The organism is Arthrobacter sp. IK3 (genome assembly GCF_051337705.1).
GTDB classification, from domain to species: domain Bacteria; phylum Actinomycetota; class Actinomycetes; order Actinomycetales; family Micrococcaceae; genus Arthrobacter_B; species Arthrobacter_B koreensis.
The window spans coordinates 1-113,989 of the sequence record NZ_JBPPSW010000005.1; the positions used below are offsets into that span (position 1 = coordinate 1).

103 protein-coding genes, 1 tRNA gene and 2 pseudogenes (1 of these 106 cut by a window edge) are annotated in these 113,989 nt (G+C 65.9%); 37 read left to right on the forward strand and 69 right to left on the reverse strand.

Going from position 1 to position 113,989, the window contains the following annotated elements:
• Positions 1-159 precede the first annotated feature (159 nt).
• The 5 genes from ACSLGO_RS07865 to ACSLGO_RS07885 are packed head-to-tail and all read right to left on the reverse strand — an operon-like array spanning position 160 to position 3,347.
• Positions 160-441, reverse strand: coding sequence for an Lrp/AsnC family transcriptional regulator (locus tag ACSLGO_RS07865; protein ID WP_091604742.1), 282 nt, complete (start codon positions 439-441; stop codon positions 160-162).
• Positions 442-475: 34 nt separating this feature from the next.
• Positions 476-880, reverse strand: coding sequence for a DUF3054 domain-containing protein (locus ACSLGO_RS07870; protein ID WP_091604746.1), 405 nt, complete (start codon positions 878-880; stop codon positions 476-478).
• Positions 877-1,479, reverse strand: a complete 603-nt coding sequence (locus tag ACSLGO_RS07875; protein ID WP_436400843.1) for a TetR/AcrR family transcriptional regulator — start codon at positions 1,477-1,479, stop codon at positions 877-879. The genes ACSLGO_RS07870 and ACSLGO_RS07875 overlap by 4 nt, the downstream gene beginning before the upstream one ends.
• A gap of 24 nt (positions 1,480-1,503) precedes the next feature.
• Positions 1,504-2,205, reverse strand: coding sequence for an ABC transporter ATP-binding protein (locus ACSLGO_RS07880; RefSeq protein WP_436400845.1), 702 nt, complete (start codon positions 2,203-2,205; stop codon positions 1,504-1,506).
• A complete protein-coding gene (locus ACSLGO_RS07885; protein ID WP_436400847.1) occupies positions 2,202-3,347 on the reverse strand; it encodes an ABC transporter permease in 1,146 nt (381 codons plus the stop codon). The genes ACSLGO_RS07880 and ACSLGO_RS07885 overlap by 4 nt, the downstream gene beginning before the upstream one ends.
• Before the next feature lie 165 nt (positions 3,348-3,512).
• Between ACSLGO_RS07885 and ACSLGO_RS07890 the strand changes: the two genes are divergently transcribed.
• Positions 3,513-4,580 carry a lysylphosphatidylglycerol synthase transmembrane domain-containing protein gene (locus tag ACSLGO_RS07890; protein WP_263126861.1) on the forward strand — a complete coding sequence of 356 codons (1,068 nt, stop codon included), beginning with the start codon at positions 3,513-3,515 and terminating at the stop codon, positions 4,578-4,580.
• On the opposite strand, the gene ACSLGO_RS07895 is transcribed toward ACSLGO_RS07890, so the two are convergent.
• The 4 genes from ACSLGO_RS07895 to ACSLGO_RS07910 all read right to left on the reverse strand — a co-directional run bounded on the left by ACSLGO_RS07895 (position 4,577) and on the right by ACSLGO_RS07910 (position 7,383).
• Positions 4,577-4,924, reverse strand: a complete 348-nt coding sequence (locus ACSLGO_RS07895; protein ID WP_091605906.1) for a UBP-type zinc finger domain-containing protein — start codon at positions 4,922-4,924, stop codon at positions 4,577-4,579. The genes ACSLGO_RS07890 and ACSLGO_RS07895 overlap by 4 nt on opposite strands.
• A 93-nt stretch (positions 4,925-5,017) precedes the next feature.
• Positions 5,018-5,623 carry a hypothetical protein gene (locus tag ACSLGO_RS07900; protein WP_387006111.1) on the reverse strand — a complete coding sequence of 202 codons (606 nt, stop codon included), beginning with the start codon at positions 5,621-5,623 and terminating at the stop codon, positions 5,018-5,020.
• Complete coding sequence (locus ACSLGO_RS07905) at positions 5,620-7,041, reverse strand: glycosyltransferase family 2 protein (protein WP_436400850.1); 1,422 nt, start codon at positions 7,039-7,041, stop codon at positions 5,620-5,622. The genes ACSLGO_RS07900 and ACSLGO_RS07905 overlap by 4 nt, the downstream gene beginning before the upstream one ends.
• Positions 7,042-7,236: 195 nt before the next feature.
• A complete protein-coding gene (locus tag ACSLGO_RS07910) occupies positions 7,237-7,383 on the reverse strand; it encodes a hypothetical protein (RefSeq protein WP_176697581.1) in 147 nt (48 codons plus the stop codon).
• A gap of 268 nt (positions 7,384-7,651) precedes the next feature.
• On the opposite strand from ACSLGO_RS07910, the gene ACSLGO_RS07915 reads away from it, so the two are divergent.
• Complete coding sequence (locus tag ACSLGO_RS07915; protein ID WP_436400852.1) at positions 7,652-8,707, forward strand: alpha/beta hydrolase; 1,056 nt, start codon at positions 7,652-7,654, stop codon at positions 8,705-8,707.
• A 62-nt stretch (positions 8,708-8,769) separates the two neighbouring features.
• On the opposite strand, the gene ACSLGO_RS07920 is transcribed toward ACSLGO_RS07915, so the two are convergent.
• Positions 8,770-9,561 (reverse strand): SDR family oxidoreductase, encoded by a 792-nt coding sequence (locus ACSLGO_RS07920; RefSeq protein ID WP_436400853.1) that lies wholly within the window; start codon positions 9,559-9,561, stop codon positions 8,770-8,772.
• A gap of 81 nt (positions 9,562-9,642) precedes the next feature.
• Positions 9,643-10,230, reverse strand: coding sequence for a DUF1349 domain-containing protein (locus ACSLGO_RS07925; protein ID WP_325786838.1), 588 nt, complete (start codon positions 10,228-10,230; stop codon positions 9,643-9,645).
• Between the two features lie 720 nt (positions 10,231-10,950).
• Between ACSLGO_RS07925 and ACSLGO_RS07930 the strand changes: the two genes are divergently transcribed.
• Positions 10,951-11,253, forward strand: coding sequence for a DUF4193 domain-containing protein (locus ACSLGO_RS07930; protein WP_091604775.1), 303 nt, complete (start codon positions 10,951-10,953; stop codon positions 11,251-11,253).
• Between the two features lie 179 nt (positions 11,254-11,432).
• Complete coding sequence (locus ACSLGO_RS07935; protein ID WP_091605908.1) at positions 11,433-12,014, forward strand: peptide deformylase; 582 nt, start codon at positions 11,433-11,435, stop codon at positions 12,012-12,014.
• 74 nt (positions 12,015-12,088) lie between these two features.
• Here ACSLGO_RS07935 and ACSLGO_RS07940 read toward each other — a convergent pair whose 3' ends face one another.
• Positions 12,089-14,158, reverse strand: coding sequence for a S9 family peptidase (locus tag ACSLGO_RS07940; RefSeq protein ID WP_436400856.1), 2,070 nt, complete (start codon positions 14,156-14,158; stop codon positions 12,089-12,091).
• A 95-nt stretch (positions 14,159-14,253) separates the two neighbouring features.
• Here ACSLGO_RS07940 and ACSLGO_RS07945 point away from each other — a divergent pair, with 95 nt between their 5' ends.
• The 4 genes from ACSLGO_RS07945 to ACSLGO_RS07960 all read left to right on the forward strand — a co-directional run bounded on the left by ACSLGO_RS07945 (position 14,254) and on the right by ACSLGO_RS07960 (position 17,479).
• Positions 14,254-15,111 carry a putative RNA methyltransferase gene (locus ACSLGO_RS07945; RefSeq protein WP_436400858.1) on the forward strand — a complete coding sequence of 286 codons (858 nt, stop codon included), beginning with the start codon at positions 14,254-14,256 and terminating at the stop codon, positions 15,109-15,111.
• A 193-nt stretch (positions 15,112-15,304) separates the two neighbouring features.
• Positions 15,305-15,826, forward strand: coding sequence for an NfeD family protein (locus ACSLGO_RS07950; protein WP_325786836.1), 522 nt, complete (start codon positions 15,305-15,307; stop codon positions 15,824-15,826).
• A gap of 107 nt (positions 15,827-15,933) precedes the next feature.
• Positions 15,934-16,923 (forward strand): SPFH domain-containing protein, encoded by a 990-nt coding sequence (locus ACSLGO_RS07955; RefSeq protein ID WP_387006102.1) that lies wholly within the window; start codon positions 15,934-15,936, stop codon positions 16,921-16,923.
• 208 nt (positions 16,924-17,131) lie between these two features.
• On the forward strand, positions 17,132-17,479 hold the full coding sequence (locus ACSLGO_RS07960) for an RNA polymerase-binding protein RbpA (protein WP_091604785.1): 348 nt from the start codon (positions 17,132-17,134) through the stop codon (positions 17,477-17,479).
• Between the two features lie 102 nt (positions 17,480-17,581).
• On the opposite strand, the gene ACSLGO_RS07965 is transcribed toward ACSLGO_RS07960, so the two are convergent.
• The 18 genes and pseudogenes from ACSLGO_RS07965 to ACSLGO_RS08050 all read right to left on the reverse strand — a co-directional run bounded on the left by ACSLGO_RS07965 (position 17,582) and on the right by ACSLGO_RS08050 (position 38,285).
• Entirely contained in the window at positions 17,582-18,310 is a 729-nt protein-coding gene (locus ACSLGO_RS07965) for a polyprenol monophosphomannose synthase (protein ID WP_152274476.1), read from the reverse strand.
• 467 nt (positions 18,311-18,777) lie between these two features.
• Positions 18,778-20,418 carry an amidohydrolase gene (locus ACSLGO_RS07970; protein ID WP_325786835.1) on the reverse strand — a complete coding sequence of 547 codons (1,641 nt, stop codon included), beginning with the start codon at positions 20,416-20,418 and terminating at the stop codon, positions 18,778-18,780.
• A 64-nt stretch (positions 20,419-20,482) separates the two neighbouring features.
• Entirely contained in the window at positions 20,483-23,332 is a 2,850-nt protein-coding gene (locus ACSLGO_RS07975; protein WP_436400861.1) for a DEAD/DEAH box helicase, read from the reverse strand.
• Positions 23,333-23,437: 105 nt separating this feature from the next.
• Positions 23,438-24,223 carry a twin-arginine translocase subunit TatC gene (gene tatC, locus ACSLGO_RS07980; protein ID WP_176697582.1) on the reverse strand — a complete coding sequence of 262 codons (786 nt, stop codon included), beginning with the start codon at positions 24,221-24,223 and terminating at the stop codon, positions 23,438-23,440.
• A 47-nt stretch (positions 24,224-24,270) separates the two neighbouring features.
• Positions 24,271-24,564, reverse strand: a complete 294-nt coding sequence (gene tatA, locus ACSLGO_RS07985) for a Sec-independent protein translocase subunit TatA (RefSeq protein WP_091604797.1) — start codon at positions 24,562-24,564, stop codon at positions 24,271-24,273.
• 32 nt (positions 24,565-24,596) lie between these two features.
• The gene (locus ACSLGO_RS07990) at positions 24,597-24,929 is read right to left on the reverse strand and encodes a hypothetical protein (protein WP_091604800.1); all 333 of its coding nucleotides are present in this window, start codon (positions 24,927-24,929) and stop codon (positions 24,597-24,599) included.
• 74 nt (positions 24,930-25,003) lie between these two features.
• Positions 25,004-27,004, reverse strand: a complete 2,001-nt coding sequence (locus ACSLGO_RS07995) for a helix-turn-helix transcriptional regulator (RefSeq protein WP_091604803.1) — start codon at positions 27,002-27,004, stop codon at positions 25,004-25,006.
• Positions 27,005-27,106: 102 nt separating this feature from the next.
• Positions 27,107-27,502, reverse strand: a complete 396-nt coding sequence (locus ACSLGO_RS08000; protein WP_091604806.1) for an FKBP-type peptidyl-prolyl cis-trans isomerase — start codon at positions 27,500-27,502, stop codon at positions 27,107-27,109.
• Positions 27,503-27,551: 49 nt separating this feature from the next.
• Positions 27,552-28,433 (reverse strand): FKBP-type peptidyl-prolyl cis-trans isomerase, encoded by an 882-nt coding sequence (locus ACSLGO_RS08005; protein ID WP_436400864.1) that lies wholly within the window; start codon positions 28,431-28,433, stop codon positions 27,552-27,554.
• Positions 28,434-28,585: 152 nt separating this feature from the next.
• Positions 28,586-29,947, reverse strand: coding sequence for a Pup--protein ligase (pafA, locus tag ACSLGO_RS08010; protein WP_091604812.1), 1,362 nt, complete (start codon positions 29,945-29,947; stop codon positions 28,586-28,588).
• A complete protein-coding gene (gene prcA, locus ACSLGO_RS08015; RefSeq protein ID WP_277664378.1) occupies positions 29,947-30,726 on the reverse strand; it encodes a proteasome subunit alpha in 780 nt (259 codons plus the stop codon). The genes pafA and prcA overlap by 1 nt, the downstream gene beginning before the upstream one ends.
• Positions 30,727-30,729: 3 nt before the next feature.
• A complete protein-coding gene (prcB, locus tag ACSLGO_RS08020) occupies positions 30,730-31,551 on the reverse strand; it encodes a proteasome subunit beta (protein ID WP_377955492.1) in 822 nt (273 codons plus the stop codon).
• A 6-nt stretch (positions 31,552-31,557) separates the two neighbouring features.
• A complete protein-coding gene (locus ACSLGO_RS08025; RefSeq protein WP_152274471.1) occupies positions 31,558-31,764 on the reverse strand; it encodes a ubiquitin-like protein Pup in 207 nt (68 codons plus the stop codon).
• 50 nt (positions 31,765-31,814) lie between these two features.
• Entirely contained in the window at positions 31,815-33,407 is a 1,593-nt protein-coding gene (gene dop / locus ACSLGO_RS08030; protein ID WP_277664379.1) for a depupylase/deamidase Dop, read from the reverse strand.
• Positions 33,408-33,421: 14 nt separating this feature from the next.
• Positions 33,422-35,098: pseudogene (arc, locus tag ACSLGO_RS08035) on the reverse strand (proteasome ATPase); the annotation flags it as partial.
• Between the two features lie 194 nt (positions 35,099-35,292).
• Positions 35,293-36,354 (reverse strand): tRNA (adenine-N1)-methyltransferase, encoded by a 1,062-nt coding sequence (locus ACSLGO_RS08040; RefSeq protein ID WP_091604826.1) that lies wholly within the window; start codon positions 36,352-36,354, stop codon positions 35,293-35,295.
• Between the two features lie 54 nt (positions 36,355-36,408).
• A complete protein-coding gene (locus ACSLGO_RS08045) occupies positions 36,409-37,566 on the reverse strand; it encodes a site-2 protease family protein (protein WP_091604829.1) in 1,158 nt (385 codons plus the stop codon).
• On the reverse strand, positions 37,563-38,285 hold the full coding sequence (locus ACSLGO_RS08050) for an HAD family hydrolase (protein WP_277664380.1): 723 nt from the start codon (positions 38,283-38,285) through the stop codon (positions 37,563-37,565). Before ACSLGO_RS08050 ends, ACSLGO_RS08045 begins: the two co-directional genes overlap by 4 nt.
• Positions 38,286-38,387: 102 nt before the next feature.
• Here ACSLGO_RS08050 and ACSLGO_RS08055 point away from each other — a divergent pair, with 102 nt between their 5' ends.
• Complete coding sequence (locus ACSLGO_RS08055) at positions 38,388-39,269, forward strand: PAC2 family protein (RefSeq protein WP_226802448.1); 882 nt, start codon at positions 38,388-38,390, stop codon at positions 39,267-39,269.
• Positions 39,270-39,310: 41 nt separating this feature from the next.
• Here ACSLGO_RS08055 and mshC read toward each other — a convergent pair whose 3' ends face one another.
• The 3 genes and pseudogenes from mshC to ACSLGO_RS08070 form a co-directional block, all read right to left on the reverse strand.
• Positions 39,311-40,597 (reverse strand): cysteine--1-D-myo-inosityl 2-amino-2-deoxy-alpha-D-glucopyranoside ligase, encoded by a 1,287-nt coding sequence (gene mshC, locus ACSLGO_RS08060; protein ID WP_436400867.1) that lies wholly within the window; start codon positions 40,595-40,597, stop codon positions 39,311-39,313.
• 60 nt (positions 40,598-40,657) lie between these two features.
• Positions 40,658-41,482 carry an undecaprenyl-diphosphate phosphatase gene (locus ACSLGO_RS08065; protein ID WP_091604838.1) on the reverse strand — a complete coding sequence of 275 codons (825 nt, stop codon included), beginning with the start codon at positions 41,480-41,482 and terminating at the stop codon, positions 40,658-40,660.
• A 178-nt stretch (positions 41,483-41,660) separates the two neighbouring features.
• Positions 41,661-41,906: pseudogene (locus tag ACSLGO_RS08070) on the reverse strand (hypothetical protein); the annotation flags it as partial.
• 41 nt (positions 41,907-41,947) lie between these two features.
• On the opposite strand from ACSLGO_RS08070, the gene ACSLGO_RS08075 reads away from it, so the two are divergent.
• Entirely contained in the window at positions 41,948-42,181 is a 234-nt protein-coding gene (locus ACSLGO_RS08075) for a DUF5703 family protein (protein ID WP_091605923.1), read from the forward strand.
• A gap of 17 nt (positions 42,182-42,198) precedes the next feature.
• On the opposite strand, the gene ACSLGO_RS08080 is transcribed toward ACSLGO_RS08075, so the two are convergent.
• Together ACSLGO_RS08080 and ACSLGO_RS08085 are read right to left on the reverse strand one after the other, a co-directional pair.
• On the reverse strand, positions 42,199-43,353 hold the full coding sequence (locus ACSLGO_RS08080) for an acyl-CoA dehydrogenase family protein (RefSeq protein ID WP_436400870.1): 1,155 nt from the start codon (positions 43,351-43,353) through the stop codon (positions 42,199-42,201).
• A gap of 38 nt (positions 43,354-43,391) precedes the next feature.
• Positions 43,392-44,693 (reverse strand): M20/M25/M40 family metallo-hydrolase, encoded by a 1,302-nt coding sequence (locus ACSLGO_RS08085; RefSeq protein ID WP_436400872.1) that lies wholly within the window; start codon positions 44,691-44,693, stop codon positions 43,392-43,394.
• Between the two features lie 199 nt (positions 44,694-44,892).
• Here ACSLGO_RS08085 and ACSLGO_RS08090 point away from each other — a divergent pair.
• The 4 genes from ACSLGO_RS08090 to ACSLGO_RS08105 all read left to right on the forward strand — a co-directional run bounded on the left by ACSLGO_RS08090 (position 44,893) and on the right by ACSLGO_RS08105 (position 48,414).
• A tRNA-Leu gene (locus ACSLGO_RS08090) sits at positions 44,893-44,976 on the forward strand.
• Positions 44,977-45,129: 153 nt separating this feature from the next.
• Positions 45,130-46,428: a hemolysin family protein gene (locus tag ACSLGO_RS08095; RefSeq protein ID WP_419242711.1), complete on the forward strand. Its 1,299-nt coding sequence runs from the start codon at positions 45,130-45,132 to the stop codon at positions 46,426-46,428.
• A gap of 107 nt (positions 46,429-46,535) precedes the next feature.
• Complete coding sequence (locus tag ACSLGO_RS08100) at positions 46,536-48,014, forward strand: APC family permease (RefSeq protein ID WP_436400874.1); 1,479 nt, start codon at positions 46,536-46,538, stop codon at positions 48,012-48,014.
• Positions 48,007-48,414, forward strand: a complete 408-nt coding sequence (locus ACSLGO_RS08105) for a universal stress protein (protein WP_091604850.1) — start codon at positions 48,007-48,009, stop codon at positions 48,412-48,414. The genes ACSLGO_RS08100 and ACSLGO_RS08105 overlap by 8 nt, the downstream gene beginning before the upstream one ends.
• Here the strand turns inward: ACSLGO_RS08105 and ACSLGO_RS08110 are convergent.
• The 4 genes from ACSLGO_RS08110 to ACSLGO_RS08125 are packed head-to-tail and all read right to left on the reverse strand — an operon-like array spanning position 48,398 to position 53,263.
• A complete protein-coding gene (locus ACSLGO_RS08110) occupies positions 48,398-49,648 on the reverse strand; it encodes a kynureninase (protein ID WP_091604853.1) in 1,251 nt (416 codons plus the stop codon). The genes ACSLGO_RS08105 and ACSLGO_RS08110 overlap by 17 nt on opposite strands.
• Positions 49,649-49,671: 23 nt before the next feature.
• Complete coding sequence (locus ACSLGO_RS08115) at positions 49,672-50,592, reverse strand: MaoC family dehydratase (protein WP_091604856.1); 921 nt, start codon at positions 50,590-50,592, stop codon at positions 49,672-49,674.
• Positions 50,589-51,929: a 3-oxoacyl-ACP reductase gene (locus ACSLGO_RS08120; RefSeq protein WP_436400877.1), complete on the reverse strand. Its 1,341-nt coding sequence runs from the start codon at positions 51,927-51,929 to the stop codon at positions 50,589-50,591. The genes ACSLGO_RS08115 and ACSLGO_RS08120 overlap by 4 nt, the downstream gene beginning before the upstream one ends.
• Positions 51,930-51,931: 2 nt before the next feature.
• Positions 51,932-53,263 carry an acetyl-CoA C-acetyltransferase gene (locus tag ACSLGO_RS08125; protein WP_091604862.1) on the reverse strand — a complete coding sequence of 444 codons (1,332 nt, stop codon included), beginning with the start codon at positions 53,261-53,263 and terminating at the stop codon, positions 51,932-51,934.
• Between the two features lie 79 nt (positions 53,264-53,342).
• On the opposite strand from ACSLGO_RS08125, the gene ACSLGO_RS08130 reads away from it, so the two are divergent.
• Positions 53,343-54,089, forward strand: coding sequence for a TetR/AcrR family transcriptional regulator (locus ACSLGO_RS08130; RefSeq protein ID WP_091604866.1), 747 nt, complete (start codon positions 53,343-53,345; stop codon positions 54,087-54,089).
• A gap of 9 nt (positions 54,090-54,098) precedes the next feature.
• Positions 54,099-56,195, forward strand: coding sequence for an acyl-CoA dehydrogenase family protein (locus tag ACSLGO_RS08135; RefSeq protein ID WP_436400879.1), 2,097 nt, complete (start codon positions 54,099-54,101; stop codon positions 56,193-56,195).
• An 81-nt stretch (positions 56,196-56,276) separates the two neighbouring features.
• Here the strand turns inward: ACSLGO_RS08135 and glgA are convergent, their stop codons facing one another.
• Positions 56,277-57,473 carry a glycogen synthase gene (gene glgA, locus ACSLGO_RS08140; RefSeq protein WP_091604872.1) on the reverse strand — a complete coding sequence of 399 codons (1,197 nt, stop codon included), beginning with the start codon at positions 57,471-57,473 and terminating at the stop codon, positions 56,277-56,279.
• Positions 57,474-57,587: 114 nt separating this feature from the next.
• Here glgA and glgC point away from each other — a divergent pair, with 114 nt between their 5' ends.
• Both glgC and ACSLGO_RS08150 read left to right on the forward strand, forming a co-directional pair.
• Positions 57,588-58,832 carry a glucose-1-phosphate adenylyltransferase gene (gene glgC / locus ACSLGO_RS08145; protein WP_377955502.1) on the forward strand — a complete coding sequence of 415 codons (1,245 nt, stop codon included), beginning with the start codon at positions 57,588-57,590 and terminating at the stop codon, positions 58,830-58,832.
• Between the two features lie 108 nt (positions 58,833-58,940).
• On the forward strand, positions 58,941-60,380 hold the full coding sequence (locus ACSLGO_RS08150; RefSeq protein WP_263126835.1) for an SDR family oxidoreductase: 1,440 nt from the start codon (positions 58,941-58,943) through the stop codon (positions 60,378-60,380).
• Here ACSLGO_RS08150 and ACSLGO_RS08155 read toward each other — a convergent pair.
• Complete coding sequence (locus ACSLGO_RS08155) at positions 60,352-63,135, reverse strand: cation-translocating P-type ATPase (protein ID WP_436400881.1); 2,784 nt, start codon at positions 63,133-63,135, stop codon at positions 60,352-60,354. The two genes, ACSLGO_RS08150 and ACSLGO_RS08155, sit on opposite strands and share 29 nt — an antisense overlap.
• A 119-nt stretch (positions 63,136-63,254) precedes the next feature.
• Here ACSLGO_RS08155 and ACSLGO_RS08160 point away from each other — a divergent pair, with 119 nt between their 5' ends.
• The 3 genes from ACSLGO_RS08160 (at position 63,255) to pepN (ending at position 68,668) form a co-directional block, all read left to right on the forward strand.
• Positions 63,255-64,262: a YeiH family protein gene (locus ACSLGO_RS08160; RefSeq protein WP_436400883.1), complete on the forward strand. Its 1,008-nt coding sequence runs from the start codon at positions 63,255-63,257 to the stop codon at positions 64,260-64,262.
• A gap of 105 nt (positions 64,263-64,367) precedes the next feature.
• Positions 64,368-66,041 (forward strand): hypothetical protein, encoded by a 1,674-nt coding sequence (locus tag ACSLGO_RS08165; protein WP_436400885.1) that lies wholly within the window; start codon positions 64,368-64,370, stop codon positions 66,039-66,041.
• Positions 66,042-66,058: 17 nt separating this feature from the next.
• Positions 66,059-68,668, forward strand: coding sequence for an aminopeptidase N (pepN, locus tag ACSLGO_RS08170; protein ID WP_263126831.1), 2,610 nt, complete (start codon positions 66,059-66,061; stop codon positions 68,666-68,668).
• Positions 68,669-68,725: 57 nt separating this feature from the next.
• On the opposite strand, the gene ACSLGO_RS08175 is transcribed toward pepN, so the two are convergent.
• From ACSLGO_RS08175 to ACSLGO_RS08205, 7 genes are all read right to left on the reverse strand, one after another.
• A complete protein-coding gene (locus ACSLGO_RS08175; RefSeq protein ID WP_325786816.1) occupies positions 68,726-69,058 on the reverse strand; it encodes a cupin domain-containing protein in 333 nt (110 codons plus the stop codon).
• A gap of 43 nt (positions 69,059-69,101) precedes the next feature.
• Positions 69,102-70,175: a lipoyl protein ligase domain-containing protein gene (locus tag ACSLGO_RS08180; protein ID WP_091604898.1), complete on the reverse strand. Its 1,074-nt coding sequence runs from the start codon at positions 70,173-70,175 to the stop codon at positions 69,102-69,104.
• Between the two features lie 119 nt (positions 70,176-70,294).
• Entirely contained in the window at positions 70,295-70,552 is a 258-nt protein-coding gene (locus ACSLGO_RS08185) for a type B 50S ribosomal protein L31 (protein WP_091604901.1), read from the reverse strand.
• Positions 70,553-70,716: 164 nt separating this feature from the next.
• The gene (locus tag ACSLGO_RS08190; RefSeq protein ID WP_436400888.1) at positions 70,717-71,571 is read right to left on the reverse strand and encodes a hypothetical protein; all 855 of its coding nucleotides are present in this window, start codon (positions 71,569-71,571) and stop codon (positions 70,717-70,719) included.
• Positions 71,572-71,658: 87 nt separating this feature from the next.
• Positions 71,659-72,465 carry a TrmH family RNA methyltransferase gene (locus tag ACSLGO_RS08195; protein ID WP_325786813.1) on the reverse strand — a complete coding sequence of 269 codons (807 nt, stop codon included), beginning with the start codon at positions 72,463-72,465 and terminating at the stop codon, positions 71,659-71,661.
• Entirely contained in the window at positions 72,466-73,266 is an 801-nt protein-coding gene (locus ACSLGO_RS08200; RefSeq protein WP_091604911.1) for a sulfite exporter TauE/SafE family protein, read from the reverse strand.
• Between the two features lie 16 nt (positions 73,267-73,282).
• Complete coding sequence (locus tag ACSLGO_RS08205; protein ID WP_091604914.1) at positions 73,283-74,071, reverse strand: ABC transporter ATP-binding protein; 789 nt, start codon at positions 74,069-74,071, stop codon at positions 73,283-73,285.
• A 113-nt stretch (positions 74,072-74,184) separates the two neighbouring features.
• Between ACSLGO_RS08205 and serB the strand changes: the two genes are divergently transcribed.
• On the forward strand, positions 74,185-75,099 hold the full coding sequence (serB, locus tag ACSLGO_RS08210) for a phosphoserine phosphatase SerB (protein WP_325786812.1): 915 nt from the start codon (positions 74,185-74,187) through the stop codon (positions 75,097-75,099).
• Between the two features lie 3 nt (positions 75,100-75,102).
• Here the strand turns inward: serB and ACSLGO_RS08215 are convergent, their stop codons facing one another.
• The gene (locus ACSLGO_RS08215) at positions 75,103-75,846 is read right to left on the reverse strand and encodes an SDR family oxidoreductase (protein WP_152274450.1); all 744 of its coding nucleotides are present in this window, start codon (positions 75,844-75,846) and stop codon (positions 75,103-75,105) included.
• A gap of 124 nt (positions 75,847-75,970) precedes the next feature.
• A complete protein-coding gene (locus tag ACSLGO_RS08220) occupies positions 75,971-76,699 on the reverse strand; it encodes a beta-ketoacyl-ACP reductase (RefSeq protein WP_091604922.1) in 729 nt (242 codons plus the stop codon).
• 145 nt (positions 76,700-76,844) lie between these two features.
• Between ACSLGO_RS08220 and ACSLGO_RS08225 the strand changes: the two genes are divergently transcribed.
• Genes ACSLGO_RS08225 through ACSLGO_RS08235 form a run of 3 tightly spaced genes read left to right on the forward strand, consistent with a single transcriptional unit; the run spans position 76,845 to position 78,373 of the window.
• Positions 76,845-77,240, forward strand: coding sequence for a DUF3099 domain-containing protein (locus ACSLGO_RS08225; protein WP_226802446.1), 396 nt, complete (start codon positions 76,845-76,847; stop codon positions 77,238-77,240).
• Positions 77,237-77,494, forward strand: a complete 258-nt coding sequence (locus ACSLGO_RS08230) for a hypothetical protein (protein ID WP_091604928.1) — start codon at positions 77,237-77,239, stop codon at positions 77,492-77,494. The genes ACSLGO_RS08225 and ACSLGO_RS08230 overlap by 4 nt, the downstream gene beginning before the upstream one ends.
• A complete protein-coding gene (locus tag ACSLGO_RS08235; protein WP_263126825.1) occupies positions 77,495-78,373 on the forward strand; it encodes an SURF1 family cytochrome oxidase biogenesis protein in 879 nt (292 codons plus the stop codon). It abuts the gene before it with no gap.
• A 76-nt stretch (positions 78,374-78,449) separates the two neighbouring features.
• On the opposite strand, the gene ACSLGO_RS08240 is transcribed toward ACSLGO_RS08235, so the two are convergent.
• Positions 78,450-80,048 carry an ABC-F family ATP-binding cassette domain-containing protein gene (locus tag ACSLGO_RS08240; protein ID WP_091604934.1) on the reverse strand — a complete coding sequence of 533 codons (1,599 nt, stop codon included), beginning with the start codon at positions 80,046-80,048 and terminating at the stop codon, positions 78,450-78,452.
• Positions 80,049-80,266: 218 nt separating this feature from the next.
• On the opposite strand from ACSLGO_RS08240, the gene ACSLGO_RS08245 reads away from it, so the two are divergent.
• The 3 genes from ACSLGO_RS08245 to ACSLGO_RS08255 are packed head-to-tail and all read left to right on the forward strand — an operon-like array spanning position 80,267 to position 82,348.
• Positions 80,267-81,007, forward strand: coding sequence for a biotin transporter BioY (locus ACSLGO_RS08245; protein ID WP_436400891.1), 741 nt, complete (start codon positions 80,267-80,269; stop codon positions 81,005-81,007).
• On the forward strand, positions 81,004-81,723 hold the full coding sequence (locus tag ACSLGO_RS08250) for an energy-coupling factor ABC transporter ATP-binding protein (RefSeq protein WP_436400893.1): 720 nt from the start codon (positions 81,004-81,006) through the stop codon (positions 81,721-81,723). The genes ACSLGO_RS08245 and ACSLGO_RS08250 overlap by 4 nt, the downstream gene beginning before the upstream one ends.
• A gap of 16 nt (positions 81,724-81,739) precedes the next feature.
• A complete protein-coding gene (locus ACSLGO_RS08255; protein WP_386887362.1) occupies positions 81,740-82,348 on the forward strand; it encodes an energy-coupling factor transporter transmembrane component T family protein in 609 nt (202 codons plus the stop codon).
• A gap of 87 nt (positions 82,349-82,435) precedes the next feature.
• Here ACSLGO_RS08255 and ACSLGO_RS08260 read toward each other — a convergent pair whose 3' ends face one another.
• From ACSLGO_RS08260 to ACSLGO_RS08280, 5 genes are all read right to left on the reverse strand, one after another.
• Positions 82,436-82,765, reverse strand: coding sequence for a metal-sulfur cluster assembly factor (locus ACSLGO_RS08260; RefSeq protein ID WP_436400895.1), 330 nt, complete (start codon positions 82,763-82,765; stop codon positions 82,436-82,438).
• A gap of 35 nt (positions 82,766-82,800) precedes the next feature.
• On the reverse strand, positions 82,801-83,571 hold the full coding sequence (gene sufC, locus ACSLGO_RS08265; protein WP_091604949.1) for a Fe-S cluster assembly ATPase SufC: 771 nt from the start codon (positions 83,569-83,571) through the stop codon (positions 82,801-82,803).
• Between the two features lie 64 nt (positions 83,572-83,635).
• Entirely contained in the window at positions 83,636-84,991 is a 1,356-nt protein-coding gene (gene sufD / locus ACSLGO_RS08270; RefSeq protein WP_091604952.1) for a Fe-S cluster assembly protein SufD, read from the reverse strand.
• The gene (gene sufB / locus ACSLGO_RS08275; RefSeq protein WP_091604955.1) at positions 84,991-86,463 is read right to left on the reverse strand and encodes a Fe-S cluster assembly protein SufB; all 1,473 of its coding nucleotides are present in this window, start codon (positions 86,461-86,463) and stop codon (positions 84,991-84,993) included. The genes sufD and sufB overlap by 1 nt, the downstream gene beginning before the upstream one ends.
• The gene (locus tag ACSLGO_RS08280) at positions 86,463-87,227 is read right to left on the reverse strand and encodes a helix-turn-helix transcriptional regulator (RefSeq protein ID WP_263126820.1); all 765 of its coding nucleotides are present in this window, start codon (positions 87,225-87,227) and stop codon (positions 86,463-86,465) included. Before ACSLGO_RS08280 ends, sufB begins: the two co-directional genes overlap by 1 nt.
• 162 nt (positions 87,228-87,389) lie before the next feature.
• Between ACSLGO_RS08280 and ACSLGO_RS08285 the strand changes: the two genes are divergently transcribed.
• The 3 genes from ACSLGO_RS08285 to ACSLGO_RS08295 are packed head-to-tail and all read left to right on the forward strand — an operon-like array spanning position 87,390 to position 90,078.
• Positions 87,390-88,349 carry an ABC transporter ATP-binding protein gene (locus ACSLGO_RS08285; RefSeq protein WP_419242728.1) on the forward strand — a complete coding sequence of 320 codons (960 nt, stop codon included), beginning with the start codon at positions 87,390-87,392 and terminating at the stop codon, positions 88,347-88,349.
• Positions 88,346-89,089, forward strand: coding sequence for an ABC transporter permease (locus ACSLGO_RS08290; RefSeq protein WP_263126818.1), 744 nt, complete (start codon positions 88,346-88,348; stop codon positions 89,087-89,089). The genes ACSLGO_RS08285 and ACSLGO_RS08290 overlap by 4 nt, the downstream gene beginning before the upstream one ends.
• A gap of 5 nt (positions 89,090-89,094) precedes the next feature.
• Positions 89,095-90,078, forward strand: coding sequence for a COX15/CtaA family protein (locus ACSLGO_RS08295; protein ID WP_325786807.1), 984 nt, complete (start codon positions 89,095-89,097; stop codon positions 90,076-90,078).
• Between the two features lie 512 nt (positions 90,079-90,590).
• On the opposite strand, the gene ACSLGO_RS08300 is transcribed toward ACSLGO_RS08295, so the two are convergent.
• Positions 90,591-91,490 carry a heme o synthase gene (locus tag ACSLGO_RS08300; protein ID WP_263129004.1) on the reverse strand — a complete coding sequence of 300 codons (900 nt, stop codon included), beginning with the start codon at positions 91,488-91,490 and terminating at the stop codon, positions 90,591-90,593.
• Between the two features lie 421 nt (positions 91,491-91,911).
• On the opposite strand from ACSLGO_RS08300, the gene tkt reads away from it, so the two are divergent.
• From tkt to pgl, 6 genes are read left to right on the forward strand one after another with little or no spacing between them, the layout of a single operon-like run.
• The gene (tkt, locus tag ACSLGO_RS08305) at positions 91,912-94,101 is read left to right on the forward strand and encodes a transketolase (protein ID WP_091604973.1); all 2,190 of its coding nucleotides are present in this window, start codon (positions 91,912-91,914) and stop codon (positions 94,099-94,101) included.
• A 23-nt stretch (positions 94,102-94,124) separates the two neighbouring features.
• Entirely contained in the window at positions 94,125-95,240 is a 1,116-nt protein-coding gene (gene tal / locus ACSLGO_RS08310; RefSeq protein ID WP_436400898.1) for a transaldolase, read from the forward strand.
• A gap of 6 nt (positions 95,241-95,246) precedes the next feature.
• Positions 95,247-96,863: a glucose-6-phosphate isomerase gene (locus ACSLGO_RS08315; RefSeq protein ID WP_152274443.1), complete on the forward strand. Its 1,617-nt coding sequence runs from the start codon at positions 95,247-95,249 to the stop codon at positions 96,861-96,863.
• Between the two features lie 3 nt (positions 96,864-96,866).
• The gene (gene zwf, locus ACSLGO_RS08320) at positions 96,867-98,411 is read left to right on the forward strand and encodes a glucose-6-phosphate dehydrogenase (protein ID WP_436400900.1); all 1,545 of its coding nucleotides are present in this window, start codon (positions 96,867-96,869) and stop codon (positions 98,409-98,411) included.
• The gene (locus tag ACSLGO_RS08325; RefSeq protein ID WP_091604985.1) at positions 98,408-99,343 is read left to right on the forward strand and encodes a glucose-6-phosphate dehydrogenase assembly protein OpcA; all 936 of its coding nucleotides are present in this window, start codon (positions 98,408-98,410) and stop codon (positions 99,341-99,343) included. The genes zwf and ACSLGO_RS08325 overlap by 4 nt, the downstream gene beginning before the upstream one ends.
• The gene (pgl, locus tag ACSLGO_RS08330; protein ID WP_263126813.1) at positions 99,340-100,152 is read left to right on the forward strand and encodes a 6-phosphogluconolactonase; all 813 of its coding nucleotides are present in this window, start codon (positions 99,340-99,342) and stop codon (positions 100,150-100,152) included. The genes ACSLGO_RS08325 and pgl overlap by 4 nt, the downstream gene beginning before the upstream one ends.
• A gap of 87 nt (positions 100,153-100,239) precedes the next feature.
• On the opposite strand, the gene secG is transcribed toward pgl, so the two are convergent.
• The 12 genes from secG to uvrA all read right to left on the reverse strand — a co-directional run.
• On the reverse strand, positions 100,240-100,491 hold the full coding sequence (gene secG / locus ACSLGO_RS08335; RefSeq protein ID WP_091604991.1) for a preprotein translocase subunit SecG: 252 nt from the start codon (positions 100,489-100,491) through the stop codon (positions 100,240-100,242).
• A 64-nt stretch (positions 100,492-100,555) separates the two neighbouring features.
• The gene (tpiA, locus tag ACSLGO_RS08340; RefSeq protein WP_152274441.1) at positions 100,556-101,371 is read right to left on the reverse strand and encodes a triose-phosphate isomerase; all 816 of its coding nucleotides are present in this window, start codon (positions 101,369-101,371) and stop codon (positions 100,556-100,558) included.
• Positions 101,372-101,460: 89 nt separating this feature from the next.
• The gene (locus ACSLGO_RS08345; RefSeq protein WP_436400904.1) at positions 101,461-102,687 is read right to left on the reverse strand and encodes a phosphoglycerate kinase; all 1,227 of its coding nucleotides are present in this window, start codon (positions 102,685-102,687) and stop codon (positions 101,461-101,463) included.
• Between the two features lie 35 nt (positions 102,688-102,722).
• Positions 102,723-103,727 (reverse strand): type I glyceraldehyde-3-phosphate dehydrogenase, encoded by a 1,005-nt coding sequence (gene gap / locus ACSLGO_RS08350; protein ID WP_152274439.1) that lies wholly within the window; start codon positions 103,725-103,727, stop codon positions 102,723-102,725.
• A 221-nt stretch (positions 103,728-103,948) separates the two neighbouring features.
• A complete protein-coding gene (locus ACSLGO_RS08355) occupies positions 103,949-104,575 on the reverse strand; it encodes a superoxide dismutase (protein WP_091605003.1) in 627 nt (208 codons plus the stop codon).
• A 107-nt stretch (positions 104,576-104,682) separates the two neighbouring features.
• A complete protein-coding gene (gene whiA / locus ACSLGO_RS08360) occupies positions 104,683-105,663 on the reverse strand; it encodes a DNA-binding protein WhiA (protein WP_091605006.1) in 981 nt (326 codons plus the stop codon).
• A 10-nt stretch (positions 105,664-105,673) separates the two neighbouring features.
• On the reverse strand, positions 105,674-106,699 hold the full coding sequence (locus ACSLGO_RS08365) for a gluconeogenesis factor YvcK family protein (protein ID WP_091605010.1): 1,026 nt from the start codon (positions 106,697-106,699) through the stop codon (positions 105,674-105,676).
• Positions 106,700-107,599, reverse strand: coding sequence for an RNase adapter RapZ (gene rapZ / locus ACSLGO_RS08370; protein WP_091605013.1), 900 nt, complete (start codon positions 107,597-107,599; stop codon positions 106,700-106,702). It lies immediately after the preceding gene.
• Between the two features lie 101 nt (positions 107,600-107,700).
• Positions 107,701-109,704 (reverse strand): excinuclease ABC subunit UvrC, encoded by a 2,004-nt coding sequence (gene uvrC / locus ACSLGO_RS08375; RefSeq protein WP_091605016.1) that lies wholly within the window; start codon positions 109,702-109,704, stop codon positions 107,701-107,703.
• Positions 109,705-109,775: 71 nt separating this feature from the next.
• Positions 109,776-110,444 (reverse strand): lysophospholipid acyltransferase family protein, encoded by a 669-nt coding sequence (locus tag ACSLGO_RS08380; protein WP_091605928.1) that lies wholly within the window; start codon positions 110,442-110,444, stop codon positions 109,776-109,778.
• Positions 110,431-111,126, reverse strand: coding sequence for an HAD hydrolase-like protein (locus tag ACSLGO_RS08385; RefSeq protein ID WP_436400906.1), 696 nt, complete (start codon positions 111,124-111,126; stop codon positions 110,431-110,433). Before ACSLGO_RS08385 ends, ACSLGO_RS08380 begins: the two co-directional genes overlap by 14 nt.
• Before the next feature lie 101 nt (positions 111,127-111,227).
• Positions 111,228-113,989: the 3' portion of an excinuclease ABC subunit UvrA gene (uvrA, locus tag ACSLGO_RS08390; RefSeq protein WP_226802443.1), read on the reverse strand. The gene runs 133 nt beyond the window's last position; only the last 2,762 of its 2,895 coding nucleotides appear in the window; its start codon lies beyond the right edge, outside the window; it ends in the stop codon at positions 111,228-111,230.

Consider the following 113,989-nt stretch of genomic DNA (forward strand, 5'->3'; position numbering starts at 1 on the left):
ACCCACGCCCCAAAAACCCGGGGGGGGCGGCCGCCCGGCCGGTCTGCCTCCCCCCGCCTGTTAGGTGCGTGAATGACCCAGGGTACGGGGACAATTCGTTACCCAAACGTAGTTTGCGGCACTCAAAACCCTTGTAAATCCGGTGTTTTTTGGCCCTAATTACCCGTCGAACCCGAGCGAGAACGCGGCATCGAGATCATGCTTTGAGTAAGCCCGGAAGGCGATCTGGGTGGTGGTCCCGATCACGCCGGGAACCTTGGAAAGGCGGTTGGCAATCGCGTCGGCGAGGTCTTCGTGGCGGCGGACACGCGCGATCGCGATCAGGTCCCACTCTCCGGTGACCGAATAGACCTCGCTGATGCCTTCAATCTCGGAGATTTCCTCCGCGCACTCCGGAATCCGGGCCGAGTCGGTCTGGATGAGTACGAAAGCGGTGATCATGGCTTGCCTTTCCTTCTCCTGCAGGGCGCGGGGATTAGGCCCTGTGTATGAGCCTAGTTGAATCGGGACGTGTGCGCCTGCGGATGACGAGGGAGGCACCCAGACGCGGCAGCAGCAGGAATGCCCCCAGGACACCGAAGGTAACCAGCTGGAAGCTGAAGGCGGTACCGCCCCCGGCCAGGGCGCGCACGGCCAGTCCGCCCCCGGCGGTAATCAGCCAGAGGAGGATGCCGTGGGGCCAGAGGGCCACGGGGCGGCGCCACAGTCGCAGGGCGGCCCATCCTGCCAGTGCGGCAGCGATGAAGGGAGAGGCAGTGATGAGGACGCCGGCGGGATCCACGCCATGGGCGTGGGTGTCCCGGCCCAGTGCCGCGAAGAGAACAATGAGTACGACGTCGGCGGCCAGCTGCACGGGCCAGAGCCGGTTGGGGCGGTTCACTGGCCGGCACCTGCGGCGGCGCCGCCGTGTTCGCGTATGTAGGGACCAATGAGGTCGCGGACCAGTCGCCCGACCTCCTGCAGGTCCTTGCCGGACTCCAGGAGGCGGGTTCCGGTGTGCACGATCGCATTGATGAGTTCGGCGGTGCTGATCGGGTCTTCCGCTCCGAGGTCCCTGAGTGCACCCACCAGTGGGTCCAGGATTGCCTGGTGCATCCGCGCGCTCTGAGCGTCGAGCTCTTCGCTGGGTGCAACCGATGCGAGGGCGCTGCCTACGGCATGTTCGCCCTCGGCCACCAGGGCTATGTTGGTCAGCACATACGCCAGGATCCGGTCCGCCGGCTCCTTCTGGGCGCTCATGGCGTCCTCTACCCGCCGGGCCCAGCGCGGAAAGACGTCCATGACCAGGGCGTTAAGAAGGTCGGTCCGGGACTTGTAGTACTGGTAGGCGCTGGGCCGTGCGAGTCCGGCCAGGGCGGCTACCGCTGCCATGCTGGGTGCTTCGCCGGTGCGGGCCAGGAGCGTCCTTGCGGCGTCCAGGAGGGCCCTTTGCTGTGCGGCACGGTGTTCAGCCACCGTCGGCGCGGTAATGCGGGGCAAAGAGCCCTCCTGTTCGTGCAGTGTCTAGCTAGCGAGCCGTCCGTCGACCATCTCCGCGACCCGGTCGCAGTGGTGGAGGACGTCGTGGTCGTGGGTAACCATAACAGTAGCAACCCCGAACTCATGGGTTTCCCGGGCGAGGAGCTCCACCACGTCCTGGCTTCGCTTGCGGTCCAGGGCGGCAGTGGGCTCGTCCACCAGGAGCAGGGTTGGCTTGGTAACCAGTGCACGGGCGATGCCTACACGCTGGCGTTCACCGCCGGAGAGCTGGTCCGGGCGGCTGTTGGCCTTGTGTCCCATGCCAACGGCGTCGAGCAGGTGCCTGGTATTGAACTTCCCCTTGATCTTGGCCATCCGGTGGATGAGCTCAAGCTGTTCCGAAGCGGTCAGTGCCGGAATCAGGTTGCCGGACTGGAACACGAAACCGATGTTCTCCAGCCGGAACCGTGCCGTGGCGGCCTTGCTCAGGGTGGAAAGATCGGTTCCGTTAACACTGACCAATCCGGTGTCCGGCGTCGTCAGGGCACCGGCGACGGCCAGCAGCGAAGACTTGCCGGCACCCGAGGGGCCAACGACGGCGACGAGTTCGCCGGGCTCAACGGACAGGGACACGTTGTCCAGGGCCTGGACCGTGCTTTCACCGTCACCCAGTGCCAGGTTGGCCTTTTCGATCAGCAGCCCGCGGGTGCCGACCTTTGCGCCGGAGTTCTGAGTCTGTGTGCTCATCGCTGTCCTCCCAGGGCAGCCAGGGGATCAACCCGGGAAATGCGGACGATGGCAATGGCGGCGCCCAGGACACCCATGAGGATGGTCACGGCGGTAGCCGTGCTGATGGGCCCGGCCTCGAGTGCGAACGGCATGGCACTGCCGGAGAGCCATGCGCCCATGCCCAGGCCGGCCGCAACACCTACGGCGGTGGACAAAGCCAGGATTACAACTGCCTGGAAGATGCCGTCGCGCAGCAGGTAACCGGTGGAGGCTCCGACGGCGCGGAGGACAGCCAGCTCATGCTTGCGCTGGATGGTCCATACGGTGAAGAAGGCACCGACCACCAGGGCGCAGATGGCGTAAAGGAAGATCTGGATCATTTCCAGCGTCATGGTCTCGGCGGTGTAGCCGGGAGAGGCGTCGAAGGATTCCTCGAGAGTGGAGGTGACGGTGCCTGCGGCGGTGTCGCCCGCGGCGTAGTCCAGGTCAGCTCCGTCTGCTGCCTTAATGGCAACGGCGCTGGCTGTGTCGAAGTCCAGGGCTGCAAGATCGGCTTCTGAGGGGGTGCCCGGCTGTGACTGGCCGCTGGCAATGTACTGCCAGGTCCCCAGCGGAAGGTAGGCCATATCAACGTGGCCGAAGGTCGCCTGGCCTTCGGTAAAGCCCACGACGGTCAGTTCCACGTCGAGCCGGTCCAGGGTGATGACCGAACCGAGTTCGATGCCTTCCTCCTCAGCAGTGGGAGAGACCACCATTTCATGGGGAGCCTGGACGCCCCGGCCTTCGCCCACTGCGGGGGCCAGGAAGGAATCCGGATCGATCCCGAAGAGTGACAGGTCTACCTGCGTGCCGTTCTCGGTGGCGCCGTTGACGATGGTGGAACCCAGCAGGGTGACTTCCTCCACGCCTGGCTGGGTGCTCCAGGCTTCGGCCTGGGAAGGGTCGACAACGCTGCGGGAGAAGGCGTTGTCCGTCTTGGTGCCTTCGTTGAAGGCGATTGCCGTGGCCGGCATGGATTTCAGGCCGGACACCCCGTCATTGACAAGGCCTGAGGACAGGCCGGAAAGCAGGACCATCAGTACGGCTATGAGGGCGATGACGCCGCCCATGAGTCCGAACCGGGCCCGAGCGAAACGCAGTTCGCGCAGCGCTAGGAACATGGGAAACCCCTTGGTTGTTTGGGTATGCTTGTTGCTGACACGTGGTCAGCAACATACCAACATCATGTCACTATCACGTCCTGCCGCCAAACAGGAACGACGCCGCAGGCCTCTAATACGGCCGCCGGCTATCGGTGGGCGGTGCGCCTCTGCTGTGCTGGGAGGGTGAGCAGGGAGCAGGATGCATGGCACCGGCTGCGGCGCTCCCGTGCCGTGCGGTGGATCAGCGTCGCCGTCGTCCTGCTGCTGGTGTTCGAGTATGTGGTGTTGCCGCAGATCCTCGGGTCACAGAACGTGCTTGGCGCCCTGCAGCGTCTTCCCGCCGTCGTCCTGCTGGCGGCCGCGGCGCTGGAAGCGCTCTCGCTGTGCTGCTACAGCGCACTGACCTCCGTGGTGCTTCCGGGATCGGTCAAGCCGCGATTCTTGACGCTGCTGCGCATCGACCTGAGCGACCTGGCAGTTAACCATGTTGTCCCAGGGGGCGGAACAACGTCGGCGGCGCTGCGGTACGGCCTCCTGACCAAGGCAGGGGTGCGGCCCCAGGATGCGCTGAGCGCAGCGATGGTCCAGGTTGTCGGCGCCAACCTGGTGCTCGGGGTGCTGTTCGGCGCCGGAGTGCTTGCCGCCCTCGGCGAGGTGCGCACCAACCGGTACTTCATAACTGCAGGCATTACCGTGCTGGTGCTCCTGGCCGTCAGCGCCGGGGTTCTCGCGGTGCTGGACCTGCACTTGGACGCCGCTGTCCGGGTGGCCCGCAGGGCAGCGCGACTGGTGCGGATCATCAAACCGGACGCTGCGGAAAAGTTCGTTCGGACCATGGCGGCGGAAACCGAAATGTTCCGCAGGGATCCGCGGCGGCTGGTCCTGGCACTGCTTTTGGCTGTCTGCTATTGGGGCTTCGACGCCGCCTGCCTGTGGACGTTTGCTGCCGCCTTTGGTCACACCCTTGGACCCGGTGAACTGCTCATTGCCTACTCCCTGGCCAACCTAGTGGCCCTTGCTCCGCTCACCCCCGGCGGCGTAGGGCTCGTGGAGGGCGTGCTGGTTCCCACGCTGGCGGGCTTTGGAACCCCCAGCAGCGCTGCGGTCCTCGCAGTGCTGTCCTGGCGGATCCTGAATTTCTGGCTGCCCATTCCCGTAGGCGGTCTGGCATGGATCTCGCTCCGGTTTGGCGTACTGCGGAAGGCCGCAGTCCGCCAAACCGGAGCGAACAGGCGCTCATCCCGCGGTTAGTGCAGCAGGTCCATCCAGTTCGCGGGAACGCGCCCGGCGGGACCGGGAGCGGGCTGGGATGCCGGACGGGCCTCGGGCGGAGCCAGCGGAGGGCCTTCGAAGACAGCCTCCTCCGGATAGCTGTAGAACCAGTCTTCGCCCGGCTCGTAGCTGCGGATCACCGGATGTCCGGTGGCCTGTTCATGTGCGCTGGCGTGCTGTCCGGGGGAACTGTCGCAGCATCCAATGTGGCCGCACTCGGCACAGCGCCTCAGATGGAACCACCACCCTTCGGCCTCGGTGCACTCGACGCAGCCGGGCCCGGTGGGCGGAACAGCAGGATCGATGCCTGGTACGGATTCCATGGCGGCCTCCTCTGGCGCACGGCGGAAGTTCGACCACATTAGCTGCTTCCCGCTGCGCCCAGTAGCAGGAAAGCAAAAACGACGGCGGCGCGCCTACTCCCCGGGGGCAGCGCCGGCGTCGGCGGCCATTCCCGCAAAGCCGATGGTGAGTGTGTCGAGGACCGTCTGCCGGGTAAATACCCCGCTGCCGGGTTCCGTTTCGGTGAGCAGGTCGATGGTGAACAGGACCGTAGTGCTTTCCGCCGTGGGGTTGGCCGGCAGCGCAAAGCCGGAGGTGTAGGCGTACGGGGGTTCGAGTGCGAAGCTTCCCTGGTCATTCGCGAGCTCCACGCCCAGGGCGTCCACGCGGGCATTAAAGCGGGTGACCCGGACAGCTCCCGGAACCGGTGTGCCGTCGATCTTCACGCTCAGGTTGATGATCGGTGAAGATTCGGGTGTCCAGCCGGCCGGGTCCTCGCTGGTCCAGTAGTCCAGCAGGAGGGTGTGGGACGCCGCCCCCAGGCGGTGGCTGGTGGAACCCTCTGCCAGCTCGTTTTCCACCGCGCGTCCCGCTTCCCGTTCTTCTGCCTGGCTGTCCACGGTGCCGCTGCCGGGGAAGCCGGGGACTGAGCACGCCTGCAGGCCCGGCATCAGGGCCAGGGCGGCCGCCAGGCCAATCATCCGTCCGGCCCTGGGTGCCCGGCGGTTGACGCGTGTCATACCCTGAACCCCCGGTGCCCGCGCAGCGCCTTGCGCAGCATGAACAGGGTCTGGACAAGCGTGGTGATGTACAGGATGGGCCAGCCGATGGCCAGCACGGCGGACTGCACGCCGGCTGGAAGATTGAGCCAGGCGAAGGCCAGCCCCGCAATGATGACCAGGGCTACCAGGGCGGGCATCAGGAACCCGTAGCCGGCCCCCCGTTCCGCCCGGGCCTGCGCGGCCCAGTTGTCAGTCTGCTGTTTCGAGAAGAACTTGGCCCAGGCGCGGACAAAATGACCGATTCGCAGCCAAAGATAGAGCTCTGCCGGGACGGCAAGCAACGCGAAGGCGATATCCCGTGCACTTCGGTCCTTGATGGACAATGCGATGCGGACGTTGAGGATCACGGCAACGAGGGGAGGAATAAGCCAGAACCAGTAGAAGACGTAGGCACCTATGCTGAGCGACGCGGCGAGCAGCAGGATAAAACCCATGCGGGTGACGATATTGAACAGCATGGAGAGGTTCTCGCTCCAGCGCAGCCGCAGGTTCGGATGCAGCGGCTGGCCCGGGGTGTTGCTCCGCTGTCCCGGCCACATGAGGTCGATTGCCCCGTAGTTCCATTTCACCTGCTGGCCGTCCAGCGCACGCAGGGTTTCCATTCCTCCCACTGAGGCCCGGGCGCGGGCGGAGATCTTGGTGGCGTAGCCAATGCTTTTGATCTGCAGCGAGAGCAGCGAGTCCTCAACCTCCGAGTCCTTGACCCACGGCGTGGCCTGGCGGTTGTCAACCATGACGCTCTTCAGGGCTTCCATGGACAGGATGGAGCACTGGCCGCCCAGGACCGCCATGTTCCGTCCCCGCAGAAGATTGTCCATATTGAAGGCGGCGAACTGTGCCCGCTGCCCGGTGGTGAGGTACTTGGCGATCATGCCCTTCTTCGGCTCGGCGACGGTGTAGATCGCCGAGACACCGCCAACCCGGGGATCGCTGAGGATCTCCTTCTCCAGATGCTCTACGGCGTGCCTGTCCAGGACTGTGTCCCCGTCGACTCCGAGGAAATAGTCATAGCCGTCGCGGACCTGGCTGAAACCGTAGTTAAGGGCACCGACCTTCTTGTCCGTGTTGACGCCGATGTCGTGGACAAAAACCTCGGTTCGGTACGTGAGGTCCTGGTACGTGTGCTCGTGGGGTCCGGCGAACTCCCTGGCGAGGTAGAACGTCTCGTCATCGGTGTTGTTGATGACCACATGGATGACATCCGGCAGCCGGGTCTGCTTCAAGAGCGCGTTGAGGACGTCGGCTATGGTGTCCTCTTCGTTGTAGGCCGGAATGACGCAGGCAATGGTTGCCCGGTCCGACGACGATTTCTCTGCTGTCTTCCGCTGGACCACTGTCAAGTAGTCGGCGTGGGGTATTACCTGATCCGTGATCATGGAGCCTTCCTCCAAGCATCTGTAGCACCGTTTGCAGTCGCAATTTTTACAGCGGAAATACTCGAGTAGTCGAAAGTTTTCCGCAGGAATTGCACAAATTTGGACTCAGTCCACTTTTGTAAACCTGCAAAGCGCGGTTCGGCCGGGGGAGGGCAGGACCGCGCGGAGGATGCCCGTGCGGGTGCTTGGGCAGCCTTAGAGAAGCTGGGCCAGGACGGCGGCTGCGGCCAGTAAGCCCAGCAGGGTTCCCTGTACCGGTTTGGTGAGCCGTGCGGTTCGTCCGAGGATTCCGCCCGGCACCTGGTGCATGAGCCAGTTGCGGCGGCCGTTGATCTTATGCATTGGCGGTCTGTCCCTTCTTCCTGCCGGATGCGAGCGCCGTAGGTAGTTTTAGTCTGCTTCGCTCCGGTGCGGCGGCGCCAACCCGCGGGCCGTGATTTTTACTGCGTACGGGTGTGGGGCGGGCGATACCCGAGTGCTGCGCGGGGTTGCAGGAGTGTCAGGCCGGGCACACCGTGCGGTGAGACTGGGCACTGCGGGCGTGCTGTTGGCCAGAGCTGGCGCGGGTGGGCGCCGGTAACCTTCCAGGCGGCCGTCCTACCCTGAAAAGATGAAAATTCTGCCCCTCGCGGCAGCAGGGTTCATGGCTTCAGCCGTAGCCGCAGCCGGAACACTGGCCGCAACTGCTATCCACAAAGATCCAAGACCTTCAGCCCTGTTTATCCGCGGCTTGTTCTCCAGTGGGGGAAAGGTGCAGCTGCGGACGCTGCGCAGGCACGTACCGTCCGGGGGAGTCCGGGCCCACCGGTCCCTTCCATACCTGACGAAGTCAGCCCGCCAGTCTTTGGACCTTTTCCTGCCTACCGAGTCAGGGAACGGCCCGCACCCCGTAGTGGTGTGGGTGCACGGCGGTGCCTGGATTTCCGGTTCGAAGGAAAACGTCGCTCCGTACCTGGAGATCCTGGCCGGACACGGCTATGCCGTTGCCGGCGTGGGCTACTCCATCTCTCCGGAGGCGAGCTACCCGCAGGCTGTCACGGAACTGAACCATGCGCTCGGATATCTCCGTGAACACGCGGGGGAGTACGGCATCGATCTGGACCGGATCATTCTCGCCGGAGACTCCGCCGGAGCGCAGCTGGCCGCCCAGTTGGCGCTGATCATTACCGATCCCGATTACGCTGCCCGAACGGGAGTGGTTCCGGCGGCTGCGCCGGAACACCTGCGCGGCACGCTTCTGTTCTGCGGTGTGTACGACCTCAAGACCATGGCCAAGCTCACGGGTCCGGTGGGCTGGGGATTCCGCACGGCGCTGTGGGCGTACACCGGCTCCAAGGACTGGGCCTCCACCCCGGCGGCGGAACACATGTCCATCCTGGAACATGTTGGGGAGAGCTTCCCGCCGACGTTCATTTCCGGCGGCAACGCTGACTATCTCACCGACCCGCAGTCCCGGCCGTTGGCGTACAGGCTTGAGGAGCTGGGTGTGCCGGTTGTGCAGCGGTTCTGGCCCAAGGAGCACAGGCCCGCGCTGGGACACGAATTCCAGTTCAAGCTGCAGCTCAAGGACGCCCGTCTGGTCTTGGCGGACACCCTGGACTTCCTGGACGCGGTGACCGGAGCCGCATCGGTTCCGGTGCGCTCGGACTTTCAGGCCACGGCCTAGCGCCCGCAGCAGCAAGAAGCCGGTCCGTCCCTGCCTGGGACGGACCGGCTTTTCGCTGTGTACTAGGACTGCCAGATGTCATCCCCGCGCAGGGAGGCGTCGGCGCCGCCGTCGCAGTAGATGGTCTGGCCGGCGAGGTGGGAGTTCTCCTCACTGGCAAGCCAGGCCAGGATCCGGGCGATGACAACCGGCTCGGAGTGCCCGTTCAGCGGCATGGGAACATTCTCGTCGACCATCCTGACACCCTCGGGGGTGGCCAGGAGCTCCTTGGTCATGGCGGTCAGCACGGTACCCGGGGCCACGGCGTTGAGCGGGATGCCGTTGCCTGCATAGAGCTCGCTGATGGAGGCGCGCCGGACCCACCGGCTCAGGGCGCGCTTGGACGACGGGTAGTTCAGGTACCCGATCTGCGGACCCTGGTCCGCGAGCTTCTGACCAATCTGGCGGGCGAGGGCCTCGTCCCCCGCGAGCATGGCATCGACCAGCTCGGGGGAGTTGGGCTGCAGCGACGCCATGGAGCTGACGACGACGGCACGGGGTGCTTCGCTGCGTGCCATGACGGGGGCGAGACGGTCAAGGAACTCGGTGACGCCGAAGAAGTTCACGGAGACAGTGAGCGGCACCGGTGCGGAGATTCCGGCGCACGCAATGACAGCATCGACAGTGCCGCCGGCAAGTTCAACTGCGCGGTCGGCAGCGATCTGGCGTCCCTCGGGGGTGCTGAGGTCGGCTTCCACCTCGGCATTGCGCAGGTCCACACCAATGACGGTGTGGCCGCGTTCTTTGAGCAGCTGTGCCGTCGCTGCACCAATGCCGGAAGCGGATCCTGTGACGATATAAGTACGTGTAGTCATACTTCGAGATTACTCCCGCAACAGGTGTGGTAAACGGCCCCTGTGCCGGGCTGGGCCGCGGAACCCGGGATTAGCGGGCGTTCAGTGCAGGGAGGCGTCTGCGGCGGTAACCCGCCAGGAGTGGAACACCGCTTCGAAGCGGGAAGATGTCGGGGACGCCACATATGGTCCTGCAGCGACGGGGCCGGCGGGGGAGAAGGGGGCCACGCGCAGCAGCTCGAGCGGCTGGCCGGGCAGTCCGGCGCGGATGGTGAGGGCATCTGATGTCCAGCTGGCGCGCACCAGGGTCCGTTTGCCCAGCCATCCCGAATGCGGCGAGGAAGACCAGTCCGATTTGGGGGATGTGACGACCGCGCCGGCCTGCAGGCTGCCGTCGGCGAATTCGATGCCGGCCTTGACCCAGAGATCCGGTGCGGCGCGCAGGAAGATTCCCGCCTGGTCGAACTGTTCGAAGGTCTGTGCCGTGAACTCGACTTCCATGGCCGAATCCGGCCGAAACGGAGCGAGCAGCGCGTTCTCGGTCGCAAACGTGAAGCCGTAGGCTGTCTCACGCCAGGCATCGCTGCCTTTGGATGCCGTGACCTGCAGGTTCGTCCCGGACTGGGATATGCCCGCGGGCTGGTTCGTCCAGGTTCCTGCATTCCAGTCCAGTGTGCGTTCTTCATTCATGAGTTCCCCCGGGGATTGACGGCTCGAACAGATTGGACATGCCGCTGACCTCAAGCGCCATGTTTGGTTGCCCGCAATATACCCCGGAGACAGATCCGGGGGACCGCTTCCGAACTGCTACTTGACATAATGTAGATTATCGGCACATTGGAAAGTCTCTGGAAGCGGGTCCCCTGCGCCTGCTTTGTACCAACCCCGCCGGAGTGCGTTCCAGCCCTGCCGAACGCGCCGGAACGATCCCGCGCCGGAAATCCTCCCGGCACTCTGCGGCCGCAACCGTTCCCTGGATGCTGGAATTCAATGCCTCAGGGAAAAGGTACCTCACGTGTTTTTGCTCATGTTTGCCGCGGTGCGCCCGTTCACATTCAGTTGACATAATGTCTCCCGCCGCCGGAACGCCGCCTGCCGGGAGCTTTACATAACGCACTGCGGCAGCGAGGGAACAAATGTCCAGAACGCGTCGTTGTACCGGGCACTGACCTGCGGTGAAGCGGAAAGTGCGGGGATTCGAGCTCCCCTGCTTCACACGTCCAGCTGCAGGATCACCTGACGCGGAACGTCCTGGCCGGCGCTCCGGGGCACCCTGTCCGGAGCCAGCGGCGGGAATTCTGCGGAGCTGCCACAGAAAGACCTATTCAGAAGCCGTTTGGTGTGTTATGCGGCTTCACCTATATGATCTACGCTCGAACCCCCCACAAATTCAGGAGACAAGCACTACACATGGCTACCGATTACGATGCACCCCGCGTCAAAGAAGAAGACCAGCCGACGGACTCTTTGGAGGGGCTGAAGGCCCAGCAGCGCGGCGGGGCGATGACGGCGGTTATCGACGTCGAGGAATCCGACGCTATCGACGGGTTCGACCTTCCGGGCGCCGACCTCTCCGGCGAAGAACTGCTGATCAAGGTTGTTCCGGCGCAGGCCGATGAATTCACCTGCATGTCCTGCTTCCTTGTTCGTCACCGCTCCCAGATCGCACTGGAGAAGAACGGCGACAAGTACTGCGTGGACTGCGAAGGCTAACGCCTCTCCCCTGCACGTCAACGCTTGAGGCCCCCGGCAGGAATAGCCGGGGGCCTCAAGCGTCTCCGGAAGCCAGCCGGCCGGCGTGCCGGTTGTGCCGGGGCCACTAGGATGGATCCGTGATCTACGAACCCAGTGCAGCGGAGTCGCCCGCCGCCATCCGCTCCCTGGTCCTTCCGATGCTGGAGCAGGATCTTGTTCCCATCGTCCAGCTGGGGCACCCCGTGCTCCGCCGTCCGGCCCTGCCCTATGAAGGACAGCTCCAGGCAGACGAACTCCAGGCCCTGATCGGGCTCATGAGGCGTGTCATGCACGACGCCCCCGGTGTGGGACTGGCCGCCCCGCAGATCGGCATACCGCTGCGTTTGGCCGTCCTCGAGGACGCCTACGCGCCGGATCCCGAGGCCGCGGAAATACGGGAACGCACCCCGCTGGAGTTCTTCACCATCATCAACCCGCGCTACGAGCCCGAAGGCACGCAGACGGCAGCGTTCTACGAAGGCTGCCTCTCCTTCGAGGGCTATCAGGGAGTTGTGGAAAGGTACCGTTCCGTCCGGCTGGATTACGAGGACGAGCACGGCCAGGCGCAGCAGCGTTCATTCTCAGGCTGGCCCGCACGGATCGTCCAGCACGAAACGGACCATTTGAACGGAATCGTGTACGTGGACAAGGCCTTCACCCGTTCGCTGAGTTCCAACGCGGAGTATCCCCGCTGGGCAGCTGAAGACATCGAGGCCGCCCGCCGGACCCTGGGCTTCTAGGCCGGCTGCGGCGAAGCAGGAAGGACCCGCTGCGGAACCCCGGCTCCCGGTGTCCCGCAGCAGGTCCGGAAGCCCTAGACGGCCGCAGTTGCCGGCTGCTTACCGGCTTCTTCACTGGATTCGGCCCGGTTCGCCGGGGTGGGCAGCCACCGGGCCCACCAGCGGAGGATGTGCTCGAACCGCTGCCGCCGGTGCCACGGCGTTCCGGCGCGCGAGAGTTCGTGGTTCTCCCCCGGGAAAAGCAGCAGCTCGGTGGAAACCCCCTGCAGCTTCAACGCGGTGTAGTAGCGCTGTGCCTGCTCCACCGGGCAGCGCAGGTCCTCCTCGGAGTGGATCACGAGGGTCGGCGTGCGAACCTTGTCCACCTGGGCGAACGGGCTTTGGGCCGCAACTTTCTCCGGATCGCTGCCCGTGTATGCGGCCGAGAAGAACCAGCCAATGTCGGCCGAGCCGATGAAGGACAGCGGGTCCAGGAAGCCGCGCTCAACGATGGAGGCGGTGAACCGCTGGTCCTGTGAGATGGTCCAGGCCGTCAGGTAGCCGCCGTAGGACCCGCCCATAACGCCCAGCCGTTCGCCGTCGAGCTCCGGATGAGCTGCCAGGACCCCCTCGAGGAAACCAAGGACGTCCTGGAGGTCCAGGCTTCCCATCGCCTCCTTGATCGCCCTTCCGTGTTCCTGGCCGTAGCCGGAAGAACCGCGCGGGTTGCACATCAGCACCGCGTACCCGGCAGCGGCATAGGCCTGTGCCTCGTCGAAGAGACCCCAGCCGTACTGTGAGAACGGACCGCCGTGGATATTCAGCAGCACCGGATGCGGGCCTTCGCCTTCAGGCAGCACAACCCAGCCGTGGACGGGATAGCCGTCCGCGGAGGGGTGTGTCTCCTCCACCAGCGGCAGCACGCCGGCTTTCTCCCGGAAACCGGCCGAGAAGTCCGTGAGGACACGGAGCTGGCCGGCAGCGGACGGATCCACGACGGCCAAATCACCGCTGGTCTGCTGATCGGTGAAGGCAACCACTACGGTGCCGGCAGCTTCCGCTGCCCCGGTCACCACGCGTGGACCGGACACCAGGGTGCTGAGCGCACCGGTCCGGTCGACGCTGAGCAGTTCACAGGCACCGCGGTTCAGGTTGAAGACGAGGACGCTGTCCCCCGCCGGGACAACCGGTCCCCCGGCGAGGTCCATTCCCTCGGGATCCGTCAGCCGCGAGGCAGCTGCCGGATCCGCCATGGGGGCCGCATAGAGTGCGGTGTTGCGCGCTACGAAATCCAGGCCTGTCTCGGAGACATCCTGTCCGAGGTAATACAGCCAGCCGCCGTCGGCGCTCTGCACCGGGTGCGAAACGCTCAGGCGGCTGCCGCCGAGGTTGCTCAGCCTGCGCGGTTCCCCGGCGCCGTCCAGGCGCAGCTCGTAGACATCGGTGACCAGGTCCGTATCGGCATCGCTGTGCAGGGCAGCGGTGAAGAGAATGGCGGATCCGTCCGCTGTGAAGACCGGGTTGCTGACATCGGCGTCGAAGTCCGTGAGCTGCCTCGCCTCCGGCAGCCCGGCCGTTTTGCGCTCATCCTTCGGCGCTGCCTCCGCTGCCCGGCCCACCGGCGCAACGAAAGGCTCCGCAGCGAGGTCCGGCAGCGGCACGACGAACGCCTGGACGAACTTGTCCCGGGTGTAGCCGGCACCGTTCATCCGGTAGTTCAGGGTGGTGATCAGGCGCGGGTCCTCCGCGCCGGACGAAACGCCGTCGACGGTTCCGTAACGGCCGTGTTCAGGTTCCCGGGAGGAAAAGAGGATGTGCCGGGAGTCCGGCGAGAACCTGAACCAGGAGACGCCCAGACGGCGGTCCGTGAGCTGGACCGGCTCGCCGCCCTCGGACGGAATGGCATAGAGCTGCGGACGGCCCCCCGGTGCCGAACGCAGGAAGGCGATCACCGATCCGTCCGGGGAGAACTGGGGTGCGGAGTCACTGTATCCGCGGGTCAGGCGCCGCGGCGCTGACCCGTCCAGGCGGACATCCCACAGCTGGCCGACGTAGGAGTCTGCCGCGAAGTCGGGCCGCTGGACGGAGGCCACGGCCCGGGTGCCGTCGGGGCTAAGGGACGGTTCGGAGACGGAGTTCAGGAGATCCAAATCACTGGGTTTCATGGAACCGAGCCTAGCAATACACCGGCGCTCCCCAGGCGGCACCCGGAAAGGACCGCGCTCGCTGGCCGGAACCGTACGCGGCCTAAGATTGGGATATGCCCACCGGAAAACGCCGCCTGCTGACCTGCCCAAACTGCGGCGGTGACCTTCGCCCTGATGCTGCACGGACCCGGCTTAGCTGTCCCTCGGGACACCGGTACGACGCCGCCAAGCAGGGATACTTCAACCTGCTCACCGGGGCGGGCACCAAGTTCCATGCAGATACCGCGGCGATGGTCCAGGCGCGGAGTGCGTTCCTCGAGGCCGGACATTACGAGCCGCTGGCACGTAGGCTGGCCGACCTGGCGGCTGGAGCATCAGCCGCAGACGCTGGAACCGGACCTGTCCTCCTCGACGCCGGGGCCGGCACCGGCTACTACCTCCGGGAAGCGGAACAGGCAGCGGGAGCATCCGTATCCGTTGCGCTGGACATTTCGAAGTTCGCCCTTCGCCGGGCCGCACGGGTGCTGCCGGCGGGCTTCGCCCTGGTATGGGATGTATGGCGCCCGCTGCCGCTGGCGGACGGGGCAGCCGATGTCCTGCTCAACGTCTTCGCGCCCCGGAACTCCGCCGAATTTCTCCGGGTGCTCGCCCCGGGCGGCGTGCTTCTGGTAGTCACTCCCCTGCCGGGCCACCTGCAGGAGATACGGGGCCTGGCCGGCATGCTGGAGATCGGCAGCGAAAAGGAAGCGCGGGTGGCGCAGTCACTGGGACCCGAATTCGAGGCCGGTCCGGCGGAGCATCTTGAGTACACCATGGCACTGGGCCGGACCGACGTCGAAAACGTGGTCCTGATGGGTCCTTCCGCGCACCACGTGGACCCGGATGCCCTCGCCGGTACCCTTGACCGGACCGAATTCCCGCTGCCGGTAACCGCGGCATTTGCGTTGCAGCAGTTCCGGGCTGCGGACTGAACAGGCGCTGATCCCCGGGCCGCAGGTTCGCCCGCGGCCCCGAATCGTGCCACACCCGTAACCGGGTGCGCCTAGGTAAACCCGCGTTTATCAGGCAGAATAAGCCACAAAGCCCGTAACTAACCCACTCCGCCCGGCGCTGGACGGCTCTGCAGCACCCGGCACCGGGGTGGTCGGAGCTGGAGGGAAGATCATGCAGGAACTGTACAACTGGCTTGTCGACTACGGCTGGGTTCTCTGGCTCGTCCTCTTCCTGGGTTTCGCGGCGATCGAGACCCTCACCCTGGACCTCTTCTTTGCCATGCTCTCGGTGGGTGCCCTGGCTGCCATGCTGGCCGCGATTCTCTCCGCGCCCCTTTTCCTGCAGGTCGTCGTCTTCTGCGTCGTTGCACTGCTGATGATTGTCCTGGTCAGGCCCGCTGCCCTGAAACACCTCAAGACCGGGAGCAAGGAGCAGCGCTCGAACATAGAGCGGCTCATCGGGGACACCGCCGTGACGCTGGAGCCCGTGGGGTCCCGCACCGGGACGGTAAAGCTCGCGGGAGATACCTGGACCGCGCGCAGCGGAGACGGCTCCCTGCTGCCTGCGGGCGAGCAGGTGGAGGTGACCCGGATCGAAGGCGCCACCGCGGTCGTGGAGCCGCTGCGCGCCGCTGATACCCGGTCCATCGACGGGCACCCCGAAGACGACGGCGGTGTGAACGGCCGCCGCTAACTACCACCACGGGAACCCCGCCAACCGCCGGGGTCCCAGCGCTCCTTGGCACGGGGCAACAACCAGGCCGGACACCAATGCTGTCCGGCCGCAATGCAAGGGGGAATATGGAAACCACCGTCCTGTTAGTCATCCTGGCTGTCCTGGTCATTTTTGTCCTGGTCGTCCTGGTCAAGTCCATCCGGATCATTCCGCAGGCCCGGGCCGGCGTCGTTGAACGCCTTGGCAAGTACCTGCGCACGCTGAATCCGGGCCTGAATATCCTCATCCCGTTCGTGGACCGGCTGCTTCCGCTGCTGGACCTCCGCGAGCAGGTTGTTTCCTTCCCGCCGCAGCAGGTGATCACCGAGGACAGCCTCGTGGTCTCCATCGACACCGTGGTCTACTTCCAAGTCACTGACGCCCGTGCCGCGACCTACGAGATTGCCAACTACATCCATGCCGTGGAACAGCTGACCACGACGACCCTCCGCAACGTCGTCGGCGGGCTGAACCTCGAAGAAGCGCTGACCTCCCGCGACCGGATCAACGGCCAGCTGCGCGGCGTGCTCGACGAAGCCACCGGACGCTGGGGCATCCGGGTTTCCCGGGTTGAGCTCAAGGCCATTGAGCCGCCCCTGTCCATCCAGGACTCGATGGAAAAGCAGATGCGGGCCGAGCGTGAGCGCCGGGCAACGATCCTCACTGCCGAAGGTACGAAGCAGTCACAGATCCTCACCGCTGAGGGCCGTCGTCAGGCAGCCATCCTTGCCGCCGAGGGTGATGCCAAGGCTGCGATCCTCCGCGCCGACGGTGAAGCCCAAGCGATTCAGAAGGTCTTTGACGCGATCCACAAGGGCAACCCGGACCAGAAGCTCCTGGCGTACCAGTACCTTCAAACACTGCCCAAACTCGCCGAAGGTGATTCAAACAAGCTGTGGATCATCCCCAGCGAACTCGGTGAAGCGCTCCGCGGTGTCGGTTCGGCCCTGGGAGACTACCTGCCGGATGTCCGGCCTACGGCTGGCTCCGGGACCGGAAGGCCTGCCGACGCCGGAACCGCGTCTACCGATACCACCGCAACCCTCCGTGCAGGCACCGGCGACGGCGCTTCCTAGGCTGCCAGTCGCCGCAGTGCCCGTCTCCGGCTATAATTGACTGTTTGCCGGGGTTCTGGGTCTGACGGGAACAGGATTCGCGGTTCTGGCGTTGAACCGGATGAGAAAAGCCGGTGTGCAGCCGGCAGCAGCTTGAGCGGCTGTCCCTACGGGCAGCGGGCATTACTGATGGGCCCCTGGGCCTTTCGAAACTGATGAGGGAGAAAAGATGAGCGATCGTAGCCTGCGGGGTATGCGACTGGGTGCGCAGAGCATGGAGACGGAATCCGGCGTCGAGCCGGCTCCCCGCCAGCGTGTCGAGTACCGCTGCGAGGACGGCGAACGCGTGTTCGTAACCTTCGCCGCCGAGGCAGAGGTTCCCCCGGTATGGGTTTCCAAGACCGGTAAGGAAGCGCTGCTGGTTGACGGCGAGAAGCCGGACACCAGCAACGATAAGCCGGTGCGTACGCACTGGGACATGCTGCTCGAACGCCGCAGCATCGAAGAACTCGAAGTGATTCTCCAGGACCGGCTGGACAAGCTCCGCGAACGCCGCGGAGAACGCGCCGCGTCCTAGGCAGGTGCCGCACGGCATCCCCAACGGCGAAGGCCGGCAGCTCAACGCTGCCGGCCTTCGCCGTTTCTCCGCGGCATCCTCCTCCAGGCCGCCGAGATGGGCCTAGCCCCGCTTCGTCAGTTTGTTCCAGCGAGCTGCCATACCCCACTTGGTGACGTTGGCAATCGCCTCGAAAACGATGTTGCCGCTCATCTTGGAGGCACCGAACTCGCGCTCAACGAAGGTGATGGGCACTTCGGTGATCTTCAGGCCAAGCCGGGCCACCCGGAAAGTCATATCAACCTGGAAGCCGTAGCCCACTGATTCAACGGCGGACAGGTCCAGCTTCTCCAGGGTGGTCCGCTTGAAGGCACGGTATCCTGCGGTGATGTCCCGGACCGGGATGCCGAGCATCAGACGGCTGTAGGTGCTGCCTGCACGGGAGAGCAGCTTGCGGCGCAGCGGCCAGTTCACTACCGATCCGCCGGGAACCCAGCGCGAGCCGATCACGAGGTCAGCACCTGCCGCGGAGGCCTCCAGCAGCAGCGGGAGCTGCTCCGGTTTGTGGGAACCGTCAGCGTCCATTTCCACCAGGACGTCGTAGCCGTGTTCAAGGCCCCAGCGGAACCCTGCAATGTATGCCGCTCCCAGGCCTTCCTTGCCCTTGCGGTGCAGCACGTGCACCGCCGGATCGAGTGCCGCCTGTTCGTCGGCGTAGGCGCCGGTGCCGTCCGGGCTGTTGTCGTCGGCAATGAGCACATCCGAGTCCGGTACGGCCGCGCGGAGCCGCTGAAGCGTTTTGGGCAGCGATTCTATCTCGTTGTAGGTGGGGATGATGGTGAGGACGCGCACTCAAAGGCCTTTCAACGAACACGAGCCGCGCTGATCGCGGCTCGGAAGGGGTCTGCGGACGGAGGCAGAACCACCAGTATATGGGACGGTGCCCGACGCCGGCCTGGCGAGCCGTGCGCCTGGTCCGGGCACAGGCGCACAAAGGGACAGGCACCTCCGTCTTCGGGCCAGTTCCGGAGGTTCCGGACCTGTTTTCTACTGACGGTTGAACCTGTCCCCAAGTGCGCAGCGAAAGTTGCTGCAGATGGCCCTGCACCGCTTCCGGGTGGAGGACCATCACCCCCACACAAACGTGCCCGGGCCGGGGCAGCTGGGTTCCGGCGTGGTGCCGGTCCGTGCCGCGGTCTGTCTAGACTACGTCCTGAGCGGGAGGTGTCAACATGTTTCCTGACTAGGCGCTAATGTGTATCGCCGCAGGTCAGAAGCCACTTCATAGGTAAGTAGACGTACTAATTTTTTTCGGGGGCCTAGCTAAAATCGGCTGCCCGGTACAGCTCGGTCCCCAGGTGGACGGTCTGCAGGCAGCGCGGCAGCTGCTCGGTGTCCAGTGCGGGCAGCAGCGGAGTGCCGGCACGCGGGTCGGTGCTCCAGGAAGCTACCGATGCATCCGGTGTCTGCACCATCAGCTCATCGGCTTCCCACACGGCGAAGGAGGCCGGCGTACCCGGAGCGAGCTGCCCGAGCATGGGATTGCCGGTTCCTGCGGCACGCCAGCCGGCACGCGTATGCGCAATGAACGCTGCACGGGCGGAGATGCGCTGTGCGGGATTGTTGTGCATGACTGCAGCGCGGACGGCGCGCCACGGATCGAGGGCCGTTACCGGGGCATCGGAGCCGAAGACGACGGGGACGCCGGCGGAGAACAATGACGCGAACCGGTTCATTTCCGTGCTGCGCTCCCCCAGCCGCTGGGCGTACATGCCGCCCTCATTGCCCCAGAGCGCGTCAAAGGCAGGCTGCATGCTCGCAGTGGTTCCGAACCGGACCAGGTCCGCAATGGCTGAGTCGTCACTGAGCTCAAGGTGTTCCAGCCGGTGGTGTGCGGCACGGATGGCCGGCTCGCCAACGGAAGCTGCCGCCAGGTCCAGTGCCTGGATGACGGTATCCAGTCCGGCGTCGCCGATGACATGGAAACCCGCCTGCAGGCCCGCCCGCGTTGCGAGTTCCACGTGCCTGGCTGCCTGCTCCGCGCTGAGGTACAGGCTGCCCGCCGTCTCCGGAGCGTCAGCGTAGGGTGCGCGCAGCGAAGCCGTCCGCGCACCGATGGAACCGTCAATGTTCAGGTCCCCGGCCAACCCCAGCAGGCGGCCGTCGAAGGAGGAAACAATCTCCGCGAGTTCGGACTCGCTCTGCGCGAGCTGGCCCCAGTACGGCAGCACCTGCGGTGACGGTGCCTCGCCGAGGCTGCCTTCCAGTCCCAAGAGCTGCCGGAGGTCCTCTGCCGGAGCAATATGCGGGGCAGCCATCTCTGCCACGGCAACAATTCCCTGCGAAGCGGCGAGGTCCAGGGCCGCGCGCTGGTAGCGGGCCCGCTCGGTCAGGGAGAGGCTGCGGGAGACGGTACGCGCAGTTTCGTGCGCATCCCGGATTACAAAGCCGTCCTCCCAGCCGTCCAGTGCCGAGAGCCCAAGTTCGGCGGCAAGGGTGCCCGACACCACCGCACAGTGCACATCTGCGCGTGCCAGGTAAACGCTGCGGTTCCCCGATGCCCGGTCCAGTTCAGCGGCGGTAGGCACGCGGCGGTCGGGCCAGCCGGACTCGTCCCAGCCGTGCCCGATAATCAGGCCGGCCGTTCGCCCAGCCTCGGCCGCCACGGCGTCCAGCATCTCGGCCAGGCTTCGCACACCGGAGAGGTCCACTGACGAGGCCGCCAGTCCGGTCTCCGTCAGGTGGACGTGGGAATCCACGAAACCGGGGGCTACCAGCGCACCCTGCAGGTCCACCACCTGCATCTTGTCATCCTGGATGGAAGTGGCTGCCTGCTCTGAACCGACCCAGGCAACTGTGCCGCCGTCCACCAGCATGGCCGTGGCGAAGGGATCTGCTGAGCTGTAGACCGAACCGTTGCGGTAAAGGGTCAGGGCATTGGCCGGGGCCGTGCTGTTCAAGGACTCACCTGTTCTGTGGTTTGTTTCGAGGTTCTCGTGGAAGGGAACGCAGACGGACGAGAAGTTATTCACTCACTGCGGAGTAGGCGACGACTCCGCGCTTGATCAGGTCGATTGCTTCACGGCAGCGCCGGCGCAGGTCGGTGGAAATATCCGGAACCTTGGCCAGCTGGTCGATCAGGTCGATGACCTGCTTGGACCACCTGACGAAGTCGCCGGCAGCCAGCTCGGTGCCGTTCAGCGCCACCTGCAGGTGCTTGCCCCGGACCCACTTGTACATTGGCCACACCAGGCCCAGTTCCGGTTCGCCCGTGACGGGGAGCTTCTCCGCTTCCTCCAGGTCCGTCAGCTCGGACCACTGCCGGATGAGGATGTCCACGGCTCCGTCCAGGACGGCGCTGGGCATCTTCGGGCGCAGGCCCCGTTCTTCCCGCTTGGGCTGGTACACCAGTGCGGTGGCGAGGCAGGCCAGCTCGACGGCGTCGACGTCGTCGAAGGCCCCGTTCTCCAGGCCGAGGGCGGCCAGCAGGTCCTTCTCGCCGTAAATCCGACGAAGCTTGCTGCCGGCGGAGGTAACCTTCAGGGCGTCCTCTCCGTCCGACGCAACGTAGCCGTAGTGTTCCAGGACTGAGCTGACGCGGTCGAAGGTCTTCGCGATCGTGTTGGTACGGCCGCGGATTTGCGCCGCGAGGTTGTCTGTTTCGCGGCGCAGCTTCCACCAGCGTTCGGCCCAGCGGGCATGGTCCTCACGGTCGCTGCAGCCGTGGCAGGGGTGGGCGCGCATCTTGCGGCGCAGCTCGGCTATGGCCTTTTCCTGCCGGTCGGTGCCACCGGCGTGCAGGGATGCGCCGCGGGTGCCTGCTGGACGCGGCGGACGGTGCTCCCGCAGCGCGTTGCGCAGGGACGCGGCCAGGTCCCGGCGGTCCTTGGGGGTCCGGGCGTTGAAGGACTTCGGGATGCGGATTTGGGACACCACATTCACGGCGCCGTCCAGGTCCTGGACGTGCAGGCGGCGCAGCTGCTTGTCCTCGGTCAGGATGGCCGGGCGTGGATCGCGGGCACCGGAGTCTGTGGAGAGCACCACCGCGTGGCCCGGGTTCCGCCCGCCGGGGATGTCCACGACGTCGCCGGGACGAAGAGTTTCCAGGGACGCGGCGGCAGCGCTGCGCTGGCTTCGTGCCCTGGACCGCGACGCATTGTGCTCCAGGTCCGAAAGCTGGCGCCGCAGCGCGGCGTACTCGGTGAAGTCTCCCAGATGGCAGGTCATTGCCTTCTCGTAGCCGGCCAGGGATTCCTCGCGTGAGCGGACCTGGCGGGCCAGGCCCACCACCGAACGGTCGGCCTGGAACTGGGCAAAGGACGATTCAAGGATCTCCCGCGCACGGTCCCGGCCGAACTGGGCGATCAGGTTGATGCTCATGTTGTAGGTGGGGCGGAAGGATGAGTTCAGGGGATACGTCCGGCGGGACGCGAGCCCGGCTACGGCCGCGGGATCGGTGCCCGGCTGCCAGAGCACCACGGCGTGGCCTTCGACGTCGATTCCGCGCCGGCCCGCGCGCCCCGTGAGCTGGGTGTACTCCCCTGCCGTCACATCGACGTGGGCTTCCCCGTTGAATTTGTCCAGCTTCTCCAGGACCACTGAGCGTGCGGGCATGTTGACGCCCAGGGCCAGGGTTTCAGTCGCGAAGACCGCCCGTACCAGGCCGGCAGCGAAGAGCTTCTCCACTACTTCCTTGAAAGTCGGCAGCATCCCGGCGTGGTGGGCGGCAAAGCCGCGGATCAGCCCTTCACGCCAGGTCCAGAAGCCCAGGACTTCCAGGTCATCCTCGGGGATGTCCCGGGCGGCCTCATCCACGGTCCTGGCGATGACCTGGCGCTCCGCCTCACTCGTGAGGGTCAGGCCGGAATCCACGCACTGGCGGACAGCGCCGTCGCAGCCGTTCCGGGAAAAAATGAAGGTGATGGCCGGAAGCAGTCCCCGCTTGTCCAGCTGGCTGATCACCTGCGGGCGGGACGCCCGCGGGGTGCGGGTCACAGCGTTGGAGCCGGACGGCCCGCGGCGGGCATTCGCGGGCTTGCGGCCGCCCGGACCGGACCGCGGCCCGGACCACCGGCCGCGCTGGTTCAGCCGCGACTCACTGCGGGCCAGCTCCTGCAGTTCGGGGTTGACCTTGACCTTGCCTCCGGAGCCGGACGGTCCGGCATCGGCACCGGCCGTCTCGTCAAAGGACACGTCAGTGGCGAACAGGTCCAGGATGTCCCGGCCAACCATCACGTGCTGCCAGAGCGGCACCGGACGGTGTTCGGTCACGACGACGTCGGTATCACCACGCACTGTGTCCAGCCAGGCGCCGAACTCCTCGGCGTTGGACACGGTGGCGCTCAGCGAGACGAGCTGGACGTCAGAACCCAGGTGGATGATGACCTCTTCCCAGACGGCGCCGCGGAAACGGTCGGCGAGGTAGTGCACCTCGTCCATCACCACGTAGCCGAGGTCATCCAGGGTGTCCGAGTTCGCGTAGAGCATGTTGCGAAGCACCTCGGTGGTCATCACGACGACGGGCGCGTCCGGATTGATACTCGTGTCTCCGGTGAGCAGGCCTACGTTCTCAGCGCCGTAGGACGCGGAGAGTTCCGTGTACTTCTGGTTGCTCAGGGCCTTGATCGGCGTGGTGTAGAACGCCTTTAGCCCGCGTTCGAGGGCCATGTAAACGGCGAACTCCCCCACCACGGTCTTTCCGGCACCGGTCGGGGCGGCAACCAGGACGCCGCGGCCTGCCTCCACCGAGCGGCACGCCTCGAGCTGGAAGGGATCAAGCTCGAATCCCAGGGACTGCTCGAAGACTCCCAGGCGGGTACGTGCGTGGCCGGTGCGTTCCTTGGCGGCGAGATACCGTTCAGACGGGGAAGTCATATCTCCAGCCTAGACGCTCCGGCGAGCGTCTTCGTCCTGCCGGCTGCGGGTACCGGCCCCGAGCGAAGCACGGAGCCGTCCCCCCCCCCCGGGGGGCCGGGGCGGCTACGCGTCCGGGAGGACCGATGCCTTGTCCGCCTCGGCCTCGACGGCGGCTTCGCGCGCTGCACTGCGCCGTGCCCGCCGTTTGTCATTGATGAAGCACAGGCCCACCGCTACGGCGAAGAGCACCAGCAGCGGGGCCGCAAGGTAGAACATGCTCAGCGCGTCTCCGCCCGGCGCTGCCATGGCAGCGAAGAGGCAGATGATGAAGACCGTGATCCGCCAGTACTTCACGATGGTCCTGCCGCTGAGCAGGCCCAGGAGGTTCAGCCCGACCATGACCACCGGGATCAGGAAGGCAATGCCGAATGCCAGCAGCAGCCTCAGGACGAAGGCCAGGTACACGGAGGCGGTGATGACGTTCGCTGCACCTTCCGGCGTGAAGTCAGTGAGGACGCCGACGGCGTTGGGCAGGATCAGCCACGCCAGGTACACGCCAGCCAGGAACAGCGGAACTGCGGCGGAAAGGAAACCCAGGGCGGCGCGCCGTTCCTTGGTCTTCAGGCCAGGCGTGATGAAGGCCCAGAGCTGGTAGAGCCAGAAGGGGCTCGAAACCAGCACGCCAATGAACACGGAGACCTGGATCATCTGGTCGAACGATGTAGCCACACCGTCGAAGTTGATGGTCGCCAGCCGGCCCTGTTCTTCGGAGAGTTCCCGCACCGGGCGCGTCAGTTCGTTGAAGACGGGCATGTAGAGGAAGAACCCGCCTACGGTGCCCAGGACCACCGCGATGGCAGCCTTGAACAGCCGGTTGCGGAACTCCTTCAGATGCTCCTTGAGGGCCATCCGCCCTTCAGGGTTGGATTTGCGCCCCCGTTTCAGCGCCACAGCCGCTACGGGTTGGCGGGCGGGTTACCGCTGCCGGTATGGGGCCCGGAAGGCGGCGTGTGTCCCGCGGCCGGTCCCTGCTGGCCCGTCGCCTGGCCGGGGTTGTTGACCACGCGGCCTTCGACCGGGTCGCCGTCAGCGGCGGAAGAGGTGTTCTCGTCCTTCATCTGGCGTACTTCTGACTTGAAGATACGCAGTGACTGCCCCACGCTCCGCGCAAGTCCCGGCAGCTTCGGAGCACCAAAGAGCAGGATCGCAATAACAATGATGATGACAATGTGCCAGCCTTCTAGGCGCATGCCGGTGTCCTTTCGTTTACGTGCATTTTATGTCAGAGCCCGGGAATGTCGCGCCAGGCCCGCGGTTGTCCGCGCAGGATCCGGCGCTGTACACGGCGTTCGCGCCGTGCCTCTTTCCTGGCCAGTTTGCCCTCGTCGTACCGGCGGCGCTCAGCCGCCGGATCTTCGAAGACCGCCGGCCGGAACTCCAGGGAAGTATCGGGCTGAACAGGTCCCGGGGCGAACGACAGCCGGGCTCCGGCTGACTGGACTTCGCGCAGCACTGCCATGAACTTGCGGAAGAGCCGGTAGCCGATCAGGACATAGAGCAGCAGGGCAACCGCTGTAAGGGCAACCCATATCAGAATCCACGACCACCAAGGCATGGTTCCAGCATAGTGGAGGGTTCTGGGAAAGCAGTGTCAATGGCGGCGTGCCGAAACGGGGCTTCACCGGCTGTTCACGCGTAGTTCGCTGCCGCTGCGGACAACCAGGCGGCGGTTTCGTCCCGCAGTGCGGCAGGTTCCAGGACCGCCGCTGATCCGCGCAGACGTGCAATGAAACCCGGAATCCAGCCGGTGCTGGCCGTCCGCAGCACCACGGCCTGGCCGCCGTCGGGCAGCTGGGCGCGCTTCTCGGCGTGGTAGGCGTCGGCGACCCAGGAAGCGTCCGGGAGAAGGCGGATTGTGACAAACTCGTCGGACTCCCCCGGGGTGAAAAGACTGGACGGGAACTGTGCATCCGGTTGCGGAAGCCCGGTTGCGGCTTTCCCGCTGTCCGTCGCTGACAGGATTCTGTCCACCCGGAAGAACCGTCCTGCCTGGGCCCGGTGGCACCACGCGTCCAGGTACCACGTGTTGTTGTCGGAGAAGATGCGTCGCGGATCGACAACCCTTTCGGAGACTTCGTCCCGGCTCGGCACGACGTAGCGGATAGTCAGGCTCCTGGCACCGGTGACGGCTTGCTGGAGCTCAGTGAGCAGATCCGGCGGCGTGCCGGCCGGCAGGAGTTCTGCCGCGAGAGAGGTGCCGGCGGCAGCCGCAGTCCCGGCAGCCTCGGTGAGCTTGGCATGGGCCGAGGCGACAGCGTCCGTGGGGGCGGCGCCGGGCAGCGCAGCCAGGGTATCCAGGCCTACTACCAGGGCTGCGGCTTCGTCCATGGAGAGGCGTACCGGCTGGGAGAGGTTCTCCGCGTTATCGATGTAGATGTCCCCGGTCTCGAAGTTCACGTCCATCAGGCCGTTCGGGTAGTACCGTGGTCCGCTCACGAAGAGCAGGTTCAGGTCCGAGGCCAGCTGCTCCTGGCTGATACCGAACCGGTCGGCGGTTTCCGCCATTCCGGCTCCCTGGTTGGCCAGGATGTAGGGAACCAGGTCCAGGAGCCGGCTGAGGCGCTCCTGCGCCCCGGCGGTCTTGGCGGCCGTTCCGCGCGCCGCTGCTGCCGGGACGTATTCCGGAACCGGTTCCGCCTGGAACTTTTGGGCCCGGTCCAGTGCCGCGGAAACGGCGTCCCTGAGTTCGGGCGGATGGACTGCGCGTGCAGCAGTACCCAGGGCAGCGGCGTCGGCCGCCAGGGACTCCAAATCCGTGACTGCGAACCAGAGGCGGTCCCATCCGGCTGCCGGTTCCGCCAGGCCCGCGGCTGGATCGGCGTCGCCGCCGGCGCGGAGACGGAGTTCGGCGCCTGCGCCGGACTGGACATCCACTGCAGCCGAACGGGGGGCAAAAACGTGGTCCAGGGATGCCAGCGACGCATGGATGTCGAAGTCCGGCGGAACACTGTAGTTTCCCCTCCCGGCCTGAACTGCGGTGGTCATGCGGGAGAGCCGGAACCACCGTTCTGCGTTCCTGCCGGTGTCCCAGCCAACCAGGTACCAGTGGCCGTAGCGGGAGCCCATGCCCCAGGGCTGGACGCTTCGCGTCGATTCCTCGCCGGCGGATGCCCGGTAGCCGAAGGAGATCGGGGTCCGGTCCGTAACGGCACGGAAGACCTTGGCGAAGTTTGGGTCCGATGTCCGGATCGCCGGATGAACCGGGCTGGATGCGGCGTCTTCGGCCAGGACACCGCGGGCGCGGAGCTTGCGCAGCGCCCGTGCCGCGGCTGATCCAAGAGCCGCCTGCTCCCACATCTGGGCCGCCAGGGCCAGCACGGCCGATTCGGCGGGTGTGAAGGAAACTTCGGGCAGCCGGTACTCCTCGCTGCGGATGCGGTAGCGCTGCAGCGAGTTGTCCTGTTCGTAGAGCGGGTCTTCGCCGTAGGACTCCACCGGAATGCCCTGCTCGCGCAGGAAGGCCTTGTCCCGGTCGAAGAGCTTCTCACGGGCTTCGGGCGATGCTGCCTCGGAGTAGAGCTCGATTTCCTCGAACAGTTCGGCCTTGGTGAACCCGCGCCGGGAAGAGAGCAGGGCTATGACCAGGTTCAGCAGGCGTTCGGTGCGTTGTTCGGCTGGTTTCGGAGACACACGGCTAATCTACAGCCGTTGGCGCCCGAAGCGCGCAAAGGGCGGCCCGCCGGTGACATGCTGACCGGCGGGCCGCCCTGTAGCGAGCGGGATTTTCCCCTGCTAGCGGACCCCGAGCAGGTCCACGACGAAGATGAGGGACTCGCCCGGCGCGATTGCCGAGCCGGCTCCCCTGTCGCCGTACGCCATGTGGGAAGGGATCTCGAGCCGGCGGCGTCCGCCGACCTTCATGCCCAGCAGGCCCTGGTCCCAGCCCTGGATGACCTGGCCGATGCCGACCGTGAAGTCCAGCGGGGCGCCGCGGTTCCAGGACGCATCAAACTCTTCACCGGTGGAAAAGGCCACGCCCACATAGTGGGTTGAGACGGTATCTCCGGGCTTTGCCTCGGCTCCGTCACCGACAATGAGGTCTTCGATGACGAGTTCCGTCGGGGCATCGTGCTCCGGGAAATCGATCTCCGGCTTCTGGCGGTCGTACTCGCGCTTTCCGAATGACATGGGACTCCTTCGTTTTGGGACTGCCAGCAATCTTATCCGGATTATCCGGCTACTTGGCCTCGAGGATGTCGACGACGAAGACCAGGGTTTCGTTCTGGAGTTCGTTGCCCTCGGAGGAACCGTAGGCGGTGGCCGGCGGAGCCACGATCAGCACCTGGGATCCGACCGTCTTGCCGGCAAGGCCGTCGGTCCAGGCGGAGATGACCTGGTTCAGTCCGAAGGAGGTGGGGGCGCCGCGTTCCCAGCTGGAGTCGAAGACGGAACCGTCGGACCACTTCACGCCGTGGTACTGGACGGTCACGGTGTCGTCGGCTTCCACGACCTTGCCGTCGCCCTTCTTCAGTTCCTGGGCGATGAGCTCGGTGGGTGCGTCGGTGTCAGGGACGGTGATGGTCGGCTTGCCGTCGTCATCCAGTGTCACGGTGGGCTGGCCCTCGACCGGGTCGACGTCGGTGCCCCAGGCACGGGTGGGAAGGTCCCGGGCGTCGGTCAGCGTGAAGACGATGAACTGCGTGGCAGTGCCGGCCTCCTCGTTGCCGGGAACGTAGTAGGCGAAGTCGGATCCGACCGGGGCGCCAACGAGGGCGCTGTACATCTGCTCGTTGCCCTGCTTGAGGGTCTCATCAACGGCAATGTCTTCAGCGGTTTCCGCGGTGTAGGTTTCCTGGCCCGCTTCACCGCTTTCGGGGTCCATGACCACGAGCCGCACGGAAGCGGTCTGGCCGTCAACCAGTTCAGCGCCGTCGCCGTCGTTCACCCGCACCAGGGTCGGTTCCTCCGCAGTGAGGGGCGTGTCAAACTCCACCGTGGGGACGGAGCCCTCACCGTTGGAGGTGACCTTGACGGAGGAGAGCGGATCGCTGCTGCCGTCTCCGGAGCATGCGGTGAGCAGCAGGAGCGCGGGCAGGAGCAGGGCTAGTACTTTTCGCACAGTACTTCTTTCAGTGGCGGACAAATGTCTTGTGCCGGCAGCATGCGGGAACGGATGTGCCCGCACCCTCTCCGGGCAGCAAGACCAACCCTAACGCCTCCACCTGAAAGGAGCCTAGATTCGCTCCGGGGCTGCCCGGGCGGCCAGCCGGCTCACAGAGTGGACAGCAGTGCCTCCACCCTTTCATCCACCGCGGCGAACGGGTCCTTGCACAGGACGGTCTGCTGGGCCCGGTCATTGAGCTTCAGGTGGACCCAGTCCACGGTGAAGTCGCGGTTGGCGGCCTTGGCCCGGCGTACGAAGTCCCCGCGCAGCTTGGCACGCGTACTCTGCGGCGGCACGTCCACGGCCTCCTTGACCGCGCTGTCCTCCACCACCCTGGCCGTTTCACCGCGCGACTGCAGCAGGTAGAACAGACCGCGGCGGCGCGAAATGTCGTGGTACGTGAGGTCTATCTGGGCCAGGCGGGGCGAACCCATGTCCAGTCCTCCCCGTTCCGCGTACCGGTCCACCAGCTTCTTCTTGATGGCCCAGTCAATTTCAGTGTCGATGCCCGAAGTGTCCCCGGACTCCACAGCGTCCAGTGTCCGCTCCCACAGGTCCAGCACCCTCGGCACATGCCGGTTGTGCGGGCCGTTGTCCCGGACGAAGTCCTGCACCCGTTCCAGGTAGATGCGCTGGAGTTCGAGGGCCGTCATGGTGGAACCGTTTGCCAGCTTGAGCGGTGCCGAACCGGTGAGGTCGTGGGAAATCTCGCGGATACTGCGGATCGGGTTCTCGAGGCGCAGGTCCCGCATGATGACCCCGGCTTCGATCATGCGCAGCATGAGGTCTACGGAGCCGATCTTGAGCATGGAGGTGGTCTCGGACATGTTCGAATCCCCGGCGATCACGTGCAGGCGCCGGTAGTGCTCGGCGTCGGCATGCGGTTCGTCCCGGGTGTTGATGATGGGCCGCGACCGCGTCGTGGCTGATGACACGCCTTCCCAGATGTGGTCTGCCCGCTGGGAGAACGCGTAGAGGGAACCTGACTGGGTCCGCAGCACCTTGCCGGCGCCGACCAGCAGCTGGCGCGTGACCAGGAACGGGATCAGGATGTCCGCCAGCCGGGAGAATTCGAGGCGCCGCGGAATGAGGTAGTTCTCATGGCTGCCGTAGGAGTTCCCCGCCGAGTCGGTGTTGTTCTTGAAGAGATACACGCTGCCGTTGAACCCCTCGGCGGCAAGGCGTTCCTCCGCCTCTTCCACCAGGTCGTTCAGGATCAGCTCTCCGGCGCGGTCATGGGCGATGAGCTGCGCCAGGTCATCGCACTCGGCAGTCGCGTACTCCGGATGGGACCCCACATCCAGGTAAAGCCTGGAGCCGTTGGTGAGGAAGACGTTTGAGGAACGCCCCCAGCTCACCACCTTCCGGAACAGGTAGCGGGCAACCTCTTCCGGTGAGAGCGGCCGAGAATCCGGACCGGAGTAGGCAATGCCGAATTCGGTTTCGACGCCGAAGATCCTGCGTTCCATCAGTCTCCTTCCGCGCTGGACAGCAAACGGTCCAGCTCAACGGTCCCTATCCTGCGGAACGCCCTGACGGTTCCCCGGGTCGACAGCGGATCACGGTCCAGGACCGCGACTTCCAGCAGTCCGGCACCGAGGACTTCCGTTCCCTGCGCCGGGTCCTGTGCCGTCTGGACGGCCTCTGCCGCCTGCCCGGATGTGCCCTCCGGCGGCTGGCGAGTCGCGGAAAGCGCCCGTACGGCCACCCTGATGGCTTCATGGAAGGTGGTGTCCGGAGACCAGGTGCGCGCGAGTGAGTCGTTGACCACCTCGGCCTGCCCGCCCATCACCACGTAGTTGCTTTCATCCGCTATCGAACCGTCATAGGTGAGACGGTACAGATGGTCCGCGTAGGGCTCTTTGCCTACTTCAGCCACGGCCAGCTCAACCTCGAACGGCTTGCCGTCCGCGGTGAAGACGGAGCCCAGGCTCTGGGCGTAGACACTGGCCAGCCCCCGGGCCGTAACGTCCTCCCGCGCGTAGGAGTAGCCGCGGACATCCGCGTACCGCACCCCCGCCTGGCGAAGGCTTTCGAACTCGTTGTACTTCCCGACGGCGGCGAAACCGATCCGGTCGTAGATCTCGCCGAGCTTGTGCAGCGACGGCGAGGGGTTCTCCGCCACGAAGGCGATCCCGTCGCGGCAGGTCAAAACCACCACTGACCGGCCCCGGGCGATTCCCTTGCGGGCAAAATCGGCCCGGTCCTTCATGAGCTGCTCGGGCGAGACGTAGAACTGCTGTGTCATCTCCTACGCCTCCCGTCCGGCGGCTGAGCGGCGGGAGACCAGGTCCTCGGCGAGCTGGTGCAGTTCGCGTTCGGGGATCTCCCGCATGCCGGCGGAGTTGACCACGTAGACCACGGGCCACAGCTGGCGGACAAGGTCCGGCCCGCCCGTGGCGGAATCGTCGTCCGCCGCGTCATAAAGGGATTCGACGGCGATCCGCACCGCTTCGTCCTGGTCCAGCCCGGGGCGCCAGAGTTTCTTGAGGGCCCCCCGCGCGAAGACCGAGCCGGATCCCACGCTGTGGTGTTCGTACTCCTCGTACCGTCCGCCGGTCACGTCGTAGGAGAACATGCGTCCGGTGTGCCGTTCGAGGTCGAAGCCGGCAAAGAGCGGGATGACCGCCAGGCCCTGGAGTGCCAGCGGAAGGTTTTGGCGGACCATTGCCGCGAGCCGGTTGGACTTGCCGTCCAGGCTCATCGGTGTGCCCTCGATCTTTTCGTAATGCTCCAGTTCAACCTGGAAGAGCCGGATCATGTCCAGCGCCAGTCCTGCGGTTCCGGCGATGCCCAGCACTGAATAGCTGTCCGCCGGAAAAACCTTGCGGATGTGCCGGCTGGCGATCATGTTTCCCATGGTTGCCCGCCGGTCCCCTGCCATGAGGACGCCGCCGGCGTACGTCAGGGAAACAATGGTGGTGGCCTGGGGTGCAGCTGCGGATGCCGATCCTGCGGGAGCTGTTCCGAGCCTGCGCGCCGAAGGCAGCAGCTCCGGGTGGTGGCGGCTGAGGTGTTCGCTGAAGGATGAGCCCGCCTCCGCGGCCACCGTGTGTGCAGGATCCGTTGGCACCATCCCCTACTGACCGCCCTTCTGGATGAACCCGCGGACGAACTCTTCGGCGTTGTTCTCCAGCACGCCGTCAATCTCGTCCAGCAGGTCGTCGACACCTTCGGTCTGTGCCGAAGACTGCTCAGCCGGTTCGGCGGCGGGAGGAGCGGTCTCTTCGGTTTCCTCCACGTCCTGGGGACGTGCTCCGGTATTCCTGCGGTCCTGGGTTGCCATGATGCCTGCCCTTTCCGGCTCACGCCGTGCTGCGGAATGTGTCCTAGGTCCTATGGTGCCACGGTAGGTTCCGGACCGGTCAGCAGACGGGCCACAAAATCCTCCGCATCAGCGGAAACGTCAAACAGTTCACCCGTGAGTTCCCTCGTCCCCCGAAGCGGCTCCCGCGTGGGGATACGCTGCAGCCGGCGCCGGGACGGGAGCTCGAAGATGATCGAGTCCCAGCTGGCACCAATCACCTCGGCCGGGAACCGGGTGATGCACCGGCCGCGGAAATAGGCCCGGGTATCTTCCGGAGGCTCCGCCACGGCGGCCGCTATCTGCTCGTCCGTGAGGATCCGTTCCATCTGCCCGCGCGCGGCCAGGCGGTAATAGAGACCCTTCTCCGGGCGCATGTCCGAATACTGCAGGTCGATCAGGTTCAGCCGGGCATCGTTCCAGGCCAGCCCGTCGCGGTCCCGGTACGCCTGCAGCAGCCGGAGCTTCGCAACCCAGTCAACCTGGGCGGATGCAGCCATGGGGTCCCGTTTGAGGGTTCCCACCACAGATGTCCACCGGCTGAGGATGTCCTCCGTGGCGGCGTCGGCCCCGCCCTCCCTGCGCGCATGGGTGGCGGCGGCCTCGAGGTACATTTCCTGGAGGTCCAGGCCGGTGACGCTTCGGCCGTCCTTCAACTCCACCAGCGCGGTAAGCGTCGGGTCGTGGCTGATGGCCTGCAGCGCGCCCACGGGGTCGCGGAGTTCGATCTGCGGAGCGGCTGCGTCCTCAATCAGGGACAGCACCGCGGACGTTGTTCCCATTTTCAGCAGTGCCGAAACTTCGCTGAGGTTGGCGTCGCCAATGATGACATGCAGGCGCCGGTACTTCTCCGCCACTGCATGCGGTTCGTCCCGGGTGTTGATGATCGGCCGCCGGATGGTGGTTTCGAGGCCCACTTCGGTTTCAAAGAAGTCTGCCCGCTGGCTCAGCTGGTAGCCCTGGCGCTGGTTGCTGGTCCCGATTCCCACGCGGCCGGAGCCGCAGATCACCTGCCGGGAAACGAAGAACGGCAGCAGGCCAGCCACCAGGCGGGTAAACGGCACGCTGCGCGGCACCAGGTAGTTCTCATGTGCGCCGTAGGAGACGCCCTTGTTGTCGGTGTTGTTCTTGTACAGGTGCACCGGCGCGAAGCCCGGGGTCCTGGCGATATGCCGCATGGCCGTCAGCACAACCGCGTCCCCCGCCTTGTCCCAAAGCACCGCGTCATGGGGATTGGTGGTCTCGGGCGAGGAGTATTCCGGGTGGGCGTGGTCCACGTACAGCCGTGCACCGTTTCCCAGCACCATGTTCATCAGCACCGAGTTGTCTTCCTGCTCCCCGTACAGGGCTGACGGTCCCCCGCCTTCCATCGCGATCTGCTCGGCGTCCAGCACGGGCGGTGCGTCCGTGAGCTGGGTGGGGTCCGCTGCCGTCCGGGGCACCGTGTATCCTCGGGCGTCATTCAGCGGCGCTTCGTCCGTGTAGTCCCAGCGCGTGCCGGACAGGTTGCCCAATCCGGCACGGACGCTGGCGGCGTAGGCATTCACTACCTGGCTCGAAAGCACGGTGGCGTTGGCGTTCGGCAGGGCCGGAGCCAGTACGCCGTACTCGGTCTCCGTGCCCATCACCCTCCGGACCGTCACAGATACTGTCCCGGATTGGCTGCGGTCTCGATGGTCCGGCCCGGTTCCTGCCCCGCCTTGCCCTGGATGATCGTGCGGATGTAGGTGATGCGTTCGCCCTTCTTGCCGGAGATGCGTGCCCAGTCGTCCGGGTTGGTGGTGTTGGGCATGTCTTCGTGTTCGCGGAACTCGTCGACGACGGCGCGCATCAGGTGCTCGATGCGCAGGCCCCGCTGGTGCAGCATCAGGAAGTCCTTGATGGCGTACTTCTTGGCCCGGTCAACGACGTTCTGGATCACTGCCCCGGAATTGAAGTCCTTGAAGTAGAGCATTTCGGTGTCGCCGTTGGCGTAGGTGACTTCCAGGTACTCGTTGGACTTGTCCTCGGCGTACATCTTCTCCACGGTCCGCCGGATCATCTCCTTGACCGTAGCCACGGGGTCATACCCGTGCTCGGCGAGGTCATCGCGGTGCAGCGGGAGGTCCGGCGTGAGGTATTTGGCGAAGATTTCACCCGCGCCCTCGGCATCGGGGCGCATGATCTTGATCTTTACGTCCAGCCGACCGGGCCGGAGGATGGCCGGGTCGATCATGTCTTCCCGGTTGGAGGCGCCAATGACGATGACGTTCTCGAGTTTCTCAACCCCGTCGATCTCGCTCAGCAGCTGGGGAACAATCGTGGTTTCGACGTCGGAGGACACACCGGTGCCTCGGGTACGGAACAGCGAGTCCATTTCGTCGAAGAAGACGACGACGGGGCTTCCGTCCGATGCCTTCTCGCGGGCGCGGGAGAAGATCAGCCGGATGTGCCGCTCGGTCTCCCCCACATACTTGTCCAGCAGCTCCGGACCCTTGATGTTCAGGAAGTAGCTGCGTGTGCCGGGCGTGCCGGTCTGTTCCATGACGCGGGCTGCCAGGGAGTGCGCCACCGCCTTGGCAATCAGGGTCTTGCCGCACCCGGGAGGACCGTACAGCAGGATGCCCTTGGGGGCTTTCAGCCCGTGTTCCCTATACAGGTCCGGGTGCATGAAGGGCAGTTCCACTGCGTCGCGGATCTGCTCGATCTGCGGGCCAAGGCCGCCGATGTCCGAATAGGAAATATCCGGTACTTCTTCCAGGACCAGGTTTTCAACTTCGCTGCGCGGGATCTTCTCCAGCGCGTAGCCGATCCGGGTATCAACGGTGAGGGCGTCCCCCACGCGTATCCTTTCCTGAACCAGGGGGCCGTTGAGCCGGACCACCCGTTCGTCGTCGGCCCGCCCCACAACCAGGGCGCGGTCGCCGTCGAGCAGTTCCTGGACGGTGAAAAGCTCTCCAGCCTTTTCAAACCCGAGCCCCGCCACAACGGTCAGTGACTCGTTGAGCAGCACTTCCTGGCCCGGGACCAGCAATCCCAGGTCCAGCAGGGGGCTCACGGCTACCCGCAGCTTGCGGCCGGACTGGATGATGTCCACGCTCTCCTGCACCGTGGCCGCGGTAGTCACTCCCGGCGCGGCCTCGGACCGCGGATTGACGGCAATCACCGTCCCAAAACTGAACGGCGTGGCCCCCTCTTTCTCCAGGGCATCCTTGAGGCGCACGATCTCCGCCCGGGCCGTCTCCAGCATGGCCACGAGGCGGGCGTTGTTGTGGGTCAGCGCTGCGAGCTGGCGGTCCAGGTTCCGCAGCTTGTCCCGAAGAACGTTGAGCTGCCGTGATTCCTGGCCGTCAGTGCCGTATCCGCCGTCCATTCCGCCGCCCACCGGGGCCCCGCTGGTGTTTTCCGCATCAACCATTTTCCGACCGCCTTTATCGCTGTGGTCCATTCGTTTGACGATAACGCAGTGACGCACGCAATACACCGGGGGCGGTCTCTTGAGTTGAGCCGCGGCCCGGATCAGGCGCCGGGTTAGCCCTGGGGGCCGTCGTCGGAGTGCTCTTCCTGGAAGCGTTCAGCCTTGGCCAGCGCGCCCCGCTGGACGGTGGAGCTGGCGTCCTTCGCTGCGCGGCGCAGCTTCTTGTCGGAGACCTCGCGCTCCCCCACTGCTGCAGGGGTCCAGGCGTTCAGGTCTTCCTGGCTGAAGTCGGTCTTGGAGGCGCGGCGCTTCGCCACCAGGCCGGTGGCTCCTTCGGCCAGGCGGCGGGCGGAGAGGAGGAATCCGGTGTGGGCCACCATGCGGTGGTCGGGGCGGACGGCCAGGCCTTCGAGGTGCCAGCCGCGGACCATCGACTCCCACCCTTCCGGTTCGGTGAACCGGCCGTCGGCCCGGATCGCCTCCGCGGTGCGGGAGAGCTGGGTGACAGTCGCGACATAGGAAATCCAGACCCCGCCCGGTGCCAGCACGGTAGCCACCGCGTCGGTGCATTCCCAGGGCGCCAGCATGTCCAGTACCACGCGGTCCACGCTGCCCGGTTCCTGGGTGCGGACCACCTCGTCCTGGAAGTCGCCAAGCGTAATGTTCCAGGCCGGGTGCGGTCCGCCGAAGAAGGTCTCAACGTTGCCGCGGGCAATGTCCGCGAATTCCTCGCGGCGTTCATAGGAGTGCAGGGATCCGTTGTCGCCCACCGCGCGGAGCAGGGAGATGCTGAGCGCGCCGGAGCCGACTCCGGCTTCCACGACGCGGGCACCGGGGTAAATGTCCGCCATCGTCACGATCTGGCCGGCATCCTTCGGATAGACGACGGCTGCACCGCGCGGCATGGACAGAACGAAGTCGGACAGCAGCGGGCGCAGCACCTGGTACTGGTGCCCGGTGGTGTTGGTGACGATGGTTCCCTCGGGGACACCGATAACCGCCTCATGCGGGAGGTAGCCGCGGTGGGTGTGGAATGCTCCGCCCTCGGTGAGGGTGATGGTGTTCCGGCGTCCTTTTTCGTCGGTGAGCTGGACGCGTTCACCGGGCCGCAGCGGTCCGCGGCGCATGTCGGCGCCGTGCGCGGCAGGGGTTTCGGGGGTACCCGGGTTGTTCATGAGTGGCTGTCCTTTAGTTTCTGACGGGCTTGTCTGGTCTGTCTGGCTGGTGCCTCAGGCGCGGCGGTTGGGTGTCCTGCCGGTGATGGCGGCTACCACGGTGTCCTGGCGCAGAAGGCCCACTACGGTGCCTTCGCGGTTGATGACTGCGTACTCGCTGCCTTCAAGCTTGGAGAGGTACGCAATGAGTTCCTGGCCGCTGGCGGCGTCCGGAACATAGGCGCCGGGCGCCAGTGCGCGGGCGACGGCGCTGGCCGGTGTCTGGCCCGAGAGGTGTTCCGGTACGGCGAAGAGGGCTCCTGCGTCCACCACGGCCTCCGGCTGCCCGGTGGGAGCCGTGAGGATGATTGCCGTACCAGGCCCGGCTGCTTCCGCCGCCTGGCGGACGTAGCTGACCGTTGCTGCGGCGGGGACCTGGGCTGCCGGTTCCATAAGGGCCGCGGCGGAAACCGACGGCAGGCGCATCCGCATCCGTGCATTGCTGATGGATGCCCCGGCCCCCATCCACAGGAACCCGGACACCACGGCCGTGATCAGCAGCAGGCCGAAGTCGGGAGTCCTGCCCTGGAGGAACGGGGGAACGATGATGGCCGCCGCCAGTGCGGCGGCGATGATCCGGCCGGCCCAGCCAGCGGCGAGCGTCCCGCGGTCCTGGCTTCCGGTTGCCTTCCAGACAATCGTCTCCACGATCCTGCCGCCGTCCAGGGGAAGCCCCGGTAGAACGTTGAAGATGGCCACCAGGAAGTTGGCCCACACGAAGATGTCCGCCAGCAGCCAGGACACGGTGCCCGGCTCCAGGAACACCAGCAGGCCGAGTCCCGCCACAGCGAGCAGGAAGTTTGCCGCCGGGCCGGCCAGTGCGACGACGAGGGACTTCCCCGGGGTGGCGCGGACATCGCCGAACTGGGTGTGCCCGCCCCACAGGGTCAGCACGATCCGCGGTGTTGGCCAGTTCCAGGCCTTCGCTGTGAGCGCGTGGGCGAGCTCATGCACCAGGACCGAGAACAGAAGCAGCAGCGCGTAGCCCAGTGCAACGCCGTAGGCGGCCGCAGTGCCGAGCCCGGAAACTGCCCCGGCGACCCGGGGGCCGAAGAGGAAAACGATCACCGCGGCGATGACGAACCAGGACCAGGCAAGGGTTACCGGGACTCCGCCGATTCTGCCCAGCGGAATGCCTTCGCTGCGCTGTTTCCGCGTTGGATCCTGGGTCAACGTGCCGCTCCTTCCCACGATGAGACCAGGGCTTCCAGGTCCCGGACACTCCGGCCTTCCAAGGTGTCCCATTGGATACGCCGAGGGTCTGCCGGAAGGGCGGTGATATGCGGAACGGCTACAGCGCACAATCCGGCCGCATGTGCCGAGGTATATCCCGGGTAGGAGTCTTCCAGCGCGGCACAACGCGCCTTGGACAGGCCGGGCACCTCTGCTGAAAGCTGGTCGAAGGCCAGCTGGTACGGGTCCGGGTGCGGTTTGCCGCGTTCGGTCATCTCTCCGGTCACGAGCAGCCGGAAGGTGCCCGCCGGGAGCTGCTCGGCGATGATCTGTGCCAGGAGGCGGGGAGACATGGTGACCATCGCGCAGGGAATTCCGGCCGTTGCCAGTTCTTCCAGGAGCTCGCGCGCGCCGGGGCGCCAGGGGACCTGCCGCCGAATGTGTACGGCCACAGCATCAGTGAGAGCCCCGATGACTCCCTCCACGGTGAGGCGCACCCCGGCCTGCTGGAGGCGCCGGGCCGAATACGGAAGCGCCTGCCCCACAGACTCGATGGCGTCCTCGTCGGTCCAGGTTCCGCCGTGCTGCCGCGCCAGGTCCTTCTCTGCCTGGATCCAGTACGGCTCGGTGTCCACGATCGTTCCGTCCAGGTCCCAGAACACGGCCTGCAGCGCAGGTGCGGGTCCGTCGGGCAGGACGGGAATTCCAGGCAGGGGCATAACGCCAGTCTACGGGGCGGGGCGCCGGATCCTCGCGCAGCGCCCGGGCTCCGGCGGCGCGCGGGACTGACAGTGCGCAGCGGGGGGGCATAAGGTGAAATCGTGAGTTATACCGAAAATGGCCCGGCAGCAGGCCTCCAGGACTTCTTCGCCGGTGGAACCGGTGAACGGGTAACCGTGATGCTGGCTGCCTTCGAAGGCTGGAATGACGCCGGAGAAGCGGCGTCGGACGCCCTGAACTTCCTGTCGCTGTACTGGGACAGCGAGAAGATCGCCGGGATCGACGCCGACGAGTACTACGACTTCCAGTTCACTCGTCCGGCGATCGAGCGCACCACCTCCGGCAAGCGGCGCATCAAGTGGCCCACCACACGGATTTCGCGTGCAGAAGTGCCCGGGTCCAACCTGGACCTCATCCTGGTAACCGGCGTCGAGCCGTCATACAAGTGGCGGGCGTACACGGCAGAGCTGATCGGGCTGGCCAAAGAACTCGACGTCGATTGCCTCGTGCTGGCAGGCGCGCTTCTGGCGGACGTGCCGCACACGCGGCCCATTCCCGTCACCGCAACCTGCGAGGAAGAGGACCTGCGCGCCCATCTCGATGTTGAACCGTCAGAGTACGAGGGCCCGATTGGCATTGTGGGAGTCCTGGCCGAGGTGGCCGCGCTGGCGGACATCCCCACGCTTTCACTCTGGGCAGCAGTACCCCACTACGTAGGCCAGCCGCCGTCGCCCAAGGCACAGCTGGCCCTGCTGCACCGGATCGAAGAGCTCCTGCAGGTTCCCGTGGACACGTCGGTGCTCACCGAGGAAGCGGAAGCCTGGGAACGCGGAGTGGATGAACTCGCCACCGAGGATCCGGAGATCGCCGCCTATGTCCGGCAGCTGGAAGAAGCGAAGGACACTGCCGAGCTTCCCGAGGCAACCGGCGAATCGATTGCCAGGGAGTTCGAGCGCTACCTGAAGCGACGCCGCCGGGACTAGCTGTGGCGCGGTGCCGCCCGGTTGCCGGCACCGCACCTTCGCTAGCGGAGGGTAATGCCCAGCAGGGCGTCGAAGGCAGCTGCGGCCAGGTCCGCCCCGGAGCCGGCTGATGCCGCCGGTTCGGAGAGTGGAAGGCGTGCGGCCCATTCATCGGCGGCGGCCAGTGCCGCCGGTGCGTTCAGGTCATCGGCGAGGCAGAGCCGGAAGCGGCTGAGGAGATCCTCGGCGGCCTGGACGTCGGTGAGGGCCAGAGCCTGGCGGTAACGGCTGAGCCGTTCCTCGGAGCGCGCCAGGTCCCCGGCCGTCCAGAACCAGTCCGAACGGTAGTGGTGTCCGGCCAGGGTGAGTCGGATAGCCGCCGGGTCGACTCCCTCGGCACGCAGTTTCGAGACCAGCACCAGGTTGCCCAGGGACTTGCTCATCTTTTCCCCGTCCAGCCCTACCATGCCTGCGTGGGCGTAGTGCTCGGCCAGGGGTTCACCCGAGCAGGCCCAGGCGTGTCCGGCGCTCATTTCGTGGTGCGGGAAGACGAGGTCCGATCCCCCCGCCTGCACCGTGAACGGCGCGGGCAGGAACCGTCGGGCGATGACTGAGCACTCAATGTGCCAGCCGGGCCGTCCGTCACCAAGGGCGCCGCCGGGCCACTGCGGTTCGCCCGGGCGGGCCACCCGCCACAACAGGGCATCCAGGGGATTGCGCTTGCCGGGACGTTCCGGGTCTCCGCCGCGTTCGGCAAACACGGGCATCATTTGTTCCGGGGTCAGGTTTGACACCTGTCCAAGCCACCACGCGTCGCTGCCGTCCGCGGGCATTGCCGCGGCGGCGTCGACGGAGAAGTACACATCGCCGTCGGGCTCCTGGCCGGTGCCGGGAACACGGTAGGCGATGCCCCGCTCCAGGAGGTCTTCAACCACCGGAACGATCCATTCGATCGATTCGACGGCGCCGATGTAGCTGCGCGGCGCCAGCACGTTGAGGGCTTCCATGTCTTCCCGGAAGAGCTGCGTCTGTTCCTTGGCCAGGATGGTCCAGTCAACACCGGTGGCGTTCGCGCGCTCCAGGAGCGGATCGTCGATGTCCGTGACGTTCTGCACGTAGTTCACGGTGTGACCGGCGTCCCGCCACTGGCGGTTCAGCAGGTCGAACGCTACGTAGGTTGCCGCATGGCCCATGTGGGTTGCGTCGTAGGGGGTAATTCCGCAGACATAAAGCCCGGCCTCGGGGCCCGGAGTCACGGGGACGGTGCGGCGCAGCGCTGTGTCGAAAAGGACCAGTTCCGGGGACTGGCCGGGCAGTTCGGGAAGGGGGCGGGAGTTCCAGGCGATCACGTATTCACTCTACTTACTTGGCAGGCTTGGTTCATTTCGCGGCGGACGGGGCCGGCGGTGTCAGGGCTGCAGGACGCCGAAGGCCAGGGCGATGTAAATCGCGACGCCGAGTCCGATGCGGTACCAGACGAACAGCTGGTAGCTGCGCGTGGAAACGTACCGCAGGAACCAGCCAATGATGACGAACCCAACAACAAAAGCCACGACGGTGGCCAGCGCGGTTTCGGCGCCGCCGTACGGGCCGGTATCGCCCCAGGACTTCGCCAGCTGGTAGAGGCCGCTGCCGAAGACGGCCGGTATAGCCAGGAGAAAGGCGTAGCGGGCTGCTGCTTCACGGGTGTAGCCCATGAGCAGGCCTGCCGTGATGGTTCCGCCCGAGCGGGAGACGCCCGGGATGAGGGCCAGTGCCTGGGCGAAGCCGTAGAGGATGCCGTGCTTGTAGGTGAGCTGGTCCAGCGTGCGCTGCTGCTTCCCGACGGCGTCCGCTACCGCCAGGATCACACCGAAGACGATGAGCATGGTCGCGACGATCCACAGGCTGCGGAAGGTTGATTCAATCTGGTCCTGGAACAGGAGGCCAAGGATCACAATGGGCAGGGTTCCCACGATGATCAGCCAGCCCATCCGGGCATCGGGGTCTGAGCGGGGCACCCGTCCGGCGAGGGAGCCGAACCAGGCCTTGACGATCCGGACAATGTCTTTCCAGAAGTACACGGCCACGGCGGTCTCCGTGCCCAGCTGGGTAATAGCCGTGAAGGCCGCCCCCGGGTCCTGGGCTCCGGGAAGGAGTTCCCCGGCGATGCGCAGGTGGGCGCTGGAGGAAATCGGCAGGAACTCTGTCAGGCCTTGCAGAAAGCCCAGAAAAATTGCTTCGAACCAGTTCACCCTACGACTCTAGGGCACACCCGGCCCACGTTCCGCCAGGCAGGGCCGCGGCCGGTGCCGGCTAGCGGTCGCTCCGCGTGTGCGGGTAGGGGGACCGGCTGCCGGCCGTGCCGTCCTCGGCATCATCCGGCTCGGAGCCGTACGCCACGCCGTCGACGCCGAAGTCCGGTCTGCGCAGGAGCTCCTCGTCCTCGTCCAGCAGGTCCTCGTCGACTTCTTCTTCGTCGTCGTAGATCTCCAGCGGAGTCACCTCGCCGTAGGCGTCGTACAGGACCTCCTCGTAGACTTCGAACGCGTCGGCGATGGCCAGGTACGCGTCCTCTACGGCCGGATCCTTTTCTCCGCGGCGTGCGGCGGCAGCAGCGAGGTGCTCTTCGAAGGCAGCGACCAGGGACTGGAGTGCAACGCGCGGATCTATGGTCATGGACTAGACGTTAGCCCCAAAGGAGGCAAAATGGGATGGAAATGCGAGAACAAATTCTGAGACCGGACGTCTCGTTCAAGACCGCTCCCGCCAAGGACTATGAGTATCTGGTCCTCTCCGTAGGGCCCCATGAGTCGCTTCCCGATGCCCGGAGGCTCATCACAGACCACGCCGAATACGGCAAGTGGGAACTGCAGCGAACCCGCATTTACCGCGGAGGTACCCACCGGTACTGGCTGCGGCGCAAGATCATGCGGGTAACGCGCACCGCCTAGCGCACGTACTGTGCAGGCTACTGTCCGTCCACCGGCCCCAGTACTGCCCTGGCCATCGAGTCATGGGCCGAGTCTTCGCTGGAGGGATGGAACATTCCGGCGAGGACATCGCGGTAGAGGCGTTCGATCTCGCTGCCCCTGAAGTAGCCTGCTCCCCCGGCCACCTGCATGGCTGTCTCCACGATGCCGCGGGCGGTGTCGGTGGTTCGCAGTTTGAGGCCGGAGAGCCGCGGGAACCAGAAGGGGCCGTGGTCGGTACCGGACTCAAGGTCGCGTGCCACGGCGTCGAGCTGGAGGATCGCCCCGTCGAGGCGGATGGCGGCGTCGGCCACCCGCCAGCGCGTGTGCGGATCGAGGGACGCGGGCTCACCCTGGACGCGCCGCTTCCCCGCGGCCTCTGCGGCCAGGTCCAGCGCGCGCCCGGCAAGCCCTGCGTAGACGGCGGAAAGCAGGGTTTCGAAGAGGCTGAAAATACCGAACACAAAGGCATCCGCATGCGGTCCAACGGGAGTGTGCCGCACTATCCGCGCGGCCGGAACCACGGCCTCCTCCAGCAGGGTGGTCCGGGACTGGGAGGCGCGCATTCCCATGGTGTTCCAGTCGTCTAGCGCGCTGATGCCTGCCGTGCTGCGGTCCGCGAAGCCGAAAACCAGCCGCGGTTCCTCCTCACTGGAACTGTCCTTGCCGAAGATGCCCAGCCTGGTCCAGGCCGGGGACAGGCTGGTGAAGATCTTGCGGCCGGTAAACGCGTACCCGCCGCCGTCCTGCGGGACGGCGGCGGTCTTCGAGTCGAAGAGGACCGCCGGGTTGCCGGGTTCGGAAATGCCGAACGCGAACAGTTCCCCCTGGGCGGCTTCCTCGAGGACGAAGGAGAGCGAGTCATCCCCGCCGCGTGCCAGCAGGTGGGCGACGCCGCACCAGACCAGGTGCATGTTCACGGCCAGCGCGGTGGCCGGGGCCGCAGACGCCAGCCGGCGCTGGCACTTCACGACGGCGGGAATGTCCAGGCCGGACCCGCCCTGCTCCACCGGGGTGAACAGCGCCAGGTAGCCTGCGCTGCGGAGGTCGTCCAGGTCCTCGGCAAAGAAGGAGTTGTCCCGGTCATAGCGTGCTGCACGTCCGCGCAGCGTCTCCAGGAGGTCCGGCGGCAGGATTTCTTCAGGGGACGTCAAAGCAGCTTCCTTTCAGTTGGCGGGGGCCGGGCCGGAACCTACGATCCGCGCAGCAGCCGGCCCAGGACGCGGGTTCCGAACCTGAGGGACTCAACCGGGACACGCTCGTCCACGCCGTGGAACATGCCCGTAAAGTCCAGGTCCTCGGGCAGGCGCAGCGGCGCGAAACCGTAGCCGGTGATGCCCAGCCGGGACAGCGACTTGTTGTCGGTGCCGCCGGAGAGCGTGTACGGGAGTACCGGAGCGCCGGGATCTTCGGCCTGGAGTGCTGCCACCATCGAGTCGACGAGGTTCCCGGTGAAGGGAACTTCAAGTGAAACGTCCTTGTGTTCGTAGCTTACGTCTATGCCCTCGCCCGCCAGCGACTTCACGATTTCCAGCAGCTGTTCCTCCTGGCCGGGAAGGGTTCGGGCGTCGATGAACGCTTCTGCCGTGCCCGGAATGACGTTGTGCTTGTAGCCGGCTTCCAGGAGCGTCGGGTTGGCGGTGTTCTGCAGCGTCGCGCCCACAAAACGGGCAACCGTGCCCAGTTCGGCCAGGAGCTTCTCCGGATTCTCCGGATCGAATTCGACGCCGGTGAGTTCGGTGACCCCGTCAAGGAACGCACGGGTGGTATCCGTCAGTTCGATAGGCCACTCATAGGAGCCGATGCGTGAGACGGCGCCGGCCAGGCGGGTAACCGCATTGTCCGTGTTGATCTGGGAACCGTGCCCGGCCCTCCCATGTGCCTTGAGGCGCAGCCAGGAGATTCCCTTCTCCGCGGTCTGCAGGAGGTAGGTGCGGCGTCCGCCAATGGTCGCCGAGAACCCTCCCACTTCGGAAATGGCTTCGCTGGCGCCTTCGAACAGCTCAGGCCGGTTTTCGACGGCCCATCCGGCTCCATAGCTGCCGCCGGCTTCCTCATCGGCGAAGAAGGCGAAGATGATGTCCCGGCGGGGCCGGGTTCCGGTGCGTGCCATCTCCCGCATGACCGCCAGGATCATGGCGTCCATGTCCTTCATGTCCACCGCGCCGCGGCCCCAGATCAGTCCGTCCAGTTCCTCGCCGCTGAACGGGTCCACACTCCAGTCCTGCTTCTGCGCCGGCACTACGTCCAGGTGCCCGTGGACCACCAGTGCGGGCAGCGAAGAGTCCGTGCCGGCCATCCGGGTGACAACGGATGCGCGTCCGGGCGCGGATTGGAAGACGTCGGCTTCGAGGCCCACCTCTTCGATGAGGGCGGCAACGTACTCTGCCGCCTTGCGCTCGCCCGGCCCGGACCCGTCGCCGTAGTTGGAGGTGTCGATGCGGATCAGGTCCCGGCAGATGCGGGCGACTTCGTCTTCGGCGCGGATGCTCATGGGGCTCTCTCCTTGCTGGGCAGCTTTACGGCCCAGCCTAGCCACCTTGGACCGTTTCGGCGGATCTTTGTTCCGGCCCATGTCCCGTAACACTCGGGCCCGAAATGCCCGATTCGTTGTTCTCGTGGAAACCGTGTTAGAGTTTTTCTCGTTGCAAACGAAGAAACGGAATAAAAAACGCTCTTCGGAAGACACCTAAGCGCGGGTGGCGGAATGGCAGACGCGCTAGCTTGAGGTGCTAGTCCTCTTATTGAGGGTGGGGGTTCAAGTCCCCCTCCGCGCACAACTGATGGTCCTCACATCAACGAACACCCCGGTCCCTGGACCGGGGTGTTTTTGTTTCCCCGACGTCCTTCCGTTACTGGTGTGTATCTGCTTCCAACAACCTCGCCCGCCTGCTGCTGTGGCCCGGACCCGCGGTTGATACCCTCGCACTATGGACGGCAGCGGGTTACTGAACGTCATACTGGTGCTCTTCTTCATCCTGCTTGGTGGTTTGTTTGCGGGCGCGGAGATGGCACTTGTGTCCCTGCGAGAGGGACAGATCCTCCGCTTGGAGGCTTCCGGGCGCAGGGGCGCCAAAATCGCAGCCCTGGCCCGCAACCCGAACCTGTTCCTGTCAGCGATCCAGATCGGCGTGACCCTCTCCGGCTTCTTCTCAGCTGCATACGGGGCCTCCGCCCTTGCCCCTGCCGTGTCCCCCGTGCTGGAAGGCTGGGGGCTGAACGCCGCAGCAGCGCAGACGTCGGCGTTCATTGCCATGACCCTGGTTGTTGCCTACCTGTCCCTGGTGTTCTCGGAGCTTGTACCCAAACGTCTTGCGATGCAGAACGCCGAAGGATTTGTCCGGGCCCTTGCCCCGCCGCTTTCGGTGTTTGCCGCCGTGATGCGTCCGGTCATCAAGCTGCTCTCAGTCTCGACCAACGGCGTCGTACGTGCCCTGGGCGGTGACCCTAACCTGAAGAGCGTTCCGATCTCCCAGCAGGAGCTCCTGGAGATGGTGAAGGCGAGTCCGGTCCTGGCCGATGAGAGCCGGAGCATCCTCGCTGACGTTTTCGGGGCCGGCCAGCGGCTGCTGCAGGAGGTGATGCGGCCCCGGCCGCAGGTCCGGTTTCTCCAGGCCAGCCTGAGCGTGGCAGAGGCGCGAGCAGCAGTCCATCTCCTGCCCTACTCGCGGTATCCGGTGATTGCTGACTCGCCGGACGATGTCCTGGGCTTCGTCCACGTCCGGGACCTGCTTGGCCAGGACCCGGTGGCTGCCGGGCAGACCCGGCTCAGCGCGATCCTGCGTCCAATCCTCTTCCTCCCCGGCACCGCCACCGTACTGCCCACCCTGACCCGGATGCGCAGGGAGAACAGCCACATCGCCGTCGTTGCTGACGAATACGGCGGAACCGACGGGATAGTTACCCTCGAGGACCTCGTAGAGGAACTGGTCGGTGAAATCTACGACGAATATGACACGGGCAAGGACCCGGAGGACCAGCACCGGGCAATGGAGGGCGAACTGGTTGTTGACGGAGGCCTGATCCTGCAGGAGTTCGACCGGCTTACCGGAATCCAGCTGCCTGAAGGGCAGTATGAGACCGTGGCGGGCTACATTCTGGACCGGCTGGGGCGGATGGCGGTGCCGTCGGATACCGTGGCGGCGCCCGGCGGCAGGCTCCGGGTCCTTGAGGTTGAGCACCACCGGATCCGTTCGGTTCGGGTGATTCCCGACGCCGGTGCAGGCTAGCCGCGCCTGTTCCGCACCACCGGGACACGCGGCGATTCAGGATGCGGGGAGGGTAAATGTCCCCGGTGCATTGCAGGGCGGCAGACTGCGGGCGCAGAATACCGGGCATGAGTGCACCCGGAACAGGCGAGGGGAAGACTGCCAGCGGCGTGCCGCAGTCCGGCAGCGGTCCGCAGCTGAAGCGGGTGATGGGCACCAAGCTCCTGCTGCTGTTTATTATCGGTGACATCCTTGGCACCGGTGTGTATGCCCTGACCGGGCGGATCGCCGGCGAGATCGGCGGGGCCGCCTGGGCGCCCATTCTCATCGCCTTCGCCGTGGCTACCATTACTGCACTTTCCTACCTGGAACTGGTCACCAAGTATCCGCAGGCGGCAGGCGCGGCGCTCTACACGCACAAGGCCTTCGGAATCCACTTCGTCACCTTCCTCGTGACCTTCGCGGTCCTGTGCTCCGGGATTACTTCGGCGTCTACGGCAGCGAAGTTCCTGGCCGAGAACTTCCTGGTTGGCTTCGGCCTCGGCTGGGGACAGTTCGGCGTCACGGCGATCGCCGTCGGGTTCATGGTCCTGCTGGCCCTGATCAACCTGCGCGGGGTGGGCGAAAGCATCAAGTTCAATGTGTTCCTCACCGTCGTCGAGCTCACCGGACTGCTGATTGTGATTGGCATCGGCTTCTGGGCCATGGGGCAGGGCAACGTGGACTTTTCCCGCACGGTGGTCTTTGAGACGGAGAGCGGCAAGTCGATTTTCCTGGCCTTGACGGCAGCGACGTCCCTCGCCTTCTTCTCGATGGTCGGATTCGAAGACAGCGTGAACATGGCGGAAGAAACAAGGGATCCGGCACGCATCTTTCCCAAGGTGATGCTCACGGGACTGGGGATCACGGTGTTCATCTACCTGCTGGTCTCCGTGGCCGCCGTGGCAGTCGTCCCGGTGGGACAGCTTGCCGAAAGCCAGACGCCCCTGCTCGAGGTGGTGCAGGCAGGTGCCCCCGACTTCCCCATTGACGTCTTCTATCCGTTCCTGTCCATCTTCGCGGTCGCGAATACGGCGCTGATCAACATGCTCATGGCCAGCCGCCTGCTCTACGGGATGTCCAAGCAGGAGGTCCTGCCGCGCCCCCTGGCGCTGGTCCTGCCCGGCCGCCGGACACCGTGGGCCTCGATTGTGTCCACTACGCTGATCGCCGTCGGCGTTATTGTCCTGGTGACCAACGCCATGGGACCGGATACCGTTTCAGCCCTTGGCGGCACCACTGCCCTGCTGCTGCTGTGCGTCTTCACCGTGGTGAATGTTGCCTGCCTCGTTTTGCGGAAGTCTCCGCCGGACCCCGTGGAGGGCGAGGACGTGGAGGACGGTGGCGCCGGACGGAAGACGTTCCGCTCCCCCGGCATCATGCCCTGGATCGGCGCGCTGAGCTGCGCGTTCCTGGTTGGGCCATGGGCCCAGGACCCCATTGAGTATTCAATTGCGGGAATCCTGCTCGCGATTGGCGTGGTGCTGTGGTTCTTCACCTGGCTCTGGAACCGCGGAGTCAAGGCCAAGCGCACCCGCTTTACAGACCCGGAGGAGCTCCATGGCTAGCGTGATTGTTGGATACGTCCCCGCGCCGGAAGGCGCCGCAGCCCTGGACCACGCCCGCCGCGAGGCCGACCTTTCCAAGAACAGGCTGGTGATCGTCAGCGTCCGCACAACGGGGCGGGGACTTGGCCACGGGCACGGCCACGAAGACGCCTCGGATGAACTCGAGAGGATTGCCGGTGAACTCGAAGCCTCGGGCTCGGACTTTATGGTGATTCATCCGGAGGGCGACTACGACCCGGCGGACGAGATTCTCTCCGCGGCCGCCCTGAACGACGGCCAGCTGATCGTCGTCGGTCTGCGCCACCGCACACCGGTGGGAAAGCTCATCCTGGGCAGCACCGCCCAGCGGGTGCTGCTGGAGGCGCCCTGCCCGGTGCTCTGCGTCAAGGCCGGGCAGTAGCGCCCAGCCCGGCAGCTACCGCCTCGATGCCGGTCCGGGTTTCCTCGAAGGACGTGGAGAGCGGTGAGAGGCCCAGCCGGATGCCGTTCGGATTCCGGTAGTCCGGAATCACGCCCTGCTCCCACAGGCGGGCAGTAACGTCCCGGGACAGCGGATGGTCAATGGTGATGTGGCTGCCGCGCAGGGCCGGGTCCCGGGGAGACGCGAGGACGGCCCCCAGCGGGGCAAGGAGTTCGTCAAAGGCTTCGACGGCGAAGGACGTTAGCTGCACGGACTTCTGCCGCACTGCGTCCATGCCGGCTTCGGCAATGAGCCCAATCATGTCCTGCATGGCGAGCATGCCCAGGATGGGCGGCGTTCCGGAGACAACCCGCTGGATGCCGGCTGCGGGAACGAACTCCCGGCCCATGCCGAAGGGATCCCCCGCCCCGAGCCAGCCGCGGATGGGCTGGTTGAAGTCCGCCAGGTGACGGGAGGCGACGTAGGCCCATGCGGGAGCTCCGGGGCCGCCGTTCAGGTATTTGTAGCTGCAGCCGGCCGCGTAATCAACATTCCAGGCATCCAGTTCGGCGGGCACGGAACCGGCGGAGTGGCACAGGTCCCAGAGGACCCGTCCCCCGGCGCGGTGGACCACGTCGGTGATCGCAGGGACGTCTGCGGCGAACCCGGAACGGTAGGCAACGTGGCTGAGCACCACAAGCGCGGTCTGCGGGCCCACGGCACTGGCTACCGCTTCCGGGGTGACGCCGCCGTCGTACTCCGCCTCGACCCAGCGAAGGGTCATGCCGCATTCTGCTGCGATGCCCTCCATGACGTAGCGGTCCGTGGGGAAGTTGTCCCGGTCCAGGACAATTTCATTCCGGACCCCGTCGCCTGAGACGGCTGCCACCGCAGCGCGGGCCAGCTTGTAGAGCAGGACGGTGGTTGAATCGGCGACCACACATTGTCCGGCCGCCGCGCCGAGCACGTGCTCCCCCAGCTGGTCACCGATCTGCCGGGGAAGCGCGAGCCAGCCCTCGTCCCAGCCCCGGATGAGGCGGCCGCCCCACTGGTGGCGCACAAAGTCGTTCAGGCGCTCTAGGGTGGCGGCCAGCGGCCGGCCGAGTGAGTTGCCGTCCAGATAGGCCGGAACACCGGCGTCGTCGTGGCCCAGGAACCGCTTCCGCAGTCCGGCCAGCGGATCAGCGGAGTCGAGTTCCCGGGCACGGACAGACAGGCGCGAAGTTGTTTCCATGGCGGGAACTTTAGCAGCGGCTCCTAGGCTCCGGCGGGTTGTGTCCCGGCGTCCAGCGGACGTGCCCAGCCGTGGAAGTGGCGGCGCCGGCTGCGCTGGTTCCACCCGGCGAAGGTGGTGGTACCGCGCTCCCCCGGGCTGCCGGATTCGGAGATGCGGATGCTGACCGTTGCCGGCAGGAAGACCGGTGATTCAAACTCGATGTTCCACTCGAACGGTTCCTGCATGGCGGGGCCCGTTTCACCTACTACCCGCGAAGCCATGTACATGCCGTGGGCAATCGAACGCTTCAGGCCCAGGGCCTTGGCCGAGAGCGCACTGAGGTGGATCGGGTTGAAGTCGCCGGAAACGCGGGCGTAGTTGCGTCCCGCGTCCGGGCCCAGCCGCCATTGGGCAGTGGGATTCGGCGGGACGAACTCCGGCCGGGGACCCGGAGCAGCAGGACGGTCGAACCGCGGAAGGAAGACTCCCTTGGCCAGGTAGACCGAACGCCCCGTCCATACCAGTTCATCCCCGGAACGGACCTCGGCAACCAGATCTACCTGCGTGCCGGCACGGTGGCCGGCGAGGTTCTCCGCCCACGCCGTCACGGACAGCGGTTCAGCGTAGTGGATGGGCCGCAGGTGCTGCACCTCGTTGCGCAGGTGGACCAGGCCCAGCAGCGGCAGCGGGAAGTCCTCCCGGGCCATCACGCTCATCGCAACCGGAAATGCAAACGTGTGCACGTAGCCCGAGGGCAGGGTGTCCTGTGCGCTGTGCAGGACCAGCCGCTGGAAATTGGTCAGGTTCTCCAGGTCAACCCGGGCCCGCTGCACGGTGTGCCGGGCGGACGGAAGGGTCTTCGGTGCTGCGGCGGAGGAAAGGCGGCTGCGCGCGGCGTTCGATGCAGCGGTGAGGTACAGCCGTCCAAGCGCCGGTATGGCTTCGAGTTCCTGGACGCTCATGCCCCCACCATATTCTGTCCGCACACCCGCAGCACCTGGCCATTGACGCCTGCTGCGGCGTCGGAGGCGAGGAACGCAATGGCCTCGGCAACGTCAACCGGCTTGCCGCCCTGCTGCAGGCTCGAAAGCCGCCGTGCAACCTGGCGGGTCAGCGCAGGCATCCGGGCCGTCATGTCCGTTTCAATGAACCCGGGGGCGACGGCGTTGATGGATCCGCCGCGCGGCGCGAGCAGCGCAGCCGTGGCCCGCACCATGCCGATGATCCCGGCCTTGGACGCAGCGTAGTTGGTCTGTCCGCGGTTTCCCGCGATGCCGCTGGTGGAAGCCAGGGAGACGATCCGCCCATCGGGGCTGAAGGTCTCCGATTCCAGGAAACGCTCGTTCATCCGCAGCTGTGAGGCGACATTCACGGCAATGACGGAGTCCCAGCGGGACGCATCCATGTTGGCCAGCAGCTTGTCCCGCGTGATACCGGCGTTGTGGATGACAATGTCCAGCTTGCCGTAGCGCTCGGCGGCATGGGCCAGGATCCTGTCCGCCGCGTCGTCGCGGGTGATGTCCACCTGCAGTGCGGTGCCGTGGATTTCATTTGCGACGGCGGCAAGCTGCTCACCGGCGGCCGGCACGTCCACCACAATCACGTTGGCGCCTTCGCGGTGGAGGACGCGGGCAATCGAGGCGCCGATGCCGCGTGCGGCACCGGTGACGACGGCGGTCTTGCCCGCCAGTGAGGCGTTCCAGTCCTCCGGCAGCTGCCCGGCGTCGGACCCGACGGTGATGAACTGGCCGCTGACGTAGGCACTGCGTCCCGAGAGCAGGAAGTGCAGGGCGGCAGCAACGGACGGTGCCGCCGCTCCGGTCCCGTTGGCCAGCACGATTCCGTTGGCGGTCGCACCGCCGCGCAGCTCGTGGGCCAGCGAACGCAGCGTGCCGTCTACGCCCTGGCGCGCGGCGGCCGCGGCAGGATCCTGGGCCTCGGAGGCCGGACGGGAGACGGTGACCACCCGTCCGCCCGGTGCCAGGTCCCGCAGGCTGGCTCCGGCGTCCAGGCTGACGGCGCCCAGGTCTTCGGGACCAGAGGCTTCGTCAAGCACCATCAGGATGGCACCGAGCTTCTCCTTGGGCGTCGCGTGCCTCCGCACGTCCTGCTGCCAGGAGAGCAGCAGCGACGCCAGGGTGTCTGCGCTTTCGCCCTTTCCCAGGACCAGGACCGGGCCCGGAACCAGCGGCTTGGACGGATCGAAGCGGCGCAGCACGGCGGGACGGGGCAGGCCGAGCTTCTTGGCAATCTCCTTGGTGATGCCTGAATTGACGAGGGTCAGGTAGGTATCCGTCATGGTCAGCGTGCCTCCAGGATCGCTACGAGGCCCTGGCCGCCGGCAGCGCAGACGGAGATCAGGCCGCGGCCGGAACCCTTTTCGGCGAGCATCTTGGCAAGGGAAGCAACAATGCGCCCGCCGGTTGCGGCAAACGGGTGGCCGGCGGCAAGGGAAGAGCCATTGACATTGAGCTTGCTTCGGTCGATGCTGCCCAGCGGTCCCTCGAGTCCAAGGCGGGTGCGGCAGAACTCGTCGTCCTCCCAGGCGGCGAGCGTGCTCAGGACCGTGCCGGCAAAAGCTTCGTGGATCTCGAAGAAGTCGAAGTCGGCGAAGGTCAGGCCGTTTCGTGCCAGCAGGCGCGGTACTGCAAAGGCGGGTGCCATCAGCAGGCCGTCGCGGCCATGGACGAAGTCCACGGCGCCGGCTTCCGCATCGACGATGTTCGCGAGCATGGGCAGGTCATTGGCCCGTGCATAGTCCTCGGAACCGAGCAGGACCACGGAGGCCCCGTCGGTTAGCGGCGTTGAGTTGCCGGCCGTCATGGTGGCTTCGTCGCCCAGGGAGCGGCCGAAGACCGGCTTGAGCTTGGCGAGCTTCTCCAGCGAGGCGTCAGCGCGGAGGTTCGAGTCCCGGGACAGGCCGCGGTAGGGGGTGATCAGGTCATCGAAGAAACCGCGGTCGTAGGCGGCAGCAAGGTTGCGGTGGCTGTTGTAGGCCAGCTCGTCCTGGCTTTCGCGGGTGATCTTCCACTGGGCGGTGGTCAGCGCCTGGTGCTCCCCCATGGAGAGGCCGGTGCGCGGCTCACCCGTGGTGGGTGCGTTCGGTGCCAGGTCCCGGGGGCGGATCTTCGCGATGGCAGCGAGCTTTTGCTTGGTGGACCGTGCGCGGGACAGGTCCAGCAGTGCGCGGCGCAGGCCTTCGCTCACGGCAATCGGGGCATCCGAGGCGGAGTCCACGCCGCCGGCAATTCCGGATTCGAGCTGGCCCAGCTTGATCTTGTTGGCGAGGGAGACGACGGTTTCGAGTCCGGTGGCGCAGGCCTGCTGGACGTCGTAGGCCGGGGTTTCGGGCGAAAGGGCAGATCCGAGGACGGCCTCACGGGTGAGGTTGAAGTCACGGGAGTGCTTCAGGACAGCACCGGCAGCGACGGCGCCGATTCTCTCATCCTGCAGTCCGAAACGTGCCACGAGTCCGTCCAGCGCAGCGGTCAGCATGTCCTGGTTGGAGCTGTGTGCGTAGGCGCCGCCGGAGCGCGCGAAGGGGATGCGGTTGCCGCCAATAACGACGGCGTTGCGGACGGCGGGTCCGGCGCCGGGGGCGGGTGCCGGGGCGGACGTGGATTGTGCAGCCATTCGAGCGTCTCCTTGGGGGATCAATATGTGACAGGAATTACTGTAACCCACCGTACCTGATACGCTGGGTATCGTGAACATGGCAGTGAAACAAGACACACCCTCCCCGGACGGGCGCTCCGTCCGCTGGGAGGCGCACCGCATCGAACGCCGCAGTGCCTTGATTAAGGCCGCCCGCCGTGCAGTCCACACGCTGGGTGCGCAGGCTTCCATGGAGGAAATTGCCGCAGCTTCCGGAACCTCCAAGTCTGTGTACTACCGGTACTTCGGAGACAAATCCGGGCTGCAGCAGGCCATGGGCGAGGTGGTCATCAACCAGATGCAGGACAAAATCCTGGCTGCCGGCCGCAGTGCGGACTCCCCGCGGTCCGGACTCCGGGCGATGGTCTCCGCTTACCTCCAGATGGCACAGACCTCCCCCAACGTGTACGCCTTCGTCACCGGCAGCGCGGGAGAAGCCCCCGGCACGAGCGAGCCGGGCGTCGCCGTCGCGCTCTCCGATTTCTTCGCCAACATCAGCGCAATGATGGACCACGCCGTGCAGGCATATCTTGAGGGCCACGGAACCCGTTCCCTGACCCAGGCCGCCGCCGCCTTCTGGCCCAGCGCCGCGCTCGGCATGGTCCGGGCCGCCGGTGAGCGCTGGCTTGCCGCGCCTGCCCAGGACCGGCCTTCCGAAGCCGAGATGACGGACCAGCTCACCGCCTGGCTGTTTGACGGAATCGGCTGGGACTCCCCCGGCCGCCAGGCCCGCGAAACCTCTTCACCCACCACTGCGCCCGGAAGCAGCGGAATATCCTCCGCAGCGCCGAACGCCGACCAGTAAGGACACGCAATGACGCAATCAGTCTCTACCCCGCAGCGCCAGCTTCCCGCCAGCACCGTCATCCGCGAAGACGACTCGGCAACGGTCAACGTCGAAGCGCTGGGCCGCACCCTGCTGGGCAAGTGGCATGACATTCGCCTTCAGGCGCGCAGGCTGGCCGGAACGGAAGAGCTGCACACCCCCGCCGGGCTCTCCCACACCGGGCACCGCCTCCGCGTCATGGACCAGCTCAAGGTACTGGTGGACGCGGACGCCGTGCACCGGGCCTTCCCCGCTTACGTAGGCGGGCAGGACAACCACGGCGGCAACATTGCCGGGTTCGAAGAACTTGTGGTGGCCGATCCCTCCCTTCAGATCAAGGCAGGCGTCCAGTGGGGCCTCTTCGGCTCCGCAGTCCTGCACCTGGGCAACCGTGAGCACCATGAAAAGTGGCTTCCGGGCATCATGAGCCTGGAGATCCCCGGCTGCTTCGCCATGACGGAGACCGGGCACGGCTCGGACGTTTCCAGCATCGCCACCACCGCCGAATACGATGAGGCGGCGCAGGAATTCATCATCAATACACCGTTCCGGGCGGCCTGGAAGGACTACATCGGCAACGCCGCCGTGAACGGCAAGGCTGCCGTCGTCTTCGCACACCTCATCACCAGGGGCGTGGACCACGGCGTGCATGCGTTCTATGTTCCGCTCCGCGACGAAAACGGCTTCCTGCCCGGAGTCGGCGGCGAGGATGACGGCGTCAAGGGCGGCCTGAACGGGATCGACAACGGCCGGCTGCACTTCTCCAACGTGCGGATCCCGCGCACCAACCTCCTGAACCGCTACGGTGACGTTGCGGAGGACGGCACCTACACCTCCTCCATCGAGAGCCCGGGACGCCGTTTCTTCACGATGATCGGCACCCTGGTCCAGGGCAGGGTCTCCCTGGACGGTGCCGCCGTGGCTGCGTCCAAGCTGGGCCTGAACATCGCCATCAAGTACGCCACCGAACGCCGGCAGTTCAACGGTGCCTCCGACACGGTCGAAGAAGTACTGATGGACTACCAGCAGCACCAGCGCCGCCTGCTCCCCCTGCTGGCCACGACGTACGCCGCCTCCTTCGCCCACGATGAGCTGCTGTCAAAGTTCGACGACGTGTTCTCCGGTGCGGATGACACGGACGAGAACCGCCAGGACCTTGAGACCCTCGCCGCTGCGCTGAAGTCACTGTCAACCTGGCATGCACTGGACACCCTGCAGGAGTGCCGCGAGGCAACCGGCGGCGCCGGCTTCCTGGCGGAGAACCGGCTCACCGCGCTGCGCTCGGACCTGGACATCTACGTCACGTTCGAAGGCGACAACACGGTGCTGCTGCAGCTGGTCGCCAAGCGGCTCCTCGCAGACTACGCCAGGGAATTCCAGGGTGCCGACTTTGGGGTCCTGGCCCGCTACGTCGTGGGCCAGGCCACCGAACGCACGGTCCACCGCTCCGGCCTGCGCCAGATTGTGCAGACCGTCGCGGACACCGGATCCGAGAAGAAATCCGCCATCGCCCTGCGGGATCCACGGACCCAGCACGACCTGCTGGCAGACCGGGTGGCCACCATGGTTGCCGAGGTTGCCGGTGAACTGCAGAAGGCCCGCAAGCTGCCCAAGGCTGAAGCCGCCGCAGTGTTCAACCGGAACCAGCATGACCTCATCGAAGCCGCCCGCGCGCACGCCGAACTGCTGCAGTGGGAGGCCTTCACCCGCGGCCTGGAGCGCATCGAGGACAAAGGGACCCGGCAGGTTGTTACCTGGCTGCGTGACCTCTTCGGGCTGGGGCTGATCGAGAAGAACCTGGCCTGGTACCTGATGCACGGCCGGCTCTCCTCGCAGCGCGCCCGCACGCTTGGGGAGTACATCAACCGGCTGCTCGCCAAGATCCGACCGCACGCCATGGACCTGGTGGACGCCTTTGGCTACGGTCCGGAACACCTCCGGGCAGCCATCGCCAGCGGTGCGGAAAAGCAGCGTCAGGACGAATCGATGGAGTACCAGCGGCTGCTCCGCGCCTCGGGTGCCGCTCCGGTGGACGAAAAGATCCTGATCCAGCGCCGCAAGCAGGCTGCGAAGGGCAAGCGGTAACACCGCAGGACCCGCACTGAGCGGCGAAGGGCCCGGCACCGGTGGACTCCGGTGCCGGGCCCTTCGCCGTGCCCACGGTCCCTACGGAAGGACCGAGCGGTACACCTGCAGCGTCGCTTCGGCGATGGCGTCCCAGGAAAAGTGGTCAGCGGCGCGCCGCCTGCCTGCCTTCCCCATCTGCCGCGCCCGGTCCGGGTCGGAAACGAGCACGGTCACAGCGGCGGCGAAATCACGGACGAACTTTTCCGGATCCAGCGGCGTGCCGGTACCGTCCTGCACCTGTTCGAGGGGCACCAGAAGGCCGGTGACGCCGTCGTCCACCACCTCCGGAATGCCGCCGGTGGCACTGGCAACCACCGCCGTGCCGCACGCCATCGCCTCCAGGTTAACGATCCCGAGCGGCTCGTAGATGGAGGGGCAGGCGAAGACCGTGGCGGAGCTGAGCACCTTGATCAGCTCCGTGCGCGGCAGCATCCGTTCAATCACGACGACGCCGGTGCGCGAGCTTCTCAGCTCACCGATCAGTGCGGCCGTCTCGGCGGCGAGTTCCGGAGTGTCCGCCGCCCCGAGGCAGAGAACGAGCTGGACCTCCGGCGGCAGCAGCGCCGCCGCCCGGAGCAGGTACGGAACACCCTTCTGCCGGGTGTTGCGGCCAACGAACACTACTGATGGGGCATCCGGATCGATGCCAAGCGCCCGCAGGCCGTCCGGATCCTCATCCGGATGCCAGGCCTCGGTATCGATCCCGTTGTGGACAACGCGGACCTTTCCGGGGGTGACTTCCGGGTAGGCCCGCAGGATGTCCTTCCGCATCCCTTCGGACACGGCGATGATGGCGGAGGCGGCGTCGTACGCGGTTTTCTCGACCCAGGAGGAGAGGGCGTATCCGCCGCCAAGCTGCTCGGACTTCCACGGGCGCAGCGGCTCCAGGCTGTGGGCACTGAGGACGTGCGGAACACCGTAGAGCAGTGAGCCCAGATGGCCCGCCATGTTGGCGTACCAGGTATGCGAGTGGATGAGGTCTGTTCCGTCGAGCCCCTGAAGCATGTCCAGGTCCGTCCCCAGGGTCTGCACTGCGGGGTTGGCGGCCCCCAGGTTGGCAGGAACCGGATAGGCCTGCACGCGGGCGCCGTGGTAATCAGCCTCCCGCGGCGCACCGAAACAGTGAACCCGCAGGTCAGCCCGGGAGGCCAGGACACGGCTCAGTTCCGCCACATGCACTCCGGCACCCCCGTAGATGTCCGGAGGGAATTCCTTGGAAACGATATCTACTCGCACTTGTTCAACGTAGTGCACTTTCGCCGCAGTGATCTAGTGTGTTTGTCAGCAGGCTTCCCAGTCAGCACGGCTTAACCTATTTCCCGGCACCCGGGAGCAGTCAGGAGCAGACCCATGGCACCGAAGAAAGTCCTGTCCGTCGTCCTCGCCGGCGGCGAAGGTAAGCGGTTGATGCCGCTGACCGCCGACCGGGCCAAACCTGCGGTGCCCTTCGCCGGCAAATACCGGCTGATCGACTTCGCCCTCTCCAACCTGGTCAACTCCGGTTACCTGCAGATCGTGGTGCTGACGCAGTACAAGTCCCACAGCCTGGACCGCCACATCTCCGAGACCTGGCGCCTGTCCACCCAGCTGCAGAACTACGTCGCTTCGGTCCCGGCCCAGCAGCGGGTCGGCAAGAGCTGGTTCCTTGGCAGTGCCAACGCCCTGTACCAGTCCATGAACCTGATCGACGACGCGCGGCCGGACATCGTCGTCGTCATCGGGGCGGACCACGTCTACCGGATGGATTTCTCGCAGATGGTGGAGGCGCACATCGCCTCCGGTGCCCCGTGCAGCGTTGCCGCCGTCCGGCAGCCGCTGGCCATGGCGGACCAGTTCGGCGTCATAGAAACCGATCCCGGAGACCCGGACCGGATCGCCGCCTTTGTCGAAAAGCCGTCGAGTACGCCCGGCCTGCCGGATGATCCCGGCAGCTTCCTCGCCTCCATGGGCAACTATGTCTTCACGACCGATGCGCTGGTGGAGGCCCTGCGGATAGACGCCGAACGCCTCATCACCAAGCACGACATGGGCGGGGACATCATCCCGTGGTTCGTTGAACGCGGCGAAGCCAATGTCTATGACTTCACCGAGAACGTGATTCCCGGGGCCACTGAACGCGACCAGCGGTACTGGCGGGACGTCGGCACCCTGGACTCCTACTACGACGCGCACATGGACCTCATCTCGCCGGTGCCGTCCTTCAACCTCTACAACCTCCAGTGGCCCATCTACACCCGGCAGAGCACTTCCCCGCCGGCCAAGTTCGTGCGGGATTCGACGTCGTCTCCCGGTACGGCGGTCGACTCGATCGTCGCCAACGGCGCGGTGATTTCCGGCGGTACGGTCAGCGGGTCCGTCCTGGGCCACGACGTTTATGTCGATGCCGGCGCCACCGTCAGCGACAGCGTCATCATGGACGGTGTGCGCCTTGGGAAGGGCGCGGTGGTCAAGCGGGCGATCGTGGACAAGTTCGTGGAGGTTCCGCCGGGCGCGACGGTCGGGGTGGACCGCGAACTGGACCTGGCTCGCGGCTACACGGTCACGGCGTCGGGACTCACCGTGCTCAGCAAGGGGCAAACCGTCCGGGTGGAGTGACGGGGACCGCGCGATAACGGGCGTCGGCCTGGATAGCGGTAAGGTCGAGGTGCACCAGTTTGCCCTCCGCCGGAACACCCCGGCGGACCCACCGCAGAAACGTGATCCATGAGCAGCACAGACCTCAGCCCCGAAGACCTCAGCACCTGCCTTCGGGTTCTGTCCACCATCCATGCCCTGGACGAGGACCATCCGGACCACGTGGCCGTCCGCCGCGCCACGGCGAAGATGTTCAAGGCCGTGAAGAAACACCGCAAGGTGACCAAGCGCGAAGCGGTGGCAGAAGCTGACCGCGCCGTCGTGGCCCGCACCGCCACCGGCGCTCCGGACCGGATCGATGACGAAACGAGGGGCGCCCAGCTGCGCAGCGCGGCCCACGGTCCGTCCGCAGGCACCCTGCTCAAGCCGCGGAACTGCTACATCTGCAAACAGCCGTACACCCTGGTGGATGCCTTCTACCACCAGCTGTGCCCTGAGTGCGCTGCCTTCAGCCATGCCAAGCGCGATGCCCGGACAGACCTCACCGGCCGGCGTGCACTGCTGACCGGCGGCCGCGCCAAGATTGGCATGTACATCGCACTGCGGCTGCTGCGCGACGGCGCGCACACCACCATCACCACCCGCTTCCCCAAGGACGCAGCCCGCCGCTTCGCTGCGATGGAGGACTCCGCGGACTGGCTCCACCGCCTGAAAATCGTGGGAATCGACCTTCGTGACCCGGCGCAGGTCATCTCCCTGGCCGACGCCGTTGCCGCCGACGGCCCGCTGGACATCCTGATCAACAACGCTGCACAGACCGTCCGGCGCAGTTCCAATGCCTACCAGCCGCTCATGGACGCCGAGCTGGAAGAGCTGCCGGCGAACCGGCCCATGCCTGAACTGGTGACCTTCGGCAACACCTACAACGCACACCCCACCGCCCTGGCAGGTTCGGTGGCCGAGCACCCGGTCCTGGCGGGCGACGCCGTGACGTCCCTGGCCTTGACCGCCGGTTCATCCTCCCTGGCCAGGCTCGGTGACGGCACGGCGATCGACGCCGGCGGCCTGGTGCCGGATACCGCACCGATCAACTCCTGGACCCAGGTGGTGGACCAGGTGGAGCCGCTGGAAATGCTCGAAGTGCAGCTCTGCAACGTGACCGCACCGTTCCTGCTGGTCAACCGGCTCCGTCCGGCGATGGCGGCCTCCCCCGCCCGGCGCAAGTACATTGTGAACGTTTCCGCCATGGAGGGGCAGTTCGCCCGCCGCTACAAGGGCCCCGGACATCCGCACACCAACATGGCCAAGGCATCGCTGAACATGCTCACCCGTACCAGCGCCGGAGAAATGCTCGAAACCGACGGAATCCTCATGACTGCCGTGGATACCGGCTGGATCACGGACGAGCGTCCGCACCCCACCAAGGTGCGGCTGGCCGAAGAAGGTTTCCATGCGCCCCTGGACCTGGTGGATGGAGCTGCGCGCGTCTACGACCCGATAGTCATGGGTGAGGCCGGCGAGGACCTCTCCGGGGTCTTCCTCAAGGATTACCGGCCTTCGCCCTGGTAGCCGCCCGGCGCCGGAGGGCGCCTACCCCCTTGCTCAGCTCCGACACGACGACGATGGTGGCGGCCACGCCGAGGCACAGCAGCCACTGGTCCGCGTCCAGCGGGACCGTGTCGAAAAGGTCCTCGAAGAATCCCAGCTGAACCACGAGAACCTGCAGCAGGACCACCGCGCCCAGTGCGAACCAGATGGTTCGGTTGGTGAACGTCTGCAGTGAGAACACGGAAGACGTTTCGCTGCGCACGTTGAGCAGGTTGAAGACCTGGTAGAAAACGAACGTCGTGAACGCCATCGTCGTGGCGAAATGGGCGCTGGCGGCGGCCGCTTCGGGGAAGAGCGACGGCGACGCCAGCAGCACCCAGCAGGTACCGGCGGCCATGACCAGCCCGGAGACCGCCAGCGCGGCCAGCCGCTGGCCGGTCAGCAGCGGCTCGCGGGGCCTGCGCGGGGCCTGCCTCATCACTTTCGGGTCGGTTGAGTCCACGCCGAGGGCCAGGGCGGGTGGGCCGTCCATGATGATGTTGACCCATAGGATCTGGATGGCGGTGAACGGCGCGCCCCCGGCAAACCCGAACGTGGCAGCAGCCAGGAAGATCAGCACGAAACCCCACGCCGTGGTCAGCTGGAACCGCACAAACTTGATGATGTTCGCGTAGATGCCGCGGCCTTCCCGGACCGCGGCAACAATGGTGGCGAAATTGTCATCGGTCAGGATCATCCGGGCGGCGCCCTTGGACACGTCCGTTCCGGTGATGCCCATGGCAATGCCGATGTCCGCACGCTTCAGGGCAGGTGCGTCGTTGACGCCGTCGCCCGTCATTGCCACCACCGATCCGTCGGCCTGCAGCGCCTCGACGACGCGCAGCTTGTGTTCCGGCGAGACACGGGCGAGCACGCCAACCTGAGGCGCGAGTTCCTGCAGCTGCGGTCCATCGAGTCCGTCCAGCGCCGAGCCGGCCACTGCCTCCCCCGGGATGCCCAGGTCCTTCGCGATGGCCGACGCCGTCACCAGGTGGTCACCGGTGATCATGTGCACGCGGATCCCTGCGGCACGTGCCTCTTCGATGGCGTCCTTCGCTTCGCGGCGCGGCGGATCCATGATGCCAACGACGGCGTACAGCACCAGTCCGGCCACCTCCCGGCGGAGCCGCTCCGGTTCAGCAGGAGGAAGCTCCTCGAAGGGGCGCCCGGCCACGGCGAGGGTGCGCAGGCCTGCATCGGCGATGAGCTCTACTTCGGTCAGTACCCGTTCCCGGTGCTCCGGGGTGAGCGGTTCAACGCCTTCAGGCCCGGCGAAATGCGTACACAGGTCCAGGACGACACCCGGTGCGCCCTTCACGTTGCACCAGTTCCTGTCCGCATGGCGCCGGTCGGAGTTGAACGTGGCCATGAACTTGTATTCCGAGTCGAACGGCACTTCCGCCAGCCGCGGATGCTCTGCCCGTGCACCCACCGGGTCTATGCCGGCCTTCTCCGCCAGCACCACCAGGGCGCCCTCGGTGGGGTCACCGCTCAGCACGCCGTCCGTCACGGATGCGTCATTGCACAGCACCATGGCCAGGTAGGCCTCCGTCATTGCCGGAACCTCGCCGCCGTCCGGACTGAGGATCTTGCCGTCCAGCCCGTAGCCGGTACCCGTAACGCGGCACCGCAGGCCAGAGGCGGAGACCAGCCGCCGCACGGTCATCTCATTCAGGGTGAGGGTGCCCGTCTTGTCGGTACAAATGTGCGAGGTTCCGCCCAGCGTCTCCACGGCCGACAGCTGTTTAATGATCGCGCCGCGCGCAGCCAGCCGGGAAGCTCCCATGGCCAGGGTGAAGGCGACGACGGCGGTCAGCCCTTCCGGGATGGTGGCCACCGCGAGGGATACCGAGGTGAGCAGCAGGGAATTCAGGTCTTCTCCGCGGAGCAGCCCGAGGACGAAGACGAGTGCCACGACGCCCAGGGCGATCCAGGTCAGCAGTGCCGCGAGCTGGTCGATGCTGCGCTGCAGCGTCGTCTTCTCGTCCCGGGTGCTGCCAAGCAGGTGGGCAATGCGGCCCATCTGCGTGTCCATGCCGGTGCCGGTGACTACCATCATGGCCCGGCCGCGGCTGATGTCGGTGCCCATGTAGAGCATGCCATGGCGGTCAGCTACCGGTGAATCGGCGGGCTGCAGGGAGGCTGCGTCCTTGTTGACCGGCTGCGACTCCCCGGTCAGCGCGGCCTCTGCCGCCTGCAGCCGCACGGCTTCCAGCAGCCTGCCGTCTGCCGGTACCGAGTCCCCGGCTTCCAGCAGCACGATGTCCCCCGGTACAAGGTCCGTGCGGGGAATGGTGGTGAGGCTGCCGCCCCGGCGGACCCGGGTAGTCCCCACGTCTGTCCGGCGCAGTGCTTCCAGGCTGTTCTCGGCCCGGCGTTCCTGGACGAAGTTGAGGCAGGTGTTCAGGATGACCACGGCAAGGATGACGATGGGCGTTTCAAGTTCCCGGGATACGACGGCGCTGATCACCGCGGCCGCTATCAGGACCAGGATCAGCCGGTCAGTCAGCAGGCCGAGGACCTTCCGCCAGGTGGGAACCGGAGGCTTTCCTGCCAGCTGGTTGGCCCCGAAGGCCGCCAGCCGGCGGTCAGCCTCGCCGGGGCTGAGCCCGGACGCCGGATCACTGTTGAGGGCGGCCGCGACGTCCGGTCCGGGCCGGGTCCAGGGATCGGACACCTGGAGGTCGGGCACTCCGGCGGCAGGTGTTCCGGCTGCGGAGTTGCTGCCATGGTGCATGGGATGCCCCTGTGCTCGGCTCGCCAACTGGTCCGGTTCAGTCTACCAACGGGGTGCCGGAGGGGTAATGGCGCAGCTAGGAGTTGGTGCCGCGGCGCGTTCTCGGACAAGGTTGGAGAATGCCAGCGCCCAACGCCCTCCGAGCCAGCCTCCCCGGCCTCGCCGCCGCAGCCGCCGCCGTCGTGCTCTGCCTGCTTCTGCACCGGATGTTCCCGGCAGTTCCGGTTCTGACCGCCGCCGTCCTCCTGGGTCTGCTCGCAGGAAACGTACCTGGTCCGGCAGCGGTTGCAGCGGGCCGCTGGCGTCCCGGGCTGGCGTTCTCGGCGAAGAAATTCCTGCGGCTTGGCATCGTGCTGCTGGGGCTGAAAGTCTCCCTGCTGGACATCGCTGAACTGGGCTGGCTTACCGTGGCCCTGATCATTGCCCTGGTGGCGTTTTCCTTCGGTGCCACGTACCTGGTGTGCCGTGCCTTCCGGCTTCCCGGGGAAGAACCCGTCCTGGTGGCTGCGGGGTTTTCAATCTGCGGGGTCTCCGCGGTTGGTGCCGTTGCCGCCGCGAGGGGAATCCGGGCCGAACGGACCGCGGTCCCGGCGGCCATGGTGACCCTGTGCGGCACGCTGGCCATTGCCGTGCTGCCGCTGCTCGGTGCGGTACTGGGTCTGTCACCGGAACGGTTCGGGTTCCTGGCCGGCGCGTCCGTCCACGACGTGGGACAGGTGGTGGCCACCGCCCAGACCGGCGGCGCAGCCGCACTGGCGCTCGCCGTCGTCGTTAAGCTCGTGCGCGTGCTGATGCTGGCGCCGGTCAGTGCCCTCGCCGGCCTGCATCACCGCCGGACCGCCGGAACAAGTGCAGGAAAGTTCCCCCCGTTGGTGCCGCTGTTCGTGGCCGGTTTCGTCGCCGCTGTAGCGCTGAGGACCACCTGGCTGCTTCCGGCCGGCATGCTCGACGCCGCGGCGCTGGCCCAGGAACTGCTCTTCGCCGCGGCACTCTTCGGGCTGGGCGCATCAGTGAACCTGCGCAGCCTTGCCCGCACCGGCGGCCGGGCCGCTGCTGCGTCCCTGGTGTCCTGGGCCATCATCGTGGCTGCCGCCCTCGGCCTCGCAGTGCTGCTGGTTCCTGCGTAATCACCGTGCCCGGTCCATGCCGGCAGCCTTACCCGTTGCCGGGCCGCTGGGGTCCGAATAGTCTCAGACCGTCCGGCACCCGGCGGTGGACCACAAGGGGGAGGTATGGCTCGCGCTGTTGTTCCAGCGGCCCTGGCACCTGACCGGGGCCGGTTCCAGCAGGTTAGGAAAAGGGCCGGGCTGCTGCCCCGGTTGGCCGGCGGTTTCTGGTGCGCGCTGGTTCTCTGGCTCCTCGTTTCAAATGTGGTCCTCCCTTCTTACGGTTTTTCACGCTACGAGACCTGGGCGGCAGCGCTGCTGGGCGTCCTGGTTCTGGGAATGACGCTCTTTTTTGCATGGCTTTTGGACCGGTTCGACCAGTGGGTGCGGGTGCGGTGGGTACAGGGGTTTGGCTCCGTGCTTGGCTGGGGCGCCGTTTTTGCCGTGCTGGCCAGGCTGGCCGATGCCGTACGGCTGCCTCCGGACTGGGACGCGGCTGCCGTCTTCTATTCGGCGTACGGGCTTGCAGACCAGGGGGTGCCGGAAGCCGTGGACCGCGCCTACTTTCAGGTCAATCCCAACAACCTCCTCCTGATGCTGCTGCTGAGCCGTTATCTGGGAGCGGCGGAGGCACTCGGTTCCCCGGACCTCAGGCAGTCAACGGCCTACCTGGGGGCGGCGCTGCTCTTCGGCGGCATGGTGCTCACGTACACCGCGGCATGGCTTCTCGGCGGGCGGCGTGCGGCCAGGCTGACACTGGTTCCCTCGGTGTTCCTGATAGTGCTCTCCCCCTGGCTGACGGTTTTCTACTCCGACGTTGCGGCGCTCCCTTTCACCATCCTTGTGTTCTGCCTCCTGCTCGGGGCAGCCAGGTGCCGGCTGCCTGCCCGGCTGCTGCTGTGGGCGGCCGCGGGAGCAGTGTCCGCGGTGGGCTACGGAATCAAACCCACTGCGTTGATTGCGCTGGTGGCCGCGTCGGTGGTGATCCTGTTTTCGGTGCGCCGGGCCGCGCGGCGGAGGGACCTCGCCCTCGCCCTGCTGTCCGCAACCACGGCTGCAGCCGCCTTTGCCGGGGTGCACGCCGGCATTGGTGTGTGGGTGCGCAGCTCCGGGGTTCCTGCTGAAGGTGTCTCCGCGGATGAGTACGCCCTTCCTGTGACGCACTTCCTGAAGGTGGGGGTCCAGCAGTATCCGGGCCCCCACGGGAACTATTACGGTGCGTACAACGAGGAAGACAGAAGCACCACGCTTGCGGTTGCCGAGCCGCAGGAACGCTTCGACGCGGCGCTTCAGGCCTATCTGGACCGTGTGGGCGAACGCGGCCCTGCGGGCTACGCAGGATTCCTCAACGCCAAGCTTCGCTGGATGATAGGTGACGGGTCCTTCTTCGCCTGGGGTGAAGGCCGGATGACGGCTGACAGCTTCATCGCGGATGATCCCCTCAGCCGAAGCATCCAGGACTTTTTCGGCCCGGAACGCCCCGGCTTCGAACTGCTCCTTAACCTGTGGCAGGGAACCTGGTTCCTGCTGCTGGCCCTGTGCGGAGCGGGCTTGTTCCTGCGCGGGCCGCCCTTTGATTCGCGGGCGGTCGCAACGGCCCGCGTTGCGCTGCTGGGCCTCTTCGTGTTCCTGCTGCTCTCCGAGGGCAGGGCGCGGTTCCTCTACCTCTACGTTCCGTTCTTCATCGTGCTGGGCAGCCTGTCCCTGCAGCGGCTGGCAGCTGCCGGCGGCCGTCCGCGGTGCCGGCGGCTGTCCTGGCCGAGGCCGCCGGGACACGGCGCCTCCCTCATCAACCGCTGAGGTGGTTGAATGAACTGGTGCCTAACGAAAACCTCAGCCGCGATGAAGCAGCCGCCCGTTCCACCCTCCTGCGAGTTGACTCCTACGACGTTGAACTTGACCTTGGTGACGCCGCCGATCCCACCGTTGCGGGATTCCGGTCGCGGAGCACCATCACGTTCGACTGCGCCGTAGCGGGAGCCTCGACGTTCCTGGACTTCATCCACGGCGGTGTGGACGCCGTCGTCGTCAATGGGAAAGCGTATGACCCGGCAGAGACGGTCAGCGGTTCACGGATCATGCTCCACAACCTGGTGACCGGGACCAACGTGGTCAGCGTGGAAGGCACTGCGCTGTACAGCCGCAGCGGGGAGGGCATGCACCGCTTTACCGATCCAGCGGACGGGCGCACTTACCTCTACACCCAGTATGAGCCGGCGGATTCCCGGCGGGTGTTCGCCAACTTCGAGCAGCCGGACCTCAAGGCGTCCTTCACCTTCCACGTCACTGCCCCGGCGGGCTGGGAAGTTGTGTCCAATTCGCCAGAGACGGCACGCACACCGGTAGGTGGCGACCTCAGCCGCCGGGACTTCGCTCCCACTCCGCGGATCTCCACCTACATCACCTGTGTCCTGGCAGGACCGTACTTCAAGGCAGAGGACTCGTGGACCGTCGGGCTGCCCGGCGGCGACCAGCTCGTGGTCCCGCTCGGTGCCTACTGCCGTGCCTCCCTCGCGGAACATTTCGACGCGGACGCGATCTTCGACACCACCAAACGGGGACTTGAATACTTCCACGAGCTCTTCGCCTACCCTTACCCCTTCGGTAAGTATGACCAGGCGTTCGTGCCCGAGTACAACCTCGGCGCCATGGAGAACCCCGGCCTGGTGACGTTCACCGAGGCCTACGTGTTCCGGACCAAAGCCACAGAAGCGCAGTACGAGGCGCGGGCGAACACCATTATGCACGAGATGGCGCACATGTGGTTCGGGGACCTGGTGACCATGCGCTGGTGGGATGACCTGTGGCTGAAGGAGTCCTTCGCGGACTACATGGGGGCACTGGCGGTGGATGAAGCCACGGACTGGACCAATTCATGGGTCAGCTTCGCCAACCGCCGCAAGGCCTGGGCCTATGTGCAGGACCAGCTGCCCACCACGCACCCCATCGTGGCGGACATCCCCAACCTCGAGGCTGCCAAGCAGAACTTCGACGGCATCACCTACGCCAAGGGTGCATCGGTGCTCAAGCAGCTGGTGGCATACGTCGGTTTCGACGCGTTCATTGACGCCTCACGCACCTACTTCGCACGGCACGCGTGGGGCAACACCACGCTCGCGGACCTGCTGGAAGTCCTCGGCTCCGCGTCCGGCCGGGACATGAGCGAGTGGTCCCGGATGTGGCTGCAGACCGCCGGAGTGCCCGTCCTGTCCATCGATGCCGAAACCGCGTCAGACGGCACCTATGGCTCCGTCGCCGTACTGCAGGATGCACCGGACCCGGTCAGCGGGGAGCAGATGCCGAGGCCGCACCGGATTCGCCTGGGCTCTTACGAATTCGACGCCGACGGCTGGCTGGTACGCACTGGATCGGTGGAAATCGACGTCGCCGGCCGCCGCACGGAGGTCCCGGAACTTTCGGGCAAACCCGCGCCGGCGCTGCTGCTGCCGAACGACGGCGACCTGACCTACGCGAAGATCCGCTTCGATCCCGCGTCCCTGGCCACGCTGCTCGAGTTCCTTCCCCGACTGCGTGATCCGCTGGCCCGCGCGATCTGCCTGTCCGCGCTCTGGAACAGCGTGCGCGACGGCGTCCTCTCCGCCAGGGACTATCTGCGCCTGGTCATCCGGACCGCCCCGTCCGAGCCCGGTGCCGGGGTGAAGCAGGTGCTGCTTGATAACGCACGTACCGCCGTTGAGCGTTACGCTCCGGAGGAGATCCGGGACGCGCTGAGGGAACAGCTCTTCACGGCTGTCACGGACCAGCTCGCCGATGCGCCGGCCGCAAGCGACAGCCAGCTGATCCTGGCCCGGGCCGCAGCAGCGCTGGGCAGGCACAGCACCAGCCACAACGAACTCCTGCGCGGACTGCTCTCCGGCAGCGTCAGCTACCCGGGACTCACGGTCGATTCCGACCTGCGCTGGCGTCTGTGGCAGGCGCTGGCCGGCACAGGTTCCGCAGGCATGGAGGAGCTCAAGGCCGAACTGGAAGCCGACAATACGGCTGCCGGAAGGGTGGGCTACACGGTCGCTGCCGCAGCTCTGCCGGACCCCGGAGTCAAGGCTGCGGCCTGGGCGGCCGCCGTGAACACAGCGGACCTGTCCAACGAGCTGCTCTCCGCCACTATCGAGGGGTTCAACCTCGGACGCCATGAGCTCCTGGACGCTTTCATTCCCCGGTACTTCGCCGCCCTGGAGACCGTCTGGTCCAGCCGCAGCATAGAGATCGCCTCGCGCGTGGTTGCCGGGCTCTACCCGTCCGCTCAGGACCTCGCTCCGCATATGGTGCCGGCAGACCACCCGGTCCTGCAGCGAAGCCAGGAATGGCTCGAATCCAACCCCGCTGCTCCGGCGGCGCTGCGCAGGATCATTCTTGAAGCGCAGGACCAGCTGCTCCGTGCCCTGCGTGCTCAGGCTGCCGCCCGCTAGGCCGCTCGCGGCCTCAGCGCTCCGGTTAGTGCACCGGCCGGGACAGCAAGCGGCGGGCTAACGCCGCTTGGCCACGCTGAGCAGGAATGCCGAGTCCTCGACGGCGTTGACGGCATGCCGGGCCTGCGGCACGATCAGGTGGTCGCCGGGGGAGCCTTCCCAGCTTTCGCCTTCGGAAAACAGGGTAATGCGCCCCTTGAGCACAGTGATGGTAGCTTCGCCGGGGTTGTCATGTTCATCCAGGCTGAACCCGGCGGCAAGGGCGATAACGGTCTGGCGCATCACGTGCTCGTGACCGCCGTAGACCGTCGCCGCACTCCTGCCGGAGGACGCCTCCCTGGCTGTCTCCAAATGGTTGCGCACCAGTGCCGTCAGCGACTTCTTCTCCATGCCGGGAAGTCTAGATGCCGGCAGGGCCGATAGGTAGCGCGAACTACGGGACCCGGTTGATCCACTCCGGAGTATCGAACTTGGCGGCAACCTTTTCCGCGGCACGCTCCATCTCGGCGTCGGAAATGCCCGTGGTCCGGGCGCCGTAGCGTGCGGCGAAGGTCTGCATCATGGTGTCCAGGATCTCCTCCCGGCTCAGCCCGGTCTGCCGGCGCAGCGGATCCACTCGCTTCTTGGCGCTGCGGGTCCCCTTGTCGGAGAGCTTCTCCTTGCCGATGCGCAGCACCTGAACCATCTTGTCCGCGTCGATGTCATAGGACATGGTGACGTGGTGCAGCATGGCACCGGAACTGAGGCGCTTCTGCGCTGCGCCGCCGATCTTGCCCTGGTCCGTCGCGATGTCATTGAGCGGCTGGTACCAGGCTTTGATGCCCAGGCGTTCCAGGGATTCCATGACCCAGGCGTCAAGGAACGGATACGAATCGGCGAAGCTCAATCCGTCGACGAGGGACTGCGGGACGTAAAGCGAATACGTAATGGCGTTGCCGTGCTCCATGAACATCGCACCGCCGCCGCTGATCCGGCGGACAACCGTCACGCCGTGCCGTTCGGCGCCTTCCGGATCCACCTCGTTGCGCAGGGACTGGAAACTGCCGATCACCACGGAGGGAGATTCCCATTCCCAGAAGCGAAGGGTCGGGTTGCGTCGTCCGGCCGCGACTTCCTCCGCCAGGACTTCATCCATGGCCACATGCATGTGCGTAGAGAGCGGAGTGGGCGGGATGATCTCCCATTCGTGGTCGCCCCAGCTGGTGGCCTTGGCCAGCGCACGCCGGACAGTGATGGCGACCGCTTCCGGGGAAAAACCGAAAAGTACCGCATCGGGGCGCAGCCGGGACCGGACGGCGTCGGCGATCTGCTCTGCGCTGCTCTCTGCGGAAAGGCCGGTCAGGGCTGCATTGATTTCATCCAGTGCATCATCGGGTTCGAGGAAGAAGTCTCCGCTGAGGGAGACGGTGTCCAGGACACCGTTTTTCACGTCGAGGTCCACCACGACCAGTTTGCCGCCGGGAACCTTGTATTCCCCGTGCCGGCTGCCGTCGTGTGCTTCACTCATGCTGATCCTCCTGGAAGAACTCTTACCCCCGGCCCATCGCGCCGGGTGTGGACGTAAACGAAAGGTCCGTCCGGAACATTCCGAACGGACCTTTCAATTCTAAGGCTGTAAAGCTAAGGCTACTTCTTGCCGCCAAAGCCCTTGAAGCGGGCGTTGAAGCGCTCCACACGGCCGGCGGAGTCCATGATGCGCTGCTTGCCCGTGTAGAACGGGTGCGATGCGGAGGAGATTTCCACCTCGATCAGCGGGTAGGTGTTGCCGTCTTCCCACTCGATCGTCTTGGAGGACGTCGCCGTGGAGTTGGTCAGGAACGCGGTGTCGGACGCAAGGTCACGGAAGACAACCGGCGCGTACGAGGGGTGGATGTCAGACTTCACAGTAATACCTTCTCTAGGTGACTGGATTTTGCCAGGCACAATGGGGTTCAAAGCTCTTCTGGCCAATTGGCCAACAATCAATCTTAGCGCAAGGACGGCACTGATGCGCAAAAGGGGCGCACGAACCGCCGTGCAGGACTCATGGGACCACCTGCACTGCCAGCCTAGCCCAGGTCTCCCCCGCTTCCCCAGCCCGTGATGTCAGCCCTGATCGACGTGCTGATCCCTCGTGTGGTCCCGGAGTAGTCGATGAGCAGCGGCCGGTACAGCTCATCGAGGGTCAGGACGACCGAACCGGCAAAGTCGCCTGGATTCTCGGGTTCAATGACGGCGGTGAGACGGGTCGCAGCAGTGCCGAGGTATTCGACTCCGTACTCGGCGCGCACTGTTGCGGCAGTCTGCATCAGGGACCGGAGCCGGTCCGGGTTGGCGGTCAGCTCTGCGGCGTCGGCCAGCACTGCGGCATAGGCTTCCTCAGCCCCGCCGGACGGGTCTGCGTTGGCTACGGCCTCTCGGGTACGCAGCGTCCGGCCGGCTTCGGAGACGGAGATGCTGAGGTCACCGTCAGTTCTTCGAAGTTCCATGGCGAACTCCGGCGCAGTGCGGAACTGCATGGTGTATGTTCCCGGCGGAAGCCAACTCGCCGTGGTGCTGACCTGCTGTTCAGCGCCGATTCCGGCTTCCATGGCTGCGGCGACGCAGTCCGCGGCCCCGTTGAATTCGCCGGAGTTTTCGCGAAGCAGGAACTGGCACGCGTCCTGGACACTTTCCGCCATGCCGGCCTGGGCGCCGCTCACCGTCACGTCCAGGGGCTCAGGGGTGACCGTGGGCTCGGGTTCCGCAGTGCGCGCCTTCGCCGGCTGCGGTACCGGATCGGGGGATGGCGGCTTCGAAACCGCGGACCGTGTCCGCGCTGTCATCTGCTCCGCGGTTGGGCCGCAGGCTGCCAAGGTGGGCAGCAGTGCTGAGACCAGGCACAGCGCAGCGATGCGCCGGTAGCCGGGCTTGCGTGCTGGCATGGACTGTCCCTGTGCTCGAAAGTGTCAAAAGCGCCTCGTGCACGGCAAGTGTGACACCAACAAGCTCCGGATATAAGCGTGGGACGGCTAGGAAATGCGGCACTCCCAAAAAGCCACCGCGGACGCTGCGGCAACGTTGAGCGAGTCGACTCCGCGCTGCATGGGAATCCGGACCGTCAGATCGACTTCAGCCAGGGTGCTGCGGGACAGACCATCGCCCTCGGTGCCGAGGATCAACGCCAGCTTCTCGTACCTGCGGGCACCGAGTTCCTCCAGGGTCAGCGAATCCTCTTCCAGGGCAAGCGCTGCCGTGGTGAATCCCGCCGTCCGGAGGTCTGCAAGGGCACCGGGCCAGGACCCGAGCCTTAGCCACGGCACCTGGAACACGGTTCCCATGCTGACCCGGATTGCCCGACGGTACAGCGGGTCGGCGCACTGCGGGCTTACCAGGACGGCGTCGACGCCGAGCGCGGCTGCCGACCGGAAGATCGCCCCGATGTTGGTGTGGTCCACGATGTCTTCAAGGATGGCGATCCGCTGGGCGTTCGCCAGTATGCCGGCGAGTTCCAGGGGCGCCGGGCGCTGCATGGCTGCCAGTGCCCCGCGGTGCAGGTGGAACCCGGTGATGGCCTCAAGGATGTCCGGAGTGCCTACGTAGGCGGGCACCTCCGGGAACCGTTCCAGGATGTCCTGCAGGTCCGGCAGCCATTTTTCGGCCAGGAAGAAGGACCTGGGTATGTGCCCGGCGTCGACCGCCCGCCGCAGGACTTTTGATGATTCGGCAATGTACATACCCTCGGCCGGCTCGCGCAGGCGGCGCAGGGACGTGTCCGTCAGCCGGGTGTAGTCCGAGACGCGGGGGTCCTCGGCGGATTCAAGATGGATGAGGCTCACTTAGAAAACCATAAACCAGAGGGCTGTCAGGCCTAGGAGCACGATCACGGCGCGCAGGGCCACCGGAGGCAGCCGCCGGCCCACCGCCGCACCCACAAAGCCGCCGATCAGCGAACCGACCGCAATCAACGCGACCACAGGCCAGATAATGCGGTCGAAGGCGAAAAGCAGGTAGGACGAGGCAGCCACCACGTTGACCCCCAGCACCAAGACGTTCTTGACCGCGTTCGCGTTCTGCAGCGTCCCGTGGAGGAAGATTCCCAGGATGCCCACGAGGAGGATGCCCTGCGCGGCAACAAAGTATCCGCCGTAGATGCCGGCCAGGAAAACGAGCACTGTCAGCTGCCAGGAGGGGCGGCCGGGTCCCTCTGCGACGTCGCCGGGCTGCACCCTGCGTGCCGCCCGTTCCCGGGCCCAGGACTGGAGCCTCGGCTGGAATATGACGAACAGGAGCGCCACCACAATGAGGAAGGGCGCAATCGTGCCAAAGACTTCCTCTGGCAGGTGCAGCAGCAGCCACGCCCCGGTGATGCCGCCGAGGATCGACGCAGGCAGCAGCCTCAGCAGCGTTCCGCCGAGACCGGCAAGCTCGCGCCGGTAACCCCATGAACCGGCCACGTTGCCGGCAATCAGTCCCATGGCATTGCTGATGGTGGCCGCAACCGGGGCATACCCCAGGGCCACGAGCACCGGAAAGGTCACCAGGGTGCCTGAACCAACAACTGCGTTGATTGTTCCGGCCCAGAGGCCGGCAAAGAGAATCAGGGCGTCATGGAGCCACCCCGCCGAAGACAGGAACATTCAGGCGGACGCTCTGCTAGCGGCGCGCGGTGGCGGTGTAGCGGCCTGCGTCGTCACGCTGGACGGCCAGCGGCAGGTCGAAGGCAGTGCTCAGGTGCTCCTCGGTGAACACGGTGTCGACCGGCCCGGAAGCAACAACGGTTCCGTCACGCATCAGCAGGGCGTGGGTAAAGCCCGGAGGCACTTCCTCCAGGTGATGGGTCACCAGCACGATCGCGGGGGCGTCTTCGTCTGCAGCCAGGTTGGCCAGGCGCTGGACCAGGTCCTCACGGCCGGCCAGGTCAAGACCTGCTGCCGGCTCGTCCAAGAGCAGCAGCTCGGGGTCCGTCATCAGGGCGCGGGCAATCTGGACGCGCTTGCGTTCACCCTCGCTCAGCGAGGCGAACTTGCGGTTGATGTACGTGGACATGCCCCAGTCGTGCAGGAGCCTGAAGGCACGGCGCTCATCGAGCTTGTCGTACTTCTCGCGCCAGCGGCCGGTCATGCCGTACGCGGCAGTCAGGACGACGTTGAGGACAGTCTCATGTTCCGGAATCTGGTTGGCGAGTGCGGCCGAGGCCAGCCCGATGCGCGGACGCAGCTCAAAGACGTCAACGGCGCCGAGGATCTCTTCCAGGATTCCCGCCATACCGCGGGTCGGGTGCATCCTGCCCCCGGCAATCTGCAGCAGTGTGGTCTTTCCGGCACCGTTGGGTCCCATGATGACCCAGCGTTCACCTTCCCTCACCTGCCAGTTCACGCCGTCCAAAAGGGTTTTTCCGCCCCGGACGACGCTTACCCCGGCAAATTCAAGAACATCACTCATAGCAGTAGACACTAGGCTAAAGAAAGGCGCGTTGGCGAAACGCGACGCCGCCGCATGTCCGCAGGCTGTGTCCAGACCGGCCGCCCACACCGCACGAAGATCGGAATCCACGCATGTCCCCTGAATCCTTCCCGGAATACAGCGTTGTCAGCTACGGACGCGAACTCGCTGATGCGTACCTCGGGAAGGTCCAGCAGGCCGTTGCCGGGACCGGTGCGCGCATCGTCGAGCTGGAGAACGCCCGCGGGAACGGCTATGTGGTCTCGAAACTGTTCGTAACCTACGACGGCGGCCTTGACTCCCTGCGCTCTGCCGTCGCGGCAGCTGCCAGGGCGGCGCTGGACGGCGGTGCGGCACCGGCCCAGAGCGCCGTCGTGCCCGCTTCCCTGGTGGAGCCGGGGCGCAAGCTGCTCGTCATGGACGTGGATTCGACGCTGATCAAGCAGGAAGTCATTGAACTCCTCGCGGCGCACGCCGGCCGTGAGGCAGAGGTAGCTGCCGTGACGGAAGCGGCCATGCGCGGCGAACTTGATTTCGCGCAGAGCCTCCACGCCCGGGTGAAAACGCTGGCAGGACTCCCCGAGTCCGTCATCGCGGAGGTGGGAACCCGGATCGAACTTTCCGACGGTGCGGAGGAACTGGTGAAGGCGTTCCTCTCGGCAGGGCACGCAGTGGCGGTGGTGTCCGGCGGGTTCAACCAGGTTCTGGCTCCCCTGGCATCAGCGCTGGAACTGACGTTTGCCCGCGCCAATGAGCTGGGTGTGGAGGATGGCCTGCTCACCGGGACGGTGACGGGCGAGGTGGTGGACCGGGCGGTCAAGGCACGGTCGCTGCGCGAATGGGCAGGCGAACTGGATATCCGGCTGGACCAGACCATTGCGGTGGGCGACGGCGCGAATGACCTGGACATGCTGGCGGCGGCCGCACTGGGCGTGGCATTCAATGCCAAGCCGGCAGTGCAGGCCGCCGCGGATGCAGTGCTGAACCTGCCCAGCCTGGACGTGGTTCAGCACTTCGTGAAGCTTTAGGAATTACGCGCTGAGGTAGTCTGCTCCCCCGACGTACTCGGTGTGCCCGGTGGGCACGTCTGCGAGGGCCATGCGGGCCACCTCGGCGGCAAACTCCTCCACGGAGTAGAGCCGGCCGGCTTCTTCGCGCCGTGCCTCGATGGCGCCCGGGTTGGCCCGGTCCAGCAGGGTGGCGGTGACGGTCCCCTCAATCATGTCCCCGGAAACCACTACGAGGGTGATGCCCTTTTCCTCCAGCTCCGGGATGCGGGCACGCAGGGCGTCCTCGCCGGCGCGCTTGCTGCGGGCAACGGGCTCGTACTCCGGCATGGTGGGAACCGTATTGATGAAGTGGGCCTGGTGGCTGGTCACGAAGACCACCCGGGAGCCCGGCTTCATCCGGGCAGCTGCTGCGGTGAGCATGTTGACCTGGGCATCCCGGTTGAGCTTAAGCGCGTAATCCTCCTCCACACCGGTTTCCATTCCGCCGGATGCGTTCAGGACCAGCACGTCCAGGCTGCCGAAGGACTCCAGGGCAGCGTCAACGAGTGCTGCGGGGCCTTCGGGGGACGTGAGGTCTGCGCCTACGGCAACAGCCCGGCCCCCGTCCGCCTCGATGCCGGACACCACTTTGTTGGCGCGGGGCGCCTTCTGGCGGTAATTGACGACGACGCCGGCCCCCTCGGCGGCGAGCAGTTTTGCGACTTCTGCGCCGATGCCCCGGGATGATCCGGTGACGATTGCCGCTTTGTGCTCGAGCTGGCCCATAAGAACTCCTTTGTGGAACTTTGTGCGAAATGGCTAAAGAAATGCTCTCTGCATCCCATCCTGCCAGCCGGTATCGGCCGCAGCCTTGGTGGAAACCTCCAAGGATTACCCTTTAGCGGGCGGGTTAGTGTCCCATTCCGAGTCCGCCGTCCACGGGGATGACGGCACCGGAAATGTAGCCGGCTTCCGGACCGGCGATCCAGCGGACCACTGCCGCGACTTCTTCCGGCTCCGCGAAACGGCCGGCGGGAATCGAGGACAGGTAGTTCTTCTGGGTGTCTTCCGGCAGTGCCCGGGTCATGTCGGTGTCGATGAACCCCGGTGCAACAACGTTGGCCGTAATGTTCCGGGAGCCAAGCTCACGGGTCAGGGAGCGGGCAATGCCCACCAGGCCTGCCTTCGAGGCGGCGTAGTTGACCTGGCCCGGCGAACCGTAGAGGCCCACAACCGAGGAGATCAGCACTACCCGGCCGCGGCGGAGCTTCAGCATGCCCTTGGAAGCGCGCTTGACCACCCGGAAGGCTCCGGTCAGGTTGGTGTCCACCACGTCCGTGAAGTCGTCTTCGCTCATGCGCAGCAGGAGGGTGTCCCGGGTGATTCCGGCATTGGCCACCAGCACCTCAACGGGGCCGTGCGCGGCTTCAACCTCGGTGAACGCGGCATCGACGGAGGCCATGTCCGTGACGTCGGCCTTGACGCCGAGCATCCCTTCGGGAACGTCTCCGCTGCGGTAGGTGATGGCAACCTTGTCCCCCGCTTCGAGGAACGCCTTGGCGATGGCCAGGCCAATGCCGCGGTTTCCGCCGGTGACGAGGACGCTGCGGCCGGCCTGGGACTGGGAATCGTTCTGCACAAGAAATCCTTACGTGTGGGTGCGGGGCATCAGCTCCGATCCTATCGGCGCCGAAGGCAACTACAAGTTCCCCGGCAGCAGTGAGACAATGGGGAAACCTGTTTGGAGAGTGATAACCAAGTGACGATTCTGCGATGAACCAGGGATGAGCAAGCTAACCCGCCGCGGTGCCCGCATCCCGCGGATTACGGACGCCCGTTCCGCGCATACCGATGAGATGCACGCGCGCATGGTCAAATACACGGTGTCCATGAGCATCCGCATGGTGTGTCTGTTCCTGCTGTTCTTTGTCCACGGCTGGATGCTGTGGGTGGTGGTGGTGGGAGCCGTCGTGCTGCCCTGGTTCGCCGTCGTGATTGCCAACGGCGGCAGCGACAGCAGCAACATTGGCGGAGACTCCCCTTACGAGGCCGCCGCCCCGCAGCAGCTCGAAGCCCATGTCTCTGACGCTCCGGACTCCCCGGACACCACGGTACTCAGCGGTGAAATTATTGACGACGACGGCCCATCCGGCCAAGGAACCCAGGCACCGAACGCATGAACCTGCTTGACCAGTTATCCGGCGGTGCCGGCGCAGAAGACCGTGCTCGGTGTTCCCGCAAGGGATGCCGTGTGGACGCCGAGTGGCAGCTGCTGTGGAACAACCCCAAAATCCACACACCTGAACGGCGGAAGATCTGGCTGGCCTGCGGCGACCACCGTGGCTGGCTCGAAGAGTATCTCCAGGTCCGCTCCCTGTGGAAGGAAACGCTGCCCCTTGCCGGCAGCGCCGGAACCGAAAGCGACACCCAGTAGATGTACAAGTTCCTCCTTTCCAGCCGGTGGCTGGGCTGGTTCGCCCTGGTATGTGCGCTGGCGGCTGTCTGCGCGTTCCTGGGCACGTGGCAGCTCGACCGCCGCAACGCTGTCCGGGAAGACATTGGCTGGGTTGAAACGAACTACTCGGCAGATCCCGTCCCCTTCGAGGAGGCAGCCGGCTACTTCGAGGAATTCGATCCGTCAGCGGAATGGCTGCCGGTCCAGCTGACGGGCACCTATGACACGGCCAACCAGCGGATTGTCCGCAACCGCCCGTTGAACGGACGCCCCGGCTACGAGGTGCTGGTGCCGCTGAAGCTGCAGGACGGCACCGCCGTCGTCATCAACCGCGGCTGGCTGGCTATCGGCAACAATGAGGCAGGCTGGCCGGATGAGGTGCCGGCAGCACCGGAGGGCGAGGTCAGCGTCGTCGCCCGGATCAAGCCGGCCGAGCCCACCCTGCTTCGCGGTGCACCGGAGGGCCAGCTGGCCTCAATCGACCTCGCCACCTACCAGGATCAGACCGGGTACCCGCTGGAGCAGGCTGCATACGGGCTGATGTCCTCGGAGGACCCTGCACCCGCCGACCGGCCCGAGGCAGCTCCCAAACCCGCGCTGGATGAGGGGCCGCACCTCTCCTATGCCCTGCAGTGGTATGCCTTTGGCCTGCTCTTCTTTGTCGGGTTTGGGTACGCGGCACGGCAGGAAGCGTGGAACATCATCGAAGCCGGCGAGGAAGACGCGGACGACTTCGACGACGAGGATGAGGTCCACTCGGCGGCTCCGGCCCCGCGCCGCACCCGGCCCGTCCGCAGGCGCCGCGGAACCACGGGCGAGGAAGAGGAAGACGCCATCCTGGACGCCCAGGGTTACTAGGTTTCGGCATTGCCTGGAAAGCGGAAAGGCCGCCGTCCCCATGGAGGGCGGCGGCCTTTCTGCGTCCCGGTCCTGGCTAGGCCAGCGTGACGAGTTCCAGGTAACCCTCGTTCCAGTGGTCCTCGTCGCCGTCGGGCAGGAGGACAACGCGTTCCGGATTCAGGGCCGCCACGGCGCCTTCATCGTGGCTGACCATGACGACAGCGCCGGAGTAGTTGCTCAGGGCACCCAGGATCTCCTCGCGGGAAGCCGGGTCAAGGTTGTTGGTGGGTTCATCCAGGAGCAGCACGTTCGCCGAGGAAGCCACGATCGTGGCCAGTGCCAGGCGGGTCTTCTCACCGCCGGAAAGCACCCCGGCAGGCTTGTCCACGTCATCGCCGCTGAACATGAAAGAACCGAGCACGCTGCGCACCTCTGCGTCGTCCATGTCCGGTGCGGCAGAGCGCATGTTCTCCAGCACGGTGCGGTCGGTGTCCAGGGTTTCGTGTTCCTGGGCGTAATAGCCGATCTTCAGCCCGTGTCCCGGAATAATGCGTCCGGTGTCAGGGGTATCCACGCCGGCGAGCATGCGCAGCAGCGTTGTCTTGCCGGCACCGTTCAGGCCCAGGATAACCACCTTGGAACCGCGGTCGATGGCAAGGTCAACGTCAGTGAAGATTTCCAGCGAGCCGTAGCTCTTGCTCAGGCCTTCGGCCATCATGGGCGTTTTGCCGCAGGGTGCGGGATCCGGGAAGCGCAGCGCTGCCACACGGTCCGTGGCACGCACTGAGTCCAGTCCGCTCATCAGCCGGTCAACACGCTTGAGCATGCTCTGGGCAGCCGAAGCGCCGGAAGCACGGGCCTTCATCTTGTTGGCCTGCGCCAGCAGTGCGCCGGCCTTCTTCTCTGTGTTGGCCCGTTCGCGCTTACGGGCGCGCTCGTCCGTCTCACGCTGGATCTTGTAGCGCTTCCAGTCCATGTTGTAGATGTCGATGGTGGCGCGGTTGGCGTCCAGGCTGAAGACCTTGTTGACGGTCGCCTCGAGCAGCCCGGTGTCGTGGCTGATCACGATCAGGCCGCCGGTGTGGTTTTTGAGGAACTCACGCAGCCAGGCGATTGAATCGGCGTCGAGGTGGTTGGTGGGCTCATCGAGCAGCATGGTCTCGGCATCCGAGTACAGGATCCTGGCCAGCTCTACACGGCGGCGCTGGCCACCGGAGAGGGTTTTCAGCGGCTGGTTCAGCAGGCGGTCCGGCAGGGCCAGGTTCGCACAGATGGTGGCAGCCTCGGACTCGGCGGCGTAACCGCCGGCGGACAGGAACTCCGCTTCGAGCCGGTCATAGCGCTTCATGGCCTTCTCGGAGACCTTCGAGTCGCCGCTGGCCATCTCATCCTGGCACTTCTTCAGTTCGGTGAGGACCTTGTCCAGGCCGCGGGCGGAGAGGATCCGGTCCCTTGCCAGCTGCTCCATGTCCGGAGTACGTGGATCCTGCGGCAGGTAGCCGATGTCTCCGGTGCGCTTGATATGTCCTGCTGCGGGAAGGGTCTCGCCGGCCAGGACCTTGGTCAGCGTGGTCTTGCCGGCGCCGTTGCGGCCCACCAGCCCGATCTTGTCTCCCTTGTCCACACGGAATGAGACCGCTTCCATGAGCAGGCGTGCGCCGGCACGCAGCTCGAGTTCAGATACGGCAATCACTAAGGAGGGACCTTTCGGAGGAAATGGATTGGGGGCGCGTTGTGCGCGTCTAGTTCGCGGAATCCGCGAAGGCAGCCTTTCAAGTCTACCGGCTCCAGCAGAATTGTAGGAATCCAACAAAGGAGATGGGACCGGGGCCGGTCTAGTCTCGGAAATACCGGGGCAGTTCCCCGGAGTCTTAGGACGCACTCTGTAGGACCCCGACGAATCGAGCCTGAATGCCCACCGACCCCGATCCCGCTGCCACGTCTCCTTCCGGCACGTCTCTTTCCGGCACGTCCCTTTCCGGTACCTCGCCTTCCGGCCTGCCCGGCCACCGGGAGGCCGAACCCGGCGCAAACGATGGTGGCCGGCGGCGGTCTCCCCGTCCCCGCTGGGGCGCGGCCGACCTCTCCTACATAGCGGTCTTTGCGGCGCTCATCGCGGCGTTCTCGCTGATCCCCGGCATTCCACTGGCCGCCGGGGTTCCCATCACCCTGCAGACACTGGCGGTCATCCTCACCGGGATGGTCCTCGGCCCGGCCCGCGGCGCGGCGGCCGCAGGACTCTACGTCGCAGCCGGCCTTGCCGGGTTGCCCGTCTTCAGCGGATTCACCTCCGGAATCGGAGTCCTCGCCCGGCCCTCGGCCGGCTACCTGCTCTCCTTTCCGCTGGCTGCGCTGCTGGTTGGACTGCTGGTCCGTGTGCTGTTGAGCCGAATCCGGCGGGCGCGGTTTGCTGTGCTGTTCACTGCGGGCCTGGGCACCAGCTTCCTGGTGGTGCATCCGCTGGGAATCGCCGGGCTCATGCTCAACGCCAAGCTCTCCTTCCCCGCTGCGCTCACTGCTGACATTGCCTTCTGGCCCGGCGACGTGCTGAAGAACCTGGCCGCCGCGGCGGTGGCCGTCAGCGTCTTCGCCGCGTTCCCGAAGCTCGCGCCGGCGGCCAAGCCGCGGCCGAAGCAGGCACACGGCGCATGACCGTCCAGTTCCGCGCCGTCGAGGTGCGGGCCCCGGACGCAGATCCCGGAGACGCGCCCATTCTCCATCCGTTCTCCCTGGACCTGAGTGAGTCCCGGATAGCGGTCATCGGCGCCAACGGCTCCGGCAAATCCACCCTCCTGCGCCTGGTCAACGGCCTCCTGCTGCCCACAAGCGGCCGCGTCAGCGTGGACGGTGCGGACACGGCCCGCCGGGGCCCGCTGGTGCGGCGGAGGGTGGGGTTTGTGTTCACCGACCCGCTTTCCCAGCTGGTCATGCCCACGGGGCGCGATGACGTTGAACTCTCGCTGCGGCGCAGCATCCGCAGCGCCGATGAACGCAGGGCCGCGGCCGAACGTGCCCTGGAACGCTTCGGGCTGCTGGGCCTGGCCGACCGCAGCATCTATGACCTCTCCGGTGGTGAACGGCAGCTGATGGCGATGGCCGCGGTGCTGGCAACGGACCCGGCCATCCTCGTCGCCGACGAACCAAGCACCCTGCTGGACCTGCGGAACACCGCGCGGCTGCGGACCATCCTGGCCGCTCTCCCCCAGCAGGTCATCTACACCACCCATGACCTTGAATTCGCAGCAGACGCGGACCGGGTGCTGGTGGTGGATGCCGGACGGATCGTGCAGGACGGAACGCCCGGAGAATGCATAGCGGCGTACCGGCAGCTCGCTTCCGGGAAACCAACCCGGCAGCGGGCGGAGTGAGACGGTGAGGAAGAGCATGCAGCTCGGCGCCTACCGGCCCGGAAGCAGCCTGGTCCACCGGGCGCCGCTGGGGCTGAAGTCGGCCGCCGTCGTCCTGGGCTCGGTGGCCATGCTGGCCGCCGCACATCCGCTGGCAACGGGCGCCGGAGCGCTGCTGACCGTGCTCGCCTACGCCGGAAGCGGGCTGCTGCGTGAGCTCCTGCTGCCGGTGCGGCTGATGTGGCCTGTCCTGCTGGTCCTGGGGGGATTCCAGTTCTGGCAGGCCGGGCCCTGGACAGCGGTCACGGTAATCGGCAACATTCTCGTCTGCGTGCTGGCTGCCCGGCTGCTGGTCCTGACTGTCCCGATGCCCCGGCTGCTCGACGGCGTGGTGGGGCTGGTGCGGCCGCTGCGTGTTCTTGGGGCGGATCCGGAACGGTTCGGGCTCGCGCTGGCCCTGATGCTGCGCAGCGTTCCCTACCTGCTGGGTTCGGCCGCGGATGTCCGGGATTCGGCGAAGGCGCGGGGGCTCGAACGCAATCCCCGCGCGCTGGCGGTTCCGGTGGTGATCCGTGCGGTGGCCTACGCCCAGCAGACCGGAGATGCGCTGGCGGCTCGCGGCATCGGCGAGCCGTACCGGGACTGAGCTGCCGTTGAAACCGATTAAACGCCGGAAGGGCGGACGCCACGCAAAGGTGGTGTCCGCCCTTCCGGCGTTTGCAGGCGGGTCCGGCTAGATGTTGAAGCCGAGGGCCCGCATCTGGTCGCGGCCGTCGTCGGGGATCTTTTCAGGTCCCCACGGCGGCATCCAGACCCAGTTCAGCCGGAAGTCGTCGACGATGCCGTCAAGAGCCTTGGCGGTCTGCTCTTCGAGGACATCGGTCAGCGGGCAGGCGGCCGTTGTCAGGGTCATATCGATGAGCAGGGCGCCGTCCTCGGCGTATTTCAGCCCGTAGAGCAGGCCCAAATCAACGATGTTCACCCCCAGCTCGGGGTCAATGACGTCCTTGAGTGCCTCTTCGACGTCCTCCAGGGACGTCTGGGCCAGATTGGCGTCGCTCATGTTCTGCTCCTCGTGTTCCGGCGTGCCTGGTGTGCTCAGGCGCTGACTGCGCCGGTCTTGGTGAACCGGTCGTAGCCTTCTTCTTCAAGGCGGTCGGCGAGCTCGGGGCCGCCCTGTTCGGCGATCCGGCCGTCAACGAACACGTGCACGAAGTCCGGCTTGATGTAGCGCAGGATCCGCGTGTAGTGCGTAATCAGCAGGGTACCCATGTTGCCGGCCTCGTGCTCGCGGTTGACGCCTTCGGAAACAACCTTCAGGGCGTCAACGTCCAGGCCGGAGTCGGTCTCGTCCAGGATGGCGAACTTCGGGTGGAAGAGCTCGAGCTGCAGGATCTCCACGCGCTTCTTCTCACCGCCGGAGAAGCCTTCGTTGACATTGCGCTGGGCAAAGTCAGCGTCGATGCGCAGCTGGGACATGGCGTTCTTGACGTCCTTGGTCCAGTGGCGCAGGGACGGTGCTTCGCCGTCGATCGCGGTCTTGGCGGTGCGCAGGAAGTTCGTCATGGTGACACCCGGAACCTCAACCGGGTACTGCATGGCCAGGAACAGGCCGGCACGGGCGCGTTCGTCAACGCTCATCTCCAGGACGTCTTCGCCGTCCAGGGTGATGGAACCGCTGTCAACGGTGTACCGCGGGTGGCCTGCGATGGTGGAGGCCAGGGTGGACTTGCCGGAGCCGTTGGGGCCCATGATGGCGTGGGTCTCGCCCGTGTTGATGGTCAGGCTGACACCCTTCAGGATCTGCTTCTTGACACCCTGTTCGGTCTCAATGCTGACGTGAAGGTCCTTGATTTCAAGAGTGGACATGCGTAGTTTCGCTTTCTCTTTGCACGCGTGCGGTGCGGTCTGCAGGTTGGGTGGAAGAAAGGGCCTAAGCCTCGACGACGGCGAGCTCACGCTCGACGGCGGCGGTCAGGCGCTCTTCCAGTTCCGGAACCTTGATCTGCTGGATGATTTCGTTCAGGAAGCCGCGCACCACAAGGCGGCGGGCAACGTCCTCGGGGATGCCCCGGGCCATCAGGTAGAACAGGTGCTCGTCGTCGAAACGGCCGGTGGCGCTGGCGTGGCCGGCACCTTCGATGAGGCCGGTTTCGATTTCGAGGTTCGGCACGGAGTCGGCACGGCCGCCGTCGGTCAGCAGCAGGTTCCGGTTCACCTCGTAGGTGTCGGTTCCTTCGGCTTCCTTGCGGATCAGCACGTCGCCAACCCATACGGTGTGCGCGTCCTTGCCCTGCAGCGCACCCTTGTACATCACGCGGGACTTGCAGTTGGCAACAGCGTGGTCAACGAATAGGCGCTGTTCCAGGTGCTGGCCGGCGTCGGCGTAGTACAGGCCGTACATTTCGACGTCGCCGCCGGGAGCAGTGAACTTCGAGGACGGGGTGACGCGCACCAGGTCTCCGCCGAGGCTGATGGCGACGTGCTTGAAGCGGGCGTCGCGGCCAATCCGGGCGTACTGGGCGGAGGCGTGCACGGCGTCGTCGTCCCAGTCCTGGACGGTGATGACGGTGAGTTCAGCGCCGTCGCCGACGAGGATCTCAACGTTCTGGGACAGCGTGGCGGAACCCTTGTGGTCAAGTACGACGACGGCCTTGGAGAAGGCGCCGGCCTCAATGACAATGTGCTGGGCTGCAGGCTCGGTCCCTGCACCGGTGATGGACAGCGTCACCGTGCCGTCGGCCTGGGTGTCCTTCGGGATGCTGACGAGTGTTGCTTCGGTGAAGGCTTCCCAGGCTGCCGCGGCAACCAGGTCCTCCGGGATGCCGGCGGTACCAATCCGTGCATCGTCACGGCCGATTCCCGCCACGGTGATGCCTTCGGGAGCTACGACGGCAACCTCGGGGGCCGTGCCGGTGAGGTCCTGGGTGTGCAGGCCGCGCAGGCGCTTCAGCGGCGTGAACCGCCAGTCCTCTTCACGGCCGGTGAGCTTGCCGAAGTCCGCCCGCTTGAAGGAGGTGGGGCGCCCGGCACGGGAGCTGTCCGGAATGCCCGCCCCGGCGCCGTGGCTGTGGGACTTGCTGCTGTCGCCGCCCAGGACGGGGGAAGCGTCGTTCAGCGGGGAAAGGTTTTCGCCTTCCTCGGTGAACCCGTCGATGCGGACACGGCGGTCTCCCGAGGGAGCCCCGATGCGCGCCTTGACGCCTTCCACTGCGTTGCTGACCTTTTCGGCTACGGTTTCAGCGACGTTCTCGGCTGCGTTTACTACGGTGTCGTTGAGCTTCGACATTAACCGACGGCTCCTTCCATCTGGAGTTCGATGAGGCGGTTGAGTTCAAGGGCGTATTCCATCGGCAGTTCACGTGCGATCGGCTCGATGAAGCCGCGCACGATCATCGCCATAGCCTCGTCCTCGGGAAGGCCGCGGGACATCAGGTAGAACAGCTGTTCCTCGCTGACCCGCGAGACCGTGGCTTCGTGGCCCATGGTCACGTCGTCCTCACGGATATCCACGTAGGGGTAGGTGTCCGAACGGGAAATGGTGTCCACGAGCAGCGCGTCACAGCGAACGGTGTTGGCGGAGTTCTTCGCGCCTTCACGGACCTGGACCAGGCCGCGGTAGGCAGCACGGCCGCCGCCGCGGGCTACGGACTTGGAGATGATGGAGCTCTTGGTGTTCGGAGCAATGTGGACCATCTTCGAGCCGGTATCCTGGTGCTGGCCTTCGCCGGCGAAGGCGATGGACAGGGTCTCACCCTTGGCGTGCTCGCCAACCAGGTAGACAGCCGGGTACTTCATGGTGACCTTGGAACCGATGTTGCCGTCGATCCACTCCATGGTGGCGCCTTCATGCGCAATCGCGCGCTTGGTCACCAGGTTGTACACGTTGTTCGACCAGTTCTGGATCGTGGTGTACCGGACGCGGGCGTTCTTCTTGACGATGATTTCCACGACGGCGGAGTGCAGTGAGTCCGACGTGTAGATCGGCGCCGTGCAGCCTTCGATGTAGTGGACGTAGGAGTCCTCATCGGCGATGATCAGCGTGCGCTCGAACTGGCCCATGTTTTCCGTGTTGATACGGAAGTAGGCCTGGAGCGGAATCTCCACGTGGACGCCCTTGGGCACGTAGACGAAGGAGCCGCCGGACCAGACAGCGGTGTTCAGCGAGCCGAACTTGTTGTCGCCAACCGGGATGACGGTGCCGAAGTACTCCTGGAAGATCTCCGGGTGTTCCTTCAGAGCGGTGTCGGTGTCCAGGAAGATGACGCCCTGGGCTTCGAGGTCCTCGCGGATCTGGTGGTAGACCACCTCGGACTCGTACTGCGCTGCAACGCCGGCCACGAGGCGGTTGCGCTCAGCCTCGGGGATGCCCAGCTTCTCGTAGGTCTCCCGGATGTCCTCGGGAAGCTCTTCCCAGGAACCGGCCTGCTTCTCGGTGGAGCGCACAAAGTACTTGATGTTGTCGAAGTCGATGCCGGAGAGGTCTGCACCCCAGGTGGGCATGGGCTTGCGGTCGAAGTACTTGAGCCCCTTGAGGCGCAGGTCCAGCATCCATTCCGGCTCGTTCTTCTTCGCCGAAATATCGCGGACAACCTCTTCGGAGAGGCCGCGGCGGGCGTTTGACCCGGCAACATCCGAGTCGGCCCAGCCGTACTCGTAGGTGCCAATGCCCTCGAGTTCGGGGTTCTTTTCCAGGATGTCTGAAATCACGGAGTCGGGCACCTGGGGTGCCTCGGCGTTCCGGGTTACTTGATCCGTCATCACGGCCTTTCTTGCTGATGAGTGGATGTGGACTGGGTGGTTGCGGAGCCCACCGGCTGGTGAGGCGCAGACTGCGAACGGCCCACGGGGATGTGGGTCGTACAAACGTGCCCGCCGCGGGAGAGCGTGGACAGCCTGCGGACGTCCACCCCCAGCAGCCGGGAGAAAACTTCGGTCTCCTTGTCACAGAAGACGGGGTAGGCACTGGCAAGCGCCTGGATGGGGCAGTGCCCCTGGCACAGCTGGATGCTCAGCAGGGTGCTGGGTGTCCGGCTCGTGCCGATCATGGTGGTGGACGCTACGAAGCCGTCCTTGGTCAATTCGGCCGAGAGTGCCTGGGCCCGGTCCTCCAGGGAGGGCCCCGCGGCGTCGAGCACCGGACGGTAGCGCTCCTCCATCTTCCTGAACCTTGCCGCCGCAAACGCCTCGATGGCTTCGGGTCCCGCTGCTGCGCCGAGTGCACGCAGTGCCTCGGTGGCGATGGTCAGGTAATCGTTGCCGAGGTAGGACTGTCCCTGCTGGCTCACCACATAGCGGCGGGCCGGCCGTCCTGCTCCCGCACCGGGGCTGGAAACACGCTTGACCTCAATCAGGTCCTGCCGCTCCAGTGCGTCCAGGTGCCTGCGTACGGCAGCCGGCGTGAAGCCCAGCCGCTCACCGAGTTCTGCGGCGCTTACCGGACCGTGCTCCAGCACAGCCCCCAGTACGCGGTCCCGGGTGCGCTCTTCCGATTCCCTGGCGGCAGCCTGCGGGGCGGGTTTCACCGTCCCTTGATCCGCCGGAGGGGTCTCCGTCTCTGAACTCTTCACAGAATACACAACACAATCATGACCTAATGCATTCCTCAAGGCTACTAAGGCGATGCTTCCCCCGGCCCCGGGCGGGCGTTCGGTGCGGGCGGAAAGGACTACTACCTAACGTAGAATATGGGGGTGCCTAACGACGAACCCTGCCTGACTATCACCGGCCTGGTCCGGGACCTCGGTCCCGTGCCGGGACTGGACGGCAAAATGATCCGGGTGCTGGCCGGGGTTGACCTCACTGCCAGGCGGGGCCAGGTGACTGCCCTGCTGGGCGCAAACGGCGCCGGCAAGACCACCACGCTCGAGTGTGCCCAGGGACTGCAGCCCATCGACGGCGGCGACGTCCGTCTCCTTGGCGAGGCTCCTTATGGTGCCGGAGCAGAACTGCGCGCCCGGGTTGGCGTCATGCTCCAGGACGGCGGGCTGCCCCCCGCGGCCCGCCCGGTTGCCCTCCTGCGGCACATTGCCAGCATGTACCGGCAGCCCCGCGACGTCGATGAACTGGTCCACCGGCTGGGCATCAACAGTTTTGCCAGGACCGGGATCCGCCGGCTTTCCGGCGGCCAGCGCCAGCGTGTGGCCCTGGCTGCCGCGCTGGTCGGGAACCCCGAAGTGCTGTTCCTGGATGAGCCCAGCGCGGGACTCGACCCGCAGTCCCGCCAGATCGTCTTTGAACTGATCCAGGAACTGCGGGACGAAGGCCTGGGGATCATCCTCACCACCCACCTGCTCGACGATGCCCAGCGCCTGGCGGACTACGTGTACATCATTGATGACGGGCGCACGGTAGCCCGGGGCACCGTTCCGGAGCTCACGGCTCGGACGGAGGCCCACGCCGCAGGCCGAGAGCTTTCCTTCGAAGCACCACCCGGACTCAACCCGTCCGTGGCCGGCCTGGAGCACCTGTCCTTCACCGAGGACTCCCCCGGCAGGTATGTGCTCAGCGGCGAGTTCACCCCGGCTGACCTGGCCCGCCTGGCAGGGTGGTGGAATGAGGCAGGCATCCTGCCGGACAGTATCCATATGGCTTCACGCACGCTGGAGGACGTCTTCCTCGAACTCTCCGGAAAGGAGAACCGATGAGCGCCCCGGCTCCCCTGTCCGTTCGGGTCCTTAACCAGGGCCGGTACGAAGCTGAGACCATGCTGCGCAACGGCGAACAGCTGATCCTCGCCGTCGTGCTTCCCCTCCTGGGGCTTCTAGCCCTCAGCGTGACCCCGGTCCTTGATGCCTACGGCGAGTCCCGCATCGATACCGCGGCACCGGGCATCCTGGCGCTGTGCGCGCTCTCAACGGCATTCACCGGCCAGGGCATCGCCACCGGCTTCGACCGGCGCTACGGCGTCCTCCGGTTCCTGTCCACCACTCCCCTGGGCCGCGCCGGGCTCATTGCCGGCAAAGTCATTGCGGTGCTGTCCGTCCTTGCCATCCAGGTGGTACTGGTCAGCGCCGTCGCCCTGTTCATTGGGTGGCGTCCTTCGCTTCCCGGCGTGCCGCTGGCGCTGGTGCTCCTGGTCCTGGGCGCGGTGGCTTTCACCGCACTGGGCCTCCTGGTTGCCGGAACCGTCCGGCCCGAGGCTACGCTGGCCATAACCAACCTGCTGTGGATCCTGCTGGCGGGGGTTGGCGGCATCATCCTTCCGGCTGCCAGCCTGCCGTCGGATATGGAGCCGTTCGTCCAGTTCCTTCCCTCGGCCGCCCTGGGCGATGTGATGAGATCAGCCCTGATCGATACGCAGTTCAACCTTTCCGCCACGCTCATCCTGCTGGCGTGGACAATCCTGGGCAGCCTCGCCGCTGTCCGCTGGTTCAAATGGAGTTAGTTCCCGTGTCCAACACCCCCGCCCCTGCACCTGCTGCCCGGACGGCTCCGCCTTCCAGCGGCCCCGCCACCGGCAAGCTGATCCGTTCACTGGCGGTGGCCACCCTGGTGGCGAACATCGCGATTGTGGTCACCGGCGGCGCCGTGCGGCTGACGGCTTCGGGCCTTGGCTGCCCGGAATGGCCGCTCTGCACAGCAGACTCACTGGTCACTACGCCGGAAATGGGCGTGCACGGCATCATCGAGTTCGGCAACCGGCTCCTGACCTTCGTGCTTGCCGCGATTGCGTTCGGCATGCTCGCCTCTGTCTGGAAGTCCCGCCGCAGCCGGCCTGACCTGCTCTGGCTGTCCGTCGCGGCGCTGGCCGGTATTCCGGCGCAGGCCTTCATTGGCGGGATCACTGTGTGGACCGGGCTCAATCCGTGGGTTGTTGGCCTGCACTTCATTGTGTCCATGGTGATCATCAGCGTTGCAGTGGTGCTGGTCAACCGTGCGTGGCTGAGCACCGAAGGTGTGGCCGGGTCCCACGCCCCCCTTGCTGACCAGCCCCTGCGTCCGGTGATCTGGGCAATTGGCATCCTGTCGGCCATCACGGTGGTCCTGGGTGTGATGGTCACCGGCTCCGGCCCGCACGCCGGAGACCACGGCGCGGCCCGGAACGGCCTGAACCCGGACCTGGTGACCCGGCTCCACGTAGTGCCGGTCTACCTGCTGGTGTTCGCCACCGCTGTTGCGCTCTTCCTCGTTTACCGCCGCGCTGCCGACAGCCGCCTGCGCACGTCCCTGGTGGTCTTCACCGCCGTCGTGCTCGCCCAGGCCGTAATTGGCTACGTGCAGCACTTCATGCATCTTCCGATCGTGCTGGTGGCCATGCATATGCTTGGCGCTTCACTGCTCACTGCGGCGGCTGCGCACGTGGTCTACACCGCGCTCTCCCGGAAGGTTCCGGGTCAGGCCCTGGCAGGCGCGGGCTCACCCGCTTCGAAGTAGCTGGCCGCCTAGCGCTGCTGTTCGCCCCGCGGCGAAAGACCCCACGGAACCTGGGTTCCCTGGGGTCTTTTGCGTTTCTGGGCGAATGCGGGGCGGGTTCTGGGGGCGCGGGTCGTGAGGCCGGGGCTGTGGGCTCGGGGGTGTGGCGGCCGGGCCGGAACAGCCGTAGCGCATGGGGAGATAACGCTGTTTAGATGCCTACTGCGCATCCTGTGGGGAGATAACGTCGCATGACCCGGTCCAAAGGGACCGTAAGTCACCGAAGGATTCGCGGCGGGCGGGCTAAACGACCGTAACTCACCGATGGATGTTGACCGACACTCTGGGGGCACGGGAGCGGGTGCCGTTCTCTGTCATGACGGGCATCGACGTCGGGCCTTCACGCCAGCTGTCTTTCAACGCAGGAAAGGTTGACGGCCCAGGCGCCGTGGAAGTCGGAGAGCATGCGCCGCACGGAGTCCCGCGGCCATCCTGCGGGGAGATAACCACGCTAAGACAGGCGGGAACCGGACCTACCCGAAGACCGGACCGCCGACGAACGGGTCGATCGCGAGGGCGACGAAGAGGATGGTCAGGTAGCTGATCGATCCGTGGAAAACCTTCATGGCGGACTTGTCGGACACGTCTTCGCGCTGGGCCCGGGAGTGGAGGCGGTGCGTCTCGGCGAGGAACCAGACCCCGCTGAGCACAGCGCCTGCGGTGTAGACCCAGCCTGCTCCGCCAACCGGGATGAGCAGGAGCGAGCACACGACGGTCGCGTAGGCGTAGAGGACAACCTGCACGGAGACGAGTTTCGCGCCGGCAACTGCGCCGAGCATGGGCACGGACGCGTTGCGGTAGTCCTCGCCGTACTTCATGGACAGCGGCCAGTAGTGCGGCGGCGTCCATAGGAAGATCACGGTGAAGAGGATGACGGCGGGCCATTCAACCGTGTTGGTGACGGCCGCCCAGGCAATCAGTACCGGCATGCAGCCGGCGATTCCGCCCCAGACAATGTTCTGGGTGGTACGGCGCTTCAGGATCAGCGTGTAGAACACCACGTAGAGCAGGATCGCGCCAAGGCCCAGCAGGCCCGTGAGCGGGTTGGCGCCGAACCACAGGAGCGCAATCGAGACGATGCCGAGAGCCCAGCCGAAGACGAGTGCTTCGCGCGGGCTGACTTCGCCGGTGACCAGGGGGCGCTTTTCGGTCCGGCGCATCAGCCGGTCCATGTCCCGGTCGATGTAGCAGTTGAAGACCCCGGCGCTGGCCGCAGCGAGGGCGCCGCCGACCATCGTGGCGACCATCAGCCAGACAGAGGGTATGCCGCCCTGCGCGAAGAACATGGTGGGCAGGGTGGTGACCAGCAGGAGTTCAATGACGCGCGGCTTCGTGAGGGCCACGTAGGCCCGGAGCTTACGTCCCACGCTCATTTTTCCGGCGTATACCGGAACCTCGGCGGGGGCATGCTGCGTACTCACGAAACGATCACTCAGTCCTGTCTGGAATCCTGTCTGGGCCGTAAAAGTCCACGCTCATCATAACCTCTATCCCCTGTAGAAAACGAAGCACGGATCGCTGGTCCGGGGTATTCGGGCCAGGTACGGGGAACCTGCGCCGCCCGGGGCGCAGAATGCGTCCCCCGATACGCCCAATGGCACGGGCTTCGGGATAAGGTTGAAAGCGGACATTTCCTGCAGGTCCGGCAGGTCAGCTGCACGGCACTGGCAGGAAATTTGTGCATGTCGGGTAACGATTGCGCACAAAACCCGGTTGTAGTGGTGAGAACACCGCGTCCGGCGCCGGAAAGCGCCGGTAATCCGTACAGAGAGGGGCCCGGTAAACGTGCCACATTTGGAAGAGCAGAACCTTACCTGGAGCGAGACGGACAGCAAGGCAGTAGATACCGTCCGCGTCCTGGCGGCCGACGCCGTCGAGAAGGTTGGCAATGGACACCCCGGAACCGCCATGAGCCTGGCTCCCGCGGCGTATCTGCTGTTCCAGAAGGTGATGCGGCACGATCCTGCGGACCCGCACTGGATCGGCCGTGACCGCTTCATCCTCTCCCCCGGCCACACATCGCTGACGCTCTACATCCAGCTGTTCCTCTCCGGCTACGGCCTGGAACTGGATGACCTGAAGGCGCTGCGCACCTGGGGTTCCAAGACCCCCGGCCACCCTGAATACCGGCACACTGACGGCGTCGAGATCACTACCGGCCCGCTGGGCCAGGGCCTGGCCTCCGCCGTCGGCTTCGCTTACGCGCAGCGCCGCCTGCGCGGAATGTTCGACGCCGATGCCCCGGCAGGCACCAGCCCCTTCGACCACACCATCTGGGTGATCGCGTCCGACGGGGACCTGCAGGAAGGCGTGACCTCGGAGGCCTCGTCGCTGGCGGGCCACCAAGAACTGGGCAACCTCGTGGTGATCTACGACGAGAACCACATTTCCATCGAGGATGACACCGACATCGCCTTCACCGAGGATGTCCTCAAGCGCTACGAAGCCTACGGCTGGCACACCCAGCGCGTTGACTGGACCGAGAGCGGCGAATACCGCGAAGACGTTAACGGCCTCTACGACGCACTGGCCAAGGCCAAGGCGGAGACCGGCCGGCCGTCCATCATCTCGCTGCGCACCATCATCGGCTGGCCCGCACCGAACAAGCAGAACACCGGCAAGATCCACGGTTCGGCCCTGGGCCGCGACGAGGTCGCCGCACTGAAGGAAACCCTGGGCTTCGACCCGGAGAAGTCCTTCGACGTCGATCCGGAGGTCCTCGAATACACCCGCGGAGTCCGTTCCCGCGGCGCCGAGGAACGCGCCCTCTGGAACGATTCGTTCAACGCCTGGCGGGAGGCCAACCCTGAAGGCGCGCAGCTCCTCGAGCGCATCCAGGCCGGCGAGCTGCCCCAGGGCTGGGAAGATTCGCTTCCGCAGTTCGAAGCAGGCAAGGACGTTTCCACCCGCGCCGCTTCCGGCAAGGTGCTCAGCGCCATCGGTCCGGTCCTTCCGGAGCTGTGGGGCGGTTCCGCCGACCTCGCGGAATCCAACAACACCACCATCGAAGGCGCTCCGTCCTTCGTTCCGGCCGGACGCCAGACCTCGGCGTGGTCAGGCGGGCCCTACGGCCGTGTCCTGCACTTCGGCATCCGCGAACACGCAGCAGCCGCGATCGTCAACGGCATCACCATGGCCAGCAACACCCGGGCGTTCTCCGGTACCTTCCTGATCTTCAGCGACTACCAGCGTCCGGCCATCCGCCTCGGCGCACTCATGGGCGTCCCGTCGATCTACGTGTGGACGCACGACTCGATTGGCCTGGGCGAAGACGGACCCACGCACCAGCCCGTCGAGCAGCTCGCCTCGCTGCGCGCCATCCCGGGACTCGACGTCGTCCGTCCCGCAGACGCCAACGAAGTGGCTGTCGCCTGGCGCACCATCCTGGAGAACACCGAGAACCCTGCAGGAATTGTGCTGACCCGCCAGAACGTTCCCACCTGGGAGCGCGGCACCGGAGCAGCAGGTGCCAGCGAATTCGGCTCGGCCGACGGCGCGGCACGCGGCGGATATGTCCTGGCGGAAGCCGTGCGGGACGGTCAGGCCGTTACCCCGGACGTCATCCTCATCGGCACCGGCTCGGAGGTCCAGCTGGCCGTCCAGGCACGCGAAGCACTCGCCGCCGAAGGCGTTGCTGCCCGTGTGGTCTCCATGCCGAGCGTTGAGTGGTTCAACCGGCAGGACGAGGACTACCGCGAATCCGTGCTGCCGCGTTCGATCAAGGCCCGGGTGTCGGTGGAAGCCGGCATCGCCCAGGGCTGGCGCGAATTCGTCGGCGATGACGGCCGCATGGTCTCCCTCGAGCACTTCGGCGCCTCCGCCGACTACAAGACCCTGTTCAACGAATTCGGCATCACGTCCGACGCCGTAGCCCAGGCTGCGCGGGATTCCCTCGCAGCAGTGCACGGCCGGGACGCAGCCCCTGCAGGTACCCCTGCAGCACCTTCCGGCGCGGACTCCACCGAGACCGGCGACCAGAAGTAATTAGGAAAAGGAGCACGTACCCCATGACTTCAACACCCACCGCAGCGCTTTCCGAAGCCGGCGTATCCATCTGGCTTGATGACCTGTCCCGGGAACGAATCACCTCCGGTTCGCTCAAGGACCTGATCGCTGACCGCAACGTCGTCGGCGTGACCACCAACCCGAGCATCTTCGCCGCGGCCCTGGCCAACGGCGAATCCTACGCAGCCCAGGTGCAGCAGCTTGCTGACACCGGGGCCGGCGTGGACAAGGCCGTCTTCGAGATCACCACCGACGACGTCATCCAGGCGTGCGACGTTTTCGCTCCGGTCTTCGAATCAAGCGGCGGCGTTGACGGACGGGTTTCCATCGAGGTGGATCCCCGGCTCTCGCGCGACACCCAGGGCACCGTCAACGAGGCCAAGGAACTCTTTGACAAGGTTGGCCGCAGCAACGTCCTGATCAAGATTCCCGCCACCGTAGAGGGACTGCCGGCCATCACCGCCGTGCTGGCCGAGGGCATCAGCGTCAACGTGACCCTGATCTTCTCCCTGCAGCGCTACCGCGAGGTCATCAACGCTTTCATGGCCGGCATTGAGCAGGCCAGGGAGAACGGCTACGACCTCTCGAAGATCCACTCCGTGGCGTCCTTCTTCGTCTCCCGCGTGGACAGCGAGATCGACAAGCGCCTGGACGCAGCCGGTACGGACGCGGCGAAGGCACTCAAGGGCAAGGCCGGGCTGGCCAACGCCCGCCTCGCCTACCAGGTCTACGAGGAGTCCTTCGCTTCCGAGCGCTGGCAGGTGCTGGCCGCGGCCGGTGCCAACGCGCAGCGCCCGCTGTGGGCCTCCACCGGCGTCAAGGACCCGTCCCTGCCGGACACGCTGTACGTCACCGAGCTGGTGGCGTCCGGCGTCGTGAACACCATGCCGGAGAAGACGCTCGAAGCGACCGCAGACCACGGCGTGGTTTCCGGCGACACGATCACCGGTACGTACGCCGAGTCCGCTGCCCTGCTCGATGAGCTGGACGCCGCCGGAGTCGACTACAACGACGTCGTTGAGGTCCTTGAGACGGAAGGCCTGGACAAGTTCGTTGTCTCCTGGGGCGAGCTGCTGGAGACCGTAAACGCCGCACTGGAAACCGCACGGAAGGCATAAGCACCCATGACCACTCTGTCCTTTGAAGCTGCAGGAGCCGCCCGCGACGCGGTGGAGGCGCACGTCCCCGCCCTGGTCCGGGACGAGGTAGCCACCCGGCTCCTCGCCCAGGACCCGACGCTGTGGGGGCCGGACGCCGAGGCGGAGGCTTCCATCCGGCTTGGCTGGCTGAACCCGGCACCGGCTTCCCGGCCGCTTCTGGGACAGATCCGGGCGCTGCGCGAAGAACTGGCCGCCGAGGGCGTGGACCGCGTGGTCCTGGCCGGCATGGGCGGTTCGTCGCTGGCCCCGGAAGTCATTACCCGCACTGCAGGCGTAAACCTGACGGTGCTTGATTCCACGGACCCGGACTCGGTTGCGGCCGCCCTGGCGGAAGACCTTGCGTCCACCGTCCTGGTGGTTTCCTCCAAGTCCGGGTCCACCGTGGAGACCGATTCGCAGCGCCGTGCCTTCGAGGACGCGTTCACCAAGGCCGGAATCGACGCCGCCTCGCGGATCGTCATCGTCACCGACCCCGGCTCGCCGCTGGACGCGGCGGCCCGCGAGGCCGGCTACCGCGCCGTGTTCAACGCCGATCCCCATGTGGGAGGCCGCTACTCGGCGCTGACCGCATTCGGTCTTGTCCCCTCCGGCCTGGCAGGCGCGGACATCGAGGAACTCCTTGACGCAGCCGAAGACACTGCCGAGATCCTCAGCGACAACGCTGAGGACAACATTGGCCTGGCACTGGGTGCGGCACTGGGTGGAACCAATCCGCTGCGCAACAAGATCGTGATTGTTGATGAAGGGTCCGGTCTGGCCGGCTTCCCGGACTGGGCAGAGCAGCTCATCGCCGAATCCACCGGCAAGCTGCAGACGGGGCTCCTCCCCGTCGTCGCGGAGCCCGGTGCACCCGAGGTGACCGGCGGGGCACCTGATGTCCTGGTTGTGCGCATAGCTGCTCCCGAGTCCGAGGCGGAGCCCGAAGGGGACCAGGTGGTTGTTTCCGGCAGCCTCGGTGCCCAGATGATGCTCTGGGAATACGCCACCGCCGTGGCCGGGCGCCTGCTCGGCATCAACCCCTTTGACCAGCCCGACGTCGAGGCCGCCAAGAAGGCTGCCCGCGGTCTGCTGGACGCCCAGCCCGAACCGGCTGCGCCGTCGTTCGTTGACGGCTCCGTTGAGGTGCGCGGCGACGCCGCCCTGCTGGACGGCGCGCAGACCCTCCCGGAGGCGCTCCGTGCACTGCTCGGGCAGCTCGGTGAAGACGGCTACCTCAGCATCCAGGCCTACCTTGACCGGGCCGCGCAGGCGGAACTCGAGGACCTCCGCCCGCAGCTGGCCGCCGCTACGGGCCGGCCCGTGACCTTCGGATGGGGCCCGCGGTTCCTGCACTCGACCGGCCAGTTCCACAAGGGCGGACCGGCGCAGGGCGTATACCTGCAGATCACCGGCAACTCCGGGCAGGATGTCCCGATCCCAGGGCGTCCCTTCAGCTTCGGGGAACTGATTTCGGCGCAGGCAGCCGGAGACGCCCAGGTCCTCGCGGACCACGGCCGCCCCGTGCTGCGCCTGAACCTGATTGAAAGGAAGGCCGGAGCGGCCCAGCTCGCCGCGGCCCTCACGGACCTGGGTGGTAAATAACTGATGTTCCATGAGCAAGACAACGGGTCGGCGTCCCCGCTGCGGGACCCCCGCGACCGGCGTCTCAGCCGGATCGCCGGGCCGTCCTCTTTGGTGATCTTCGGCGTGACAGGAGACCTGGCACGCAAGAAGCTCATTCCGGCCATCTATGACCTGGCCAACCGGGGCCTGCTCCCGCCCAGCTTCTCCCTGGTGGGTTTCGGCCGCCGCGAATGGAGCGACGCCGATTTTGCCGGTTACGTGAAGGGCGCCGTGCAGGCAGGTTCGCGTACCAAGTTCAATGAAAGTGTCTGGGACCAGCTGGTTGAAGGAATCCGCTTTGTACAGGGCGGCTTCGACGACAACGACGCGTTCGATACCCTGCACAGCACGCTGCGGGACCTCGACGAAAAGCGCGGCACCCGCGGGAACGTCGCGTTCTACCTCTCGGTACCGCCCAAGAGCTTCGAGCAGGTCTGCCAGCAGCTTTCCAGCCACGGGCTCGCCGGTTCCGGCGACGGCCGCTGGCGCCGCGTAGTGATCGAGAAGCCATTCGGACACGACCTGCAGTCCGCGCGGGACCTGAACGCCGTCGTCGAGTCTGTCTTCCCGCCGGACGCCGTCTTCCGCATTGACCATTACCTGGGCAAGGAGACGGTCCAGAACATCCTGGCGCTGCGCTTCGCGAACCAGCTGTTCGAACCGATCTGGAACGCCAACTACGTTGACCACGTGCAGATCACCATGGCTGAGGACATTGGCATTGGCGGGCGCGCCGGCTATTACGACGGCGTGGGCGCGGCCCGCGACGTCATCCAGAACCACCTGCTGCAGCTGTTGGCCCTCACGGCCATGGAGGAACCGATTTCCTTCGACGCCGCGCACCTGCGTGCCGAAAAGGAGAAGGTCCTGGCCGCCGTCCGGCTGCCGCGCGACCTCTCGCAGCACTCGGCCCGCGGCCAGTACACGGGCGGCTGGCAGGGCGGCGAGAAGGTGACGGGCTTCCTGGAAGAGGAAGGCTTTAACCCGGACTCGAAGACCGAGACGTTTGCGGCCGTGCGCCTGGACATCAATACCCGGCGCTGGGCCGGGGTGCCGTTCTACCTCCGGGCAGGCAAACGGCTCGGACGCCGCGTGACTGAAATCGCCGTCGTCTTCAAGCGGGCACCCAACCTGCTGTTCCGCGACCATGCCGAGGACGACTTCGGCCAGAACGCCGTTGTGATCCGCGTTCAGCCGGACGAAGGTGCAACCATCCGTTTCGGGTCCAAGGTCCCGGGAACACAGATGGAAGTGCGGGACGTCTCTATGGACTTCGGCTACGGCCACTCCTTTACCGAATCAAGTCCCGAGGCGTACGAACGCCTCATCCTGGACGTGCTGCTCGGTGAACCACCGCTGTTCCCGCGGCACCAGGAAGTGGAGCTCTCCTGGAAGATCGTTGACCCCTTCGAGGAATACTGGTCGTCCCTGGATGAACAGCCCGAACCCTACGCACCCGGAAGCTGGGGACCCGCCTCCGCCGATGAACTGCTAGCCCGCGACGGAAGGACCTGGAGAAGGCCGTGATAGTTGACCTGCCGGACACCACTACGTCAAAGGTGTCCAAGAAGATCGTTGCGATGCGGGACAAGGGCGGCGTGATTGCCCTGGGCCGGGTGCTGACCCTGGTAATCGTCACTGAGCCGGACTACGTGGAAGAAGCCATTGAGGCGGCCAATGACGCCAGCCGGGAACACCCCTGCCGGGTGATTGTGCTGGCAGCCGGTTCCGCCGACGAACCGTCCCGGCTCGATGCGCAGATCCGCGTGGGCGGCGACGCCGGTGCCTCCGACGTCATCCTGCTGTACGGGTACGGGGAACTGGCCGCCGAGAGCGAGTCACTGGTTTCCGCGCTGCTGCTGCCGGATGCCCCGATTGTGGTGTGGTGGCCGCACGGCCATCCCCAGTCCCCTGCCTCTACGCCGCTGGGACGGATTGCCCACCGCCGCATCACGGATGCTGCCAACGAACCGGATCCCAAGCAGGCCCTGCTGGATCTGAGTGCCAGCTACGCCGACGGCGACACGGACCTGAGCTGGACCCGGCTCACCCTGTGGCGGATCCAGCTGGCCGCGGTCCTGGAACAGAACGGAGCGGACGGCATCAGCTCCATCACGGTGGAGGGAGCTTCCGATTCGGCCAGCACCTTCCTGCTCGCCGCGTGGCTGAAGCACGCCCTGAAGGTTCCCGTGGAGATCATCCAGGATCCGGCCGGGACCGGAATCCGGCGGGTCCGCATCGAGCGGGACGCCGGAGCGCTGGAGCTCCGCCGCCCCGAAGGCAGCACTGCCTACCTGACCCAGCCCGGACAGCCTGAACAGCGTATTGCCCTCCCCCTGAGGACACTGCATGAATGCCTCGCAGAAGAGCTGCGCAGGCTCGATCCGGACGAAGTATTCGGAGAAGTACTGACCCAGGGGCTGGCCGCGTGCCTGGCCCCGGAAGGGAACGCCGCATGAGGCACTCCCCCAAAGGCGTGACGATCCATCCTGACTTTGATGCCCTGGTGAAGGCTACGGCGGCACGGCTCGTCACGAAACTCGTGGACGTACAGAGCAGGCGCGGAGAAGCGACCGTCGTCCTGACCGGCGGCAGCGCGGGCACGGCAGTGCTGGCCGCGGTGGCGGCCGGGCCGGCACGCACCGCCGTCGACTGGAGCCGCGTGAACTTTTGGTGGGGTGACGAGCGGTTCGTCGCGCCGGACTCCGCCGAGCGCAACGCCGTACCGGCGCAGGAGGCGCTCCTGAAGCCCCTGGGCGCCGATCCCGACCGCGTGCACGAGATGCCGTCCACCGCGGACTTCGACACGGTCGAGGAAGCCGCGGCCGCCTACGCCGCCGAACTTGCTGCCGCTGCGGAGGCGGAACAGCTGGCTGAGGGTTTTGCTGCACCCGATCCGCGGCTTCCGCGGTTCGATGTCCTGCTCCTCGGCGTCGGCCCGGATGCCCACGTAGCCTCGCTGTTCCCGGAAATGGCGGGAATCCGTACCAGCGGACAGACCACTGTTGCCGTGCGAAACTCCCCCAAGCCCCCGCCGGAACGGGTGTCACTGACCCTTGAGGCGATCAACAGCGCAGAGGAAGTCTGGCTGACGGTTGCCGGCGAGGACAAGGCCGGTGCGGTGGGGCTGGCCCTGGCCGGCGCCGGGCCGGTCCAGGTGCCTGCCGCAGGTCCGCGCGGACAGCTCAAGACCCGTTGGCTGATTGACCAGGCAGCCGCCTCGCAGCTGCCCGAAAGGCTGCTTGAGACCGAGGACACCGGCAGCTAGCTTCCACGTCTCGCAGGAAAAAGAAAGGCCCCGGTCCAAGTGACCGGGGCCTTTCCTGCGTTTATCGCCTGCAGTGCCTGAGCGCTCCTACGATTCGCCGGAGAACCGCTGGATGAGGCCCAGGGCAATAATGATCAGTCCCCAGGAAATGCCGAGGACCACGGTGAAGCGGTTGAGGTTCTTCTCAGCGACGCCCGATGACCCCATGCTGGTGCTCATGCCGCCGCCGAACATATCCGACATGCCGCCGCCGCGCCCCTTGTGCAGGAGAATCAGGAGGGTCAGCAGCAGGCTGCTCAGTCCCAGCAGGACAAGCAGGATGATCTTCAGAATTTCCACTTACGGCCTTTCACGGGTGACGCATCAGAATGGAGACCTTGCTGCTGTGCAGGTCAGACGTAGGTCAGTCGGTCACCAGATGTTCTTCGAACCTGACAATATTAGCAAATTCGGCCACATCCAAACTCGCCCCGCCCACCAGCACGCCGTCGACGTCACGCTCCTTGAGGATGCTGGCAGCGTTGGATGCCTTGACGGATCCGCCGTAGAGGAGACGCACCTTGGCGGCGACGGCGTCATCGTACAGGTCAGCCAGCTCCGTGCGGATGGTGGAACACATTTCCTGGGCGTCCTCGGGCCCGGCAACCTCGCCGGTTCCAATGGCCCAGACCGGTTCATAGGCGATCACGAGCTTGGAGACTTCCTCGGCCGAGAGCCCAGCCAGGTCGTTGCGGACCTGTTCGAGAGTGTGCAGGAGGTGCTCCCCCGCCTGGCGTTCGGCCAGGCCTTCGCCCACGCACAGGACCGGCGTGAGGTTGTTGCGGAAGGCAGCCTTGAGCTTGGCATTGAGCAGCTCGTCCGACTCGCCGTGGACACTGCGCCGTTCGCTGTGGCCCACCAGCACATAACTGCAGCCAAGCTTCGAGAGGAACTGGCCGGAGATGTCACCGGTATAGGCGCCGGAGTCTTCGGGAGACAGATCCTGCGCACCGTAGCCCACCTTCAGCTTGTCTCCCTGGACCAGGGTCTGGGTGCTGCGCAGGTCGGTGAACGGCGGGAAGACAACCACCTCGACGCGGGCGTAGTCGTGCCGGGCATCACTGAGGGTCCACGCCAGCTTCTGCAGCAGGGTGATCCCCTGGACGTGGTCCATGTTCATTTTCCAGTTGCCCGCGATCAGCGGGGTGCGGTCGTACTTGCCGTTGGTGGAGGTTGTCATCTCTGCTCCGGTTTCCTAGTGAGTGGGTAAAGTTCCGCGGACACGCCGAACGGGCCCGCCGGATCAGCTCCGGCGGGCCCGTCCGGGGCCTACTTGTCGAGGACGGCAATCCCCGGGAGTTCCTTGCCCTCAAGGTACTCCAGGCTCGCGCCGCCGCCGGTTGAGATATGCGAGAAGTCGCTGTCGGAGAAACCGAGCTTGCGCACGGCCGCAGCGGAGTCGCCGCCGCCTACAACGGTCAGGCCTGAGCACTCCTTCAGCCCCTGGGCTACGGCACGCGTGCCGCCGGCGAAAGCGTCGAATTCAAAGACCCCCATGGGGCCGTTCCAGAACACGGTCTGGCCTGACCGAATGCGTTCGGCAAAGGCAGCGCCCGAAGCCGGGCCGATGTCGAGGCCGATGCCCGAGGCACCGAAGCGGCTCGTTTCCATCGAGTCGGCAGCCACCACCTCATGCTCGGCGTCCGCAGCGAACTTGTCCGCAACCACAATGTCCGTCGGGAGGACGAATTCGCAACCGGCTTCCTTGGCGCGCGCCAGGTAGTCCTTGACCGTGTCGATCTGGTCCTCTTCCAGCAGCGAAGCACCCACCTTGTGGCCCTGCGCGGCAAGGAAGGTGAACACCATGCCGCCGCCCACCAGCAGGTAGTCCGCCCGGGTCATGAGGTTCTCGATCACTGCCAGCTTGTCCGAGACCTTTGAACCGCCGAGCACCACCACGTACGGCTTGGCCGGGTCCTTGGTGAGGCGGGACAGGACCTCGAGTTCGCTGCGAACGAGGTTGCCTTCATAGGCGGGCAGGACTTCGGCGATGTCGTAGACGCTGGCATGCCTGCGGTGGACGGCGCCAAAGGCATCGTCCACGAACGCTCCGCTGTTCCCGGTCAGGGAAGACAGCTCACGTGCAAGCTCCTGACGCTCCGCGTCGTCCTTGGACGTCTCGCGCGGGTCGAAACGGATGTTCTGCAGGACCAGCACGCTGCCGGCAGCCAGCGATTCGGCCAGGTCCCGGGCGCTGGAACCAACGACGTCCTCGGCAAACTCAACCGGGAAGGGAGCGAGTTCGTCCAGCCGGTCCGCGGCGGGGCGGAGGTTGTACTTCTCGTCCGGTTTGCCCTTGGGCCTGCCCAGGTGGGCCATGACGATCACCTTGGCGCCGTGCTCGACCAGCAGCTGCAGTGTGGGAATTGAGGCACGGATCCGGCCATCGTCGGTGACGCGCCCGTCATCCAGCGGCACGTTGAGGTCGGAGCGGACCAGAACGTACCTGTTGTCAACGCCGTCGCTGATCAGTTCGTCAAGTGTCTTGATTGTCATGTCAACCTTTGTTTCTTAGCCGTTCGGGCGGGGACCTAGAGCTTCGAGGCTACGAGCGCGGTGAGGTCCACCAGGCGGCAGGAGTAGCCCCATTCGTTGTCATACCAGCCAACAACCTTGACCTCGTTGCCCATCACCCGGGTCAGCGGGGCATCAAAGATGCAGGACGAAGGATCAGTCACGATGTCGGAGGAGACAATTGGTTCGTCGGAGTAGCGCAGGTAGCCGTTGAGGTTTCCTTCGCTGGCAGCCTTGTAGGCGTCATTGATTTCCTCGACGCTGGCCTCGCGCGCCAGGTTGACGGTCAGGTCAGTCACGGAACCGGTGGGAACCGGTACGCGGAGGGCGAAGCCGTCCAGCTTTCCGTCGAGTTCGGGAATGACCAGGCCGATCGCCTTGGCTGCTCCGGTGGTGGTGGGAACGATGTTCAGTGCTGCGGCGCGGGCCCGGCGCAGGTCGCGGTGCGGCCCGTCCTGCAGGTTCTGGTCAGCCGTGTAGGCGTGCACGGTGGTCATCAGGCCGCGCTCAATGCCAAACGCGTCGTTGATGACCTTGGCAAGCGGGGCCAGGCAGTTGGTGGTGCAGGACGCGTTGGAGACGATGCTGTCTGTGGCCGGATCGTACTCGGAGTCGTTGACACCCATGACGATGGTGCGGTCGGCTCCCTTGCCGGGTGCGGAGATCAGGACCTTCTTGGCGCCGGCGTCCAGGTGCTTGCGGGCGTCGTCGGCCTTGGTGAAGAACCCGGTGGATTCGATGACAATGTCCACGCCCATGTCTTTCCAGGGCAGATTGGACGGGTCCCGCTCGGCGAGGACCTTAATGGTCTTGCCGCCTACCACCAGGTTCCCGTCCTGGACCTCGACGCTTTCGCCGATGCGCCCGGTAATGGAGTCGTACTTGAGCAGGTGGGCCAGGGCCTCGGGGCTGGTCAGGTCATTGACTGCGACAATGTCCAGATCCGCATTCTGTTCGAGTGCCGCCCGAAAGTAGTTGCGTCCGATACGCCCGAATCCGTTGATTCCAACACGAGTAGTCACTTTTGTTCTCTCCTTGATAGCGGTCGTTCGAGAATCAGTGACCTCAGTGGTGCGAGGCCACTTCAGTTGACTTCACAGGAGCGGCGCATTCCGGACCTGCATCGGCGCACGGATTGCCGGTCAGGCACTGCGCGAGCCGTTGCTTCATCTTACGCGCAGGTGCCGCCGGTGTGTGACCGGCGGCACCTGATAATCGGCGTCGAGGACGCGATTATTGCGTGTTACGCGGGCAGGATCAGCCCGGTTGCGCCGGAGCGTGCCGCGTCGAAGCGGGCAGCGACGTCGGCCCAGTTGACGATGTTCCAGAAGGCCTTGACGTAGTCAGCCTTGACGTTGACGTAGTCCAGGTAGAAGGCGTGCTCCCACATGTCCAGCATCAGCAGGGGGATGGTGCCAACCGGGATGTTGCCCTGCTGGTCATAGAGCTGCTCAATGACGAGGTTTCCGCCGAGCGGCTCGTAGGCCAGGATGGCCCAGCCGGAGCCCTGCAGGGAGTTGGCCGCAGCGGTGAACTGGCCGCGGAAACCATCGAAGGATCCGAAGAAGTCCTCGATGGCTGCTGCGAGCTCGCCTTCCGGCTTGTCGCCGCCTTCGGGAGACAGGTTGTTCCAGAAGATGGAGTGGTTGGTGTGGCCGCCGAGGTGGAAGGCCAGATCCTTGGAGAGCTTCGGGATGTTGCCGAACTCGCCCTTTTCGCGGGCTTCAGCCATCTGGGCCAGTGCGGTGTTGGCTCCGGCGACGTAGGTGGCGTGGTGCTTGTCATGGTGGAGCTCCATGATGCGCGCCGAGATGTGGGGCTCAAGGGCTGCGTAGTCGTACGGCAGTTCCGGCAGTGTGTATTCGTTCACGAAAATCCTCCGTTGATGCTCGGATCCATAGTTCCGGATGGCGGGTCCATCCGGACGTCTGATAGTGCTGCATAAATCAGCACGCTTAGTCCATCCTATGCAAGACGTTACTGGTCTAGCATTTCAGGGGTCACATTGGCTTCAGTGCCGGGAATACCAAGTTCAGCTGCGCGCTTATCCGCCATGGCAAGAAGCCGGCGGATGCGCCCTGCAATCGCGTCCTTGGTCATGGGCGGGTCAGCCAGCCGGCCAAGCTCGTCAAGGCTCGCCTGCTTGTGCGCAACCCGCAGCTCGCCGGCGTAGCGAAGGTGCTCCGGGACGTCCTCCCCCAGGATTTCAAGGGCCCGCTCCACGCGGGCGCCGGCGGCAACGGCTGCCTGGGCCGACCGCCGGAGGTTGGCGTCGTCGAAGTTTGCCAGGCGGTTGGCCGTGGCGCGGACTTCCTTGCGCATCCGGCGTTCTTCCCAGACCATCAGCGCGTCGTGGGCGCCCATGCGGGTCAGCAGCGCAGCGATGGTGTCACCGTCACGGATCACTACCCGGTCCACGCCGCGCACTTCCCGGGCCTTGGCCTGGATGCCGATGCGGCGGGCTGCACCAACGAGGGCAAGGGCAGCCTCCGGGCCGGGGCAGGTGACTTCCAGGGACGAGGAACGGCCGGGTTCGGTCAGGGAACCATGGACCAGGAACGCGCCCCGCCAGACTGCCTCGGCATCCGCGGCTGATCCGTTGACGACGACGGAGGGCAGGCCGCGTACCGGCCTGCCGCGGGCGTCAAGCAGTCCGGTCTGCCGGGCCAGGGATTCCCCGTCCTTGACCACGCGGACAACGTAGCGGTTGCCGCGGCGGAGTCCGGAACCGGAAACCACAACGATGTCGCTGGCGTGGCCGTAGACTTCCGCGATTGCGGCTCGAAGCCGGCGCGCCGTGGAGGCCAGGTCCACTTCCGCTTCAATCACGATCCGGCCCGAAATGATGTGCAGGCCTCCTGCAAAACGCAGCATCGCCGAGACTTCGGCTTTACGTACCGAGGACTTCTTCACGCTTAGGCGCGAAAGTTCCTCTTTGACTGCAGCAGTCAGCGCCACAAATACACTCCTAGCTTTCCCCAAAAATATCGTGATAGGCAGCGGCCAGCCGCAGCGGATCATGGACCGGCCCACCAGCCGCTGCCCCTACCTTACCGAAGACGGCCCGTGCGCCCATTTCCGCGGCCGCCGCCGTGAATGCGTCCCGGTCCCCGACAACCGCTGGGTCCGCCAGCACCGCGTCGATCTTGAACCCCGGCGCATAGCGCCGGATGGCGTGCAGGTGGTCCACGGCACTCATGCCCGCGGTTTCCTTCGTTTCGTTGAGCAGGTTCATGGTCAGGCAGCGGCGTGCGCTGGTTGCGCAGAGCGCATCCCTCATCTGCGGGAGGAGCAGGTGCGGGAGTACCGAGGTGTACCAGGAGCCCGGGCCCAGGATGACCCAGTCCGCCTTCTCGATGGCCGTCAGCGCGTCCTGGCAGGCCGGCGCGTCGGACGGCAGCAGCCGCACGTTGAGCACGTTGGACCGGGTGCCGGCTACGGCCAGTTCGGCCTGGCCGGTCACGGTGTCATGGCGCAGCCCGGACTCGGTCTGGCGCAGAACATCTCCCTGGATGGTGAGCGGCTGTGTAGACATCGGCAGGACCTGGCCGCGGGCGCCAAGCAGCGCGCCGGCCCACTGCAGGCCGGCCACCGGATCACCGAGGAGCTCCCACAGGGTAACGATCAGCAGGTTGCCCAGCGCATGGTTGTCCAGCGATCCCTCAACCCCGGGGCGTGACTTGAAGCGGTGCTGCATGACGTCCCGCCAGGTGCGCCCCCAGTCCGTGTCGTCACAGAGCGCGGCCAGCGCCATGCGCAGGTCGCCGGGAGGCAGCACATCCAGTTCCTCGCGCAGCCGTCCCGAGGATCCTCCGTTGTCCGCCACGGTGACCACGGCCGTGAGGTCCGTGGTCAGCAGGCGCAGCGCCGAGAGCGTGGCGGAGAGTCCGTGCCCGCCGCCCAGCGCGACGACGGCAGGAGGTTTGGTCCCGCTGGTTGCGGGAAGCGTGGACCCCTCCGGAAGCACCGGAATGGGGCCGGTGAGGAAACCCACCTACTCCCGCCCCAGGTCACGGTGGTGGGCCGCGACAGTCACGTGCGGCAGCTTGGCCAGGCGCTTGGCAAGCTCCTCGGTGACCGCAACGGAACGGTGCTTGCCGCCGGTGCAGCCGACGGCGATGGTGGCGTAGTGCTTGTTCTCGCGGCGGTAGCCGTCAATCACCGGCACCAGCGCGTCCACGTAGCGGTCCAGGAATTCTTCCGTGCCGAGGGCGGAGAGGACGAAGTCCCGGACATCGGCATCCTGGCCGGTGTGCGGGCGAAGCTGGGGAACCCAGTGCGGATTGGGGATGAAGCGGACGTCGGCGACGAAGTTCGAGTCGACCGGCAGGCCGTACTTGAAGCCGAAGCTCATGACGTTCAGCCGCAGGACTATGGGGCCCTGCTCGGAGAAGAGTTCGGTCACGGCTGTGGCCAGGGCGTGCACGTTGAGCTTGGTGGTGTCGATGATGATGTCCGCGGTATCGCGGAGTTCCTTCACGACGTCGCGTTCAGCGGCGATGCCGTCGAGGATCCGGCCGTCCTCCTGCAGCGGATGCGGCCGGCGGCCGGACTCAAAGCGCTGGACCAGGGTCTGGTCCGAGGCGTCCAGGAACAGGACCCGGTAGGTGACTCCGGCGGCCCGCAGGTTGTTCAGTGCTTCCCGGATGTCCTGGAAAAGCTCCTTGCTGCGCACGTCTATGACCACAGCGAGCTTGGGAATCGAGTGCGGCATCCGCGAGACGAGTTCGGTGAGGGTTCCGAGCATGAGCGGAGGCAGGTTCTCCACCACGTACCAGCCGTGGTCCTCCAGCGCGTTGGCCGCCGTGCTGCGGCCGGCACCGGACATGCCGGTGACAACAAGCAGCTCGGACTCGGCGGGTTTGACGCTTTGCAGCCCGTCCACTTCAGTCATTCGTCTTTCCTGTCCCTCACCGGGCTCCCCATGCAGGGAAGGGCCCGCTATTCACCGCCTGCCCGGGAAAGGTTCCGGGCAGTCCAGCCATCCCAGCCTAGCTAAGATTCAATGATTTCGCCGGTGGTCATGTTCACGGCCGGCGCAGCGTCGACGGCGGTGGATGCCAGGGCGGCCTGCAGCGCGGCAGCCATCGATGGCCCAATGCCCGGCACCTCCTGCAGCTGCGCCGCGTCGGCCTGCTTGAGCCGGCGGACGGAACCGAAGTGCTTCAGCAGTGCCTTCTGCTTAGCCGGACCAAGGCCGGGGACTGAGTCCAGCACCGAAGCGGTCATGGACTTGCCGCGTTTCTGCCGGTGGAACGTGATAGCAAAACGGTGTGCTTCGTCTCGGATCCGCTGCAGCAGGAACAGGGCCTGGGAGGAACGCGGAAGGATCACCGGGAAGTCGCTTTCCGGAACCCACACCTCTTCCAGCCGCTTGGCCAGACCCACCACGTACACGTCGGTGATGCCCAGGTCCTCAAGGGCCTTCGACGCCGCTGAGACCTGGGGCTTGCCGCCGTCGACCACCACCAGGTTGGGCGGGTACGCGAACTTTGCCTTCGGCGTTGCCGTCAGCGTGTCAGCCACCGGCGTGCCGGGACCGGGGACCGGAGCGCCGGCGCCGGGTTCGGCATCCGGAACTTCCGCGGCGGGATCGAAGTTTTCCGCCAGGTAGTGCTTGAACCGCCGTGAGATGACGTCGTACATGGACGCAGTGTCATCGCGTGCGGCCTCGCCCGTGATGGAGAAGCGCCGGTAGTCGGACTTCTTCATCAGCCCGTCCTCGGCGACCACCATCGAGGCAACCACGTTGGTTCCCTGGACGTGGGAGATGTCGTAGCACTCGATCCGCAGCAGCGGAACCGGCAGGTCCAGCGCCTCCTGCAGTTCGGACAGCGCGGCTGACCGGGTGGTGAGGTCTCCGGCGCGGCGGCTCTTGTGCAGCCGCATAGCGTCCTCGGCGTTGCGGGTGACCGTTTCCATCAGTGATTTCTTGTCCCCGCGCTGAGGGACCGAGATCTTGACCTTGGAGCCGCGCAGGCCGTGCAGCCAGACCTGTAGTTCCTCGGCGTTTTCCGGCAGCACGGGCACCAGGACGCGCCGCGGAATGCTGTCCTGTGCCGAGGCCTCACCGTAGACCTGCTGGAGCAGGTGTTCCACCATTTCGCCGGTGTCCATGTCTTCGACCTTCTCCACCACCCAGCCCCGCTGGCCGCGGATCCGGCCGCCGCGGACGTGGAAGACCTGCACCGAGGCTTCGAGCTCGTCCTGCACCATGCCGAAGATGTCCGCGTCGGTGTCCTCTGACAGGACCACGGTGTTGCGTTCGAAGACCTTCTTCAGTGCGGCGATGTCATCCCGCAGCCGTGCTGCGGACTCATAGTCCAGGTCCGCAACCGCTGCCTGCATCTGCTTTTCAAGGTCATTGATGAAGCGCTTTCCCTCGCCGGACATGAAGGAACAGAGTTCAGCGGCCAGCGCCTTGTGGTCTTCCGGGCTGATCCGGCCCACGCAGGGAGCGGAGCATTTGTCTATATATCCGAGCAGGCAGGGCCGGCCGGTGCGCTCCGCCCGCTTGAAGACCCCTGCACTGCAGGTGCGGACGGGGAACACGCGCAGGAGGGTGTCGAGTGTCTCGCGGATGGCCTTCGCCGGGTAGAACGGGCCGAAGTAGCGGGTGTCCTTCCGGCGTTCCCCGCGCATCACCTGGGCGCGGGGGTACTTCTCCCCCATGGTGACGGCAAGGTACGGATAGGACTTGTCATCCCGGAACATGATGTTGAACCGGGGATTGAATTCCTTGATCCAGGTGTACTCAAGCTGCAGTGCTTCGAGTTCGGTACCAACCACCGTCCATTCGACGCTGGTGGCCGTGAAGACCATGGCCCGGGTCTTGGGCATCAGCTGCCGGGGGCTGGCGAAGTACGAGTTCAGCCGTGAACGGAGGTTCTTCGCCTTGCCAACGTAGATGACCCGCCGGTATTCATCCCGGAATCGGTATACCCCGGGTTCGGTCGGGATCTCCCCCGTCCGGGGCCGGTAAGTTGCTGGATCTGCCACTTTTCCATCCTACGGCCCAGCCCCGGCGGCCGGAGCCGGGTTCGCCGCCCGCGCAAAGCGCCGGAAGGGGCCTATGCGCCGTCGGGCTTGTTCTGGTTGTAGCTGCCGGCCCGTTCCTGCCCGGACAGTTCGGCGATTGCGTCCATGACCGCATCGGTTACCCGGCGCCGTTCCGGAAGCGCATGCTGGGGTCCTGTCTTGGAGAAGTAGAGCGGGCGGCCCACGGTCATGGTGAACGAGTGCGGCTTGACCCATTTCTTGCCGGCAGGCTGCAGCCTCTCCGTGCCCACCAGGCCCACCGGAACCACCGGCGCACCCGAGGTGAGGGCAAGCCAGCCGACGCCGGTGCGGCCCCGGTAGAGCAGCCCGTCACGGGACCGCGTGCCCTCGGGGTAGATGCCGATTCCGCCGCCCGTTTCCAGGACGTCGAGCAGGGACTTGAGGGCAGCCACGCTGGCCGCCTGCTGGCCGCGCTCCACCGGAATGGACCCCACGCTCTCGAAGAAGTTGCGCATTGCGGCGCCCTTGAGGCCGGGTGTGGTGAAGTACTCGGCCTTGGCGAAGAACCCGACCCTGCGGGGCATGAGCGCTTGGATGAGCACGCTGTCCAGGAAGGACAGGTGGTTGGCGGCCACGATGAAGGGCCCGCTGGTGGGGACGTTCTCCAGTCCGGTGATGGTGGGCCGGCAGAGGGAAATGAGACCGCGCGTGCTCGAGCGGGTGAGGTTATAGAGTCCCATGTGCACCTGCCGTCCGGACACATGAATGCACGGCCGGGACTAGGTCTTCCGGGAACTGCACGACGGCGGCGGCACCGGCTGCCTCAAGCTCGCCGTCCTGCGCGAATCCCCAACCCACTCCAATACAGGGGATGCCGTTGGCGGAAGCACCATGGACGTCGTGGGACCGGTCGCCGATCATCACGGCATTGGAATACTCGCCGGCATGCTGGGCCAGGGCTGCCCCCACAATGGAGACCTTGCCGTCGGCAGCGGCCAGCCGTTCGTCTGCCGGTGAACCATGGATCGAATCGAACAGGAGATCAAGCCCCTGGACTGCCAGCAGGTCACGGGCAAGGGGTTCAGGCTTCTGAGTTGCGACGGCCACGAGTGCGCCTTCAGCCCGCAGGGTACGCACGGCGTCCGCTACACGGGGGTACGGCCTGCTCGAGGCCATTCCGGTTTCCCGGTAGCCCCTGCGGTACTCGGCGATCACGTGCTCCAGGCGGTCCGCGGGCACCGCAGCGATTCCGGTGAGGGAATCCTTCAGCGCTGGCCCCACCATGCGGTCCAGCTCAGCGGCTGGCGGGACGGGGAGTCCCGATGCGGCGAGAGCTGCCGCAATGCCTCCGGTAATGCTGCCGGCCGGGTCCACCAGCGTTCCATCCAGGTCGAAGAGGACCAGGAGCCTTGAATTCGTCACCGGGCAAGTTTCGCACAGAGAACCGCGGGAGGGTAAACCAGCCGCCGGAGGTATAACCGGACCGGAATATGTCAGCTGTATTTGCTTTCCGGGCAGGGCCCCTAGCCGAGGATTTCCGCCAGGAACCTGCCGGTATGGCTGTCCGGGGACTTCGCGACCTTTTCGGGCGTGCCCGAGGCGACGACCATGCCGCCGCCGGTGCCGCCGTCGGGACCCAGGTCGATGAGCCAGTCGGCACTCTTGATGACGTCCAGGTTGTGTTCGATGGTGATCACGGTGTTGCCCTTGTCCACCAGGCCCTGGAGCACGAGGAGCAGCTTGCGCACGTCTTCGAAGTGCAGGCCGGTGGTGGGTTCGTCCAGCACGTAGACACTGCGGCCGTTGGAGCGCTTCTGAAGCTCGGCCGCGAGCTTGACCCGCTGGGCCTCGCCGCCGGAGAGCGTGGTGGCCGGCTGGCCCAGGCGGACGTAGCCGAGTCCGACGTCGACCAGCGTGTTGAGGTGCCGGGCGATCGGGGCGAAGGCAGCGAAGAACTCAGCCGCTTCGGCAATCGGCATGTCCAGGATTTCGGCGATGTTCTTGCCCTTGTAGTGGACTTCCAGGGTTTCCCGGTTGAAACGGGCACCATGGCAGACCTCGCACGGAACGTAGACGTCCGGCAGGAAGTTCATCTCGATCTTCAGGGTGCCGTCGCCGTGGCAGGCTTCGCAGCGCCCTCCCTTGACGTTGAAGGAGAACCTGCCCGGCAGGTAGCCGCGGACCTTTGCTTCCGTGGTTTCGGCGAAGAGCTTGCGGATGTGGTCGAACACGCCTGTGTACGTTGCCGCATTGGAGCGCGGTGTGCGTCCGATGGGGCTCTGGTCCACGTGGATGACCTTGTCCAGGTGTTCCAGTCCGTCAACCCGGGTGTGGCGCCCCGCAACGTGCTTTGCGCCGTTGAGCTTGCTGGCCAGGACCCGGTAGAGGATGTCATTGATCAGCGTGGATTTGCCGGAACCGGAGACGCCCGTGACTGCGGTGAAGACACCCAGCGGCACACTGACGTCGATGTTGCGCAGGTTGTTCTCCCGCGCACCGACGATCTTGAGCTGGCGTGACTTGTCCACCTTGCGCCGCTTCGCGGGAATCTCGATCTTCCGCCGGCCGGCGAGGTAGTCGCCGGTGACGGAGCGGGTGTTGGTGAGCAGTTCGGACAACGGTCCGGAGTGGACGATTTCGCCGCCCTTCTCCCCTGCCCCGGGTCCAACGTCGACGATCCAGTCGGCTTCGTGGATCGTGTCTTCGTCATGCTCTACGACAATCAGGGTATTGCCGAGGTTCCGCAGCCGGGCCAGGGTTTCGATCAGCCGGCGGTTGTCCCGCTGGTGCAGTCCGATCGACGGCTCATCCAGGACATACAGCACACCAACCAGGCCGGAGCCGATCTGGGTTGCCAGGCGGATCCGCTGGGCTTCGCCGCCGGACAGGGTTGCAGCCGGACGGTCCAGGGACAGGTACTCCAGGCCGACGTCGAGCAGGAAGGTCAGGCGGGCCTTGATCTCCTTGAGGACCTGCTCACCGATCTTCGCCTCGCGGTCCGTCAGTTCGAGGTTCTCGAAGAAGGCAGCGGCGTCGCGCAGGGGCATGGCGCTGGCTTCGGCGATGTTGCGCTTGTTGATCAGCACTGACAGGGAGGCCGGGTTCAGGCGTGCGCCGCCGCACTCGGGGCATGCGATTTCCCGCATGTACTCCTCGTACCGGTCGCGGGAGCTCTCGGACTCGGTTTCCTGGTGCTTGCGCTTGATGTAGCCGATCACGCCTTCGAAGCCCGTGGTGTACTTGCGTTCCCGGCCGAAGCGGTTGCGGTACTGGACCACCACCTTGTGGTCCTTGCCGTGCAGCACGGCCTCCCGGGCCTTGGCGGGCAGCTTCTTCCACGCCACATCCATGGAGAAGCCCATGTCCTTGGCCAGGCCGGTCAGCAGGCGGTTCCAGTACTCGGTGGTGGCAGTGCCCATCGACCAGGGCGCGATTGCGCCGGCGGCTAGGCTGAGGTTCGGATTGGGAACCACCAGCTCCTCGTCCACCTCCAGCCGTGAGCCGATTCCGGTGCACACCGGGCAGGCGCCGAACGGGTTGTTGAAGGAGAAGGACCGCGGTTCAATCTCGTCAATGGCCAGCGGGTGCTCGTTAGGGCAGGCAAGATGCTCGGAGAAGCTCCGGGTCCGCTCCGGGCTGTCCTCCGGGAGGTCCACGAAGTCCGCCAGGACACGGCCGTCTGCCAGCCCCAGGGCGGTTTCAACGGAATCCGTAAGCCGCTGGCGGATGCCTTCCTTGGCAACCAGGCGGTCGATGACCACTTCGATGGTGTGCTTGTACTGCTTGCCCAGCTTGGGCGGATCAGACAGCTGGATGGTCTTGCCGTCTACCTTGGCACGCGAGTAGCCCTTGGCAGCGAGGTCCTTGAAGAGGTCCACGAACTCGCCCTTGCGTCCGCGCACCACCGGGGCCAGGATCTGGTATCGCGTGCCCTCTTCAAGCTCGAGCAGCTGGTCGGTGATCTGCTGCGGGGTCTGTCGGGTGACGGGTTCACCGCAGACCGGGCAGAACGGAGTGCCTACGCGTGCCCAGAGCAGGCGCATGTAGTCGTGGATCTCGGTAATGGTGCCCACGGTCGAGCGGGGGTTCCGGCTCGTTGACTTCTGGTCGATGGAAACTGCCGGTGAGAGCCCCTCGATAAAATCGACGTCGGGCTTGTCCACCTGGCCCAGGAACATCCGGGCATAGGAGGAAAGGGACTCGACGTAGCGCCGCTGGCCCTCGGCGAAGATCGTGTCGAACGCCAGAGAAGACTTTCCCGATCCGGAGAGGCCCGTGAAGACGA

Bases quoted from the DNA above. Each gene is read 5' to 3' on its own strand.
- ACSLGO_RS08255 (WP_386887362.1), top strand. From the start codon at position 81,740: ATGCAGCTCGGCGCCTACCGGCCCGGAAGCAGCCTGGTCCACCGGGCG.
- tatC (WP_176697582.1), bottom strand. From the start codon at position 24,223: ATGGCCCTCAAGGAGCATCTGAAGGAGTTCCGCAACCGGCTGTTCAAG.
- tpiA (WP_152274441.1), bottom strand. From the start codon at position 101,371: ATGACAACCTCCACCAACGGCAAGTACGACCGCACCCCGCTGATCGCG.
- ACSLGO_RS08120 (WP_436400877.1), bottom strand. From the start codon at position 51,929: ATGACGGATACCTACCTGACCCTCGTCAATTCAGGCATCACCAAGGAG.
- pafA (WP_091604812.1), bottom strand. From the start codon at position 29,947: ATGGAACGCAGGATCTTCGGCGTCGAAACCGAATTCGGCATTGCCTAC.
- ACSLGO_RS08200 (WP_091604911.1), bottom strand. From the start codon at position 73,266: ATGTTCCTGTCTTCGGCGGGGTGGCTCCATGACGCCCTGATTCTCTTT.
- ACSLGO_RS07905 (WP_436400850.1), bottom strand. From the start codon at position 7,041: ATGATCACGGATCAGGTAATACCCCACGCCGACTACTTGACAGTGGTC.
- ACSLGO_RS08025 (WP_152274471.1), bottom strand. From the start codon at position 31,764: ATGGCAACCCAGGACCGCAGGAATACCGGAGCACGTCCCCAGGACGTG.
- ACSLGO_RS08315 (WP_152274443.1), top strand. From the start codon at position 95,247: ATGACCACTCTGTCCTTTGAAGCTGCAGGAGCCGCCCGCGACGCGGTG.
- ACSLGO_RS08205 (WP_091604914.1), bottom strand. From the start codon at position 74,071: ATGAGTGATGTTCTTGAATTTGCCGGGGTAAGCGTCGTCCGGGGCGGA.
- ACSLGO_RS07925 (WP_325786838.1), bottom strand. From the start codon at position 10,230: ATGAATGAAGAACGCACACTGGACTGGAATGCAGGAACCTGGACGAAC.
- ACSLGO_RS08110 (WP_091604853.1), bottom strand. From the start codon at position 49,648: ATGGAAACAACTTCGCGCCTGTCTGTCCGTGCCCGGGAACTCGACTCC.
- serB (WP_325786812.1), top strand. From the start codon at position 74,185: ATGTCCCCTGAATCCTTCCCGGAATACAGCGTTGTCAGCTACGGACGC.
- ACSLGO_RS07940 (WP_436400856.1), bottom strand. From the start codon at position 14,158: ATGAAACCCAGTGATTTGGATCTCCTGAACTCCGTCTCCGAACCGTCC.
- prcA (WP_277664378.1), bottom strand. From the start codon at position 30,726: ATGACACAGCAGTTCTACGTCTCGCCCGAGCAGCTCATGAAGGACCGG.
- ACSLGO_RS08135 (WP_436400879.1), top strand. From the start codon at position 54,099: ATGACGCAATCAGTCTCTACCCCGCAGCGCCAGCTTCCCGCCAGCACC.
- ACSLGO_RS07955 (WP_387006102.1), top strand. From the start codon at position 15,934: ATGGAAACCACCGTCCTGTTAGTCATCCTGGCTGTCCTGGTCATTTTT.
- ACSLGO_RS08180 (WP_091604898.1), bottom strand. From the start codon at position 70,175: ATGAGTGAAGCACACGACGGCAGCCGGCACGGGGAATACAAGGTTCCC.
- ACSLGO_RS08095 (WP_419242711.1), top strand. From the start codon at position 45,130: ATGGACGGCAGCGGGTTACTGAACGTCATACTGGTGCTCTTCTTCATC.
- tal (WP_436400898.1), top strand. From the start codon at position 94,125: ATGACTTCAACACCCACCGCAGCGCTTTCCGAAGCCGGCGTATCCATC.
- ACSLGO_RS08125 (WP_091604862.1), bottom strand. From the start codon at position 53,263: ATGGCTGCACAATCCACGTCCGCCCCGGCACCCGCCCCCGGCGCCGGA.
- ACSLGO_RS08155 (WP_436400881.1), bottom strand. From the start codon at position 63,135: ATGCACCATGGCAGCAACTCCGCAGCCGGAACACCTGCCGCCGGAGTG.
- ACSLGO_RS08100 (WP_436400874.1), top strand. From the start codon at position 46,536: ATGAGTGCACCCGGAACAGGCGAGGGGAAGACTGCCAGCGGCGTGCCG.
- ACSLGO_RS08175 (WP_325786816.1), bottom strand. From the start codon at position 69,058: ATGGAGAAGAAGTCGCTGACGGCACTGGTGCGCAACCATTTGGAGACA.
- ACSLGO_RS08085 (WP_436400872.1), bottom strand. From the start codon at position 44,693: ATGAGCATCCGCGCCGAAGACGAAGTCGCCCGCATCTGCCGGGACCTG.
- ACSLGO_RS08380 (WP_091605928.1), bottom strand. From the start codon at position 110,444: ATGGGACTCTATAACCTCACCCGCTCGAGCACGCGCGGTCTCATTTCC.
- ACSLGO_RS07920 (WP_436400853.1), bottom strand. From the start codon at position 9,561: ATGACTACACGTACTTATATCGTCACAGGATCCGCTTCCGGCATTGGT.
- ACSLGO_RS08000 (WP_091604806.1), bottom strand. From the start codon at position 27,502: ATGTCATTCGGAAAGCGCGAGTACGACCGCCAGAAGCCGGAGATCGAT.
- pgl (WP_263126813.1), top strand. From the start codon at position 99,340: ATGAGGCACTCCCCCAAAGGCGTGACGATCCATCCTGACTTTGATGCC.
- ACSLGO_RS08150 (WP_263126835.1), top strand. From the start codon at position 58,941: ATGAGCAGCACAGACCTCAGCCCCGAAGACCTCAGCACCTGCCTTCGG.
- ACSLGO_RS08285 (WP_419242728.1), top strand. From the start codon at position 87,390: ATGGGGGTGCCTAACGACGAACCCTGCCTGACTATCACCGGCCTGGTC.
- sufB (WP_091604955.1), bottom strand. From the start codon at position 86,463: ATGACGGATCAAGTAACCCGGAACGCCGAGGCACCCCAGGTGCCCGAC.
- sufD (WP_091604952.1), bottom strand. From the start codon at position 84,991: ATGTCGAAGCTCAACGACACCGTAGTAAACGCAGCCGAGAACGTCGCT.
- ACSLGO_RS07930 (WP_091604775.1), top strand. From the start codon at position 10,951: ATGGCTACCGATTACGATGCACCCCGCGTCAAAGAAGAAGACCAGCCG.
- ACSLGO_RS07945 (WP_436400858.1), top strand. From the start codon at position 14,254: ATGCCCACCGGAAAACGCCGCCTGCTGACCTGCCCAAACTGCGGCGGT.
- ACSLGO_RS07885 (WP_436400847.1), bottom strand. From the start codon at position 3,347: ATGTTCCTAGCGCTGCGCGAACTGCGTTTCGCTCGGGCCCGGTTCGGA.
- ACSLGO_RS07990 (WP_091604800.1), bottom strand. From the start codon at position 24,929: ATGCCTTGGTGGTCGTGGATTCTGATATGGGTTGCCCTTACAGCGGTT.
- ACSLGO_RS08290 (WP_263126818.1), top strand. From the start codon at position 88,346: ATGAGCGCCCCGGCTCCCCTGTCCGTTCGGGTCCTTAACCAGGGCCGG.
- ACSLGO_RS07960 (WP_091604785.1), top strand. From the start codon at position 17,132: ATGAGCGATCGTAGCCTGCGGGGTATGCGACTGGGTGCGCAGAGCATG.
- ACSLGO_RS08130 (WP_091604866.1), top strand. From the start codon at position 53,343: ATGGCAGTGAAACAAGACACACCCTCCCCGGACGGGCGCTCCGTCCGC.
- ACSLGO_RS08345 (WP_436400904.1), bottom strand. From the start codon at position 102,687: ATGACAATCAAGACACTTGACGAACTGATCAGCGACGGCGTTGACAAC.
- ACSLGO_RS08165 (WP_436400885.1), top strand. From the start codon at position 64,368: ATGGCTCGCGCTGTTGTTCCAGCGGCCCTGGCACCTGACCGGGGCCGG.
- ACSLGO_RS08215 (WP_152274450.1), bottom strand. From the start codon at position 75,846: ATGGGCCAGCTCGAGCACAAAGCGGCAATCGTCACCGGATCATCCCGG.
- ACSLGO_RS07915 (WP_436400852.1), top strand. From the start codon at position 7,652: ATGAAAATTCTGCCCCTCGCGGCAGCAGGGTTCATGGCTTCAGCCGTA.
- ACSLGO_RS07880 (WP_436400845.1), bottom strand. From the start codon at position 2,205: ATGAGCACACAGACTCAGAACTCCGGCGCAAAGGTCGGCACCCGCGGG.
- ACSLGO_RS08235 (WP_263126825.1), top strand. From the start codon at position 77,495: ATGTACAAGTTCCTCCTTTCCAGCCGGTGGCTGGGCTGGTTCGCCCTG.
- ACSLGO_RS07865 (WP_091604742.1), bottom strand. From the start codon at position 441: ATGATCACCGCTTTCGTACTCATCCAGACCGACTCGGCCCGGATTCCG.
- ACSLGO_RS08250 (WP_436400893.1), top strand. From the start codon at position 81,004: ATGACCGTCCAGTTCCGCGCCGTCGAGGTGCGGGCCCCGGACGCAGAT.
- ACSLGO_RS07895 (WP_091605906.1), bottom strand. From the start codon at position 4,924: ATGGAATCCGTACCAGGCATCGATCCTGCTGTTCCGCCCACCGGGCCC.
- ACSLGO_RS07900 (WP_387006111.1), bottom strand. From the start codon at position 5,623: ATGACACGCGTCAACCGCCGGGCACCCAGGGCCGGACGGATGATTGGC.
- zwf (WP_436400900.1), top strand. From the start codon at position 96,867: ATGTTCCATGAGCAAGACAACGGGTCGGCGTCCCCGCTGCGGGACCCC.
- ACSLGO_RS08260 (WP_436400895.1), bottom strand. From the start codon at position 82,765: ATGAGCGACGCCAATCTGGCCCAGACGTCCCTGGAGGACGTCGAAGAG.
- ACSLGO_RS07935 (WP_091605908.1), top strand. From the start codon at position 11,433: ATGCTGGAGCAGGATCTTGTTCCCATCGTCCAGCTGGGGCACCCCGTG.
- ACSLGO_RS08245 (WP_436400891.1), top strand. From the start codon at position 80,267: ATGCCCACCGACCCCGATCCCGCTGCCACGTCTCCTTCCGGCACGTCT.
- dop (WP_277664379.1), bottom strand. From the start codon at position 33,407: ATGGGCACGGAGACCGAGTACGGCGTACTGGCTCCGGCCCTGCCGAAC.
- ACSLGO_RS07910 (WP_176697581.1), bottom strand. From the start codon at position 7,383: ATGCATAAGATCAACGGCCGCCGCAACTGGCTCATGCACCAGGTGCCG.
- ACSLGO_RS08225 (WP_226802446.1), top strand. From the start codon at position 76,845: ATGAGCAAGCTAACCCGCCGCGGTGCCCGCATCCCGCGGATTACGGAC.
- ACSLGO_RS07950 (WP_325786836.1), top strand. From the start codon at position 15,305: ATGCAGGAACTGTACAACTGGCTTGTCGACTACGGCTGGGTTCTCTGG.
- ACSLGO_RS08040 (WP_091604826.1), bottom strand. From the start codon at position 36,354: ATGAACAACCCGGGTACCCCCGAAACCCCTGCCGCGCACGGCGCCGAC.
- ACSLGO_RS08190 (WP_436400888.1), bottom strand. From the start codon at position 71,571: ATGCCAGCACGCAAGCCCGGCTACCGGCGCATCGCTGCGCTGTGCCTG.
- ACSLGO_RS08105 (WP_091604850.1), top strand. From the start codon at position 48,007: ATGGCTAGCGTGATTGTTGGATACGTCCCCGCGCCGGAAGGCGCCGCA.
- sufC (WP_091604949.1), bottom strand. From the start codon at position 83,571: ATGTCCACTCTTGAAATCAAGGACCTTCACGTCAGCATTGAGACCGAA.
- tatA (WP_091604797.1), bottom strand. From the start codon at position 24,564: ATGCGCCTAGAAGGCTGGCACATTGTCATCATCATTGTTATTGCGATC.
- ACSLGO_RS08300 (WP_263129004.1), bottom strand. From the start codon at position 91,490: ATGAGCGTGGGACGTAAGCTCCGGGCCTACGTGGCCCTCACGAAGCCG.
- ACSLGO_RS07975 (WP_436400861.1), bottom strand. From the start codon at position 23,332: ATGACTTCCCCGTCTGAACGGTATCTCGCCGCCAAGGAACGCACCGGC.
- ACSLGO_RS08115 (WP_091604856.1), bottom strand. From the start codon at position 50,592: ATGAGCGTCCAGGAACTCGAAGCCATACCGGCGCTTGGACGGCTGTAC.
- ACSLGO_RS08075 (WP_091605923.1), top strand. From the start codon at position 41,948: ATGCGAGAACAAATTCTGAGACCGGACGTCTCGTTCAAGACCGCTCCC.
- glgC (WP_377955502.1), top strand. From the start codon at position 57,588: ATGGCACCGAAGAAAGTCCTGTCCGTCGTCCTCGCCGGCGGCGAAGGT.
- ACSLGO_RS08160 (WP_436400883.1), top strand. From the start codon at position 63,255: ATGCCAGCGCCCAACGCCCTCCGAGCCAGCCTCCCCGGCCTCGCCGCC.
- rapZ (WP_091605013.1), bottom strand. From the start codon at position 107,599: ATGACTGAAGTGGACGGGCTGCAAAGCGTCAAACCCGCCGAGTCCGAG.
- ACSLGO_RS08230 (WP_091604928.1), top strand. From the start codon at position 77,237: ATGAACCTGCTTGACCAGTTATCCGGCGGTGCCGGCGCAGAAGACCGT.
- ACSLGO_RS08050 (WP_277664380.1), bottom strand. From the start codon at position 38,285: ATGCCCCTGCCTGGAATTCCCGTCCTGCCCGACGGACCCGCACCTGCG.